The organism is Actinotalea endophytica (assembly GCF_025717005.1).
In the GTDB taxonomy this organism is placed as follows: Bacteria; Actinomycetota; Actinomycetes; order Actinomycetales; family Cellulomonadaceae; genus Actinotalea.
Genome location: NZ_JAOVZU010000004.1, coordinates 1 through 115,343 on the forward strand (window position 1 = coordinate 1; position 115,343 = coordinate 115,343).

Here is a 115,343-nt window from a genome sequence, read left to right on the forward strand (position 1 = left end):
CCACCCGCCGACGAAGACTCCTCCCCGCCACCACCCGACGAGCACGCAGCCAAACCCAACGACAGCGCCACCACAGCACCCGCCGCCACCACAGACCTACGACGAAGCAACCTCATTGTTCTTCCTCCTCGTTAGGACCCTCGTCCAGTACCAGCCGGGACCTCACGAACCCCGGTGTGTGACGCGTCCGAGCCACGCCAGGAAGCTCGGCACGATGACGGTGACGACCAGCAGGAGCCCGGTCGCCACGTTGATGGCGTCGGACGACACGTCGGCGAGGCGCAGCGCGCTGCGCAGGGTGCCGATCAGCAGCGCTCCGGCGATCACGCCGGGAAGCCCGCCCTTGCCACCGAAGATGGACACGCCGCCGACGAGCACGGCCGCCACCACGGACAGCTCGAGGCCGGTCGCGTTGTCGCCCCGCGCGGTCGAGTAGTACAGCGTGAACCACACGCCCGCGAGCGCGGCGACGGTGCCGGTCGCGACGAACATCAGCATCTTGACCCGGCCGGCGTCGATGCCCGAGAAGCGAGCCGCCTCGTCGTTCAGGCCGATCGCGTACACGGCGCGGCCCGTCGACGTGAAGTGCAGCAGCACGATGAAGAAGGCCGCGAGCAGCAGGAAGAGCCAGATGATCGTCGGCAGCGCCGTGCCCGCTCCGAACAGACGGTTCTGGACCAGGTCCTTCCAGGACTGCGGGAAGCCGGTCACCGACTTGTCGCCGAGCGTCGCGACCGCGAGCCCGCGGTAGAGCGCGAGGGTACCGATCGTCACCGCGAGGGACGGCAGACCCACTCGCGTCACGAGCACGCCGTTGAACAGCCCGCCCACGGCGCCGACCAGGACGGCGACGAGCGCAGCCACCCCGAACGGCAGCCCGGCGTCGAACAGCGACCCGACCACGACCGTGGACAGGCCGACCATGCTGCCGACCGACAGGTCGATCTCACCGGTGATGATCACGAGCGTCATCGGCAGCGCGATGAGCAGCACCGGGAAGATGTCCTCGAGCAGGAAGTAGACGGTGTTCGCGGTGCCGAAGTTCGGCACGGCCACGGTCGCGATCAGCCAGGTCGCCGCGAGCAGGGCGACGATCGCGGCGTCGCGGCCGAGCAGGACCCGACGCAGGCGCGTCGCGGTGGGCGGTGCGGTGGGTGTGGTGCGGACGTCGGCGTCGACCGTGGTGCTCATCAGGCCACCCCCTCCAGCTGGCGCTCGCGTTCGGCGGCGAGGCGTCGGACGTTGCGGATCGCCAGGACCTTGTCGAGCACGATCGCCGCGATGATCAGCACGCCGACCACGGCCTGCTGCCAGAAGTCCGGCACGCCCACGATCGGCAGCGCGCGAGCGATCGTGGTCAGCAGCACAGCACCGAGCGCGGCGCCCAGGACGGTGCCGCTGCCGCCGGCGATGGCGACACCACCGACCACGGCGCCGGCGACGGCCTGGAGCTCGAGCCCGGCACCGGCCTGCGAGTCGACCATGACGTAGCGCGCGGCGTACATCACACCGGCCAGCCCGGCGAGCGTGCCGGAGGACAGGAACGCGAAGAACACCCGGCGACGCACCCGCAGGCCGTAGAGGTCGGCCGCATCCTCGTCGGAGCCGATCGCGTAGAGCTCACGCCCGGAGCGGGTGGAGCCCATCACGTACGCGACCACGATCACGACGGCCAGCGCCACGAGCGTGAGGATCGGGATGCCGAAGACGCTCGCCACGCCGAGCCGTTCGAACGAGTTCGGCACGTCGCTCGGGTTGATGTGTCCCGAGCCGACCCACGCGATGCCCATGCCCCGGTAGATGTAGAGCGTGCCGAGCGTGATGACCAGGGCCGGGACCCGGGCGACGCTGACCAGCAGGCCGTTGATCGCGCCGAGCACGGACCCGAACGCGATCGCCAGCACGACGACCACCGGGATCGGCAGCGAGGGCCACAGCGTGAACATGTCGCCGGTGGCGTAGGCGGTGAGGCCGAGCACGGCGCTGACCGACAGGTCGACGTTCTTCGAGATCAGGACGATGGCCTGGGCCACCGAGAGCACCACGAGCAGCGACGGGGTGAGCAGCAGGTTCCGGAAGCCGTCCGACCCGAAGGCGAAGCTGCGGTTGACGCTGGTCGCGAGCGCGACCACGACGACGATCGCGATCACGACGCTGGTCTCGCGGCGCTTGAGCAGGTCGGCCACGCGCGTGCCGAACGACCTGCTCGGCACCCGGGTGGCCGTCGCGGCGCTCATGCCACCGCCTCGTGGCGGGTGGCAGCCATCATCACGGCCTCCTGGGTCGCCTCGGCGCGGTCCAGCCGCGCGGTGATCTCGCCCTCGCGCATCACCAGGACGCGGTCGCTCATGCCGAGCACCTCGGGCAGCTCCGAGCTGATCATCAGCACCGCGATGCCGCGTCCGGCGAGCTCGTCGAGCAGGCGGTGGACCTCGGACTTGGTGCCGACGTCGATCCCGCGGGTGGGCTCGTCGATGATCAGCAGGGTGGGGTCGGTGGCCAGCCACTTCGCGATGACGCTCTTCTGCTGGTTACCGCCCGACATCGTGCCGGCCTTGGAGTCCAGGTCGCCGGACTTCACCTGCAGGCGCTTGGCCCACTCGGTCGCGGTCGTGTACTCGCGGGTCGTGGTGATCAGGCCGAACCGCTCCAGCGTGCGCCGCAGCACCAGCGTGAGGTTGCGGGCGAGCCCCATCTCGACGATCAGGCCCTGACGCCGTCGGTCCTCGGGGACGAAGGCCATCCCGGCCGCGATGGACGCCGAGGTGTCGCCGACCGGCATCGTCTCGCCGCGGAAGCGCACCGTCCCGGCCGAGTACCGGTCCACGCCGAACACGGCCCGCGCGACCTCGCTGCGGCCAGCCCCGACCAGTCCGGCGAGCCCGACGATCTCCCCCGCGCGGACCTGGAACGACACGTCGTGGAAGCTGCCGGGGAGCGTGAGGCCCTCGACCTCGAGCATCACGTCGCCGACCGGGAGGCCCTCGGTCTTGGGGAACAGCTCGGAGATCTCGCGGCCGACCATGAGCCGCACGACCTCGGCCGGCGTGAGGTCCGCCGTGCGCCCGGTCGAGATGTACTCGCCGTCGCGCATCACGGTGATCGTGTCGCACAGGCTGAAGACCTCGTCGAGCCGGTGCGAGATGAACACCAGGGCGCGGCCCTCGTCGCGCAGCTGGCGGGCGATGGTGAACAGCCGCTCGACCTCGTGCCCGGACAGCGCCGCGGTGGGCTCGTCCATGATCAGCACCTTCGCGTCCAGCGAGATGGCCTTGGCGATCTCGATGACCTGCTGGTCCGCGATCGACAGGCCCATCGCCAGGCGGTCCGGGTCGATCGGCACGCCGAGCCGGTCGAAGAGCGCGACGGCCTCGGCCCGCATCCGCGCGTGGTCGACTCGCCGCAGCGAGGTCAGCGGCTGGCGCCCCATGAAGAGGTTCTCGGTGACCGAGAGGTCGGGGAACAGCGTCGGCTCCTGGTAGATGACCGCGATGCCTGCGTCCTTGGACTCCGCGGTGCTGCGGAAGTCGACGACGTCGCCGTCCAGCAGGACCTCGCCGGCGTCGCGGTGGTAGACGCCCGCCACGATCTTCACGAGCGTCGACTTGCCCGCCCCGTTCTCACCCAGCAGCGCGTGGATCGAGCCGGTCTCCAGCGTCAGGCTGCCATGGGCGAGCGCGACGACCGGTCCGAACACCTTGCGCACGTCGCGCAGCTGGAGCACGACCGAAGGGTCGTCGATCTCCGCCATCCGTCCTCCTCGTCGAGGGCGATGAATCGTTCCAAACTTCGATCACCGTAGGCCACCGGAGAACTCCGGGTCAAGGCCCACGGCAGCACGTCAGGACAACGAAATGGTCACGATGTGAGCGTTCCCATCGCGACGCACGACACGGCGCCGGGCGCCCCGTCCGGGGTCCGGGCCGACCGGTCGACGGGCACGCCGACCGCCGGGGAGCTGGGGTACGCCGACCGCCGGGGAGCACGGGCCTCCCGGCCGGGGCGTCACGCGCCCGGCCGGGAGCCGTCGATCAGACGCCCAGCCGGTTCCGGCGGGCCAGCTCGGCCGCGTTCGCCGCACCGGTCGGCGTGTACCCGGCCAACGGCAGGATCTGCTGGTGGACGGCGTCCAGCAGCCAGTCGACCTGCGGGAAGAACATCGCCTCGAGCTCGGGCGCCGGCGTGATCCAGTTCCGCGAGCCCACCACCACCGGCGGTGCGTCCAGGTCGTCGAAGCACAGCTGGGTGAGCGTGGACGCCACGGTCTGCATGAGGTTGCCGCGCTCCACCGCCTCCGAGACCAGGAGCACCTTGCCGGTCTTCGCGACCGACGCGGCCAGCGGCGCGTAGTCCAGCGGCGTGGCCGAGCGCAGGTCGATCACCTCGGCGGACAGGCCGTGCTTCTCGGCCAGCACGTCGGCCGCGGACAGCGCCGTGTAGAGCGACGGGCCCAGGGTGACGATGGTCAGGTCGGTCCCGGACCGCTTGACCGAGGGCTGGCCGATCTCGACCTCGTAGTAGCCCTCGGGCACGCCGCCCTCGGCGAACATCTCCCCCATGTCGTAGAGCTTCTGGCTCTCGAAGAAGATCACCGGGTCCGTGCCGGCCAGGGCCGCGTTCATCAGACCCTTGGCGTCGTACGGCGTGACCGGGTACACGACCTTGAGTCCCGGGATGTGCGCCGCGAGCGCGGTGAGGTCCTGGGAGTGCTGGGCACCGTACTTCGAACCCACCGAGATCCGCAGCACCACCGGCATCGTGATCGCGCCGGCCGACATCGCCTGCCACTTGCTGAGCTGGTTCAGGATCTCGTCGCCCGCACGCCCCATGAAGTCCGCGTACATCAGCTCGACGACCGCGCGGCCACCCTCCATGCCGTAGCCCACCGCGGCACCCACGATCGCTGCCTCGGCGATCGGCGAGTTGAACAGCCGGTGGTACGGCAGGGCCTCGGTCAGACCGCGGTACACGGCGAACGCGCCGCCCCAGTCCCGGTTCTCCTCACCGAACGCGACCATGGTCGGGTCGATCGAGTACCGGTGCAGCATCGCCTCGAAGATGCCGTCCCGGATGTTGTACGCCTTCATCTTCGGGACGGGCTTGCCGTCCTTGACACCGACCCGCTCCTTGCCCGCGATCTGCTTGACCCGCGGGTTGTCGGCGAGGTCGATCTCCGGCTCGCGGTCGTCGAGCTTCTCGGCCTTGGTGTTGGAGAACATCACCTGCTCGACCAGCGGGGAGTCGATGCCGATCCGCGGGCTCTTCTCCAGGTCGGTCGCGAGCGCGAAGGCGTCGAACACCTGGTCCTGGATCTGCTCGCGCACCTGGTCCAGCTGCTCCTGGGTGGCGATGCCACCCTTGACCAGGCGGGCGCCGAAGGCCGGGATCGCGTCGGCCTCGCGCCACTCGTCCAGCTCTTCGGAGGTGCGGTAGCTGGACGCGTCCGACGGGGAGTGGCCGGAGAACCGGTACGTGATGGTGTCCAGCAGCACCGGGCCGCGGCCCTCGGCGAGCACCTGCTTCTTGCGCGTGAAGGCGTCGATGACCGCCAGCGGGTCGTAGCCGTTGACCCGCTCGGAGTGCATCTGCTCGGGGTTCACCCCGGCGCCGATCCGGGCGATGAGCTCCTGGCCCATCGTCTCGCCGCGCGGCTGGCCACCCATCCCGTAGAAGTTGTTCATCACGTTGACGATCAGCGGCAGACCGCCGCCGAGCGCCTGGTCCCACAGCGTGCGGTACTGGTCCATCGCGGCGAAGTTGATGCCCTCCCACACCGGGCCACAGGCCATCGACGCGTCGCCGATGTTCGCCACCACGACACCCGGCTTGCGGTTGACCCGCTTGAACAGCGCGGCGCCGGGCGCGACCGAGCCGGAGCCGCCCACGATCGCGTTGTTCGGGTAGATGCCGAACGGCGTGAAGAACGCGTGCATCGAGCCGCCGAGGCCCCGGTTGAAACCGGTGTCCCGCGCGAAGATCTCCGCGTAGGCGCCGTAGAGGAAGAACCGCTCGGCGAGCTCACGCACCGAGCCGGAGAACTCCTCGGCGACCGGAGCCAGCACGGCGCCGCCGGCGTAGCCGGTCATGATCTGCTCGAGCGTCGCGTCGTCCAGCGCGCGGATCGCGGAGAACGCCTTGGCCAGGATCTCGCCGTGGCTACGGTGCGAACCGAAGATGTGGTCGTCCGGGGTGAGGGCGTGCGCCATGCCGACCGCCGAGGACTCCTGCCCCATCGACAGGTGGGCGGGGCCGGCGTGGTTGTACGCGAGGTCGCGGTAGGAGCCCTTGACCTTGATCTCGTTGAGGATGGTCTCGAACTCGCGGACCGCCCACATGTCCCGCCAGATGCCGAGGAGGGTCTCCGCGGAGAAGTCCTCCAGCGACCTCGTCGCACCCTTCGGGAAGGCGTTGACCGGGATGTCGGTGAACGTGATCCGGTCGGTGTGCAGCACGTCCGCCGGGTGGATCTGCAATGACTTGGGCATCGTCGGCTCTCTCGGTTGCTCTCTCGCTGTCAGACGTGCGCGACCCGGACGAGGGCCTCACGCAGGACTTCGGACACGGTCGGGTGCGGGAAGACGACCTCCATCGCCGCCTCGGCGGTGAGCTCGGTCTCGATCATCGCGGCGGCCGCCACGATGAACTCGCTGGACACGTCGCCCAGCACGTGCGCGCCGAGCAGCCGCCCGTACCGCGCGTCGACGAGCACCTTGGCGAACCCGCTGCCGTGCTCGTTCTCGATCAGGAAGCGGCCCGACACCCCGGCGGGGACCTGCGCCTTGCGGTACGCGACCCCGGCCTGCTTGAGCTGGGCCTCGGTCGGGCCGACCCAGGACGCCTCGGGCGAGGTGTAGATCACCCCGGGCATCGCGTCGTAGCGCATCCGGTCGGGGCGACCGGCGATCGTGTTGACCGCGACGATGCCCTCGCGCGTGGCGACGTGCGCGAGCATCATCCGGCCGTTGGCGTCGCCGATCGCCCAGATGCCCGGCACGTTGGTGCGGCCCTCGGGCGTCGTCACGACGCCCCGCCGAACCTCGACGCCGAGCTCCTCGAGGCCGAGGCCCGCCACCGCCGGCACGCGGCCGGCGGCGTTCATCACGCGCTCCGCCACGACGACCTGCTCGGTGCCCTTGGCGTCGGTGAACCGCACGCCGTCCGGCCCGACCTCGGTGACCTTGGCACTGAGGTGGAACGTGATCCCTGCGCTCTGCAGGGCCTTGAGCAGCCGGCGCGACACGTCGTCGTCGGCACCGGCGCCGATGCTCGGGAGCATCTCCAGGACGGTGACCTGGACACCGACGTCGTTGAAGAACGAGGCGAACTCCAGGCCGATCACCCCGCCGCCGATGATCGCGACGCTGGCCGGCAGCTCGGGCAGGTCGAAGACCGAGTCCGAGTCGAGCACGGCGGGCGAGTCGAGACCGGGGATCGGCGGCTTGGCGACCTTCGAGCCCGTGGCGATCATGACGTTCGCCGCCTGGAGCCGCTCGGTACCCTCGCCGGTGCGCACCTCGACGGTGTCCCGGGCGACGAGCCGGCCCTCGCCCTGGACCACCTGGACCTTGTTGGCGTCCATCAGCTGACCGACGCCGTTCACCAGGGTGTCGACGATCCGGTTCTTGCGGGCCACGAGCGTGGGCTGGTCCACCGTGGGCGTGCCGACCTGCACACCGTAGGCCGCGCCCTCGCGCGCGTCCCGGACCAGCTTGGCCGTGTGCAGGAACGTCTTCGCGGGGATGCAGCCCACGTTGAGGCACGTCCCGCCGAGCCGCTTCTTCTCCACCAGCGCGACGCTCATGCCGAGCTTGCCGGCGTGCGCGGCGGCCTCGTACCCGCCCGGGCCGCCGCCCACCACGATCAGATCGAACACGACGTCTCCGCACTCTCGAGGATCCGGGTGAGCACCTGCAGGAACCGGGCGCCGGGCGCGCCGTCGATCAGCTGGTGGTCGAGCGTGAGCGACAGCGAGATCCGGTCGGCGAACTCGACGTTGCCGTCGGCGTTGCGCACCGCGCGGAGCGTGATCGCGCCCACGCCGAGGATCCCGACCTGTGGCGGGTTGAGCACGGGCGTGAACCCCTCGATCCCCAGGTTGCCGAGGTTCGAGATCGTGAACGTGCCGCCCGTCATGTCGTCGGGGTTCAGCGTGCCTGCCTGGGCCTGGGCGGCGAGCTCCTTGCCGCGCGCCGACAGGCCGATCAGCGAGAGGTTCTGCGCCCCGCGGATCACCGGCACGACCAGCCCCCGGTCGGTGTCGGCGGCGAAGCCCAGGTCGATCTCGGCGTGGGTCTGCACCTCACCGTCGAGCAACCAGGAGTTCACCACCGGCATCTCGCGCAGCGCCTTGACCGTGCACGCGCCGACGATGTCGTTGATCGTGATGCCCGCCGTGCTCGGGTCCTTCTTGAGCGTCCGGCGCAGGGCGAGGATGCTGCGCGCGTCCGCCGACGCGTGCAGGGTGTACTGCGCGGTGCTCGCCAGCGAGTCGCGCAGGTTCGCGGCGATCCGCTTGCGCATCGTCGACATCCTCTGGACCGAGGCGCCGGGCGCGGCCGGGGCCGGGACAGCGCCGCCGGTCGGCGCAGCCGTCGCGGGGGCCGCGCCGGGCGCCACCAGGTCGCCGGCCCGCACTGCTCCGCCCACGCCGGTGCCGGTGGCCGGAGCCACCAGACCCTCGGCGGCAGCCTGCGCCTGAGCGGCCGACGTCAGCTTGGGACCGGACTCCCACCGGTCACGTGCGTCGGCCTCGAGCACCCGCCCCTCGGGGCCGCTGCCCGGGGCTCCGGCGGTCTCCATGCCGTGCTCGCGGGCGAAGCGTCGGGCGCGCGGGCTCCACGGGGCGCCGGAGTCCTCGACCGGGACCGCGGCGGGCGCCGGCGCCCCGGCCGGGGCCGCTGCGGGCGCCGCAGCCGCCGGAGCCGCGGCCGGAGCCGCCACGGGCGCAGCGGGGCTCGACTCGGCGGGCGCGCTCGGCGCCGCCGCTCCACCCTCGCCGCCGGGCCGGTACGGCTCCGGGTCCTCCCCCGGGTCGCCCAGCACGCACAGCGTGGTGAAGACGGGCACCAGGTCACCCTCGGTGAAGAACGTCGCCAGCAGCGTGCCGGCCTGGGGCGCGGTCACCTCGAACGTCGCCTTGTCGGTCTCGACCTCGGCGAGCACGTCGCCCTCGGCGACCGCGTCACCTGGGCTCTTGAACCACGCCGAGATGATGCACTCCTCGACCGTGTTGCCGAGCTTCGGCAGCTCCACGGGTACGGCCATCGGTCAGCATCCCTCCGCCTCGTCGCCGAGCAGCGCCTGCTCGGCGTCCACGTTTCCGGATCTCGCTGCGCCCACCTCGGCCACCTCGCCGAGAGGACTGGAGCAGGCACTCCGCGATCCATTGTCGCTCGGATGAGCGCTATGCCCTCATCTGAGCAAAAGTCTGCTGTGCCGGTTCCGACGTGTCAAGGGACGACACGAGCAGAACGGCTGGTCACTCGTCAGGTGCACCGGGTGCGTGCCGCCCGGCCGGTGCGATGGTCGGTGCGCTCAGCGCTCCGCCATCGTCAGCAGCTGACGCGCGCTGATCTCGTCGGTGACGAGGCGGTGGACGACGCCGCTGCGCAGCGCCGCCGCGATGGCCTCCGCCTTGCCTGCCCCGCCGGCGACGGCGATGACGTCCGGCACTCGGCGCAGGCACTCGAGGTCGATGGCGATGATGCGGCTCCCGAGCTCCGGCAGGTCCACCACGGCGCCGTCCTGGTCCAGGAGGGTCATGCAGACGTCTGCCACGGCACCGGCGGCCCCCGCACGCTCGATGACGTCTCGCGGCAGCGCGGGGTGCAGAGCGAAGCTCCCGGCCCGCCACGCACCGATGCCGACGACCGCATGGGTGAGCTTGTCGAACATCGCGAAGGTCTTCCGCACGTGCCGCTCCTTGCGCAGCGCCTCCGCGGCGACCGGGCTGTCGAGCAGCATCGGCACGTGCAACGGGTAGGCACGCCCCCCGCCACGTTCCGCGACCTGCCGCACCAGCTCCAACGCACTGATCGTGAGGTCGGCCGGGACGCCGCCGACGATCTGGACCACGTCGCAGCGCGGGAGGTCGTCGATGGCTCCGATCATCGCGTGCAGGGTGCGCCCCCAGCTGACGCCGACGATGTCACCTGCCTCCAGCGAGCCGGCGAGCAGCGCGGCGGCGGCTCGGCCCAGCTGGATGCGGACGAAGTCCTCGGTGTCCTCGGCGATGCGGACGACCAGGGCCTGGCGGATGCCGAACGCGGTCGTGAGCTGAGCCGACAGCTCGAGGTCGATCTCGCTCGGGGCCGCGATGGTGATCCTGACGATGCCCGTGCGGAGGGCGGTCTCGAGCATGCGAGAGACCTTGAAGCGTGACAGGCCCAGCTCGGCGGCGATGTCGCTCTTGCTCACGCCGTCGACGTAGAAGCGTCGGGCCGCGAGCACGGTCGACACGGTGTCGAGACTCGGACCATGAGCCCTGGCTGGGGCAGACACGTCGCCTCCGATCGCGAGAACGGCTGTGCGCCCAGGGTAGGGCTCCCCGGCGTGCACCGGTCGGACCACACCTCGAGCGCCCGGACGGCTGGGGCCGAACCAGCTCACCCCGGGGGCGCGCGAGCGCTCGACGCAGCACCGGGGCCGTCCACCGCCGTCGGCCCCACCGGAACGACCATCGCGGTCAGCGCCCCTCCGCCTGGTCGCCGAGCAGCGCGTGCTCGGCGGTCGCGTTCCAGATCCCGCCGACCTTCGCGGCGACGTCTCCCGGCAGGTCGGACAGGCGGGTCATGCCCATCTCCGACAGCGAGGGGTAGATGATCACCTTGCCGTTCAGCGCCTGGGTCTCGACGGCGCCGAGGCCGTCGATGGCGCCGGCCATGCCGCTGACCGCGTCGACCGACACGTTGGTGTCCAGCCGGCCGTCGGACACCATCGCGAGGACGTTCTTCATGTCCTCGATGTTGGAGCCCGAGGTACCGAACATGTAGCAGTGCTTGGCCACGTAGCCGTCCAGGTCGAACGCAGCCGTGCTGCCCGCCGGGATGCCCGCGAACACGTCGATGATGCAGCCGTCGGCGGCGGTCGCGATGCTCGCGGCGGCCAGGGCGGCCGACGGCACCATGATCGTCTGATAGGTGAAGGTGCCCTCGATCGGGGTGGCCTTCGTGTTGAGGTACGTCACGGGCACGCCGCGCCGGGTGGCGAACGGCTCGACCTTGGCGCGCAGCGCCGCGAGCCGCTCGTCGTCGATGTCCGTGCCGACCAGGTGGGCCGGCGGGTTGTCCGCGGCCACCGAGAAGATCATGTGCATCTGGCCCATCGGACCCGCGGCGCCGACGATCAGCACCCGCTCGCCCTCGCGCAGCCGACCGGAGACCGGCACGTGCGCCCAGGACTCCGCCGGGTCGCTGCCCGTGGTGCCGATCCAGCGAGCGCCGCCGTAGTGCACCTGGCCGACATCGAGCTGCACCGGGGCGCCGATCTGCTCGCCGCCCAGCACGAGGTTGATCACCGCGCCATGGGCGAGGAGACCCTGCAGCCGCTCGATCGTCGAGCCGTCCGAGCCGAGGTAGACGACGTCGTCGTAGGTCCCGGCCTCGAGCGCGTCGAGGTCGGCCATGCGGGCACCTAGTGCCTCGGCCGCCCCACGCTGCGCGTCGTCGGCGACCACCGCGACCAGCTCGCCGTGGTCGCCGGGCAGCACGCCGGCCACCGCGGCGAGGTCCCGCCCTGCGTCCGCGACCACCAGCGCAGCGCCGCCGGGGAGCATGCCGCGCCGGTCGGCGCTGGCGAACGCGTTCTCCACGCAGGACCACGGCTCGCACAGCGCGATCGACGAGGCGCTCAGGTGCTCCGGCGCGGGGATGAGATAGCGCTCACCGGTGGTCGGCTCGATGACCACGCGCTCGTCGAGCAGCGTGTACTCCTGCAGACCGCCCTCGAAGGTGTAGCCGAACGCCGCGTTCGAGCCGTCCGTGGGCAGGCTGCGGTAGTCGGTCTGGACCAGGACGCGCTCCCCCACCGAGTGCCGCGTGACCTCGTCGCCCACGGCGACGATGCGACCGACGACCTCATGGCCGGGCACGCCGGGCTTGTCGCCGGGCACGTAGCTGCGGCAACCGTGCAGCACCTCGGGGTCGATGCCGGCGTGGATCTCGGACTTGCGCGGGTGCCCCGAGAACTGCTTGCGGAGCTTGATGTCGGAGAAGCAGAGCCCGACGGCCTCGATCTTCAGCAGGATCTCGTGCGGTCCGGGGGCGTACACCGGCTTGGCCGGGTTCAGCACGGCCTCGCCCTGGGCGACCAGCTGGACGGCGTGCTGGGTCTCGGGGAGTGAGCCCTGGGTCGTCATCGCTACGCCTTTCGTGGGTTGTCGTCGGGTGTGGTTCGCGGGATGGCGGTGGACGGCCGACCGGCCGCCCGGTGGCGGGTCAGTGCAGCATCACCTGGCCGCCGGTCACGGGCAGCGCCTGCCCGGTCTCGTACTTCTGGTCGACGAGGTAGTAGACGGCGGTCATCACGTCCGGCGTCGTACAGCCGCGGGACATCGGCACCTTCGCCTCGTAGAAGGCCTTGACCTCCTCGACGGTCGTCGCGCCGGGCACCTTGCCGGTGCGCAGGTACTGGACGAACAGGCCGTTCTCCGGGTCGGACCACAGCGGACCGTCGTAGAAGTTGCCCGGGCAGATCGAGTTCACCTTGACCCCGTCGGTCACCAGCTCGAGCGCGAACGACTGGGTCAGGCCGATACCGCCGAACTTCGAGCCGGCGTAGGCGAAGTTCTTGTTCGAGCCGACCAGCCCCGACTTGGAGTTGATCTGCACGATGTCGGTCCAGTGCTCGGGCCGCGCGGCGTGCTGGCGGGCGAGCACCGGAGCCACCCCCTGCACGCACAGGAAGTACCCCTTGTAGTTCACGTCGGTGGACAGGTCGAAGTCCCGCTCGGACTGCGTCTTGACGCTCTCGGCGCGCAGCACCCCGGCGTTCGACACGAACAGGTCCAGCCCGCCGTAGGCCCGGACCACCTGGTCCACCGCGGCGGCGACCGAGGCACCGTCGGCGACGTTCATCACGACCCCGACGGCCCGCCCGGCGCCGTGCTCCGCGACGATCCCGGCCGCGGCCGTCGCGACGCCGTCGGCGTTGAGGTCCGCGAGCACCACGTGCGCGCCCTGCGCCGCGAGGTCCTGCGCGATGCCGAGCCCGAACCCCTGGGCCGCGCCGGTCACCACGGCGACCTTGCCGGCCACCCGGCCCGCGCTCGCGCCGCCGGCCGCGACCTGGCGGCGGTAGGCCTCGACCTCCCAGTTCTCGATGAACTCGCTCGAGTCGGGGGTCATGTAGAGCACGCCGCCGACTCGCCGGGCGCCGACCATCACCGCGATCGCGTCCCGATAGACGGCGCGCGCCGTGTCGGCGTCGGCCCAGCGGGCGCCCGCCGCGAACATGCCGACGCCGGCGACGAGGACGATCGTGGGCGGGATGCCGTGCGCGGCGCGGTACGCCGCGACGGCGTCGGTCAGCCGCGCGGCGAGCGCGTCGTCGTCCTCGCCGGGCTCGGGCGCGAACCACATCGGGAACGAGCGGCAGTACACGATCTGGTCCGGGATGAGCGGTCCACCACCGGCCACCTGCTCGCCGTCCGCGTCGGTCACCAGGTCCAGCACCACGTCGGAGTCGTCGAACAGCACGACGTTCAGGGCCGCACGGTCCGAGGTGAGCGCCCGCAGCGTCGGACCGACCACGCGCACCACCCGGTCGACCTCGTCGGGATCGGGCGCCTCGACCCGGCTCACCTCGAGCTCAGGGAAGCCGTCACGGATCTGCTCGAGCTCGCCGAGCAGCCAGGACAGGTCGGCGTCGACGGCCGCCGGGTCCGCGCCGCTGACCACGACCCCGTGGTTCTGCAGCACGACACCGCGCGGGGTCCGGCCGCCGGTCCGCGCCGCGAACCCGGCCAGGCCGTCACGGATCGCGCGGGCCAGCTCGATGCCCGGGTCCACCAGGTCGATCCAGAGCACGTCGTCGCCCAGCCGCTCGGCGACCAGGCGCTTGCCCTCGACCGCGCAGCCGAGCTGGTTCACCACGGTCGAGTGCAGGTGCACCACGTAGCGTGCGGGCATCAGGTCGTGCAGCACGGCCTCGACCGACGGGCGGGGCGCGGTGGGCCCGTCCAGGCGTGCGGCCAGCACCGCGGCCTTGAAGCCGGCCTCCCGCTCGTCGCGGGTCGCACCGAGGTCGCGGTCGAGCAGCGCGGCGAGCGCGGACCGGTCGAGCGCCACGAAACCGTCCGCGTCGATGGTGGCGAGCGTCGTGCCGCTCGCCTTGACCAGCAGCCGGTCGGCGTCCTTGACCGAGGTGTTGCCGCCGCCGCCGAGCACCAGGCTCGGGTTCGCGCCGTAGCGCCGGGACAGCTCCACCAGGGCGTCGATGCTCATCGGGTCACCTCTCCGCGGCCGCGGCCGCGTGGTCGCTGAGGACGGCCTGGATCAGCCGTTCGCCGGTCCGCGCCCACGCACGGATCCGGGCGTCGGCGTCGGGGTACGCCGGGTCGGGCGTGCCGTCCGGGCCGACGAAGCCTTGCTCGCCGCGAGCGACGGCGTCCTGGTGCGCGGCCACCACGCAGGCGCCCTCCCAGACCGTGGCCGCCACGTCGTCCGGGAGCGGCACGCCGCCGAGGCACTCCGGCAGCATCGGCACCATGTCCAGCGTGTTGTGCTCGGTGCCGGCGAGCACCACGAGCCCGGCCGCCCGCAGCCCGGTGACGTACCGGCTGAGCACCACGGGGTCGTTGCGGTTCGGGATCAGCTCCACCGCCGGCACGCCGTGCGCGAGCAGCCAGGCCGCCAGGTCGTCGACCGACTCCTCGAAGCCGCAGACCGGCGAGGCGCCGTCGGCCAGGATCGGGTAGCACGGGATCCCGCCGAGGGAGACCACGAGACCGAGCACGAGGTCGAGGCTCACGGCGTCGTCCTCGGGCACGTACCCGGGCTTGCCCGCCTTCATCAGCGACGACCGCAGGTGGTTCTGCACCGAGACCGCGTCGAGGGCTGCCGGAGCGGAGCCGGTCAGGCGCTCGAGGGCCTCGCCGAGGTCGTCCCCCACCTGTGCGGCCAGCGCCTCGGCGAACGCCTGGGCGACGTGACGCTCCTGCAGGTGGACCGTCGGGATCGGTACGCCGGCGCGTCCGGCGACGGCCGCGACGACGGACTCGACCGTGACGTCGACCGGGACGCCACCCTCGGCGAACAGCGCGTTCAGCCGTGCGACCTGGGCGCCGATCCGGGCCTCGTCGGTGGCCCGGATCACGGCGAGGCGCTCGGCGGCGTCGGCCGGGAGCGGGTCGAGGTGCACCAGTCCCTTGCCGCAGACGTACATCTTCCCCGGGTTGCCGGGGTCGTTGATCTTCACCCCGGCGTCGCGTAGCTCGGGCAGGTAGCAGATCGCCTCGAGGCCGAACAGGGGCACCAACCCGGCTCCCTGTGCGAGCACCGCGAGGTCGTCGTAGACCGAGAAGTCGTAGTAGTTGCTGCCGCCGAGCACGGCGAGGCCCTCGGCTGCCGCCCGTTCGACCGCCTCGGCCGTGGTCCGGAACGCGGAGAAGTTCGGTGGCAGGTGGACGTGCGCGTTGACGCCCGTCCGCCTCTCGATCGGGGACGCTCCGTCGACGTTGGCCGGACCGCTCACGCTTCCTCCCGTGCGCCAGTGCATCGGTGTGATTGAAACGTTTCTATCACGCCGGCGCCGAGGCTCGCAAGTGGGCCGGCCGCCGTCGTGGCAAATGCATGGTAGCGCTATCTCGGTTGGATTGCTATTCCGCATTCTTTGTCATGTCATTGACATTTCTGGATCACGCCGGCGCCCGGTCGCCGCCGCAGCGACGGCGGTGCCGGACGCCGGCGCGACTCAGAGCGCGACCGCCCAGACGTAGCGGCCCGCGCCGACGACCGACCGGTCCCCCGCGAGCTCGACCTCGAGGTGGACGCCCTCGGGGACCACCGCCTCGGCCTGCAGGCTGTCCGCCTCCAGGCGCCACGAGACCGAGACCGTCCCGTGCCCCGTCCGCAGGCTCGCCGACGCCCAGGTCAGGCCTCCACCCGGGATCGGGGCGAACCGCGCGCGCGCATAGCCCGGCTCCAGGGGCGAGAGCCCCGCGACCGTGCGGTGCATCCAGTCCGCGACCGAGCCGAGCGCGTAGTGGTCGAAGCTCGTCATCTCACCGGGGTTGATCGAGCCGTCCTCGAGCATCGAGTCCCAGCGCTCCCAGATCGTGGTCGCGCCCATCGTGACCGGGTACAGCCACGAGGGGCAGCCCTGCTCGGTGAGCAGCCGGTACGCCTCGGTGACGTGACCGGTCGCGGTCAGGGCGTCGAGCACGTAGGGCGTGCCGGCGAAGCCGGTGGCGACCCGGTAGCCGTTCTGCTCCGCGAGCGCCGCGAGCCGGTCCCCGGCCGCGTCGCGCGCGGCACCGTCGACCACGTCGAACGCGATCGCCAGCGCGTAGACCGTCGGGCAGTCGCTGCGGATGGTCCCGTCGGCCGCCACGTAGTGCTCGACGAACGCCGCCCTCGTCGCCTCGTGCAGGGCCTCGAGCTCGGCGGCCTCGTCCTCCCGGCCGAGCACGCGTGCAGCGGCGGCCGCCTCCCGGAAGGTCCGCACGGCGCAGGCGGTGGCCACCACGTCGTTGTCGGCCTTCGCCTCGAACGGGGCCTCGGGCGGTGCGGTCGGGTCGAGCCAGTCACCGAACTGGAACCCGCCGGTCCACAGCCCGTCACCGTCCAGCAGCGCCTGCACCGCCCTTGAGTGCGCGAGCATCGCCGGGTAGGCGCGCTCGAGGGCCGCGGCGTCGCCGTACGCCCGCCACAGCGCCCAGGGCACCCACACCGCGGCGTCGGACCAGATCGCCGTGGTCGCGGTCTGCGGGAACCAGTCCAGCGGCGGGTCGTACTTGATGTTGTCCGGCACCACGAACGGCACCACACCGCCGGCGGCCCGCTGCTCCAGGTCGAGGTCCACCAGCCAGTCACCCAGGAACCCGGCGACGTCGTAGAGGAAGGCCGCGGTCGGCGTGAACACCGCGATGTCACCGGTCCAACCCAGCCGCTCGTCGCGCTGCGGGCAGTCTGTCGGCAGGTCCAGGAAGTTGCCGCGCTGGCTCCACACCACGTTGTGGTGCAGCTGGTTGAGCAGCGGGTCGGAGCACTCGAAGGTGCCCGTGCGGTCCATCGCCGAGTGCACCACGACGGCCTCGATCGCGTCCGCGGTCAGCCCACCCGGGTAGCCCTCGACCTCGGCGTAGCGGAAGCCGTGGAACGTGAACGTCGGCTCGAACACGTCGTCGCCACCGGACAGCACGAACCGGTCGGTCGCCTTCGCCGTGCGCAGCGGCCGGGTGCCGAGCTCGTCGTTCTCCAGCACCTCGGCGTGCCGGACGGTCACCGTCGTCCCGGACTCGCCCCGTGCCCGCAGCCGGACCCAGCCGGTGAGGTTCTGGCCGAAGTCGACCAGCGTCCGGCCGGCGGGAGAGGTCCAGATCCGCGTCGGGCCGAGCGACTCGTGCCGCACCACCGGCGGCCCGACGTACGGCGCGAGCGTCCCGGTGTCGAACGACACCGCGTGCACCGGCCGCCCGCTCCCGCCGCCAGGTCGCAGCCAGCTGTCGTCGCGCAGGCGAGCATCGATCGTCTGGCCGTCGTACAGGTCGTCCGCGAGGACCTCCGAGCCCGTACAGGTCCAGCTCTCGTCGGTCCCCGCGACCTGTGTGTGGCCGTCGGCGAACGTCACCTCGAGCTGCGCGAACCCGGCGACCTCGTCGCCGTAGACCGCCTGGTTGCGCATGAAGCCGAGCCGGCCGTGGAACCAGCCGTTGCCGACCACCAGACCGAGCACCACCGGCTCGCCCGCCCGTTGCGCCGCGACCACGGCCGCCGTGACGTCGTGGTCCCGATGACGCAGTCGCCACTCGTACGCCGACCAGCCGGGGGTGAGCACCTCCTCGCTCGCACGGGAGGTGCCGACGTAGGCCTCGACCACGCCGTGCGCGGTGACCAGCAGCCGCGCGGCCGCGACCTCACCGTGCCCGTCGGCGAGAGCCACCTCACCGCGCAGCCGCGGCGCGGCCCCGAGGCCGGGTACCGGGGCGATCATCGAGGCATGCCAGGTGTGCCCCATGGGGGTCCTCTTCTCAGGTCCGGGCATGCCGAGGGCTGGCATGCCGCCGTTCGTGATGCGGTGCTGGTGGTGAACCGGCACCGGTCGTGAGCCGGTGGGCTCCGTCAGCCCTTGATGGATCCCGCGGTCATGCCGCCGACGATCTTCTTGTTGAAGAACAGGAAGAGCAGCAACGGCGGGATCGTGATGATCAGGATGTCCATGAAGAGCAGGTTGTACTGGGTACGGAACTGGCTCATGAAGTTGTAGAGCGTCAGCTGCACGGTCGCGTTCTCGTCGCCCGGGGTGAAGTACAGCGGGTTCACGAAGTCGTTGAAGATGAACACCGACGTCGTGATGATCACCGTGACGATCACCGGGCGGAGCAACGGGAAGATCACCCGGAAGTACACCCCGAGAGGTCCGGCACCGTCGATGATCGCCGCCTCGTCGATCTCCCGCGGGATGGTCGCGATGAACGCCCGGAACAGCAGGATCGTGAACGGGAGCTGCAGCGCGACCTCGACCAGGATCAGACCGGTCAGGGTCTTGAACAGCCCGATCCCCTGCAGCACCCAGATCGTCGGCACGATCGCCGGCGGGATGATCAGCCCCGCGAGGATCGCGAAGTTGGCGATGCTCGCGACCGTCCCGGTGTTCCGGCGCTGGAGCACGAAGGCGACCATCGAGCTCACGATCACCAGGATCACCACGGAGACGACTGTGAGGATGGTGGAGTTCTTGAACGCGGTGAGCAGGATGCCGTCCCTGGCGCTGAACACGTCGACGACGTTCTGCCAGACCTGCCACTGGGTGGGCAGCGTGAACGTGAGGTCCCGCGCGTCCTCCTCCGTCTTCACGGCGGTGAGCACGATGAAGACGAACGGGATGACGAAGACCACGATGCCGATGAACACGGCGACGACATCGGCGACGACCCGCTTGGCGCCTCTCACAGGTCCACCTCCTTGGACCGCAGGAAGCTGTTGAGCGGCAGGATGATCACCGCGACCAGGATGAACAGCACGACGTTGCCGGCGGTCGACAGACCGTAGAAGCCGGCCTGGTACTGCTTGTAGATCACCGACGCGATCGTGTCGCTCGCGAACCCGGGTCCGCCCCCGGTCATCGTCCAGATCAGGTCGAACCGACGCAGACCGCCGATGAGCGACAGGATGATCACGGTGAACGTCGCCGGCCGGGCCAGCGGCAGCGTGATCCCCCAGAACTGCTTCCAGCCGCTCGCGCCGTCCACCTCCGCGGCCTCGTAGTACTCGCGCGGGATCGACATCAGACCGGCGATGTAGATCACCGTCGCCAGGCCGACACCGGCCCAGACGTCGGCGATCCCCACCGAGAGCAGCGCCGTGGAGGGATTGCCGACCCAGTCCGGTCCGGTGATGCCGAACCAGGACAGGACCTCGTTCACGATGCCGGTGCGCGGGTTCAGCAACACACGCCAGGTGATGCCGACTGCCACGACGGAGACCAGCACCGGGAAGAACACGAGCGATCGCAGCAGGCCACGGCTACGGAGCGCCGAGGTGAGGACAACCGCGAAGATCATCCCGAGGACCACCTTCATGCCGCTGGTGAACGTCGCGTAGAAGAGCGTGTTCCACAGGCTCTGCCGAAGCTGCTGCTCGGAGAAGAACTGCTTGAAGTTGTCCAGCCCGATCCACTCGGACTCGAACAGCGTCCACCGGGTGAAGGCGAAGTAGAAGGAGACCACCGTCGGCACGACGAAGATGACGGTGTAGACGAGACCTGCGGGCGCGTAGAACCAGTACGAGTACGTCCGCATGGTCGTCTTGCGCAGGAACGAGGCGCGGCCGCGCGCCGGGCCGGGCCGGCCGGACCCCGTGGTGTCACGGGGGCCGGCCGACCTGGCTGTGCTCGGCCGGGAGCTGGTGCTCACCAGCCTTCGAGGCCGAGCTGCTTGGCCTGCTTGACGACGTCGGCGTCGTACTGCGCCGCACCGTCGGCCGCGGACGTCTGGCCACCCTCGACGGCAGTGGTGATCTGCTCGAGCGACGGGCCCTTGATCGGCGACAGGAACTCCAGCGCTGCGGAGTTGTTGCCGTCGATGTAGGCCTTGATGTCGTCGACGACCGGGTACGCGGAGTCCGGCGTGGTGACGCCGTTGACCAGGGACGGCCCGGTCGGCGGGACGGCCTCGTACATCGCGGCGACGCCCTCGGGGGACGCGACGAACGCGACGAACTGCTCAGCCTCGGCGATGTGCTCGCTCGCGGCCGGGATGTACTGACCGCTCGGCATCCAGATCGTGCCGCACGCCTTGGCGGCGTCGTCACCCGGGATGCCGAAGAAGCCGATCTTCGCGCCGTCCTCGGCGCTCAGGCTGCCGACCGGGAAGGTGAGCTGCGGGTACTGCGCGGCGTCGCCGGCAGCCAGGGCAGCCATCGCCTGGTCGAAGGTCATCGAGCCGGCGTCGGAGTTCAGCCAGCCGTTCTCGTACGGCGCAGCGGTCTTCTCGAAGCCACGCAGCGCGACCGGGTCGTCGGCGTAGTTCACCTGGTTCGCGGTGTACTTCGTCGCCCAGTCCGGCTCGGCCGCGGCGACGTTGCAGAAGTCGCCGAGGACGAACAGCTGCGTGGTCCAGGTGTCGGCGAACGAACCGAGCACCGGCGTGATGCCGGCGGCCTTGATGACCTCGTTGTTCGCGGCGAACTCGTCCCAGGTCTTCGGGATCTCGAGCCCGAGGTCGGCGTAGACCTCCTTGTTGTAGAGGATGCCGCCGCCCATGGCGTCGCCCCACGGCGCGCCGTAGATCTTGCCGTCGACGGTGACCGACGGGAAGAAGGACTCGTTGGTGTTCGCGATCGCGTCGGTGCCGTCGAGCGGCACGAGCGTGTTGGCCGGGTCGAGCGCCGCGAGCAGCGAACCCGAGTTGTACCAGAACACGTCCTCCATCTCGCCGGTGGCGAGCTTGGTCTTCACGAGGTTGTCGCCGTCGCTACCACCCGGACGCGTGGTGGCCTTCACAGTGATGTTCGGGTACTTCGCCTCGAACGCCGCGATCACGGCGTCGACCTGGGGGAGGGTCGACTCGGCGTCGTCGGTGAGCAGCGTGATCTCGACCTGCTCCGCGCTCGAGCCTCCGTCGGAGCTGGACGACCCGTCCGACCCGGAGCCGCCGCCGCTGGAGCTGCACGCCGAGACTGATGCGAGCGCGAGTGCTGCGACCGCCGCCCCCACGAATGTCAACCGGCTGGACCTCATGGATGGACCTCCTGGAACGTCGTTGTTCTCGGGACCTTGAATGGATTCATCGGCCCGGCTGCCAACTTAGGAGCCGGAGTTGTAGCGCGTCAATGCCTATGGGGTAACAAACCGACAACGGGACGGACATCGGGTGGCGCCGACCCCTCGGAGGCATCCCGTCACGCCAGGCCGCCACGGTGCGCGACGCTCGACGCACGCACCACGAGCTCGGGCTGGAAGACCACGTGCTCGACCGTCAGATCGGCACGGACCAGCAGGTCAGCGGCCGCCGACCCCATCTCGTGGGTGGGCTGGCGGACCGATGTCAGCGGCACCGCGAGCTCGGACGCGATGTCGATGTCGTCGTAGCCGACCACCGCGACCCGGGTGAGCAGCTCGGCCCCGCCGACCCGCCGCAGGCACCGCTGGACGCCCACCGCGACGAGGTCGTTGACGCAGAACACCGCCGACGGGACGCCGGTGTCGTCGAGGATGCGCTGCATCGCCTCGTCGCCACCGGCCGCGTCCAGCGAGCTGAGGAGCACCTCGACCACCACCTGCTCCGGGTCGAGGCCCGCCTCCCGCACCGCGCGGTCCACCCCGGCCCGCCGCCCGGCGCACTGCCGGATCGTGTGCGGGCCGTTCAGGAACACCAGCCGCTCGTGCCCCTGGGAGAGCAGGTGGCCCGCGGCCAGCGCGCCGCCCGCCTCGTCGTCGACCGCGACCGAGCAGAGCTCGGGCAGCGACGACGGCGCGTCCAGCACGACCATCCGGACCCCGCGGTCCTGCATCGCGAGGAGGGGTCCGAGGTCCGGACCGGTCGGCACGACGAGCATGCCGTGCACGCCGTGCTCCTCGAACAGCCGGAGGTACTTCTGCTCCCGCGCCGGGTCGTCGTCCGAGCTCGCCAGCATCAGGGTGTAGTCGTCCTGGGCGAGCCGGTCCTCGGCCCCGCGCGCGACGTCGGTGAAGAACGGGTTGCGGATGTCCAGCAGGATCGCGCCGACGGTGGAGATGCGCCCGGCGCGGAGCTCGCGAGCGCGACCGTTGCGGACGAAGTGCAGCTCCTCGATGGCCGCCATGACCTTCTCGCGGGTCGCCGGCGCCACGACCTCGGGCCGGTTGAGGACGTTCGACACCGTCCCGACCGCGACGCCGGCCAGCTTGGCGACGTCGACGACGGAGGCGCGGCGCGCTCGGGTGCTCATGACGTCATGCTCCCATCCCCGGAACCACCTCCGGCGCGGCGCGCAGCGACCCCGGCGAGGGCCTCCTCGGCGGCCGCGAGCTGCCCGGGCGCGATCATCACCGCCGCCTGGCGCACGGTGGTGTCCGAGCGCCACCGACCTCGGTCGGACCACCCGTCGGCCATCGCGTAGCCCGCGGTCCGCAACGCGTCGAGCAACGCCTCGCGGGCCTCGTCGTCGTCGATCACCTGCGACATCGGGGTGTCGAGGTCGACCGGGCGGACCGGGGCGGCGGGCTCGGGGAGGGCCTCGCTGAGGTCGTGCGTGCCCGACCCCAGCTCGGTGGACCGGCCGGAGGGCAGCACGACGTGCGCACGGCTGTTCGGCGGCACCGTGACCTGGAGGCGGAACGTCCCGTCGAGCCACCGCCAGGCCACCTGCACCACGCCGTAGCCGGTGTCCAGGGACGCCGACGCCGCTCGCAGGCGTCCGCCCGGTCGGGGCGCGACCTCGACCGTGCGGTAGCCCGGCTCGGCGGGCGCGATGCCGCCGATCCGCCGGTGCATCCAGTCCGCGACCGCGCCGAGCGCGTAGTGGTTGAACGAGGTCATCTCGCCGGGGTTGATGGTGCCGTCCGGCAGCATCGAGTCCCAGCGCTCCCAGATCGTCGTGGCACCCATCGTCACCGGGTACAGCCAGGACGGGTTCTCGGTCTGCTGGAGCATGCGGTAGGCCTCGTCCAGGTGCCCCGTCACGGTGAGCGCGTCGAGCACGATCGGCGTTCCGACGAACCCCGTCCCGATCCGGTAGCCGTGCGAGCGCACCCACTCCGCGAGCCGCTCACCGACCCGCTCCCGCTGCTCGCCCCCGACCAGGCCGAACGCGATCGCGAGCGCGTAGCCGGTCGCGGCGTCGGACATCATCCGCCCGCCCGGGGTGACGTACGCGTCCCGGAAGGCGGCTCGCACGCGGGCTGCGAGGTCGGCGTACCGTGCGGCGCCGGCCGGGTCGCCGAGCTCGGCCATCGCGTCCGCGAGCAGCTGGGCCGAGTGCGCGAGGTACGCGGTCGCGACGATGTCGGGATCGCAGCGGGCCGCGCCGGGCGCGTCCGGCGGCGCGGCGGGGTCCAGCCAGTCGCCGAACTGCATGCCGCCGGTCCACAGCAGGTCCTCCCCCGCCGCGCGACGGATCGCCTCGACCCAGGCGACCATCGAGTCGAGCTGGCGCGCGAGGACGTCGCGGTCGGCGTACCGGTGCCACAGCACGGTCGGCACCACGGTCGCCGCGTCGCCCCAGGCCGCGGCCGGCGGCGGTGTCGGCGACAGCACGTTGGGCACGACGAACGGCACGACGCCGTCGACCTGGTCGGCGGCGAGGTCGCGCAGCCACGAGCCCAGGAAGGCCTGGGTGTCGTACAGGTAGCTGGCCGTCGGCGCGAAGACCTCGATGTCGCCGGTCCAGCCGAGCCGTTCGTCACGCTGCGGGCAGTCGGTCGGCACCGAGAGGAAGTTCCCGCGCATGCCCCACACCACGTTGGCGTGCAGCTGGTCGAGCAGCGCGTCGCCGGTGGCCAGGTGGCCGGTGCGCACCAGGTCGGAGTGCAGCACGACCGCCGTGACCGCGTCCGGGTCCACGTCGCCCGGCCACCCGTCGACCTGCGCGTAGCGGAACCCGTGGAACGTGAAGCCCGCCGAGAGGTGCTCGGTCTCGCCGGTGCCGGCGAGCACGAACGTGTCGGTCGCAGCGGCGTACCGCAGCGGCCGGGTGCCCAGCTCGCCGTGCTCGAGCACCTCCGCGTGCCGCACGGTCAGGGTGGTCCCGGCCGGTCCGGCGACACGCAGTCGCAGCCGGCCCACGAGGTTCTGGCCGAAGTCGAGGATCGTCGCGCCCGACGGGCTGGTGAGCACCTGGGCGACCGGGACCTCCTCGGTCTCGCGCACCGGCGGCGACCACGCCGGGACGAGCCGCTCCGGGTCGGCCGGGACCTCCACGACCGGCGCCGCAGCGGGCAGCGGGACGTCCGGGTCGAGCAGTGCGGCGTCGGCACGGCGGGAGTCGACCGTCTCACCCTGGTAGATGCTCGAGGAGAGCACCGGCCCCTCGACGGTCCCCTGCCAGTCGGGCCCGGTCGCCACGACGGACACCGAGCCGTCGGCGTGCACCAGGCGCAGCTGCGCCGCGAAGGCGAGCGCGCCGGTCCAGCGCGGCCGGCCGTGGCCGGCGAAGCCGTAGCGCTCGCCGTACCACCCCTCGGCCACGGTGGCGCCGAGCACGGTCCGCGCCCCGGGTCGCAGCAGCCCGGTGACGTCGTAGGTCTGGAACGCGAGGCGCGTGTCGTAGCTGGTCCAGCCGGGTGTCATGACCTCGTCGCCGACCACCTGACCGCCGAGCGTCGCGACGTAGAGCCCGTGGGCGGTCGCCGAGAGCGTCGCGGAGACCACGTCCCCGGGCACCTCGATCACGGTGCGCAGGCGCATGGTCCCGCGCTCGCGGCGCGGCTGTGCCACACCGACGAACGGAGCCACCCAGTCCGACGGGCCGAGCGGTCCGGTCCGGAGCTCGATCCAGGGCGACGGCTCCGAGCTCGAGCCGTCGACGCCGGTCACCGCGACCCGCACGTGCCCGGTCGCGTGGGCGTCGAGCGGGTCGAACGGCCACGGGACGCGCACCGACGCGGCGCCGTGCACGTGCTGCGTCTGCACGACCCCGGCGCGCCTGAGCTCGACGGTGGCCGAGGCCTGCTCCCAGTCCTGGATCTCGGTGCTCACCGACCAGGTCAGCGCGGGTCGTGCGGTGTGCAGGTGGCGCGGACGGCCGCGGTCTCCCGCCCAGAGCCGGTCCACGACCACGCTGAGAGCCCCGACCATCGATGCCTCCCTTGGAATCGCGTCGCGCGGTCCGAATCGTTTCATTCGGATCGGCGGGCCGCAAGACGTCCTGGCCGATCGGCGCCGTCCGGGGGCTACCCTCGCGGTGTGACCACGCGCCGCGCCGCTCCACCGCGCCCCAGAGGGCCGCGGCTGAGCGACGTCGCGGCCCACGCCGGGGTGTCGCCCGGCACCGTCTCGCACGTGCTCAACCACCCCCACAAGGTCCGCCCCGAGACCAAGGCCCGGGTGCTCGCCGCGATCGAGGAGCTCGGCTTCTCGCGCAACGGGATGGCGAGCGCACTGGCCCGCGGCGACACGCTCACGATCGGGCTGGTCGTGCCGTCGCTCGGCAACTCGCTGTTCGTGGACGTCGCGCGCGGCGCCCAGGCCGGCACGCGGGCGGCCGGCTACTACCTCAACCTCGCCACGGCGGACGACGACGAGGAGCTGTTCGGCGTGCACATGCGCCGGATGAACGAGGTGCGCGCCTCCGGCATGATCATCGCTCCGCTCAGCGCGCACCCCGACGGCGTCGCGCAGTCGCGCCGGGCCGGGTGCCCGGTCGTGGTGCTCAACCACGACGACGGCAACCCGAACGCCTGCCGGGTCCTGATCGACAACCGGCAGGTCGGCGTCGTCGCCGTGGAGCACATGGTCTCGCTGGGTCGTCGGCGGGTGTGGTTCGTGCACGCCGAGGACCACCGGCAACCGGTGGCCCTGCGCCTCGCCGGGGTCCGCGACGCGGCCGCCCGCCTGCCCCTCGGCGTGACGCTGGAGGAGGTGCCGGCCGAGTCGATCTGGGCCACGACCGGAACCGTGGTCGCGCGCCGGATCGCCGCCCTCCCGGCCGACGAACGGCCTGACGGCGTGATCGCCGTGACCGACGAGATCGGCATGGCGATCGTCAACGAGCTCACCGCCTCCGGCATCGACGTGCCGGGTGAGATCGCGGTGATGGGCTGCGACCACAACTCCGCCGCCTGGGGCGCGGTCGTGCCGCTCACCTCGGTCTCGATGGAGGGCGAGGAGATGGGCCGCGAAGGCGCCCGGCTCCTGCTCGACGAGCTTCGCGCGGGGCCCGACCACGAGCACGAGACGGTTGTCCTCACCCCGCACCTGGCCCCTCGCGCGAGCACGGTCGGGCGCGCCGGCGCGGGCGTCGCGCTCGCCGGCGCCATCGACTTCTGATCGAAACACCCCCCTTGTCCGGCTCGGCGAGCCGGGACTAGGGTTTGTTTCACCCCATTGAAACGCTTCATTTCGCGTCCGGTACGAATGAAGCGCTTCATGACGGCGATGTGGACTCAACGGAGAGGAACATCATGCGAACAAACACCCGTTCCCTGAGGCGCGCGGCTCTCGTCGGCGCCGCGATCGGGCTCGTGGCACCCGGCATCGTGGTGGCCGGGTCGGCGACGGCCGACGAGCCGCTCGACTGCTCGACCGTCGCCTGGATGGACACCAGCAAGACACCGGCCGAGCGGGCAGCCGCGCTGCTCGAGGTGAGCAGCCAGTACCAGACCTACCGCTGGCTGGTCGAGCAGCCCGCGACACAGCCGACCACGACGTCGTTCCGGGGTGTGGAGTACCCGGTCCAGGTGGAGTGCACGCCGGAGATCACGTACACCGACGGCCCGGACGGTGTTCGGACGTCCGGAACGACGGCGTGGCCGGCCCCGCTCGCGATCGCAGCGACCTGGGACACCGACCTGGCCTACGACAAGGGCGACGCCATGGGCGAGGAGTCGTTCCTCAAGGGCCGAAACATGATCCTGGCACCGGGGGTCGCGAGTGGCCGCACCCCGCTGTCCGGCCGCACGCCGGAGTACCTGGGCGAGGACTCGCTGCTCTCCGGCCTCATGGCCGCCGCCGGGGTCAACGGCATCCAGGCCGACGGCACCGTGCTCGGCGAGCTGAAGCACTACGTCGCCAACGAGCAGGAGACCGCCCGGACGACGAGCTCGTCCAACATCGACGAGCGCACCCTCCGCGAGGTCTACGAGCTGCCGTTCGAGATCGCGCTCCAGCGCAGCGACCCGGGCAGCATCATGTGCTCCTACAACCAGATCAACGGCACCTACGCCTGCGAGAACGCCGAGACGCTCGGTGCGCTCAAGGACGACCTGGGCCTGGACGCCGGGTTCGTGGTCAGCGACTTCGGCGCCGTGCACACCACCGCCGCGTCCCTGAACGCCGGGATGGACCAGGAGCTCAACCGCCCGCGGTACTTCACGCCCGCGCTGCTGGACGAGGCGCTCGCCGCAGGTGAGATCACCCAGGAGCGGATCGACGAGGCCGCGATGCGCGTGATCAGCGCGTACATCGCCGGCGGCCTGTTCGACAACCCCAAGCCGGTCGCCACCACCGACAGCGTCTCGACCGAGGCGCACAAGGCGCTGGCCTACCAGGCCGGCCTGGAGAGCTCGGTGCTGCTCAAGAACGACGGCATCCTTCCGCTCGACACCTCCGGTGTCGGCTCGATCGCGCTGATCGGTCCGACCGCCTCCAGCACCGTCACCGACGGGATCAGCGCAAGCTCCGTGTGCTCGATGTCCGGGTTCCGCGGGGGGAGCCTCACGTGCGAGGACCTCGTCTCGGCCGAGACGGCGATGACCGCACGGGCGGCCCAGGACGGCATCTCGGTGGCATGGAACGACGGCGCCGACCTCACCGCAGCCGCAGATGCGGCCGCTGCGGCAGACGTCGCGGTCGTGTTCGGCTACCAGCGGATGGGCGAGTTCTCCGACATCCCCGACCTGCACCTGCAGGGTGGCGGCGACGCGCTGGTCGAGGCCGTCGCAGCGGCCAACCCCAACACCGTCGTGGTCCTGCAGACCGGTTCCGCGGTCGAGATGCCGTGGATCGACGGCGTCGACGCCGTGCTGGAGAACTGGTACGGCGGCGAGGTCCAGGGGCCGGTCATCGCGTCCCTGCTGTTCGGCGACGAGTCACCGTCCGGCAAGCTGCCGATGACGTTCCCGGTCTCCTTGGCCGACACGCCCACCGCGGGTTCGGTCGAGCAGTTCCCCGGCGTCGCCGACGCGTCCGGCATCCTCCAGGTCGACTACAGCGAGGGCCTCGAGGTCGGCTACCACTGGTACGAGGCGCAGGGCATCGAGCCGCTGTTCCCGTTCGGCTACGGCCTGACCTACAGCACGTTCAGGTACAGCCACCTCCAGGTCACCCCGACCAGCACCGACGGCGACCACGCGGTCCGGATCAGCTTCCGGCTGACCAACACCGGTGACGTGACCGCGACCGAGGTGGCCCAGGCGTACGTCGAGCTCCCGGCCGCGGCCGACGAGCCCTCGAAGCGCCTGGTCGGCTGGGAACGGGTCACGCTGCGTCCGCACCAGCACAAGAACGTGACGATCACGCTCACCCGCGACGACCTGCGCGACCTGCACCTGCTGCAGTACTACGACACCGAGGACGGCGCCTGGACCACCGCGAACGGCGTCTACACGGTGACCGTGGGTGGCTCGATCGACACCACGTTGACCGACACCTTCCGGATCCACCACGCGAGCCGGCACCACCACACCGCTCGCTGAGGACCGGACCGGACGGAGCCCTCGAGGCCCGGGGGCTCCGTCCAGCTCACGCCCAGGGGTGGAGCGTCACACGCCAGCGCTCCACCCCTGGGTCCCGCGGCGGTCCTGGGTCTCCCGGCGACGGCGCGCACCGGCCCGACGCGTCGGACCGGGCCCGCGCGGTCGGGGCCGCGCGGTCGGGGCCGCGCTCAGCCGGCGTCGGCGAGCAGACGCTCCGCCTCGTCGAGGTCGGTGATCAGCACGTTGACCCAGCCGCCGAGCAACGCTGCCCGGACCGCGGAGTGCTTCCTGGGCCCGCCCGCCACGCCGACCCGACGCGGGACCCGGCGCAGCGCATCGGCCGAGATGCCGACCACCCGCTCGTCGACCGCCGAGAGCACCGGCTCCCCCGCGGCGTCGAAGAACCGCTGGCAGATGTCGCCGACCGCGCCCGCGGCGCGCAGGATCCCCTGGTCGTCGTCGGGCAGGGCGTTGCCGGACTCGCGCAGCAGGGGCGACGGCTCGAGCGACCCGATGCCGACCAGGACCGTGGTCAGCCGCGCCCAGGTCGACATCACCTCGGCCAGGGTCGGGTCGGCCATGATCGTGGCCCGCGCGCGGGCGCTGCCGAGCAGGCCCGGCGCGGACATGAACACCGGCGAGGCGCCGGTCGCGGCGGCGAACTGGCCGAGCAGCCGCGTCGCCTGCATCTGCACGCGAGGCTCGCCGACGCCGCCGACCAGCTGGACGACCGTGTCGACCACCGAGGTCCGGGCCGGTCGCATCCGCTCCACCGCGGCCAGCAGCGTGGCGGACCACGACGCGATCCCGACGGTGTCCCCGCCGGTCAGCGTGGTGTCGAGGTAGACCGCGGTGGCCGCGCCGAGCGCGGGCACCACGTCCTCGTCGTTGCCGCCGACGTCGACCACGACCGCCTCGCCCAGGCCGTACGCGGCCTCGAGGCGTTCCTCGAGATCGGTGTGCACCTCGGTCGGCAGCGCCACCGTGGTGCGCACGATGCCGACCTCCTCGGCCCGCTTGAGCAGCCGGGAGACGCGAGGCTGCGAGACGTGCAGCTCCGCCGCGATCTGCGACTGCCGCAGCCCGCGCTCGTGGTACATCCGCGCGACCTTGACCATGAGCCGCAGCTGGTCCTCGCTGTGGCCGAACCGACCCACCATCGGGTTGGCACGTTCGACGTCCACGCGGCCTCCTCCCTGCGCTGCCCGTCGCCGCGGATCGTAGCGGGACTCAGCGGCCGAGGACGTCCCGAGCCGCCGTGGCGATGCCGCTCGCGCTGATCCCGAAGTGGTCCATCAGCCAGGACACCGACCCGGTGGGCGCGAACGTGTCCGACACACCGACGAACCGCATCGGCGCCGGGTGCCGGGTGACCAGCAGCTCGGCGACCGCTCCCCCCAGGCCGGAGGTGAGCGCCTCCTCGACGGTGACGATGCCACCGGTCTCGCGCGCCGCGGCCAGCAGGGCCGCCTCGTCGAGCGGCTTGATGGTCGGCATCGACAGCACTCGTGCGGAGATGCCGTCGGCCGCGAGCAGCTCGGCCGCGTCCAGCGCGCGCACCACGGTGGTGCCGGTGGCGACCACCGTCACGTCCGAGCCGTCCCGCAGCGTGAGGGCCACGCCCGGGGCGAACTCGTACCCCTCGGGCACCACGTCGGGCACGCCCATCCGGGCCACCCGGATGAACACCGGGCCGTCGTGCGCGGCGGCCCACCGGATCGCCTGGGCGGTCTCGGTCGGGTCGGCCGGGACGATCACCGTCAGACCCGGGATCGTGCGCAGCCAGGCGAGGTCCTCGATCGAGTGGTGGGTCGGGCCGAGCTCGCCGTACGCCATGCCGGGGCTCTGCCCGACCAGCACCATGTGGTGCTGGGAGTAGGCGGCGTCGATCTTGACCTGCTCCATCGCGCGGGCGGTCAGGAAGCAGGCCGCGGCCGAGACGAACGGCACCTTGCCGCCGTTGGCCAGACCGGCACCCACCCCGACCATGTCCTGCTCGGCGATGCCGACGTTGACCAGCCGCTCGGGGAAGCGCTCGGCGAACGGCCCGAGCTTCGACGAGCCGACCGAGTCGTTGACCACGGCCACGATCCGGTCGTCGGTCTCGGCCAGCTCGACCAGGGTCGAGACCCAGGCGTCGCGGCAGTCGTGCAGCACCCGCTCGGCGGGTGTGGTCGCAGTGCTCATCATCACTCCAGCTCGGACAGCGCCTGAGCGACCTGCTCGGCGGAGGGCACCTTGTGGTGCCAGGCGACGTTGTCGGACATGAACGAGATCGGGTGACCCTTGTCGGTGTGCGCGATCACCGCGGTCGGCTTGCCGGACGGCGCGGGCACGCCGGCGAAGACGTCCAGCAGCGCCCCGTGGTCGTGGCCGTTGACCTCGACGACCTCCATGCCGAACGCGGCGAGCTTGTCCGCGAGCGGCTCGAGGTCGTTGGTGTCGGCGACCCGGGCGCCCTGCTGCAGGCGGTTGCGGTCCACGATCACGCACAGGTGGTCCAGGCCGTGGTTGCCCGCGGTCATCAGGGCCTCCCAGTTGGAGCCCTCCTGCAGCTCACCGTCGCCGACGACCACGAAGGTGCGCCGCGACGAGCCGTCCAGCTTGCCGGCGAACGCGGTACCGACCGCGATCGGCAGACCGTGCCCCAGCGGGCCGGTCGAGGCCTCGACCGCCGCGATCTTGGTGCGCGCCGGATGGCCGTTGAGCTGTGACAGCGGCTGCATGAAGGTGGACAGCTGCTCCGGCGGGAGGAAGCCGGCCATCGCCAGCGTGGTGTACAACGCGGCGGCCGCGTGCCCCTTGGACAGGATGAACCGGTCACGGTCCGGGTCCCCCAGCTGGTCCGGGGACATGTTCATCGCGTGCAGGTACAGGGTCACCAGGATGTCGATGACCGAGAACTCCCCACCGATGTGCCCCAGCCCCGCCGCACGCACCATCATGATGTCGCGCCGGCGGACCAGACGGGCGGCCTCGGCCAGGTGGGCCACGGCCTCGTCGCGGCTCGCGCCGGACGGCACCCGACCGAGCACGGTCAGGGTGTCGCCGGGCACGGCCTGCGGGTCGACCTGCGGGACGAGGTCTTCCTCGACGGTCACGAATCCTCCTGGATGGTCCCGAACAGGGCGTCCTGGACGACCTTCTGGGCACCGAGGGCGTCCTGCGCGGCCTGCGCGGCCTTGAGCGCCTCGATGTCCAGGACCTCCAGGGCCCGGTAGACGTGCTTGAGGAACCGGATGGACAGCTTCGCGGTCTCGACCGTGTCCTCCCGGAACGGGAACTGGTCGAGCTGCCAGACGCCCTCCCAGCCGTTGGCCTTGAGCGTGTAGAAGTACTCGAACAGCTCGATCGGGTGGACCGAGCCGACCATCATGTCGTCGTCCCACGAGCGCAGGTTGTCGTTGACGTCCATCGCCCAGAGCAGGCCGTGGTCGATCAGCAGCTGCGCGGCCGCTGCCGGCGACTCGCCGCCGAACAGCGCGTGGCCGAAGTCCAGCAGCACGCCGACGTTGTCCACGCCCATCGCCTTGATGCCGAGCGCGGTCTTCGCGGAGGAGTCCCAGAACATCTTGTTCCGCGGCTCGCGCGGCTTGTACTCGATGACGATCTTGATGTCGGCGTTGGCCTGCGCGAGCTCGCGCATGCCGTCGACCGCGAGCCGCCACTGCTCGCCGTGGTCGACCTGGAACGGGTAGTCCCAGCCGTCCTGGCCCGGCCACACCTTGAGGTAGCGGGCGCCGAGCTCGCGCACCACACCGGCGGCCTCGTTGAGGAAGACCAGCACGTCGGCCCGCACGGCCGGGTCGGGGTTGGTGAACGCGCCCTTGGAGTACTTGCGCATGTAGATCTCGGGAGTGACGCCGATCGCCTGGAGGCCGTGCTCCGCGAGCGCCGCCTTGACCTGGTCGACCGTGACGCCCTCGGTGAACGGGTACGGCACGTCGACGTACGACAGGTCCCCGACCTCTCCGGCGCGGGCGATCTGCTCCAGCGTCGTGACCGGCGGCTTGTAGCCGTCCGTGGCGTACCGGTCGAGGTAGCTCGCGAAGTGCCAGAGCCCGGCACCGAACGGGGGGTAGGTGGTCATTTCTATTCAACTCCGATCGTTCATGCACAGTCTAGCAGATCCCGCGGCGCGGGGTCGGAGGGGCCGTCGCCGCCCGGGCCGCCCCGCGCCGGCGCGAGGAGGTCGTCCCGCGGGACGGCGCCGGGGCGGGGCGGAACCGGGTGGGGGCGTCCCTGCGGGCCGGGGCCCGGCCCGCAGGGATCCGCCTCACTCGATGGCGAACAGCGTGTAGCGGTCCACGTTGGACTTGTCGATCAGGATGCAGTCGATCGACTGCTTCTCGTCGGCGCCGGTCGAGCCGGTGCGGATGAACTGGTCCGCCTGCTCGACGGCCATCTGCGCGATCTGCACGGCCGGCTGCAGACCGGTCGCCAGCATCGTGCCGTCCTTGATCGCCTGCGCGGCGTCCGGGCTGCCGTCGAAGCCGGCGACGATGATCTTGCCGGTCAGGCCCGCGGCGTCGACCGCCGCGACCGCGCCGAGCGCCATCGTGTCGTTGCCCGCGATGATGCCCTGGATGTCCGAGTCGGCCTGGAGCAGCGTCTCGACCTTGCTGAAGGCCTCCTGCTGGTCCCAGTTCGCCGTCTCCTGGGCGGCCATCTCCATGTCGGAGTACTGGTCGATCACCGCGTGGTACGCGTCGGAGCGCACGTGCGCGTTCGTGTCGGTCTCGCGACCCACCAGCTCGATGTAGCGGCCGGTGCCGCCCATCGCCTCGACGAACGCCTCGCCGACCAGACCCGCACCCTGCGCGTTGTTCGACACGATCTGCGCCTGGACGATGCCGGTCTCGTTGATCTCACGGTCGATCAGGAACACCGGGATGCCGGCGTCCTCGGCCTTCTGCACCGCACCGATGGTCACGTCGGCGCCCGCGTTGTCCAGGATGATCGCCACGGCACCGTTGGAGATCGCGGTGTCGATCAGCTCGGACTGCTTGTTCGGGTCGTCGTCGTGCGAGTCGGACTGAGCGGTGTAGCCGAGCTCCTCGGCCTTCGCCACCGCGCCGTCGGCCTCGGCCTTGAAGAACACGTTGGAGTGCGAGGGCGTGATCACCGCGATGAGGCCGCCGGCCTCGCCGCCGCCCGCGCTCTCGGACGCGGTGTCCGACGCGGTGCTGGATGCGCTGTCGGACGTCTCGGTGGTCCCGCTCGAGCCCGAGCACCCGGCCAGGGCCAGGGCCGAGACAGCGGCCACCAGCACCGCGCCACTGCGGAGTGTGCGTCGCATTCGGTCTACCTCCTGTGTGATGGTCCCGGCGCCCGTCACTGGGCCCCGGCGTGGTGTGCCGCCAGCTCACGCTTGACGCTCTGCGCGGCGACGGCGGCCGCGCGGGCGTTTGTCAACCTCTGCTGGCCCTGGTCGAGCATCACTGCGAGCACGATGACCAGGCCCTTGATGACGGTCTGCCAGAAGGTGGAGACACCCACCATGACCAGGCCGTCGGAGAGGAAGCCGATGACGAACGCGCCGATCAGCGCGCCCTTGACGGTGCCGCGCCCACCCGCGAGGGAGGCGCCACCGATGACCACCGCGGCGATCGCGTTGAGCTCGAACGAGGTACCGGTCTGCGGTGCGGCGGAGGTCAGCTCCGACGCGATGATCAGGCCGGCCATCCCCGCGCAGACGCCCGAGATGATGTAGACCTTCATCTTGATCGACCGGACCGGCACACCGCCGAGCTCGGCGGCCCGCTCGTTGCCACCGGTGGCGTACAGCCGGCGGCCGAACGGCGTCTTGGCCGTGAGGATCCAGATCGCCACCGCGAAGATCACCATGATCCAGATCGCGGTCGGGATGCCGAGCGGCCGGGCCACGCCGAGGAAGCTGAAGCCGGTGTTGCCCAGCTCGGGGTCGCCCTGCAGGCGCGGGAACGTGGACCCGTTCGAGATCAGCAGCGCGGCGCCGCGCGCGATGTAGAGCGTGCCCAGCGTCGCGATGAACGGGGCTACCCCGAACCGTGTGACGAGCAGTCCGTTCAGGGCTCCGACGAGGGCGCCCACCGCGAGCGAGACCAGCACGACGACCCACACCGCCGGGTAGGCCGTGACGTCGAAGATCGACAGGTCCCAGCCCTGCAGCAGCACGCCCGCGACGATCCCGGAGAGCCCGACGATCGAGCCGATCGACAGGTCGATGCCGCCGGTGATGATGACCAGCAGCATGCCCATCGCGAGGATCGCGTTGTAGGCGACGTGCTTGGTCATCGTGATCAGGTTCGTCGGCGTCAGGTAGGCGTCCGACAGCAGCGCGAACACGATGATCAGCACGATCAGCGCGACGAACGCCCGCTGGTCGAGCAGGAACTCGCCGATCCCACGCTTGGCGGCGGTGGGGGCCGGAGCGGCGCCGGGCGCCTTGGTCGTGGTGGTCGCCATCTCACTCGTCCTCGGTGGTGGTGGGCGGGTTGGGGTTGGAGGTGGTCGCGAGGTCGGGGACCGACACGTCCGACGCGGCCATCAGCTGCTCGCGGTCGACCTCGCGCGGGTCGAGCACCGCCGAGACGCGCCCGCGGGCCATCACGACGATCCGGTCGCACGCGTGCAGGACCTCGCCGACCTCGCTGGTCGCGAACAGAACGCCGATCCCGTTGCGGGCCTCGGCGGCCATCAGCGCGAAGATGTCGGCCTTCGCGCCCACGTCGATGCCGCGGGTGGGCTCGTCGAGCACCAGCACGCGGGGCTGGGTCAGCAGCGCCCGGCCGATCACGACCTTCTGCTGGTTGCCGCCGGACAGCGAGCCGATCGGTGCGTCCTGGCTGGCCGCCTTGACCCGCACCACGCGCGACGCCTCGTCGACCGCACCACGCTCGTCCTTGGCCCGCACGAACATGCCGCGGACGAACCGGGACACCGCGGCGAGCGCCATGTTGCGTCCCACCGACAGGGCCGGCACCAGGCCGTCGCGCTGCCGGTCCTCGGGGACCAGGATCAGCCCCGCGTCGATCCGCTCGGACACCGAGGCGTGGGTCAGGTCCCGTCCCTCGAGGACGATCCGGCCACCCAGCACGGGGTTGCGCCCCGCGACGGCCTCGAGCAGCTCGGTGCGCCCGGCGCCCATCAGGCCGTAGACCCCGACGACCTCGCCGGCGTGCACCGTGACCGACACGCCCCGCACCGCGAGACGCTCGGGGCTGTCCGGGTCGGCCACGATCAGGTCGGAGATCTCCAGCAGCGGCTCACCGGGGTCGTGCGCCATCGGCGCGAACAGCGCGCCCTCCTCGCGCCCGACCATCTGGGTGATGATCCAGCCCATGTCGACCTCGGACATCGGGGCCTGCGCCACGACGTTGCCGTCGCGCAGGATCACCGCGTGGTCCGCGATCTCGAGGCACTCGTCCAGGTGGTGCGAGATGTAGATGATCGACACGCCGCGGGCGGTGAGCTCCCGGATCACCCGGAAGAGCACGTGCACCTCGGTCGCGGAGAGCGCGGAGGTCGGCTCGTCCATGATCAGGACGCGGGCCTCCTCGCTCAGCGCCCGGGCGATCTCGATCAGCTGCTGCTGGCCGAGGCGGAGGTCGCCGACCAGGGTCCGCGGGTCGATCGGCTCCTCGAGGTGCTCCAGCAGCTCGGTCGCAGCGTCGCGCTGCACCTTGTCGTCCACGAAGGCGCCGCGGGTGCGCTCCCGCCCGACGAAGATGTTGTCGGCGATCGACAGGTTCGGGCAGAGGTTGAGCTCCTGGTGGATGATCGCCACGCCGTGCGCCACGGCCTCGGTCGGCGAGGCGAAGGTCACCGGCTCGCCGTCGAGCTCGATCGTGCCCGCGGTGGGCTGCTCGACGCCGGCCAGGATCTTCATCAGGGTCGACTTGCCGGCCCCGTTCTCGCCGATCAGGGCGGTGACGTGGCCGCGCCGGACCTCGAAGTCGACGCCGCGCAGGGCGTGCGTGCCGCCGTAGACCTTGGCGACCTCACGCGCCCGCATCACCACGTCGGTCGCGGCACCCGTGGCGGTCGCGGTCACGGACCGACCTCGATCTGCACCGGGACGATGGTGACGTGGTCGATCTCGCCACCGGTCTTGGACACCCAGGTGAAGGCTCCGATCACGTGCACCTGCTGACCCATCAGGCTCTCCGGGTCCAGGTCGCCGTAGACGGCGTCGGCCGCGCGGGTGTTGAGCTCGATCGCGACCGTCTGGTACTCGGTCTGGTTCACGAAGTCACCGAAGGTGAGGTCGGTGCCGGCGTCCCGGATCGCGGTGTTGGAGCCCAGCGGCGGGACCGCGACACCGACCGTGATGCCGTCCGGCAGACCGTCGACCTCGAGGCCGAACTCGCCGAAGTTGCCCTCGACGACCGTGCCGGTCGCCTCGGCCGCGAAGCTCCACGGCTTGGTGGCGTCCTCACGGTTGCCGTACTTCTCCCCCGCGGCGTCCGGGTTCGCCACGACCTCCGCGAGCAGCGTGTCGAGCGGCTGCGCGCCGTCGACGATCGTCGGGACCACCACGGTGTCGTAGTTGAGGTCCGCGTACTCCTTGGCGGTGTCGGCCGGCTGCGCGAGCGACGACGTCGACACGAACGTGGTGTCGGCGATCGCGAGTCCGACCACCACGAGCGTCACGGCGGTGCCGATCACCGCGGGGCGGCGCCACCACGGCACCGCGCGGCCGGTCGCAACTCGGGGAGCTGCTTCGGTTCCCATGTGTCTCCTTCGACGAGGTTCCGGCCTGGGCCGGTCGTGCTTCAGTCGGTTGCCGGTACGGCGAGCCCGCGCGAGCGGGCGACGGCTGCGGCCCAGGCCGCACGGGCCGGTCCGCGGGTCGTGACGGCGTCGGGGGTCGGCACCACGCGCCGCCCGGGCGCAGGGTGCGCGGTGGGCAGGCCGAGCGTCCGGGCGGCGAGCAGCGCGGCTCCGAGAGCCGACGCCTCCGCGACGTCGGACACCTCGACCGGCCGGTCGAGCAGGTCCGCCTGGGTCTGCATGAGCAGGCCCGAGGCCGTCGCACCGCCGTCGGCATTGAGCACGGCGAGCCGCACCCGACCGTCGGACTCGATCGCCTCGACGACGTCGGCGACCTGGTGCGCCACCGACTCGAGTGCGGCCCGGGCGAGGTGCTCGCGTCGCGTGCCGCCGGTCACGCCGGTGAGCACACCGCTCGCGTCGCGGTCCCAGTACGGCGCGCCGAGCCCCGAGAACGCGGGTACGAAGGCCACCCCGCCGGCGTCCGGCACGTCGGCCGCGAGCGCGGTCAGGAACGCTCCGCCGGACAGCCCGGGCGGGACGCCGAGCGTGGTCGCCATCCAGTCCAGTGCCGACCCGGTCGCGACGATGTTGCCCTCGCGTGCGTAGGTCACCGCGCCGCCCGCCTGCCAGGCGACGGTCGTCGCGATCCCCTCGGGCGCGCGCTCGAGGCCGGCGAGCGGCGTCATCACCGACGACCCCGTGCCGAAGGTGGCCTTACCGGTGCCCGGCTCGGTGCAGCCGTGGTGGTACAGCGCGGAGTGCGAGTCGGCCAGCACCGCCGCGACGGGCACGCCGGCCGGCAGCCGCCCCTCGCCGAGGGTGACGCCGAACCCCGCGTCCGACGCCCGCACCTCGGGCAGCGCGGCGGCCGGGACGCCGAACAGGTCGAGCAGCTCGGGGTGCCAGTCGAGCGTCTCCAGGTCGAGCAGCAGGGTGCGCGAGGCGTTGCCCGCGTCGGTGGCCGCCACGCCGGTGAGCCGGCGCACGAGCCACGCGTCGACCGTGCCGAGCGCGACGTCGTCGGGGTCGGCGCCCGCGGCGACGGCCGCGTCGAGCGCAGCGCGCATCTTGGGCGCGGAGAACATCGGGTCGAGCGACAGCCCGGTGCGACGGCGGACCAGCTCGGCGGCGTCCGGCCGCGCGGCAGCGAGCCCGACGCACCAGGCGGCGGTTCGCGCGTCCTGCCAGCCGAGCACCGGGCCGAGCGGCTCGCCGGTCGAGCGGCTCCAGCAGACCACCGACTCGCGCTGGTTCGAGATCGAGACGGCGGCCGGCGTGGCGTCGACGGCGGCCAGGCACTCCTGCGCGGCCTCGAGCGTCGCCGACCAGAGCTGCTCGGCGTCCTGCTCGACCCAGCCGGGGCGCGGGAACGCGATCCCGACCGGGCGAGACGCCGAGGCGAGGACCTGACCCGTGGCAGGGTCGAGGAAGATCGCCTTGGTGTTGGTCGTGCCCTGGTCGAGCGCGAGGATTCCCGCGGCGGCCGTCCGGTTCGTGTCGATCATCACAGTCCTTGTGAATATCCATTCCGCATCGAATGAAGTACGCTCACCGTAGGGATTGCCGCTCGGGACTGTCAACCGCCGTTGCCGAGCCGTGATGAACGAAGGAGTCACATGGATCACGACGTCGTGGTCGTCGGGTCGGTCAACGCCGACCTGGTGCTCGAGGTACCCCGCCACCTCCACCCCGGCGAGACCCTGCTCGGCCGGGACGCGAGCGTGCTACCTGGCGGGAAGGGCGCGAACCAGGCCGTCGCGGCCGCCCGGCTCGGAGCGGACGTCGCGATGGTCGGCGCCGTCGGGACCGACCCGAACGCCGACGTCGCGCTCGCCGAGCTCCGGCGAGCGGGCGTGGACCTGGCCGCCGTGCGCCGGGTCGAGGGGCCGACCGGGCTGGCGGTCGTCACGCTCGCCGACGACGGCGAGAACTCGATCATCGTCATCCCGGGTGCGAACTCGACCACCGACGTCGCGGCCGTCGAGGCCGCCGCGTCGACGATCGCCGGCGCCGCGGTGTGCGTCCTGCAGGCCGAGATCCCGCTCGACGCGGTCGGCCGCGCAGCGCACCTCGCGCACGAGGCCGGACGCCGCGTCGTGCTCAACGTCGCCCCGGCCTGCCGGCTGCCCCTCGACGTGCTCCGACTCGCCGACCCGCTCGTGGTCAACGAGCACGAGGCCGCCATCCTGCTCGGTGCCGACCCGGGTACCGCGGTCCCCGCGGAGCAGACGGTGCGCGAGCTCGCCGAGCTCGGTGTCGGTTCGGTGGTGCTCACCCTCGGCGCGGCCGGCGTGGTCGGCCTGGACGCGACCGGAACCTGGTCGCTGCCCGCCCGCCCGGTCACCCCCCGGGACACCACCGGCGCCGGCGACGCGTTCGTCGGCGCGCTCGCGGTCGGGCTGGCGCAGGGCGACCCCGCCCGGGACGCCGCGCTGCTCGCCACCCGGGTCGCGGCCGCCTCGGTCCAGCGCCTCGGCGCCCAGCTCTCCTACCCCTGGAAGGACGACCCCCTGCCATGAAGCGTCACGGCATCATCAACGCCCCGCTGTCCGGTCATCTCGCACGGCTCGGCCACACCGACCTGGTCGTGGTCGCCGACGCCGGCCTGCCGGTGCCGGCCCATCTGCCGGTGGTCGACCTCGCGCTGGTCTACGGCGAGCCGCGGTTCACCACGGTCCTGGACGCCTTGCTCGCGGAGATCGTGGTCGAGCACGCCTGGGTGAGCGAACCGGTGGACGACTGGCCCGCGGCCGGCTGGATCGACGAGCGGCTGGACTCCCCTGCCGAGCGCCTCCCGCACGACGAGCTCAAGGCGATGGTCGGCCGCGCGCAGCTGGTGATCCGCACCGGCGAGGACACCGCGTACTCGAACGTCGTGCTGCGCTGCGGCGTGCCGTTCGCGGTCTGACCGCGGCGCGACCCCGGCGCAAGCGAACGCAAGTTCTTGCGAACATTTGCTAGCCTGAGCGCCATGTCGCGCAGACTGGCGGATGTCGCCCGCAAGGTGGGCGTGAGCGAGGCCACGGTCTCGCGCGTGCTGAACAACAAGCCCGGCGTCTCCGAGGCGACCCGCCAGGCCGTGCTCACCGCGTGCGACGTGCTCGGCTACGAGCGGCCCACGAAGCTGCGCGGCGAGCGGGCCCGGCTGGTCGGCCTGGTGCTGCCCGAGCTGGCGAACCCGATCTTCCCGGCGTTCGCCGAGGTGGTCGGCGGCGCGCTGGCACAGCGCGGATTCACCCCGGTGCTGTGCACCCGGACCGCCGGCGGGATCAGCGAGGCCGAGTACGTCGACCTGCTGCTGTCGCAGCACGTGTCGGGCATCGTCTTCGCAGGCGGGCTGTACGCCGAGCGCTCGGCCTCGCACGCGCACTACCGCGAGCTCGTGGAGCGCCGGCTGCCGGTGGTGCTGATCAACGCCTCGATCGAGGACCTCCCCTTCCCACGCGTCGCGTGCGACGACGCGGTCGCGGTCGAGCAGGCGCTCGGGCACCTCGTCGCCCTCGGGCACGAGCGCATCGGCCTGCTGCTCGGCCCGGGCGACCACGTCCCGTCCGAGCGCAAGCTGGCGGCCGCCGAACGCATGCTCACCACGCTCGGGCGCCCGTTGCCGCCCGAGCGCGTGGCCCGCAGCTCCTACTCCCTGGAGAGCGGGCAGGCCGCGGCCACCCGGCTGCTGGCCACCGGCGTCACCGCCATGGTCTGCGCGAGCGACGTGCTCGCCCTCGGCGCGATCCGTGCGGCTCGCCGCGCCGGGCTCCAGGTGCCCACGGACGTCTCGGTCGTCGGGTACGACGACTCGGCCCTGATGAACGCGACCGACCCGCCGCTGACCACGGTGCGCCAGCCGATCGAGCCGATGGGCCGGGCGGCCATCGAGATCCTGGTCGCCGCGATCGACGGCGCCGCGGCCGGCTCCGACGAGCTGCTCTTCGAGCCCGAGCTCGTGGTCCGCGGGTCCACCGGCGCGGCACCCGCGCCGCGCTGAGCCGCACCGGCACCCGAGCGCTCGGCCACCCGCCGCACCGTCTCGCCGGGTGCTCCTGACCCGCTGTCGAGCTCGCGCTCACGCCGTGCGTCGCCGCGCCGGGACCACCGGTGCGTCCCCTCCGCGCCGAGGACCGCCGGCGCCACCTCACCGGCCGTCGTCGACCGGACCCCTCGCCCGCCCTGCCATGTGAGCGATCACGCTTCGCGCGCCGCCAGATCACGTTTCCATCTCGCTGTTGTCGAGTTCTTGCGTGAAAGTCCGCGATTCCTTTAGTGTCATCGCCGTGCCCGAGGACGGGTGCCGGACGAGGGGAGCCGCTGGTGGCCGAGCAGGAGTGGTGGCGCTCGGCGGTGATCTACGAGGTCTACCCGCGCAGCTTCTCCGACGGTTCCGGCGACGGCGTGGGCGACCTGGCCGGCGTCCGTGAGCGCCTCGGATACCTGGCGGACCTCGGCGTCGACGCGCTCTGGTTCACGCCCTGGTACCGCTCGCCGATGGCCGACGGCGGCTACGACGTCCAGGACTACCGGACCATCGACCCCGCCTTCGGAACTCTCGCCGACGCCGAGGCCCTCGTCCGTGAGGCGCTCGAGCACGGCATCCGCACGATCGTCGACGTCGTGCCCAACCACGTGTCGAGCGAGCACCCGTGGTTCCGCGACGCGCTCGCCGCCGGACCCGGCTCGCCCGAACGGCAGCGCTTCTGGTTCCGGCCCGGGCGCGGCGAGCACGGCGAGGTCCTGCCCACCACGTGGGTCTCCAACTTCGCCGGGACCACCTGGACCCGCACGGCCGACGAGCACGGCAGGCCCGGCGAGTGGTACCTGCACCTCTTCTCCCCCGAGCAGCCGGACCTCAACTGGGAGCACCCGGACGTGCGGGCCGAGCACGAGGACGTGTTGCGCTTCTGGTTCGACCGCGGCGTGGCCGGCGTGCGGATCGACTCGGCCGCGCTGCTGGTCAAGGACCCCACGCTGCCCGAGGTCCCGCCGAGCCCCGGACCCGGTGAGCACCCGCACGAGGACCGCGACGACCTGCACGACGTCTACCGCGCCTGGCGGCGACTCGCCGACACCTACTCGCCGCCACGCGTGCTGGTCGGCGAGGTGTGGCTCGCCGACTCCTCCCGGTTCGCGCGCTACCTGCGCCCCGACGAGCTGCACACCGCGTTCAACTTCGACCTGATGGCCCGGCCGTGGGCCGCCGGCCCGCTGCGTGAGTCGATCGACCTCACACTCGCTGCGCACCGTGACGTCGGGGCGCCCGCGACCTGGGTGCTGTCCAACCACGACGTGACGCGCCCGGTCACGCGGTACGGGCGGGTCGACACGGGATTCTCGTTCGCCGCCAAACGGTTCGGCACGCCGACCGACCTCGACCTCGGTCTGCGCCGCGCGCGGGCGGCGTCGCTGCTGGTCGCGGCCCTACCCGGCAGCCTGTACATCTACCAGGGCGACGAGCTCGGTCTTCCCGAGGTCGAGGACCTGCCCGACGAGCTGCGCAGCGACCCGATGCACGCCCGCTCGGGCGGCGTCGACCCCGGCCGGGACGGCTGCCGGGTCCCGCTCCCGTGGTCGGGCGACGCCGCGCCGTTCGGCTTCTCACCGGACGGGGTGCAGCCGTGGCTGCCCCAGCCCGAGGACTGGAAGGCTCTCACCGTCGAGCGCCAGCTCGCCGACCCGGACTCGACCCTCGTCCTGTACCGCAGGACCCTGCGGACCAGGCGCGCCGAGCCGGACCTGCACAGCGCCGACCTCCGCTGGCTCGACGCCGGCCCCGACGTCCTCGCGTTCGCCCGGGGCGGCATCGCCTGCGTGGTCAACCTCGGGTCCGCCGCCGTGCCGCTGCCCGCGCACGACGGGGTCCTGCTGGCCAGCGCCGCGTTCGACGGCAGCGCCCTCCCACCCGACACCGCCGCCTGGCTGCGCCTGCCCGAGGGGGTGCGCATCGACACGTGAGCCCACCCGACCGCCGGATCGTGCCGGCCCTCCCCGGCACGTCCCCCGCCGGTCCCACCGACCCGAACCGACCCGGTCCCGCCCGGACGACCCGATCCACGATTGAAGGAGCGACAACGATGTCCCGATCGATCCCACGAGCGGTCAAGGCACCGCGACCTGCCCTGGCGGCGCTCTCCGCCGTCACCGCCCTGACCCTGCTCTCTGCCTGCTCCGGCGCCGCCGCGAGCTCCGACGGCGACGACACCTCGTCCGGTGACGCGACCTCGGCCGACGAGCAGGTCACGCTGAGCGTGGTCAGCCTCATCCCCGGCTCCGAGCAGGCGGCCTTCGACGCCTTCGACGAGCGGGTCGCGCAGTTCGAGGAGGCGTACCCGAACATCACGGTCGAGCCGCAGGAGTACGAGTGGAAGGCGACCACGTTCGCCGCCCAGCTCGCCGGCGGCACGCTGCCCGACGTGTTCGAGATCCCGCTCACCGACGCCAAGACCCTGATCGAGAACGGCCAGCTCGCCGACATCGACGCCCAGTTCCAGCAGCTGCCCTACGCCGGCGACTTCAACCAGACGCTGCTCGAGGCCGGCATGGGCCCGGACGGCAAGGTCTACGCGATCCCGGCGAAGTCCATCTACGGCGTCGCGCTGCACTACAACCGCGACCTGTTCACCCAGGCCGGGCTCGACCCCGACGAGCCACCCACGACCTGGGACGAGGTCCGCGCGGACGCCAAGGCGATCAAGGACGCGACCGGCGTGGCCGGCTACGCCGAGATGGCCGCCAACAACACCGGTGGCTGGCAGCTGACCGCCGCGACCTACGCCCGTGGCGGTCGCGTGCAGGAGGTCAACGCCGACGGCAGCTACACCGCGACGCTGGACAACCCCGGCACGCGTGACGCGCTCGAGTTCCTGCACGCGCTGCGCTGGGAGGACGACTCGCTGCTCGCCGACTCCACGCTCGACTGGGGCACGATCAACCAGGCGTTCGCAGCCGGCCAGCTCGGCATGTACACCTCCGGCTCGGACGTCTACACCTCGCTGGTCGAGACCAACGGCGTGCCGGCCGACATGTACGGCCTCACCGGGATCCCGCTCGAGGGCGCGGACTCCGGCGTCCTGGTCGGCGGCACGCTCGCGGCCGTCAACGTCAAGGCCGACGACGCGGTCAAGGACGCGGCCGTGAAGTGGATCGACTTCTACTACCTGTCCAAGCTGCGCGACCAGGACCAGGCCGTCGCCGACGCCCAGGTCCGCGCCGAGAACGACCAGCCGGTCGGCACGCCGGTGCTGCCGATCTTCAGCCAGGCCGAGTACGAGACCGCGCTCGGCTGGGTCCAGGACTACGTCAACGTGCCGCTCGACCAGATGACCGGCTACACCGACGTGATGTTCGACCAGCCGGTGGTCGGTGAGCCGAGCCGGTCGACGCAGGAGACCTACGCGGCCATGGACGCGCTCGTGCAGGCCGTCGTCACGGACCAGAACGCGGACCTCGACGCCCTCATCGCGGCGGCGAACAGCCAGGTCCAGTCCCTGCTCGACGCCGGGTGACCCCGTGCCGGGGGGGGGCGGGGGGGCGGCCGGCCCCCCCCCCCCGCGCCCCCCGGGGCGCCGCCCCCCCCCCCCCCCCCCCCCCCCCCCACGACCGTCCCCGACGTCTCGGCCCGCGCCTCGTGCCGAGACCCCACCGACCGGAGGAGCACCATGGCCGTCACCACCCGCCCGCCGTCCCGCGCCCGAGCGCGGACCGGCCGGCTCGGTGCGTCGCTGAGCACAGCCGTGTTCGCCGTGCCCCTCGTGGTCATCTTCGGCGTCTTCTCCTGGTGGCCCATCGTGCGGGCCGGGGTGATGAGCTTCCAGGAGACGAACCTCATCACGACCACCTGGGTCGGGCTGGACAACGTCCGCGCGGTGCTCGCCGACCCGCTGCTGCCGGTCGCGATCCGCAACACCGCGTGGTTCGCCCTGCTCGCGCTGATCTTCGGCTACCCGATCCCGTTGCTGGCCGCCGTGCTGATGAGCGAGGTGCGGCGGCGCAAGGGGCTCTACTCGGCGCTGGCGTACCTGCCGGTGGTCGTCCCGCCGGTCGTCGCGGTGCTGCTCTGGAAGTTCTTCTTCGACCCGCGGCCGGAGGGCGTGTTCAACGAGATCCTCGGCTGGGTCGGCCTCGGCCCGTTCCCGTGGCTCCAGTCGATGACGTGGGCGATGCCGTCGCTCGTGCTCGAGGCGACCTGGGCCGCGGCGGGCGGGACCGTGATCATCTACCTTGCGGCGCTCACCTCGGTCCCGGCCGAGCTGTACGACGCGGCCGAGGTCGACGGCGCGTCGATCTGGCGCAAGGTGTGGCACGTCACGCTCCCCCACCTGCGCGGCGTGCTGCTCATCACGCTGATCCTGCAGGTCATCGGGACCGCTCAGGTGTTCGTCGAGCCGTACCTGTTCACCGGCGGCGGACCGGCCAACGCGACCCTGACGATCCTGCTGCTGATCTACCGCTACGCGTTCGGCCAGAGCCTGGGGGCCGACTACGGGCAGGCCACGGCACTGAGCCTGATGCTCGCGATCGTCCTCGGCGTCCTGTCCCTCGTGTACTTCCGCCTCACCCGCAGCTGGAGCACCTCGTGACGACCATGCTCACCCGCCGCACCGACACCGACTCGACCCCCGACGCCGCCCCGGCGCCACGCCGCCGTCGGCGGGACCACCTGCCGGCTGCGGCGAGCGACGAGCGGTCGGTGCTGTCCAGCGCGGACTGGCGCAGACCGGTCGTCCGCCGCAGCATGCGGCTGGTGCACGGCGTGCTGCTCGGGCTCCTGCTGCTCGCCGGCGTGGGGCCGATCCTGCTGCTGGCCAAGTTCGCGATCACCCCCACCCAGGACATCCTGCGCACGCCCTTGGCGGTGTTCCCGAACGGGATCGCCTGGGGCAACCTCGCCGAGGCGTGGAACGACGTCCAGGTGAGCCGCTACTTCCTCAACACCGTGGTGGTGGCAGCCGGGTCGTGGGTGTGCCAGGTGCTCGTCGCCACCACCGGCGGCTACCTGCTGTCCGTGCTGCGCCCGAGGTACGCGACGGTGCTGCAGTGGGCGGTGCTGAGCACGCTGTTCGTGCCGGCGGTCGTGCTGCTGGTCCCGCTCTACCTGACGATCCTGCACCCGCCGGTCGGCCCGTCGATGCTGAACACCTTCTGGGCGGTGTGGCTGCCGGCCGGTGCGAGCGCGTTCAACGTGCTCCTGGTGCAGCGCTTCTTCGACTCGCTGCCGCGCGAGGTCTTCGAGGCGGCCCGGATGGACGGGGCCGGGCCGTTCCGCCTCTTCTGGTCCGTGGTGCTGCCGATGAGCAAGCCCATCCTCGGCGTGGTCAGCGTGTTCGCGGTGATCGCGTCCTGGAAGGACTTCCTGTGGCCGCTGCTGGTGCTGCCGAACCCGGACCTGCAGCCGCTGTCGGTGCGGCTTCCGTCGCTTCAGGGCTCGACCGACATGGGCGTGCTGATGGCGGCGCTCGCGATCTCCACGGTCATCCCGGTCGTGGTGTTCCTGGCGTTCCAGAAGCTGTTCCTGAACGGCGCCGGGCTCGGCGGGGCGGTCAAGGGCTGACCGGTCAGGTCGACTCGCGCACCACGAGGGTCGCGACGTCCCAGTCGAACGCCGGCGGCTGCGGCGCACCGTGCGCGCGGTGCAGGACGAGCGCCGCAAGGTGCTCGGCCAGGAGGTCGACCCGCTGGTCGATCGTGGTCAGCGGTGGGCTGGCGAGGGCTGCCAGAGCGATGTCGTCGAGCCCGATGACCGCGAGGTCGTCCGGGGCGGACATGCCGAGGCGGTGCATGCCGGCGAGCACCGCGAAGGCGGCCTCGTCGTTGTAGGCGGCGATCGCGGTCACGCCCGCGTAGAGCCAGCGCGCCACGGCCTCCTCGGCGGACGCCACGTCGAGCCGGACCGGCACCACGACCGGTTCGGGCATGCCTCGTTCGCGGCACGCCCCGCGAACGCCGGCCAGGCGACCGTCCAGGAACAGTGCGAACCGCGGGTCCTCCGGTGCGGCGTACCCGATCGCGGTGTGCCCCCTGCTCGTGAGGTGCTCGACCTGCATCCGGCCGAGGTGCTGCTGCGGGATCTCCTGCCCGTCGTCGCCCGACGCAGGGCCGAGCACGTCGACGACCGGCACGCCGGCGTCGCGCAGCTCCTGCCGACCCGAGGGCCCGAGCGGTCCGACCACGACCACCGCGGCGGGTCGCAACCCGGCCCAGGTCTGTCGCAGCGTGCCGGCCGCCGCGCGGCGCGTGGCCGCCGACAGACCGGCGGCGTCCAGGACGTCGGTGAGCGTGTCGATGAGCTCCGCCATCACCTCACCGATCGTGACGTCCGGGATCAGCAGCAGCACCGTCTGGCTCGTGCCACGCCGCAGCGCGCGCGCCGCCTCCGACGGTTGGTACCCGAGCTGCTCGGCGGCCTCGAGGACCCGCTTGCGCGTCGCGTCGGTGATCTTCTGACCCGGGTGATCGTTGATGACGTAGCTGACGGTCGCGGCCGAGACCCCCGCCGCACGGGCGACGTCCTTCGCGGTGACAGCCATGCGCACCCCCGGCTCCCCGGCGCGCGGCGCGCCGTGACTTATGCGATTCAAGCACAGTGCACCAGCAGCACGCGAGATTCCCTGACGCTGCACGTGGCAAGCGGTGCCGGAACCTGGCGCGCGGCCACTTAATCGTGTCATCATTGACGCTCAACGGCCGCAGCCGCCCGAACGAAGGGACTCCCGTGACCACCGACCCGCACTACGACGTCGCCGCGCTCACCCTCGAGGAGAAGGCGTCGCTGGTCACCGGCCGCGACGTCTGGCGCACCGCCGAGGTCGAGCGCCTCGGGATCGGCTCGGTCATGGTCACCGACGGTCCGCACGGCCTGCGCAAGCAGGAGGCATCGCCGGACGAGCTCGGACTGGGCGCCTCGGTCCCGGCGACCTGCTTCCCGACCGCTGCCGCCCTGGGGTCGTCCTGGGACGACGAGCTCGTGCGCCGGGTCGGGGTCGCACTCGGCGACGAGACCCGCGCGAACGACGTCGCCGTCCTGCTCGGCCCGGGCATCAACATCAAGCGGTCACCGCTGTGCGGACGGAACTTCGAGTACGTCTCGGAGGACCCGCTGGTGTCCGGCCGGATCGGCGCCGCGCTCGTCCAGGGCATCCAGTCCCGCGGCGTCGGCACGTCGCTCAAGCACTACGCGGCGAACAACCAGGAGACCGACCGGATGCGGGTCTCCGCCGAGGTGGACGAGCGCACCCTGCGGGAGATCTACCTCGCCGGGTTCGAGCACGTGGTCCGCACCGCGCAGCCCTGGACGATCATGTGCTCGTACAACCGGGTCAACGGTGTGCGCGTCTCGGAGAACCCGTGGCTGCTGACCCAGGTCCTGCGGGACGAGTGGGGCTACGAGGGCCTGGTGATGTCCGACTGGGGCGCCGTGTGGGACCTGCCGGCCGCGGTCGACGCCGGCCTGGACCTCGAGATGCCGGGCACCGGTGGCCGCACCGCGGCGGACGTCGTCGCCGCCGTGCGGTCCGGCCGGCTCGACGAGGCCGCGCTGGACCGGGCCGCGGCCCGCGTGCTCGCGCTCGTCGAGCGCGTCCAGCCCGCGCTCGCCGACCCCGGTACGGCCGATCTCGAGGCCCACCACGCCCTTGCCCGCGAGGCGGCGGCCGCCGGCGCGGTGCTGCTGAGCAACGACGAGGTCGAGGGCGCTCCCCTGCTCCCGCTCGACCGTGCTGCGCGGATCGCGGTGATCGGCGAGCTCGCACGCTCACCGCGCTACCAGGGCGCCGGCTCGTCCCAGGTCAACCCGACGAGGCTGGACGACCTGCTCGGCGCGCTCGAGGCCGAGCTCGGCGCACCGGTGCCGTTCGCACCCGGCTTCACCGTGGCGGGCGTGCCCGTCGAGCAGGCGGACGACGCCGCGCTGCGCGCCGAGGCCGTCGAGGTGGCCACGGAGGCGGACGTCGTCGTGCTGTTCCTCGGCCTGCCCGCCCCCGAGGAGTCCGAGGGCTTCGACCGCACCACGCTCGAGCTGCCGGCCAACCAGGTCGCCACGCTCGACGCGGTCGCGGCCGCCAACCCGCACGTGGTCGTCGTGCTCGCGAACGGCGGCGCCGTGACCATGCCGTGGCGGCAGCACGCGCCGGCCCTGCTCGAGACCTGGCTCGGCGGTCAGGCCGCCGGCTCGGCGATCGCCGACGTCCTGCTCGGCCTGCGCGAGCCCGGGGGCCGGCTGACCGAGACCGTTCCCCTGCGTCTCGAGGACACCCCGGCGTTCGGCAACTTCCCCGGCGAGGCGCGCACCGTGCGGTACGGCGAGGGCGTCCTGGTCGGCTACCGCTGGTACGACACGCGCGACCTGGCCGTGGCGTTCCCGTTCGGGCACGGGCTGGGCTACACGACGTTCGGCTACGGCCCGCTCACCGCTGCCGTCCGGGGCACCGGTGCCGAGACGACGATCCGCGCCGAGGTCACCGTGACCAACACCGGCGCCCGCCGCGGCAAGGAGGTCGTCCAGCTGTACGTCGCCGACCCCGAGTCGGCGGTGGTCCGCCCGGTCCACGAGCTCAAGGACTACGCGACCGTCGTGCTCGAGCCCGGTGAGTCGACGGCCGTCGTGTTCGAGCTGCCGGCCCGCGCGTTGTCCTACTGGCACCCCGAGCTGTCCCGGTGGGTGGTCGAGGGCGGCGCGTTCGTGCTCGAGGCGGGTGCCAGCTCGCGCGACGTGCGAGCGCGGACCGAGATCGAGGTCGTCGGTGAGCAGTTGTGGGGCGAGCTCACCGCCGAGTCCCGGGTCGGCGAGTGGCGCGCCCACCCGGTCGGCGCGCCACTGCTCGCCGACGCGATGGCCAGCGCTCCGGAGCTGGACGAGACGATGCAGGCGATGGTCGACGAGATGCCGGCGCGGGTGATCGCGGCCCTCGGCCTCGCCGGCTTCGACCTCGACGGCCTCGACGAGCTCGTGGCGCGCGCGCGGCGCGGCTGACAGGGCCACAGCGCTCCCTGCCCGGCCACCTGCCACCCCGCCGAGACAGGGGTTCTGCGCCGAGGCAGGGGTGTCCTCGCCCCGATCTCGGTCGGAAGCCCCTGTCTCGCGCCGTGCCGAGCCGACCGCCACTCCTGGCCACAACGCCGGCGGGCCGCCCCGCGTTCGTTCGCGGGGCGGCCCGGGCGTTCGGGGGATGACGCTCGTCAGGCGCCGGCGGTCGACCTCTCGCGGGCCAGTGCGTAGAAGAACAGCGCGACCGGCCGGTACATGGCGTGCGCGAACTTGGTGAACGGCAGCATGAGCATCAGCTCCATCGCCACCGCGACGTGCACCAGGAAGACCCAGTAGCCCCACGCCGGCGGCGCCGACATGTAGAGCGCGACCTCGATCACGAACCCGGTGAACCCGGTGATCCACAGCAGGCTCAGGAACAGCCAGTCGGACCCCTTCGAGTCGGCCTGCGCGGTGGACCACTTCTTCCACCGGCCGATCATGAACACCGTCACGCCGTACATCAACGACAGGCCCGCGACCGTGCCGAGCGCGCGCGACGGGTACCACAGCGGGATCGGCGTCCCGGTCTCCTTGATGCCCAGCAGCTCGAGCCCGTAGTCGATCAACGTCGCGCCGAACAGGCCGAGGAAGCCCCAGATGGTCAGCGCGTGGACCAGCCAGCGCCGCCGCCACAGCGGCTCGACCTCCTGGTCGTCGTGGCAGTCATCCCGGAACCGCTTCTGGCCGAGCGACTCGATGCCGAGCGAGTCCCACACTGCGCCGAGCGTGCGCTTCCACGCGGCGCCCGAGCCGACGGTGTCCTTGAGCGTCACGCCGTCGCGCTTGCCGATCGCGCGGACCATCCGGACCACGCCCCAGGCACCGGCCAGGAACATCGCCGCCATGACCACGATGCCGAGCCAGTGGACGACGTCGTTCGGCACGAAGTCGAACAGCGCGAGCTCCGGCGCGTCGATCCCGCCGAGGTCGGCCTGGGTCAGCATGAAGGTCGCGAAGAACGCCGCGACGAGCACCGCGATCACGGTGCCGATCACCGGCTTGGTGTAGAGCACGCGGGCCAGGCCGGTCGGCTCGTAGGACGCGATCGCGTACCGGCGGGCCGCGGCCATGAACTCACCGGGGTCGGCCTGCGTCGGGCAGGAGTCCGAGCACAGCCCGCAGTGGTAGCAGGTCCACAGCTCCTTGGAGCCGAGCAGCTCGTCGGTGAGCCCGACCTGCGCGTACCGGATCACGCGGCGCGGGAAGGTCGCGTCGTTGTCCGACAGCGGGCAGATCGCGGTGCAGTTGCCGCAGGAGAAGCACGCGTTGACGTCGGCGGCCCCGAACTTCTGCAGGTCACCCATCAGGTCGATGTTGACGACCGTGGCCATGTCACGCTCCCTTTCCTGGCAGGCCGTACGGGAAGTAGCCCTCGTCGTCGTCATCGGGGAACTCGACCAGGTGGCCGTAGCGACGCATCCCCATCACCCAGTACAGGACCTCCTCGGCCGGGTGGCCGATCGCCTGCGCGAGGTCGGGCACGGTGAGCGGACCGTCGGCCAGGGCGGCCTTGATCACCCCGTGCATCGTCATCTCCTCGCGGATGACCTCGCGCGGGTCACGCAGCGCGTGGCCCGTCGGGCTCGTCGTGGTGCTCATGCCACCGGCTCCTTCTCGGGGGCGACGACCAGGCCGTCGATCGCCGCCATCATCTGCGCGTGGGTGTAGCCGAGCAGGTCGATCGCGTCCTCGGGGCAGACCGGCGCACAGCCGCCGCAGCCCTTGCAGCTCGCCGCGCTGATCGTGGCCTTCTCGCCCTCGTCGCACACGTACGACGTGATCGCGTCGTACGGGCAGGTCGTCAGGCACTCGCCGCACCCCGTGCACATGCTCTCCGTGACGGTGGCCACCAGTGGGTCGAGCTCGGCGAAACCCTTCTTCAGGATGCCCGCGGACTGCGTGACGGCCGCCAGGCCGCCGCTGATCGCCTCGGTCGCCGGCTTCGGCCCCTGGCAGGCGCCCGCGATCAGCACGCCGTCCACCACGGTCTCCACCGGCCGCAGCTTGGGGTGGATCTCGTTGTAGAAGCCGTCGTCGCCGGTCGGCAGCTTGAGCAGGGTGGTCAGGTCGTCGTTGTCGCGCGGGACCATCCCGGTGACCAGGACGACCAGGTCCACCGGCAGGGTGAGCGGTTCCGGCGACGTCAGCGCGTCGGTCACGGTCACGGCGAGCCGCTTGTCCGGCAGCTGCTCGATCGACGGCGGGGCGTCGTCCGGGTACCGCATGTAGACCGAGCCGCGCTCGCGGGACTCGGTGTACATCAGCTCGTACTTGCCGTAGGCCCGCACGTCGCGGTGCAGGTGGAACTGCCGGATCGACGGGTCGAGGTCGGAGACCTTGATCGACGCGTGCACCGTGGCCGCGCAGCAGAACTTCGAGCAGTACTCGTTGCCGCCGAGCTGCCGGTTGCCCACGCAGTACACGTACGCGACCGAACGGACCTTGCGGCCCTGCCAGGCGAGCGTCCCGCTGCCCTTGGCCGCGTCGACCAGCGTGCCGAACTCGTGGATCGTCACGACGCCGTCGATGCCGTAGCCGAGCTCGCCGGCCTCGGGCGCATAGACGTCCGCACCGGTCGCGATGACGAACGTGCCGACCTGGTACTGCCGGAGCTCCTCGGTCTGCTCGGTGCGCAGCCGGACCTTGGCGGTGTAGTTGCCGAACGACCCGGCCTTGCCGACCAGCTCGGCGTTGGTGAGCACCGTGATGGTCGGGCGCGCGGCGACCTGGGCCAGCAGCTCGGCGATCTGCTCACGGCCCGGCTTGTCGCGGGGGAACATCGGGCCGAGCTTGCCGACCCAGCCGCCCAGCTCGGCCTCACGCTCGACGATCGTCACCGCGACGCCGATGTCGGCCAGGCCGATCGCGGTGCGCAGCCCGGTGATCCCGCCGCCGACCACCATCGTGGCGGGCACGGTCTCGACGCGCAGCGGCTCGAGCGGCAGGGACAGCCGGGTCTTCGCGATGCCCGCCTGGACCAGCGCGATGGCCTTCTGGGTCGCACCGTCGTGGTCGTCGGTGTGCGCCCACGAGTCCTGCTCGCGGATGTTCACCTGCGTGTAGGCGTACGGGTTCAGGTCGGCCCGCGCCGACACGCCCCGGAACGTCGTGGTGTGCAGCTTGGGCGAGCAGGACGCGACGACCAGGCCGTCCAGGTGCTCGCCCTGGATGTCGTCGATCATCTCGTGCTGCGTGCCGTCGGCGCAGGCGAAGAGCGTGGTCTTGCCGACCACGACGTCCGGGTCGGCCGAGATGGCCTCGCGGACCTTCTCGACGTCCACGTAGTCGGAGATGTTGCCGCCGCAGTGGCAGATGTACACCCCGATGCGGCGCTTCGAGCTCTCGCTCATGCCAGCACCTCCGCTTCCTGCGTGACCGCCGCGCGCTCGAGGTGAGCGGCGACCTGGGCGACCGCGGCACCGGCGTGCACGATCGTGTCGACGATGTCCTTGGCGCCGGAGGCCGTCCCGGCGACGAACACGCCGGGGATGTCGGTGACGCCGGGGTCGACGTCCTCGCTCGGTTCGGCGACGTAGAAGTACTCGTCGAGTCCGAGCTGCTCGTCGGTGAAGAGCCGTTCGACGTCCCGGTTGGGCTGGATGCCCACCGCGAGGACCACGAGGTCGTACTCCGCCTCGACGATCTCGCCGGTCCCCTCGGTGTCCTCGTAGCGCAGCACGAGGTCGCCGTTCTCCTTCTCGGTGACCTTCGAGACCCGGCCGCGGATGTACTGCGCGCCCATGTCCTTGGCCTGCTCGTAGAACTCGTCGTAGCGCTTCCCGGCGGCCCGCATGTCCATGTAGTGCATGGTCACGTCGGCCAGCGGCAGGGCTCCCATGATCAGCTGGTTCTGCTTGATCGAGTACATGCAGCAGACCTTCGAGCACAGCGGGTTGCCCACCTGCGCGTCGCGCGATCCCGTGCAGGAGATGTACGCGATCCGCTCGGGCACCTTGCCGTCACCGGGCCGCAGCACCGTGTTGAACGGTCGGGTCGGCGCCAGCAGCCGGTCCATCTGCATACCCGTGATGACGTTGGCGTACCTGCCCCAGCCGTACTCGGGCTTGTTGTCCGCCGCGAACAGCTTGTAGCCCGTGGAGACGACCACCGCGCCCACCTCGACCTCGGTCTCGACGTCGCGCTTGTCCATCCGGATCGCGTCCGCCGGGCAGGCGTGCACACACTCCTGGCACTCCGAGCAGACCCCGCAGTCCAGGCAGCTGCCCGCCCCGGAGCGGGCCTCGGCCTCGCTCAGCGGCGACTCGATCTCGTGGAAGTCCCGCGGGAGCGCGGCCAGGTCGACCGCACCCTTGATCGGGTTCCGGTGACCGAACGCGGTCTGCCGGGACAGCACCTGGTCGTGCGTGACCGTGTCGATCCGGTCGTCCAGCGCGGTGAAGCCGGTCATCGGCTGGTCGTTGACCCAGCGGTCGACCATGTGGGCGGCGCGCCGCCCGGCGCCGATCGCCCGCGTGATGTCGGTCGCGCCGGTCGCGACGTCCCCGGCGGCGAACAGGTACGGGACCTCGGTCTGCAGGGTGTGCGGGTCGACCGTGATCCGCTGCCCGCGGCCGACCGTCACGACGTTCTCGTACAGGGTCGCGTCCGGGCTCATCCCGATGGTGGAGATCACCAGGTCGCAGTCGACGGTGGTCTCGGCTCCCGGGACCGGCTCGGGGCTGCGGCGGCCGGAGGCGTCCGGCGCGCCGAGCTGCATCTTCTGCAGGCGGACGCCGGTGACCGTGCCGTCGGCCGCGAGCACCTCGAGCGGGGTGACCAGGAACTCGAACTGTGCGCCCTCGGCCTCGGCGTCGTCGGCCTCGACGTGGTGCGCCGGCATCTCGGCGCGCGTGCGGCGGTAGACGACCTTGACGTCGGCCGCGCCGAGGCGCAGCGAGACGCGCGCGGCGTCCATCGCGACGTTGCCGCCGCCGACCACGACGACCCGCTTGCCGGTCAGGTCCGGTGCCTTGTCGTTCGCCACGTCGGCGAGGAAGTCCAGACCGTTGACCGACCCGGCGGCGTCCTCGTTCGGCACGTCCATCGGCGTCGCGTTCTGGGTGCCGGTGGCCACCACGACGGCGTCGTAGCCCTCGGCCTTGAGCGCCGCGAGGTCGTCGATCTTCGCGTCGCACTCGATCTGGACGCCGATCGAGGTGAGGTTCGCGATGTCCGCGTCCACGACCTCGTGCGGCAGGCGGTAGGACGGGATCGCGTGGCGCAGGAACCCGCCGGGCTGCGAGCGCTTCTCGAAGACCTTGACCTGGTAGCCCTGGCGCGCGAGCTGCCACGCCGCGGTCAGGCCCGCGGGGCCGGAACCGACCACGGCGACCTTCTTGCCGTTCGGCGCGGCCACCTCGACGGCCGGCCCGGACGGGGTGGCGCCGTTCGCCGCGTAGTGCTGGTCGGCGGCGAACCGCTTGATCAGCCGGATCGGCACCGGGCCCTCGAGCTTGGTGCGGGTGCACTCGGACTCGCAGGGCGCGTAGCAGGCCCGCCCGAGGGTGCCGACCAGCGGGGTGGCGTCCAGGACCAGCTGGAAGGCCTCCTCGTCCTTGCCGGACCGGACGAGCGAGACGTAGCCGTGCGCCTTGATGCCGGCCGGGCAGGCGCCGATGCACGGCGACGTGCCCTCGCGGTCGAGCACGGCCTTCTTGGGCACGGCCTGCGGGAAGGCGATGTACGCGGCCCGGCGCGCGGCGAGGTCGGAGTTGAACTCGTCGGGGACCGCAACGGTGCACGCCATCTGGCAGTCGCTGCACCCGGTGCACGCGGCCCAGTCGACGAACGTCGACTTCTCCTTGACGGTCGCGGTGAAGCGTCCGTCCGCACCGCGCTTGATCCCCGTCACCTCGGAGTACGTCTTCGTGGTGATGTTCGGGTGGTTGATCGTCGAGGACATCTTCGGGCCGGAGATGCAGCTCGCGCAGTCGAGGGTCGGGAAGACCTTGGACAGCAGGATCATCCGCCCGCCGACACTCGCCTCCTTCTCGACCAGCAGCACCTTGTAGCCCATGTCGCCGAGCTTGATCGACGACTCCATGCCGCCGATCCCGCTCCCGATCACGAGGACGTCGTAGTCCATCAGTGACTCCTGCTCCTTCTGGTCGCGCCGCCAGGGCGTGCCGGATGACGTGCGTCTAGATGAAGAGGTTGACGTTCGACTCGTCGGCCTCGCCGAGGTACGAGGCGACGCCCGCGTACTCGATGTCGTCGAGGAGCTCTTCCTTGGTCAGGCCCATGACGTCCATCGACATCGTGCACGCGATGAACTTCACGCCCTGCTCGCGCGCGGTCTCGATGAGCTCGGGCAGCGACATGACGTTCTGCGCCTTCATCTCGCGCTGCATGAGCTTGGGACCCATGCCGGCGAAGTTCATCTTCGACATCGCGAGCTTCTTCGGGCCGCGCGGCATCATCGCGCCGAACATCTTCTGCACGAACGTCTTGTCCGGCGCCGCCACGGGCGAGTCCTTGCGGATCGCGTTCAGGCCCCAGAACGTGAAGAACATGACGACCTCGTCGTCCATCGCCGCCGCGCCGTTGGCGATGATGAACGCGGCCATCACCTTGTCGAAATCACCGCTGAACACGATGATCGTCTTCTTGGTCGACTCCACCTCGAGTGTCCCTTCCCAGTCGGTCGTGGTGCGGTTCAGCCGACCGGCACGGGCTTGGGCCCGAGCTGGACGAGGGCGGCCGAGAACTCCCGCATGTAGTTGGCGAACGGCTCCGCGCAGACCGAGCAGACGGCGGCCATCTTGAGCCGCTGCGGCTCCAGGCCCTTCTCGGCCATCAGCTCCTGCGCACGCGTGACGATGTGCGCGGTGCGCTCGGCGCAGTCCGGCAGGTAGGCGCACTCCTCGCCGTCGGAGGCGATGAACACACCGTCCTGGCCGTTCTCGAGAGCCCGCACGATCCAGGCCGGCTTGATGCCGCTCGAGCAGGGCACGGCGAGCACGGAGACCGTCGCCGGGTAGTGCAGGTGCCGGCTCCCGGCGAGGTCGATGCCCGGGTCGGAGATGTTGTTCGTGGAGAACACCAGGATCCGGGGCATCGGCTCGCCGGAGCCGTCGTGGTCGCTCATCCGCAGGTCACTTCATCTTCATGAAGAGGCGCAGGTAGCCGGCGTCCTCGTAGTGGCCCAGGTACTCGTGACCCATCTTCTTGGCCCAGGCCGGCAGGTCCTTGAGGGTGCCGGAGTCGGTCGCGAGGACCTCCATGACGGCGCCGGAGGCCACGCCCCGGACGGCCTTCTTCGCGGCCAGGATCGGGCCGGGGCACGAGGTGCCACGGGCGTCGACGACGACGGTGTTCGTGAGGGCCTTGAGCTCCTCGGCTGCGGCGGTCATGAGTCCCCTCCCAGGGTGCTGTGGTGGTGCAGGAGAGCCGTCGCCCCGGTGGACGACGGACGCAGGTGGGGGGCGCGCACGACAGCACGGGAGGCAGCCTCGACACGGCTGCTCCGGGGACCCGTCATCGGGCCTGGTGTGATCGCCACGGCCTCAGCGTCGAACCGCGGGCGCACGGGACCGGGGGTCCTACGTCCCTACCCCCGGGGGTATTTTGTGAAGCGAATCACAAAGTCCGGACGCGCTGGGTCAAGGGTCCCGCTATACCCCCGCCGGTATCCGTGACATTGGTCCGAGAGGGTGGCTCGGGAGGCCGCGCGGACGGCGGCGTCTCCAGGCGTCAGCACGGCACACGCGAGGCGTCAGGACGGCACACGCGAGGCGTCAGGACGGCACACGCGAGGCGTCAGGATTGCCTGCGAGGCGTCAGGAGAGCCGGCGCACGAACAGGTGCAGGTCGCCGCCGTCCTCGTAGGCGCCGAGGTACTCGTGCCCCACCTTCGCGCTCCACGACGGCACCTCGGCGAGGGTCGTCGGGTCGGTCGCGAGCAGCTGCAGGACGCCGCCCACCTTCGCCTCGCCGATCGACTTCTTCACCGCGAGCACCGGACCCGGCCGGCGCCGCCCTCTGGCGTCCACCACGAGGTCACAGGTCAAGGACTTCAGCGTTGTCACGCCACCGGACATGAGCGCCTCCCCGTCGAGGTGCAGCCCGCCGACCCGTCGTCGGCTGGCTCCACGATGCCTCGCGGGCCGGGATTTGTCAGGGGCCTAGGTCCCTCGACCGGCCGGGCCGCCCGGGCTCGCCCAGCGCGGAGCCCGCCCACGTCCAAGGCTCGTGACGTCGTCCGGAGCGGCCCGCGAGCCCGAATTGCGACGTTTGCCCCTTTCCGGGCCAACGTGACGTGCGTCACAATCGAGCGTCGACCCCGGGAGCCCCCATGGACCGTCGGATCCTCGCAGCAGCCCTCCTCGCGGTGGCGACGATCGCACCCGCGGCCCTCGCAGGTCCGGTGGCCACCGCCGTCGGCGACGAACCCGAGGTGCACTTCACGGCGGCCGGCGACTACGCCGCCGGGAGCAACGCGCAGGCCGTGTTCGCCACGATCGGCGGCCTCGCACCCGACTTCAACCTCGCCCTGGGCGACCTCTCGTACGGCACCACGGGCGCCGAGCAGGCCTGGTGCGACCTGGTCACCGCCGGGGTCGGTGCCGGCTTCCCGTTCGAGCTCATCGCGGGCAACCACGAGTCGAACGGCCTGAACGGCAACATCAACGACTTCTCCGCATGCCTGCCGAACCAGCTCCCCGGGCTGATCGGCACCTACGGCCGTCAGTGGTACGTCGACGTGCCGGCCGGCGACCCGCTGGTCCGGGTGGTCGCGATCTCGCCCGCCCTGACGTTCCCGGACGGGACCTGGCAGTACACCGCCGGGAGCCCCCGGTACGAGTGGACCGCCGCGGCGATCGACGGAGCCCGCAGCTCCGGCATCCCGTGGGTCGTCGTGGCGCTGCACAAGCCGTGCCTCTCGCTCGGCGAGTACGCCTGCGACCCGGGCCCCGACCTGAACCAGCTCCTGCTCACCAAGCGCGTCGACCTCGTGCTCACCGGGCACGAGCACCTCTACCAGCGCACCGCGCAGCTCGCGCTCGGCACCGGGTGCACGACGCTGACCCCGGGCGTCGAGGCCGACCCCGACTGCATCGCCGACGCCGACGACGACCTGGTCAAGGGCGCCGGAACGGTGTTCGCCACGGTCGGGACCGGCGGCCAGGTCCAGCGGGCGGTGCACACCGACGACCCGGAGATCGGGTACTTCGTCGCAGCGTCCGGCTCGGCCGACCCCACCTGGGGCGCCCTCGACGTCCGGGCGACCGCGACCAGCCTCACCGCGTCCTTCGCCCGCGCGTCCGGCAGCTCGTTCACCGACGGCTTCACGATCACCGCGGGCGGGCCCGCGACCAACCAGCCACCCCTCGCCGCCTTCTCGACGGCGACGTCCGGGCTCACCGCGACGCTCGACGCGACCGCGTCGTCGGACCTCGACGGCACCGTCGTGGCCTGGGACTGGGACTTCGGCGACGGGACCACCGGCACCGGCGAGACCACCACCCACGAGTACGCGACCGGCGGCACCTACACCGTCCAGCTCACCGTCACCGACGACGACGACGCGACCGCCACCACCAGCCACGACGTCACGGTCGTCGACCCCGGCACCGCGCTCGCCCTGGACACCTTCACCCGCACCGTGACCGACGGCTGGGGCACCGCCGACCTCGGCGGACCCTGGTCGACCTCCGGCACGTCGTCCCGCTTCGCCGTGACCGGCTCGACCGGCACGTGGTCGATGGCACCGGGCGCGTCCGTCGCGTCCTGGCAGACCGGTGTGTCGTCCGCCTCGACCGAGGTGCAGCTCACCCTCGCCACCGACCTGGTCCCGGCAGGCAGTGGCGCCTGGGTCCACGTGCAGGGCCGCCGTGTCTCGGCAGCCGAGTTCTACGGGGCCCGGCTGCGGTACTACCCCGACGGCACCGTGGCGCTGCAGATGACCCGCGGCAACGGCACCGTGGTCGCCGGGGGCTTCGTGCCCGGCCTGACCGTGGCCGCCGGCGACCGGCTGCGGATCCGGCTCCAGGTGGAGGGCACCGGTCCGACGGTGGAGCGCGCCAAGGTGTGGAAGCTCGGCGAGAGCGAGCCCGCCGGGTGGTTCAGCGAGTTCAGCGACGCCACGGCCGGGCTGCAGGTCCCCGGCGGGGTGGGCCTGTCCGCGTACGCGACCAGCAGCGCCGGCCCGGCGTTCACCCTCTCCGTGGACGACTGGTGGGCCGGCCCGGTCGGCGCCGTCCCCGGCGGCAACCTGGCGCCGGTCGCGGCGTTCACCGCGACGCCGGACGGTCTGTCCGTGGGCCTGGACGGCACCGCCTCCGCCGATCCCGACGGCACCGTCGTGGCCTGGGACTGGGACTTCGGCGACGGGACCACCGGCACCGGCGAGACCACCACCCACGAGTACGCAACCGGCGGCACCTACACCGTCCAGCTCACCGTCACCGACGACGGTGGTGCCACCGGCTCGACGGCCGTCGACGTCACGGTGTTCGACCCGACGGTGAACCAGCCGCCGGCCGCCGCCTTCACCGCGTCGGTCACCGGCCTGGGCGTGTCCCTCGACGGCACGACGTCGACCGACCCGGACGGCACGGTCGTGGCCTGGGACTGGGACTTCGGCGACGGGACCACCGGCACCGGCGAGACCACCACCCACGAGTACGCCGCCGGCGGCACCTACACCGTCGAGCTCACCGTCACCGACGACGACGACGCGACCGCCACCACCAGCCAGGACGTCACGGTCGTCGACCCCGGCGCCGCGCTCGCCCTGGACACCTTCACCCGCACCGTGACCGACGGCTGGGGCACCGCCGACCTCGGCGGACCCTGGTCGACCTCCGGGGCGGCAAGCGTCTACTCGGTGTCGGGCGGCGAGGGCCGGATCCTGCTGCCGAGCGGTGGCTCGGGGCCGGACGTGTCCCTGCCCGGGTCGGCGACGGCGAGCACGGACCTGGTCGTCACGCTGGGTTCCGACAAGGTCCCCGGCGGCTCGGGGCTCTACACCGCGATCGCGCCCCGGCGGACCGCGGCCGGCGAGTACCGGGTGCGCCTGCAGATCCGCAGCAACGGTGCGGTCCAGCTCGGCCTCGCCCGCGTCGAGGGCTCGGAGACGGCGATCGTGCCGGTGGCGACCGTGCCGGGGCTGACCTTCACGGCCGGCGACCGGCTCGTCGTCCGGGTGCAGGCCTCGGGCACCAACCCGACGCTCCTGCGGGCGAAGGTCTGGTCGGCCGCGAGCGCCGAGCCGGCGGCGTGGCTGGCGTCCGCGACTGACACGACCGCGGCGCTGCAGACGTCCGGCTACGTCGGCATCAACAACTACCTGTCGAGCAGCGCGACGAACACGCCGATCGTGCTCAGCGTCGACGACCTCGCCGTCCGGCTGCCCTGATCGCGCACGCCGACGGGAGCGCGTCCCGGCGACCCCGACCGGCGTCAGGCAGCCCGTTCCCGGACCACCTGCGCCACGTCGAGGCGCCGGATCGCGCGAGCCGCCGGGATCTGCGACGCCGCCGCGGCGAGGAGCACGCCGAGCGCAGCCAGTCCGAGGACCCACCAGCCGAGGTCGAGCTCGATGATGAACATGTCGCTGTTGAACAGCCCGAGCATGCCCCGCGCGGCGAAGAACCCCGCGACGAGGCCGAACGGCAGGCCCGCGATGATCGCGACGATGTTCTCCGTGGCGAGCACGCCGGCGGCCCGTCGCACGGTCACCCCGGCGGCGCGCAGCGTCGCCAGCTCGATCGTGCGCTCGACGAGGTTCACCGCCATGGTGACCTCGATCACCGCGAGCGCCAGCACGCCACCGAGGACCACCACGACGCCGACGAACGCCCAGAACAGGCCCAGGTAGCTCTCGATCATGGTGAGCAGCGCCCGCGTGTCGCTGTAGGCGAGCACGTCGTCCATGGTCGTGATCGTCGAGCGCAGCGCGCTGCGGTCCGCGCCCTCGTCGAACTGGACGAGCAGCACCTCGGCGGGGTCGGCGACCAACGAGGAGACGGTCTGCCTCGTGCCGTAGACGAGCGTGCCTAGCGGCTCGTCCACGAAGCCCGCGAGGGTGGCGGTCGACGTCGCGCCTGCCGCGTCCGTGAAGGTCAGGGTGCTGCCGACGGAGACGTCCAGCAGGTCGGCGAGCCTGGCTCCGGCGAGCACGCCGTCGGTCGGCAGCGGCACGTCGGACCCGCCGTCGACGAACCCGTGCATCGCCGTGCCGGGCTCGAAGCCCTGGAGGTCGGTGGCGTAGCTCTTGTCGCCGGAGCTGACTGTGACCCGCGCGACGAGCGACGGCTCGACCGTCGTGACGCCGTCGGTCGCGTCCAGCGACGCGGAGACCTGGTCCGTGGTGCCCGGCACCACGACGACCTGCGCGTCCTCCCGCTGGATCGTGCCGTACTGCGCGTCCAGCGCCGTGATCATCGACGTCATCAGTCCGACCGACGCGAGGACGAGCACGAGCGCGATGACCGATCCGAGCATCGTCGCCAGGGTGCGGCGCGGGTTACGCACCACGTCTCGCAGCGCCATCCGGGTGGTGGCCGGCAGCACGCGCAGCCGCGAGACGGCCGCGCCCCACCAGCCTTGCCCGGCGAGCACCACCTGGTTGCGCATGGCCTCGGCCGGCACGGTCCGCGCGGCGACGAACGCCGGCACGGCCGCGCCGATCGCGCCGACCACGACGCCCAGCGCGAGCCCGATCACCACGAGGTCGGGGTGCCCGGCCACGACCGTGTCCGGGATGCCGAGCTCGGTCGTGTACTCCTTGGTGATCAGGACGGTCAACGGCGCACCCAGGGCCGCACCGGTGGCCGATCCGGCCAGCCCGATGAGCAGGCCCTGGAGCACGTAGTGCCAGATCAGGTGTCCGCGTCTGGCGCCGGCCGCCATCAGCGTGCCGATCACCGGGCGCTCGGAGAGCACCCGCCGGGCGAGCAGCACGTACGCCGCGACGGTGGCTGCGGTGAGGAACAGCAGCGGGAAGGCGACGGACATCTTGTCGAAGCCGTCGAGGTCGAGGTGCAGGGCCGCGTCCGACGGGTTGTCCTCGCGGGTGAGCACGTCGGTCGCGCCGGCGGCGCGCACCGCCTCGATCACCGTGGTCCGGTCGGTCCCGTCGAGCAGCGCCAACGCCTCCGTGGGGCCCTGCCCCGACCACGCCCGGACCTGGTCCTCGGCGGCGAAGACGACCGCGAAGCCGTACGGGTCACCGAGCACCTGCTGCCGGCTCGGCGCCGGCCAGAGGTACTCGGGCGAGATGACGACGCCACGGACGGTGACCTCGTGCCAGCCGCTCGGGCTCAGCACCTGCAGGTGGTCGCCCGGTCCCAGGTCGAACGTCGCGGCCGCGTGCTTCTCCAGCAGCACGCCGTCGGGGTCGTCGGCCGAGAGGTAGTCGCCGTCCACCACGTCCACGTCGTCCACCGCGGGGTGGGCGTCCGCCGGCAACCCGACCAGCCGACCCTGCAGCCGGGTGCCGCCGATCGTCATGGGCTGGTCCGCCGTGGTCCGCACGATCGCCTCGGCCGCGCCGGCTCCGAGCGCGGCGTCGGCCAGCGCCTGCGGGTCGGTCCCGCTCGCGACCACGTCGGCGAACCCCAGCCGTTCGTACGTGCCCTCGTAGGACGTGGACAGGTTGCGGAACGCGCCCGCGCTGGCGACGTACATCGCCACGCCGAGCGCCACCGTGAGCGCGACGGCTCCCACCTGGGTCCGCTGGCGGCGCAGGTCGCGCAGTGCCTTGCGGGTGGTCGCTCTCACCAGGACACCGCCTCCGCCGAGGCCGGCTCGTCGTTGCGCTCGACCGACTGCACCCGTCCGTCCACGACCGTGACCACGGTGTCGGCGATCTGGGCGACGGACACGTTGTGCGTGACGACCACCACGGTCCGGCCCGCCCGGTTCAGGTCGAGCAGCAGCGCAAGGATCTGCCGACCGGTCGTGAGGTCGAGCGCCCCGGTCGGCTCGTCGGCGAGGAGCACGTCGGGGTCGGTGGCCAGCGCCCTGGCGATCGCGACCCGCTGCTGCTGGCCGCCGGACAGCTGGGCCGGGAAGTGCTCGGAACGGTCCGCGAGCCCCACCTGAGCCATCAGCTCGGGCACCCGGCCCGGATCGCCGATCCCGGTCAGCTCCACGATGATCTCGACGTTCTCGCGCGCCGTGAGGGTGGGGACGAGGTTGAAGAACTGGAAGACGAAGCCGACGTGCTCACGCCGGAAGCCGGCCAGGTCCACCGGGCTGCGGCCCGAGATCTCCTCGCCGGCGACGACGACCGTGCCCGAGGTCGTCTGCTCGATCCCGCCGACGACGTTCAGCAGCGTGGTCTTGCCGGAGCCGCTCGGCCCGAGCACCACGGTGAACGAACCGGGCGCGAGCTCGAGGTCGACACCGTCCAGCGCGCGGACCTCCGCGTCGCCGGCACCGAAGACCTTGTGCACGTCGGCCAGCCGGACGCCGCCGCGCGCCGCGCCACCGTCCCGGGGCCGGGCCTCGGGACGCCGCTCGTCGCCGGACCCGTGCTCCGCCTGCTGCGTGGCGCCATGCCCTCGCTCGTCCGCCGCCTCGTGCCGCCCGCTCATCCGTCACCCTCCCCCTCGCCGCCCGGTCCCAGAGCCGACGGGCCGTCGGGCGGCGACGCCACGACCCCGTGGAGATAGGCCTCGACGACACCGGCGGCCCAGCGCTCGGCGCCCTGCGCACCGAGCGGGTCGACGCCGAGCGCGTCGCGCAGCTGATCCCGCAGCAGGAACACCCCCAGGTCGTTGACCAGCAGGAACGCGGCGCGGACCTCGGGGTCGGCGGACGGCCGGAAGACCCCGGCCTCGACCATCCGCTCGGTGACCTCGAGGGTCATCCGGTACCAGCGCCGGAAGAGCTCGCCACCTTCGCTCGAGACGAGCAGGCGGCGCAGGTACGCGGGAACCGGGGACCCTGGGCCGAGGTGCTCGAGCAGCAGGCCGGCCGATCCGGCCGCGATCTCCTGCGCGTCGCCCTGCATCGCGTCGTCGAGACTGCTGAGCATCGACTCGAGCAGATCGGCGACGTGGTCGTCGACCGCTTCGCGCAGCGCCTGCTTGGTACCGAAGTGGTGCACCACGAGGCCCGGCGAGACGCCCGCCGCGGCGGCGACCTCACGCACGCTCACGGCATCCGGCCCGCGTTCGGCGAACAGCTGGAGCGCGGTGTCCCGCAGCCGGGTCTTGCCCGGTGGCCACTCGTCGGCTGTACGCACGTACAGCACTATACACTCGTACAGTGCGCGGCGGGCGGTCCCCGCGGTCACGCGCCGCCGACGTCCGGGCCGGCATGCCGGGGCTCCGACCAGCGCAGGAACCAGGCCGCCGCGATGGACGTCACCCAGGCCAGGGCACCAGGTTCCTCGAACAGGTGCGTGGCGCCGTCGACGACCTCGAGCCGAGCGTTCGGCAGCACCTGCGCCGCCGAGGTGTTCAGCGCGAGCACCTGCGGGTCGTTGCCGCCCACCACGAGGAGCACCGGGCAGCGCACCCCGGGAAGCGCCGCCTCGGCGAGGTCCGGCCGGCCGCCGCGCGACACCACCGCCGTGACCTGGGGTCGCCTCGCCGCCGCGATCAGCGCGGCGGCCGCACCCGTGCTCGCCCCGAAGAGCCCCACCCGCAGGCCGGCAGTCCGCGGGTCGGCGCCCAGCCAGTCGACCGCGCCGGCCGTGCGCTCGGCGAGCAGCGGGATGTCGAACCTGAGGTGGTGCGTGCGCTCGTCGGCCTCACCCTCCTTCGCGGTGAGCAGGTCGAGCAGGAGCGTGCCGAGGCCGGCGCGGTTCAGGCCGTGCGCCACCTGGCGGTTGCGCGGGCTGAACCGGCTGCTCCCGCTGCCGTGCGCGAAGGCCACCACCGCGCGGGCGTCGTCCGGGACCTCGAGGTCACCCTCGAGCACCACGCCGTCGCCGTCGACCCGCACCACCTCGCCCATCGCGTCCTCCTAGGCCGGGGCGTGCGCGGTGAGGTACGCGACCGCACCGTCGACCGTGACGATCTCGGCGTAGTCGGACTCCGGGATCTCGACCCCGGTGACCTGGAACAGGCCGATCGCCATGTCGAGGATGTCCATCGAGTCCAGGTCGAGCTGCTCACGCAGGTCCTCGGCCGGGTCGACGTCGTCCAGGTCGACCTCGGGCGCCACCTGGCCGAGCACGCCCAGCACGGTCTGCTGCAGGGACGTGGTGTCCATCTCGTCCTCCTCAGAGCCGGTCCGGCTGCTGCAGCAGCCGGTCGATCGCGGCGAGCAGGGCCGCGCCACGGTGACCGTCGGTCACCCGGTGGTCGGCCGCGAGCGACGCGGTCGTCACCGGGCGGACCGTGAGCATCCCGTCGACCGCCCAGGCGCGGTCCCGCACCCGGCCGAAGCCGACCATCGCCACCTGCGGCGGGTTGATCACGGGTTGCACGGCGTCCACACCCTGGTCGCCGAGGTTCGTCACGGTCGCCGTCGGGTCGGACATCTCCGACGAGCGGATCCGCCCGGCCCGCGCCCGGCCCACGAGGTCGTGCAGCGCGGCCATCAGCTCGGTCACCGAGAGGCGGTCCGCGTCGTGGATCGCCGGAGCGACCAGTCCCCCGCCGCGCAGGGCGATCGCGACCCCGAGGTGCACGTTCTCCGCCGGCCGCAGGGCGTCGTCCAGCCAGTGGCCGTTGAGCTCGGGGACCTCGCGCAGCGCGAGCGCGACGGCCTTGAGCTGCAGCGCGGCGAGCAGCACCCGGTCGGTGACCGGCACGGATGCGTTGTGCTCGTCGAGCCACGTGGTCGCCCGGTGCAGGTCGATGTCCGTCGCGAGGTAGAAGTGCGGGATCTCGCGCTTGGACCGCGCCATCGCCGCAGCGACCGCACGCCGCAGCGCGGCCTGGCGTTCGGCGCCGCTCAGCGGGGTCACCGGCGTCGCGCCGGTGCCGGGCTCGCCGGACGTCGGCGTGCGCTTCGTCGGCCGCGCCGCCGCCGGCACAGTGACCGGCACAGTGATCGGCACAGCCGTCCGGGTCGGTTCGGTCGCCGCGGCCGACCGCGCGGCAGCGAAGTGCTCCACGTCGACCGTGGTCACCGCGCCACCCGGGCCCGTGCCCGGGACCGTGGCGAGGTCGATGCCGAGAGCCTCTGCGTGCCTGCGGGCCAGCGGCGAGGACGCCACCCGGGTCCCGGCGGGGGCGCGCGACGGCCGGGCGCGCGGCGCGGGCCCGGGAGCCCGTGACCGCGCGGCGACGTTGACCGGAGCCGGCTCGTCCGCCGGGGCCGGCGCGCGCGGCGGCCGCGACGCGGCGGTCTTGCGCCCGGTGCGCTGCTCGACGCCGGTGCGTCTGCGCGCAGGAGCCTTCTTCTCCGCCGAGATCGTCGCGAGCGGTGTCCCGACCGGGACCCGGTCACCCTCCGGCACGAGGAGCTCGGTCACCACACCGCTGGTGAAGGTCTCCACCTCGATGACCGACTTGTCGGTGTCCACCTCGGCGACGATGTCGCCCTTGTCCACGTGGTCCCCGACGGCCACCCGCCAGGCGACCACGGTGCCCTCGTCCATGTCCGCCCCGAGGGACGGCATCCGGAACTCAGCCACTGCCGACCACCTCCAGAGCCGCCGAGACGACGTCCGCGACCTGCGGCACCGCCGCCTGCTCGAGGTGCTTGGCGTACGGGATCGGCACCTCCGCGCCGCACACCCGCGCCACCGGCGCGTCGAGCTCGTAGAACGCGCCCTCGACGATCCGGGCGGCGACCTCGGCGGACAGCCCTCCGCTGCGCCAGCCCTCGTCGACCACGACGGCCCGGTGCGTCCGACGCACCGAGTCGAGAACGGTCGCGTCGTCCAGCGGCCGCAGCGTGCGCAGGTCCACCACCTCGGCGGAGACACCGTCACCGGCCAGCTCCTCGGCTGCCGCGAGCGCGCGCGGCACCGAACCGCCGTAGGCGATCACCGTCAGGTCGTCACCGGCACGTCGCACCGCCGCGTGGTCGATCTCGACCGGTCCGGCGTCGGCCGCCAGCTCCCCGGCCACCCCGTACTGCGCACCGTTCTCGAAGATCAGCACCGGGTCCGGGTCCTGCAGTGCCGTCCAGAGCATGCCGCGCGCATCCGCCAGGGTGCCCGGGGCGAGCACCCTGATGCCCGGGATGTGCGCGTACCAGCCCTCCAGGCTGTGCGAGTGCTGCGCGGCGAGCTGCCGGCCGGCGCCGGTCGTCATCCGGATCACCAGCGGCACGTTCAGCTGCCCGCCGGACATGTGCAGCATCGTCGCCGCGTTGTTCACGATCTGGTCCAGCGCGAGCAGGCTGAAGTTGACCGTCATCACCTCGACGATCGGGTGCATGCCGCCGAGCGCGGCCCCGATCCCCGCCCCGACGAAGCCGGACTCCGACAGCGGCGTGTCCCGCACGCGCTCGGGCCCGAACTCGTCCAGCAGCCCGCGGCTGACGCCGAAGCACCCGCCGTAGCGGCCGACGTCCTCGCCCATCAGGAACGCGGTCGGGTCGCGCTGCAGCGCGTCGCGCAGGGCCTCGTGGAAGGCCTCGCGGAAGGTCAGGGTCACGGTCGCCTTCTCGGCCGTCCGCTCCTTCTCGGTCGTCGTCATCACACGGCCCTCCGGTACACGTCCTTGGTGAGGTCCTCGACCGGTTCGGGCGTCCCGGCCTCCGCGAACCGCACCGCCTCGTCGATCTCGGCGACCACCTCGTCCTCGATGCGGTCCAGGTCGCCGGGCTCGAGCAGACCCGCCGCCGCCAGACGCGCCGTGAACAGGTCGATCGGGTCGCGCTCGCGCCACCGCTCGACCTCCTCCTTGGAGCGGTAGAGCTCGGGGTCGTACATCGAGTGGGCGCGGAACCGGTACGTGCGGAACTCCAGGAACACCGGCCCGCCGCCCCCGCGCACCGTGTCGACCGCACGCCGGGCGGCAGCCGCGCAGGCCAGCACGTCCATGCCGTCCACGGCCCACGCCGTGACGCCGTACCCGGACGCCTTGAGCGCGAGGTCGGTCTCGGACTCCGACCGCTCGAGCGCGGTGCCCATCGCGTAGAGGTTGTTCTCGCAGCAGAACAGCACGGGCAGCGACCACAGCGCCGCGAGGTTCATCGCCTCGTGGAACTCGCCCTCCGCGACGGCCCCCTCGCCGAAGAAGCACGCTGTCACGCCGTCCCGCCCGGACATCCGGTCGGCCAGGGCCAGCCCCACCGCGAGCGGCAGGCCGCCGGCGACGATCGCGTTGCCGCCGTAGAACCGGGTCGACGCGTCGAACAGGTGCATCGAGCCGCCACGACCGCGACTGCACCCCTCGACCACGCCGAACATCTCGGCCATGATCGACGGCGCACCCACACCTCGGGCCAGCGCGTGGCCGTGCTCGCGGTAGGTCGCCACGACCGCGTCGGTCGGGCGCAGGGCACCCATCGCGCCCGCGGCGACCGCCTCCTCGCCGATGTACAGGTGCAGGAAGCCGCGGATCCGCTCCGCGGAGTACAGCTCCACGCAGCGCTCCTCGAACCGCCGGATGCGCACCATCTCGTGCAGCAGGCGCAGGGCCTCGCTGCGATCCAGGTCGAGCAGCGGATCTCTCATGCCGGCTCCTCCCCCTCGAGGGTGGACAGGTCACCGATCGGCAGGCCGAGCTCCCGGGCGCGCAGCAGGCGGCGCATGATCTTGCCGCTCCGGGTGTGCGGGAGCTCGGTGACGAACGCCAGGTCGCGCGGCGCGACGGCCGCGCCGAGCCGCGAGCGCCCGAACCCGATCAGCTCGCGACGCAGGGCGTCGTCCGGCTCGACGCCGCGGGCCGGCACGACGAACGCCTTGACCACCTCGCCGGCCAACGGGTCGGGCAGGCCGATCACGCCCGCCTCGACCACGGCCGGGTGCTCGAGCAACGTGCTCTCGACCTCGAACGGCCCGATCAGGTGACCGGAGGACTTGATCACGTCGTCCGCGCGACCGAGGAACCACACGTAGCCGTCCCGGTCCACGGTCGCCAGGTCACCGGTGAGGTACCAGCCGCCCGCGAAGCAGGCCGCGTAGCGCTCGGGCTGGCCCAGGTAGCCGCGGAACATCGACGGCCAGCCCGGCCGCAGCGCGAGCTCGCCCTCGACGTCCGGTCCGAGCACCTCGACCTCGCCGCCGGTGACGACCGCGCCGCCGGGCCCCCGGCGCAGCACCGCGGCCTCGACCCCCGGCAGCGGCCGCCCCATCGAGCCCGGCCGGATCTCCGCGGCGGCGGTGTTGGCGATCATGATCCCGCCGGTCTCGGTCTGCCACCACGTGTCGTGGATCGGCAGGCCGAGCACCTCCACGCCCCAGGTCACCGCCTCCGGGTTGAGCGGCTCGCCCACGCTGGCCACGAACCGCAGGTGGTCCAGGCCGGCGCCGGGGCCACCGCCGATCCGCATCAGCCGCCGGACCGCGGTCGGCGCGGTGTACCAGACCGTCACGCGCTCGTCGCGCAGGATCGCGTACCACCGCTCGGCGTCGAAGTCGGCCTCGTCGACGATGCTGGTCACCCCGCGGGACAGCGGCGCGATGATCCCGTACGACGTCCCGGTCACCCAGCCGGGGTCGGCCGTGCACCAGAACACGTCGTCGGGGTGCAGGTCGAGCGCGAAGCGCCCGGTCGCCTCGTGCATCACGACCGCCTCGTGCACGTGGACCGCACCCTTGGGCGTCCCCGTGGTGCCGCTGGTGAAGTGCAGTAGGGCGGGCTGCTCCGGGTCGGTCGGGCCGATCGTGTACCCGTCGGAGGCCTCAGCCATCAGCGCGGCGAGCGACAGCGTCCCGGCCGGCGGATCGGCGTCCGCCGGGACGTCGACCAGCAGCACGTGCTCGAGGGTCGGCAGGCGGTCCCGCTGCGGCTCGATCTTGCGGGCGTACGCGGTCCTCGTGGTGACGAGCACCCGACCTCTGCCGATCTCGATGCGCTGCCGCACGGGCTCGGGGCCGAACGCCGAGAACAGCGGACTCACCACGCACCGCGCCTTGAGCGCGCCGAGGACCGAGATGTACAGGTCCGGGACCCGGCCGCAGAGCACGAAGACGACGTCGCCCTCGGCGGCGCCGAGCCGCCCGAGCACGTTGGCGAACCGGTTGGTGCGCCGCCGCAGCTCGGCGTAGGTGAGGTCCTGCCGCTCGCCGTGCTTGCCCAGCCAGCGCAGCGCGACGTGCTCGGCGCGGTCTCCGGTCGCGTGCCGGTCCACCGCCTCGTGCGCGATGTTGAGTCCCCCGCCCGGTAGGCCGTCGACCCAGGTCCGGGCCAGCTCCCAGGAGAAGTCGACCGTGGAGCGGTCCGCCGGCAGGTACGGCGGCACGTCCCAGTGCGTCTTGGTGATGGTGGTGTGCGTCATGACGGATCACCTGTTCCGGCCGCCACGACGACCGCGACGGCGTGCGTGGAGTCGTGCGCGAGGCTCAGGCCCCAGCGCTCCAGGCCCTGGTGGCGGGCGGCGGCCCGGGCGGCGCCGTGCAGCCGGACCGTGGGCGGCCCGCTCACGACGGGGACCTCGACGTCGCGCCAGCCGATCGGCCCGATCCCGGTGCCGAGCGCCTTGGCCACCGCCTCCTTGGCGGCCAGCCGCGCGGCCAGCCGGCGGGTGTCACCGTGGCACCCGCGCAGCTCGGCCGCGGTGAACACACGCGCCGTGAGGGCCTCACCGCGGCGGTCGACGAGTCCGGCGACCCGGTCCACCGCGACGACGTCGACGCCGACGGCGAACCGGCGCAGGGGTGACCGTGAGTCGTCGCGCGGCGGCTCGAGATGTCGAACGCTCGCTCTCATCGGATCCCCCACAGGAGCCCGTAAGCCCAGCCTCCCTCGCCACGGACCCCGCCGCGAGCGCCCTTGGTCCCCGGGTTTCGCCCGGGCGTCCGCTTCAGTCGTCGGCGCCCGTGCCGATGTCTCTGGTCGGAAAGGGGGACCGATGCTCGACGCTTCCTACGGCGACGAGTCGCTGCTCGCCGTCGCGCACCGCGGCGGTGCGGCACAGCGCCCGGAGAACACGGTCGCTGCCTTCGAGCACGCCCTGCACCTGGGTTTCCGCCACCTGGAGACCGACGTCCGCGCCACCCGCGACGGCGTGGCCGTGGCGTTCCACGACCGCACGCTGGACCGGGTCACCGGGCACAGTGGCCGGCTCTCGGACCTGACCTGGGACCAGGCGCGGCGGCTGCGGGTCGCCGGCTCGGACCCGGTGCCGCGTCTGGAGGACCTCCTCGCGGCGTGGCCCGAGGCCCGGTGGATGCTCGACGTCAAGCAGCCGACCGCCCTCGGGGCGCTCGTGCGTGCGGTCCGCCGGGCGGGCGCGACCCGTCGGGTGTGCCTCACCGGCACGTGGGACCGCTGGCTCGACGCTGCGCGCGGCGACCTCGGACCGGCGTTGAGCATCGCGCTGGGGTGGCGCTCGCTCGGGTCGCTGCTCGCCGGTCGGCCGGTGCACCGGCCGAGCGCGGGCTACGTGCACCTCCCGGTCCGGCTCGGGCGCCGCTGGGTCCCGACCCCGGGGCTCGTCGCCCGCTCGCACGACCTCGGGCTGCGGGTGATGGTGTGGGGCGCGCACGACGCCCCGACGATGACCCGACTGCTGGACACCGGCGTCGACGGTCTGATCACCGATCACACGGACGTGCTGCGCGACGTCCTTCGTGCGCGGGGCGCGTGGCGCGGCCCGGCCGACGCGCTCGCGTGACACGATCATGGCCGGTTCCCTTGCGCCGTGCCGGGCGCGGCCGATCGGTGAGGCGAGGAGGTCCCCCACCATGACCGCTGCCCGCTACGTCGCCCACGTCGCAACCGACGGAGGCGCCCACGTGTCCGCCGGGTTCGTCACCATCGACGCCGACGGCCATCCGCTGCACCGCGCCGAGCTGCTGGCCGAGGAGCTCGCGGTGCACGGCTGGCAGCCGCACGACGACGACGAGTCCACCGCGCACGCCCTGGCCGCTGCGGCCGAGGTCGCGCTCGCCGGTCTCGGCTACGAGCGGGACGGCGAGGCGATCAGCTGGTACTCCGAGGCGGACCCGATCGGTCGCTGGCGGACCACGACCGGCGCCGAGCTGCGCCCGCTGCCCGAAGCGGCCCTCGAGGGCGCCGCAGCGGTCTGAGGCGCGATCCGACCCGCCCGCTCGACCCGGGCGCCACGCTCCACCCGCCCGTCCTTGTGGCGCTCCGCACGGCCCGACAGACTGGGGTCGGGCTGACCGGGAGGAGTCGAGAGATGGCGAAGCGGATCGGGATCCTCACGGCCGGGGGCGACAGCCCGGGCCTCAACGCCGCGATCCGGGGCTTCGGCAAGACCGCGATCGGTCACTACGGCTGGGAGCTGCTCGGCTTCCGGGACGGCATCACCGGGCTGGTCAACGACCGCCACACGCCGCTGGACGGCGCCGCGCTGTCGGGCATCCTGACGATCGGCGGCACGATCCTCGGGACGAGCCGCGACAAGGTGCACAAGTTCCCCACCGACGACGGTCCGACCGACATGGTGCCGACCGTCGCCGAGATGTTCGAGAAGGAGGACCTGGACGGCCTGATCCTGCTCGGCGGCGGCGGCACCGCGAAGAACGCCAAGCGGCTGATGGACGCCGGCCTCAACGTGCTGCACCTGCCCAAGACGATCGACAACGACATCGCCCGCACGGACACCAGCTTCGGGTTCGCCACGGCCATGGAGATCGCGACCGAGGCGCTGGACCGGGTGCACTCGACGGCGCACAGCCACCACCGGATCATCCTCACCGAGATCATGGGACACAACGCCGGGTGGCTGACCCTCGGGGCGGGCCTGGCCGGCGGCGCCGACGTGATCCTCGTGCCGGAGCTCCCGTACACGGTCGAGAAGGTCGCCGAGACGATCAAGACCCGACTGAGCCGTGGCAGCTCGTTCTCGGTGGTGGCCGTCGCCGAGGGTGCGCGCGACGTCGACGACACCGCCGACTACGAGGCCGCACGCCTGCTGGTGAAGAACGCCCGCAGCGCCGAGGCCGAACGTGCGGCGCGGACCCACCTGGCCAACGTCGAGGACGCCCAGCGCGAGCACACCTTCCGGCTGGCCCGTGAGCTCGAGGCGGCGACCGGTCTGGAGTCCCGGGTCACGATCCTCGGCTACGTGCAGCGCGGCGGCACACCGTGCGCCGCCGACCGGCTCCTGGCGACCCGGATCGGGGCGGCAGCGGCCGACCTGGTCGCCGACGGCCAGTACGGCTACATGGTCGCGGCGCGCGGCGAGGGCACCGAGCCGGTACCGCTCGAGGAGGTCGCCGGCAACGTCAAGACCGTGCCGACCGACCACGAGTGGGTCTCGGCCGCCCGCAAGATCGGCGTCGGGCTGGGCGACTGACGACACAGGCCGGCAACGGTGGCGCTCTAGGCTCTGTCACGTGAGCGACCCGAGCCCGCGCGAGCAGCGCCCCGAGCCGGCCACCGAGCCTGCGACCGAACCGGACACCGTGCCGGCCACCGGATCGGCCACGGATCCGGCCGCGGCCCGGTCGGCGGCCCTGGCCGAGCTCACCACGCTGCGCGCGAGCATCGACAACATCGACGCCGCACTCGTGCACCTGCTCGCCGAGCGGTTCAAGTTCACCCAGCAGGTCGGTCGGCTCAAGGCGAGGTCCGGGCTGCCCCCGGCGGACAAGGCCCGCGAGCAGGTTCAGGTGGCCCGGCTGCGCGCCCTGGCCGAGGAGTCCAACCTCGACCCGGCGTTCGCCGAGAAGTGGCTCGCGTTCGTGACCGCGGAGGTCATCCACCACCACGAGCGGATCGCGTCGGAGCACGCCGGCCGGGGAGACTGAGCCGCCGTGCCCGCCGCCCCCCTGCCCGCCGAGATCGCCGCGATCCTGGCCAGGCCCAACCCCGCCGTGATGGGCACCGTCGCCCCCGACGGACGTCCGGTCACGGTCGCGACCTGGTACCTCCTGGAGGACGACGGCACGGTGCTGCTCAACCTCGACGCCGGCCGGGCGCGGCTGGCGCACCTGCGCCACGATCCGCGGGTCTCGCTCACCGCGCTGGCCGGCGACGACTGGTACACCCACGTGAGCGTGCAGGGCGAGGTGGTCTCGATCACCGACGACGAGGACCTGGCGGGCATCGACCGGCTCTCCCGGCACTACACCGGCAACCCCTACGCCGTGCGCGACCGCGCCCGGGTGAACGCCCGCGTGCGGGTCGACCGGTGGCACGGCTGGGGCGCCGCGCGGGCCTGACCAGCCGGAACGGACCTTCCGGACGAAGGCGGACAGACCCGGACGGCACGACTGGGCCATCCGGGCGAACCGCGACCGGCCCCCTTCAGGGGTCGCCTCCCGCACTCGTACCGTGCTGGTGAGGTCCCTGCGGACCACCCCGTCGTCTCCCTGAAGGGCCCGTGATGAGCACTGCTCTGGCCAACGCCCTGGCCCGCCTGTCCGGCCTCGAGCTCTCCGAGTCGGCAGCCCTGAGCCTGGCCGCCTCGGGCCGCGCGACCGACGCCGTGCCGACCCAGCCGGGTGCTGCCGCGCAGTCCTGACCGCACCGCGGTCCCCGTGCCCCGCACCCGGGGCCCGTCCGCGCGCACCATCTCCCCCCTCCTGCTCGAGCGGTTCGGATGGCACCATGAGCGCGTGATCCGTGCCGCCCGCCCCACCGACGCCGACGCCCTCGCCGACGTGTGCCTGCGCACGGCGCTGTCCGGCGAGGACGCGACCGGGCGCCTGACCGACGACCGCCTGTGGGCGGACCTCTTCGCGCTGCCGTACCTCGAGCTCGAGCCCGACCTGTGCTGGGTCGTCGAGCTCGGCGGATCGGTCGTGGGCTACCTGGTCGGCACCGCGGACACCGCGGCGTACGCGGAGTCGTTCCGGGACCGATGGCTGCCCCGGCTCGACGGCCGCTACCCGCTGGACCGCCGCACCGACCCGCTCGAGGACCAGCTGGTCCGCGAGCTGCACGACCCCGAACGGGACCTCCTGCCCGAGCTCGTCGGCTACCCGGCCCACCTGCACGTCGACCTGCTGGCCCCGGCCCGCTCACGCGGCTGGGGACGCGCGCTGCTCGCCACGTTCTTCTCGGCGGTCCGTGACCGCGGAGTGCCCGGTGTGCACCTCGCGGTCGCGCCGGACAACCATCGGGCCATGGCCTTCTACTCCTACCTCGGCCTGCGCGAGCTGCCGACGGTGCGCGGCACCTACCTCGTGGCCACGTCCGACCTGCTCTGACGTCCGGCCTGCTCTCACGTCCGACCGGCTCTGAGGTTTCACCCGCGTCCCGGGTCACCTGCCGACGCCCTGCGCACTCCCTTCTCCACATCACCGCGGCCGACCGGCCGCTCGAGCCGCCCCGCGGCCGACGAAGGAGGGAACCATGCCCGTCGCCACGATCCCCGTCCACCGCTACTCGGTGCAGACCGGAGCCAACACCGTCCAGCCGTTCTCCTGGATCAAGGTCTCCGGACCGGTCCTCGCGCACGGCATCCAGAACGACGCGACGCTGTACTTCTCGCCGAGCTACACCCACCTGAGCGGTCATGTGCTGAACGTCGGCGGCCTGAACTTCGACGGCATCACGGTGATCGCGATGATCCCGTTCTCGGAGTTCGACCGGATGTACGACCTGGTGCGCAGCGAGGCGCCGGTGCAGCTCTACTACACCTACGCCTCCGGTACGACGACCACCCGCCAGCTCAACCTCGCGGCCTTCCGGTCCGGTGACGAGCCTGCGGGCGAGGGTCCCGAGGACGACGACGCCGTGGCCGCAGCGGTCTCGGCCCTGGTCGCGGCGAGCACCGTGGACCTCGCGCCGGCCGTGAAGGGCACGCGCCGGCGCTGACCGGCCACCGACCGGCCCGTCCTCGCCCGCCGGCCCGCGTCGTCGTGCCATCCTCGGACGGTCACCCGTCTCGCCGAGGAGAGCACATGCGCGTCGCCCGCCTGCACGGCCCCCGCGACCTGCGGATCACCGACGAACCCGCGCCCGACCCCGGACCGGGCGAGTCCCTGGTCCGGGTCGAGGCGGTCGGGATCTGCGGGTCGGACCTGCACTGGTGGAGCGAGGGCACCGTCGGCGAGACCGCGCTGAGCGAACCGATGGTGATCGGCCACGAGACCGCCGGCCGGGTGGTCGGCGGCCCGCTCGACGGCCGCCTGGTCGCGGTCGACCCCGCGATCCCGTGCGGGCGCTGCGAGCGGTGCCTGCAGGGCGACCCGAACCTGTGTCCCTCGATCCGGTTCGCCGGCCACGGCCCGACCGACGGCTCGATGCAGGAGCTGATCGCCTGGCCCACCGACCGGCTCGTGCCGCTGTCCGACTCGTTCACCGCCGTCGACGGCGCGGTGCTCGAACCGCTGGGCGTCGCGATCCACGCGCTCGACCTCGCCCACCTCAAGGTCGGCGACACGGCGGTCGTGGCCGGGCTCGGCCCGATCGGGCTGCTGCTGGTCCAGCTGCTGCGCTCGGCCGGGGCGGCCCGGGTGATCGGGATCGAGCCGCTCGCGCACCGCCGCGAGGCCGCGCTCACGATGGGGGCCGACGTGGTCGCGCACCCCGACGACCTGACCGACGACGCGCTCCGGGCGGACCTGCTCGCCGGGCGCGACGGAGCCGACCGCTGCTTCGAGGTCGCCGGCGAGGACGACGCGATCGCCTCGTGCGTGACGCTCGCCAGGCCCGGCGCACGGGTCGCGCTGGTCGGCATCCCGGCGACCGTCACGAGCCACTACCCCGCGGCGCCGACCCGCCGCAAGGGCCTGACCCTCGCGCTGGTCCGCAGGATGAAGGACGTCTACCCGCGCGCGATCTCCCTGGCCGAGCGCGGCGCGGTCGACGTGCGCGCGGTCGTCACGTCCACCCACGGCCTGACCGACGCGGCGACGGCGCTCGCCGACGCCGCGTCCCGCGCCGGGCTCAAGGCCGTCGTCACGCCGCAGGTGCGGTGAGGCCGCTCGTCGCACCGCCGCGCGGCCGGTGCGACGAGCGACCCCGCGTTCAGGCGGTGCGCACGCCGATCGTCAGCAGCACGTTCGCGTAGACCCGCGGCTCGCCGGTCGCGACGACCACCGCGACGTCGGGCGTCTTGCACAGGTCGTAGAACTCGAACCGGCCGACCTGGTTCCACTCGAGGTCGCCGAGGATCTGCCTGAAGCCGGTGTGCGCGGGGACCGGTTCGCCGTCCGGCGGCACCATCACCGCGACGGACTCCAACGGCACCGCCTCGACGAGCACCTCGAGCACGTCGTCGACCGTGGCCAGCCCGGGCCTGAGGTTGAGGAAGACCCGCTCGGCGGCCGGGTTCACGCCCGTGGAGTGCGGGTAGTTGCCGTCCGCGACCAGGATGCGCGACCCGTGCCCCGCGGCTGCGACGGCGGCGAGCAGGGGCGGGTGGGTGAGCGGTCCGTTGAGCACGGCGTCTCCTCGGGGTCGGGCCCGGGTGGCCCGGGCGTCGTGCCGGCGCGGGCGCGCCGGGGCGTCAACGGGGCGGGGGTGCCGGCTCGACCTGGGCCCGCGCGTCGAGCGCATCCGCGCCCAGGGTGCTGACCCGTGCGACGACCTGCGGCATCAGGCGCTCGTCGCGGATCTCGTCGCCGGTGAGCAGGCCCTGGACCATCTCGATCACCCGGCCGCCGAGCGCGTGGAAGTCCTGGCGCACGGTCGACAGCGGCGGCGGCCACCAGGCGCTGCCGGGGGCGTCGTCGAAGCCCATCACCGCGACGTCGTCGGGGACCCGTACGCCCGCCTCGTGCAGCGCGCTCAGCAGACCGAGCGCCATCTGGTCGTTCCCGGTGAACACGGCGCGCGGCAACCCCTCGGCGAGCAGGCGCCGCCCGGCGCGGAAACCTTCGGAGACCTCCCAGGAACGGCCCTCGACGACGGTCGGCTCGACGCCGGCGGCCAGGCACGCCTCGCGGAACCCGTCGGCCCGGTCCAGCGCGTCCTGCCAGCCGAGATCACCGGTGACGTGCACGAGGTCGCGGTACCCGCAGGACAGCAGGTGCTCGGCGGCCAGCCGCCCACCGAGCCGCTGCTCGATGCCCACGGTCGCGATGTCGTCCAGGCCGCCGGGCCCGGCCAGGACCAGCACGGTCGGCGTCTGGGTGACGACCTCCTGCAGCACGGGCACCGTGGTCCGGGACTGGGCGAGCACGACGATGCTCTCGACCTGGCGCTGCTCGAGGTAGCGGTAGGCGCCCTGGACGGAGTCCGCCCGGGCGTCCTGCTCCATCGCGAGCACCAGGAAGTACCCGGCCGCGCGCGCCGCGGTCTCGACCTCGACGAGCGTGTCGACCATGCCGAAGTGTGCACGCGCGGCCACCAGCACACCGATCGCGCCGGACTTGTTCGACGCGAGCGCGCGGGCGGCGAGGTTGGGGCGGTACCCGAGCGCCTCGACCGCGGCGAGCACCTGGCGCCGCTTGAGGTCGCTCACCCGGGCTGAGCCGCTGAGCACGCGCGAGACGGTCTGCGGGGACACGCCCGCGACCGCGGCGACGTCGGCCATCACGATCCGGCGCTGCGGCGCGTTCACCGCGCACCTGCCGGCTCGACCACGACCGGCGCGAACGACCGGCGGACCAGATCGGCGCGGTCGGCGCGCGAGCCCAGGCGACCGGTGGCCTCGAGCTGCACCAGGACGTTGCCGACGCCGCTGGCCTCGGCCGGCCCGGCGACCACCCTCCGGCCGGTCGCGTCGGCCGTGAGCCGGCACAGGAACGGGGTGCGGGACCCGCCGCCGACCAGGTGCACGGTGCTCACCCGCTGCCCGGCCACCTGCTCCAGTCGCGCGAGCGACCGGGCGTAGGACTCGGCGAGGCTCTCGAGCACGAGCCGGACGAGGCGGGCCGGGTCCGTGATCCGCACGCCGTGCTGCTGCTCGACGTGGTCGGCCACCCGGTCGGCCATCCGCCCGGGTGCGACGAACCGGGGGTCGTCGGGGTCGATCGTCACGCCCGACGACGCTACTCGCTCGGCCTGCGCGACGAGCGCCACGAGGTCGGCGGGGGCGCCGTCGTCACGCCACTGGCGTACGCACTCCTGCAGGATCCACAGGCCGGTGAGGTTGGCGAGCAGCCGGTTGCCTCCGTCCAGCCGCGCCTCGTTGGTCAGCCCGGCGGCGAACGCGTCCGGCGTGACCACCGGCGCGGGCGTCTCGAGCCCGACGACGGACCAGCTCCCGGCCGCGACGAACGCGACCCCCTCGCCCTCGGCCGGCATCGCGTGCACGGCACAGGCCGTGTCGTGCCCGGCGGAGACCACGGCGACCCGGTCGTCCTCGGTCCACCGGCCGCGCACCGTGCCGTCCGCGGTGACCGGGCCGAGCCATCCGGGCGGCACCCCGTCGGCCGCCAGGACCTGCTCCGACCACCCGGCCGCGCCCGGACGGCACAGCCCGGTGGTGCTCGCGATCGAGCGACCCCAGCCGGGCCGGCCACCCAGCCGGTGCGCGAACCAGTCGGGCAGGAGCTGCAGGGCCGAAACCCGGTCCAGCTCGCGCCCCTCGGCCAGCTCGGCCGCGAGCTGGTTCGCCGTGTTGATGTCGGCGGGGTGCACGCCGGTGGCGGCCCAGCGCTGCTCGGCCGACAAGCGGGCGTAGAACGGCGTGGCGATCCGCCCGGTGCGCGGGTCGCGGTAGGTGTGCCCGGGCCCGACCCGCCGGCCGGCCCGGTCCAGGAGCACGTAGTCCACGCCCCACGTGTCCACCGCGACCGACACGACCGGCACCGGCGCCGCGCGCACGGCTGCGCGCAGGCCGGCGCCGATCTCGGACTCGAGCCGGTCGAGGTCCCAGGACAGCGCGCCGTCGTGCTCGCGCGCCTCGTGCGGGAACCGGTGCACCTCGGTCAGGGTCAGGACGTCGTCGCGCACGGTCCCGAGCAGCACCCGGCCCGAGCTGGAACCCAGGTCGACCGCGACCGCCGCGACGTCGTCCATCCCTGCCTGTGCCCTCCCCGAGCTGTTCCGGCCCGGCTCAGACCCGCGAGGTCTTGCGCAGCGGACCGTAGGTGGCGCAGGCCCGGAAGTCGGCGCCCTCGAGGTCGTCGGTGCCGAACGACATCCACGCCTTGGGCCGGAACACCTGCTCGGCCGGCACGTTGTGCATGTTCACCGGGATGCGCAGCATCGAGGCGAGCGTGAGCATCTCCGAGCCGATGTGGCCGTAGCTGATCGCACCGTGGTTCGCGCCCCAGGCGTTCATCACGTCGTACACCGAGGTGAACGCGCCCGAGCCGGTGAGGCGCGGCACGAACCAGGTGGTCGGCCACAGCGGGTCGGTGCGGTCCTCGAGGGTCTTGTTGACGTCCTCGGGCAGGTTCACGGTCCAGCCCTCGGCCACCTGCAGCACCGGGCCGAGCCCGCGCACCAGGTTGATCCGGGTCATCGTGACCGGCATGCCGCCGTCGGTGACGAAGTGGGTGGAGAAGCCGCCGCCGCGGAAGTACTCCTTGTTCGACGGGTGGAACGTGGTGGCGTCCAGGCAGGCAGACACGTCCTCGTCGGTCATCTCCCACCAGGTCTTGATCACCGGCTCGCCGTCGCGTCGGGCCCGGCCCGAGCCGTCGAGCGTGGTCGCACCGGAGTTGCGCAGGTCGATGATGCCGCCCGCGGCGACCCCCTCGAGCCGGTGCCCGGTGACCCGCTCGACCGCCTCGGGGCTCCAGTACGTGCGCACGTCGGAGAAGATCTGCGGCGTGTTGGTCAGCAGGTGGCCGAAGAGCATCGACACACCGTTGAGCGAGTCGTTCTCGGTGGCCACCAGCGACGGCTGCCGGGTGCCCGACCAGTCGAAGTTCGTGTTGAGGATCGTCTCCAGGAAGTCACCGTTCGGCTGGTAGTCGGTCCACTGCCGCTGGCCCTGGAAGCCCGCCAGGATCGCGTTGAAGCCGCCCGCCTCCTCGACGAAGCCCTTCGCGGCGAGCGCGGGGTTGCCGAGCATGAGGTCCCGGCCGATCAGCGCCATCTTGGTGACGAAGTCCCACTGCCGCTCGGCCTCGGCCTCGTCGATCTTGTGGTGGTCGGGGTTGCGGTCCTCGCCCTGCACGCAGTGCTCGCGCACCCAGGCGCGGGCGACCTCGTACTCGGCGTCGTCGTAGATGCCCTCGTCGATCCGCCGGAGCAGCTCGATCGACTCGACGTACTCGTTGCGCATCCCGAGGTACTCGGCGAAGAACTCGTCCTTGACCACCGAACCGGCGATGCCCATGCTGACGGCGCCGATGGACAGGTAGCTGCGGCCACGCATCTGTGCGACGGCCAGTCCCGCGCGGGCGAACTGCAGCAGGCGCTCGGCGACCTCGTCGGGGATCGACGAGTCGTCGGCGTCCTGCACGTGGCGGCCGTAGATCCCGTAGGCCGGGATGCCCTTCTGGGCGTGGCCGGCGAGCACGGCGGCGAGGTACACCGCACCCGGGCGCTCGGAGCCGTTGAAGCCCCACACCGCGTGCGGCATCGACGGGTCCATGTCCATGGTCTCGGTGCCGTAGCACCAGGCCGGGGTCACGGTGACGGTCAGACCGACGTCGTTCGCCTTGAACAGCTCGGCGCACGCGGCGGCCTCGTTGACCCGGCCGATCGTGGTCTCGGCGACGATGCACTCGACCGGCTCGCCGTCCGGGTAGCGCAGGCTCGAGCTGAGCAGCTCGGCTACGGATCGGGCCAGGCCCATGGTCTGGTCCTCGAGGGACTCGCGGACACCCTGGCGGCGTCCGTCGATCGTGGGTCGGATGCCGATCCGCGGGTGGGTGGACATGGTGCTCCCTGTGTCAGTGCCTTCTCGGTGGCGTTCTCGGACGCTCTGCGGTGCGTTGCCTCGGGCCGCGAGCTCGGTGTGGTGCGGGTGCGGCTCGCGCCGCCCCCTGGCCGGGCCGGGACGCTCGTCCCGACCCGGCCGAGGGCGCACCTGGCGGCGCGTCTAGCCGGGAGTCCCCGTCACTCGTAGAGGACGGCCTGGATCTCGGGGTCGTCGATGTTGGTCGAGTCGTACCAGTAGTAGCCGGTGTCGATCGTGGTCGGCAGGTCCTCGCCGTTGATCGCGGCGACCGCGGCCTTGACGGTCTCGTAGCCGATGCCGACCGGGTTCTGGGTGATCGCGCCGGCCATCAGACCGGACTTGATCGCGTCGATCTGCGCCTGACCGGAGTCGAAGCCGATCACAATGACCTTGCCGGACATGTTCAGCTCGTTGACGCCGTTGACGATGCCGATCGCCGAACCCTCGTTGCAGCCGTAGATGCCGACCAGGTCGGGGTTGGCCTGCAGGATCGCCTTGGTGATGTCGGTCGACTTGAGCTGGTCGCCGCCGCCGTACTGGATGTCGACGACGTTCATGTCCGGCTCGTTGGACTCCATGTACTCCACGAAGCCGTCCCGGCGCTCGATGCCGGTGATCGACGTCTGGTCGTGGCACACGATCGCGACGTCGCCGGTGTGGTCGGCGAGCTCGGCCATGTGGGTCGCGGCCTCGGCCGCTGCGGCCTTGTTGTCGGTCGACGCGGTGGTCACCGGGATGTCGGAGTCCACGCCCGAGTCGAACGCGACGATCGGGATGCCGGCGGACTGGGCCTGCTCGAGGATCGGGATCGAGGCCTCGGAGTCGAGGGCCGCGAAGCCGATCGCGTCCGGGTTGGCGTTGAGCGCGGTCTGCAGCTGCTGGAGCTGCTGCTCGACCTCGGCCTCGCTGTCCGGGCCGTCGAAGGTCATCCGAACACCGAGCTCGTCGGCGGCCTGCTCGGCGCCGAGCTTCACGGCCTGCCAGAACTGGTGCTGGAAGCCCTTCGAGATCAGGGCGACGTAGAGCTCGTCGCCGCTGCCGGCGTCGGAGCTCGACGAGGAGGAGTCGCCGCCGCTGCTCGCGTCGTCGGTCGTACCACCGCTCGAGCACGCAGCCAGGACCAGGGCGGCCGCCGCCATCACGGCGACGCCGGCGAACTTCGTCGTACGCATAGGTCTGTCTCTCCTTGGGTGTGGGGAACTGCGAAGGGGACGTCCAGGACTAGTGGCCGGCCTCCCTTCGACGACGGACGTTGTCGGCGAAGACCGCCACGAGGATCACGACCCCGACCGCGACGCGCTGCCACTCCTGCGGGATCGCCATGATCTGCAGGCCGTTGGTGAGCACGGCCATCAGGAGCGCGCCGATCATCGTGCCGAGGATCGAGGCACGGCCGCCGGACAGCGACGTGCCACCGATCACCACGGCCGCGATCGCCTCGAGCTCGTACCCCTGCCCCAGCGCGGGCTGTGCGGAGTTCAGCCGGGCGGCGATCAGCACGCCGCTCAGGCCGGTGAACGTGCCGGCCAGGGTGTAGATCGCGATGGTCCACCGGCGGGTGTCGACGCCGGAGAGCTGGGTGGCCTCCTCGTTGGAGCCGATCGACAGGGCGTAGCGGCCGATCAGGCCCTTGCTGAGCAGCACCCCGGCGACCGCGACCGCGGCGAAGAAGATCAGCACCGCGTTCGGCAGGTTCGCGCCGGGGATGATCGAGCCGAGCGAGATGCTGGTGAAGCCGGGGACGTCGGAGAAGTAGATCGGGTGCGTGTCGGAGATCACCAGCGCCAGCCCGGACGCGGCCATCATCATCGCGAGCGTGGCGATGAACGGCGGGATCCGCAGCACCGCCACGTTCACACCGTTGACCAGGCCGATCAGCGAGCCGAACGCGATCCCGAGCACGACGCCGAGCACCAGTGGCAGCCCGAGGTAGTCGGGGTTGAGGAACACGGCCGTCATCACCGCGGCGAGCGTCATGCCGGTGCCGACCGACAGGTCGATGCCGCCGGTCGCGATGACGAACGTCGCGCCGAGCGCCATGACGCCGACCACCGAGGCCGACAGCAGGATCCCGGTGACGTTGTTCCAGGACAGGAAGGCGTGGCTGGAGACCGAGAAGAAGCCGAACAGCACGATCAGCGCGCCGAACGCGAGCAGCTTCTGCAGGTCGAAGCGCTGCCGCCTCGCGACCGTCGGGGCCTTGTCCTCGGTGGGTGCGGTGGCGATGCTCATGCTGCTCCCATGCCTTCCGTGCGGAACTTGGTCGCGAGCTCCATGATCGACTCCTGGGTCGCCTCGCTGTTGGGGACGATGCCGGTGATCCGGCCCTCGCACATCACCGCGATCCGGTCCGACAGCCGCAGCACCTCGGGCAGCTCGGACGAGATCATGATGATCGACTTACCCTCGTCGGTGAGGTGGACGAGGAGGTCGTGGATCTCCTGCTTCGCGCCCACGTCGATGCCGCGGGTCGGCTCGTCGACGATGAGGATGTCGCAGGACCGGGTGAGCCACTTGGCCAGCACGACCTTCTGCTGGTTGCCACCCGAGAGGTTCTTGGCGAGCTGACGCACCGACGGCGTCTTCACCCGCAGCGCCGCCACCTGCTCCTCGGCCGTGGTGGCGATCTTGGCGTCGTTGATCAGGCCGACACCGTTGACGAACGAGCGCAGCGTGGACAGCACCACGTTGTTGCTCACGCTCTGGTCAAGCAGCAGGCCGTAGCGCTTGCGGTCCTCGGACAGATAGCCGATGCCGGCCTCGACCGCCTGGGCCGGGTTGTGGATCGTGGTGGGCTCACCGTCGATCAGGATCTCGCCGGCGCTGCGCCGGTCCGCGCCGACCAGGGCCCGCGCGACCTCGGTGCGTCCGGCACCCATCAGGCCCGCGAACCCGAGGATCTCGCCTCGGTGCAGCTCGAAGGACACGTCCTTGAGCAGCGCCGCGGTCGACAGGCCGCGGACCTCGAGCACCGGCGTGCCCCGCTGCCGGCCGGGGTCGGGCCGCTGGTCGGTGTCGATCTTGCGGCCGACCATCATCGCGATGACGTCGCGGATCGGCGTCTCGGCGGTGGGCACCGTGCCGACCATCTCGCCGTCCCGCAGCACCGTGACCCGGTCGGTGAGCTCCTTGACCTCGTCCATCCGGTGGGAGATGTAGATGACGCCGGTCTTGGGGGTCACGAAGCCGCGGACCAGCTCGAACAGGGTGTGGATCTCGGAGTCGGTGAGGGTCGCGGTGGGCTCGTCCATGACCAGGACCCGCGAGTCGAACGAGAGTGCCTTGGCGATCTCGACCATCTGCTGGCGAGCGACCGAGAGCTCCCGCACGACGGTCGCGGGGTCGATCTTGATCTCGAGGCGGTCGAGCAGCTCCTTCGCGCGGGCGTTGAGCTTGCGGTCGTCGACGGCCATCCGCGCGAAGGCCCGCGGCTCACGGCCCAGGTAGATGTTCTGGGCCACCGACAGGTCGGGGACCAGGGTGAACTCCTGGTGGATGATGCTCAGCCCGAGGTGCTGGGCCTCACGCGGTCCCTCGACCTCGACCGGGGCGCCCTCGAGCAGGATCTCCCCGCCCTCGTCCATCGTGTAGATGCCGGTCAGCAGCTTCATCAGGGTCGACTTGCCGGCCCCGTTCTCGCCGCACAGGCCGAGGATCTCCCCGTGGTGCAGCGTGAGCGAGACGTCCGACAGCGCCCGCACGCCGGGGAACGACTTCGACACGTTGCGGATCTCGAGCAGCTCTGGCACGTCACGCTCCTTCGAGTGGCGTCCTCAGCGCAGCGGCAGGCAGGAATGGCAGAGAAAGGACTCTGAGTTCGGCGAGATCCGCAGAAATCGCTCGACTCTGAGCCTTTTCTGTTCCTTTGTTTGATTGCGCTGCCATGGACTATGGCACGAGGAGGTCGGCGCCTGCAAGCCCCGTTACCAGGTCGTTGCCGATCGACGCTCGTCGTCCCATGAATGTCCGCGTGGCGCCCGCACGGACATGGCGGTGCGGGCCCGACCGAAGCCTGGCCCGCACCGCCGTCGTCGTGCCGCTACTGGACCGACCAACCGCCGTCCGACGGCAGGATCACGCCGGTCAGGTTCGTCCCGTCGTCGCTGAGCAGGAACGTGATCGACGCCGCGAGCTGCTCGGGCATCGCGACCGGCGGCAGCGTCTGCATGGCCGGTCCGAGCCGGCGCTGGCCGAGCTCCGAGGCGAAGTTCGCCTGGATGTTGGTGGCCACCGGTCCCGGCGCGACCGCGTTCACCCGGATGCCCGACGGCGCGTACATGAACGCCGTGCTGCGGGTCAGGCCGACCACCGCGTGCTTGGAGGCCGTGTAGGCCAGCCCGGCCGCGCTGCCGCGCAGCCCCGCCTCGGACGCGACGTTCACGATCGAGCCGCGCCCGGCGGCGAGCATCGCCGGGAGCACCGCGCGGCTGAGCCGGAACATGCCGTCCACGTTGACCGCCATCACGCGCGACCAGACGGCGTCGCTCACCTCGTGCAGCGGCGTGAAGTCGTCCATGATCCCGGCCACGTTCGCCAGGCCGTCGATCCGCTCACCGGCGGCCTCGACGATCGCCGCGACGTCCTCCTCCTTGGTGATGTCGCCGACGACGGTGACCACTCCCGGCAGCTCGGCGGCGAGCTCCGCGAGCCGCGGTCCGGAGATGTCCACCGCCACCACCCGACCGCCCTCCCGGGCGACCCGCGCCGCGACCGCGCGGCCGATCCCGGACCCGGCGCCGGTGACGATCACCGTCTTCTCCGCGAAACGGCCCGGGACGACGACCTCGACCCACGGCTCCGGGACCGACTCGTCCTCGGCCTCGGGCACCTCGCCGGACGCCTGCCCGGGCGGCTGCACACCCGCGGGCCCGCCCTCGGCCGACGACCCTGCTGACGACCCGGAGGACGCCGAGGCACCGGTCGGATCGTTCGCGCGGGCCACCATGTCGGCTATCACGTCGTCGGTCATCCGCCCGCCGCTCATCGAGGCGACCCGCTTGAGCGAGAAGAACCGGACGGGCTTGAGCGCGCTCTCGTCGCGACCGTCCGCGGCGAGCATGGCGCGCAGGATCGGACCCCCGACGGGGTGCTTGAGCCAGTCGTTGATCGATGACGCGGCGGTGAGCTCGTGAGCCATGGGGGGCACTCCTTGTCGATGCTGAGGCGACGCCGCCTCGCCCCGGCGCAGCCTGCAGGAGCCGCCGCCGGCCTGTCGAAACGGACATCGTTGTCCGTTTAGGACTCTAGTCCTAGACGGAGGGGCGGGCCACTCGAGCTCAGGGCCTACGCTGCCACGATGGGCTCGAGCTCGAGGCGGGACGCCGTGCGCAACCGGGCCGCGCTCGTCGCGGCGGCCGAGGAGGTCTTCCGCGAGGCCGGCGCGACCGCGCCGCTGCACCTCGTGGCCGCTCGGGCGAACCTCGGCCGCGGCACGCTCTACCGCCACTTCCCCGACCGGGCCGCGCTCGTCGCCGCCGTCTACGAACGTCGGGTCGACGCCCTCGAGGCCCTCGCGCCGACCCTGCCGGCCGAGCGGAGCCTCGAGCAGCTGGTGGTCGAGATCGCGCACCTGCAGCTCGACGTGCCGGGGCTGCTGTCCGCCGTGCAGGGCTCCGCCGACGCACCGAACCTGCTCGCCGAGGTCGAGCTGCGCACCCGCGCACTGCTCGACGCCGCGCTGGCCACCGCGCGGGACCTCGCCGAGGTCCGCGACGACGTCACGCTCGACGACGTCCTGCTCACGTTCGCGATGATCGACGGCGTGATCGCCGGTGAGGCACCGGAGCGGGTGGAGGCCTCGGTGCACCGCGCGCTCCGGCTCGCCCTGCGGGCCCTGCTCAGCACCGACCGTCCGCCGCCCGCGCCCCGGCTCGTGGACCGCCCGGACGCCCAGGACTGATCGGGCCGCGCCGTGCCGCCGCTCAGTTCAGCCGAGGATCCACCGGTGCGCCGGCGAACAGCGCGAGATCGCCGCCCTGGCGTCGCAGCACCTGGCTCCACAGCCGCTCCGGCGACCCGCTGAACGGGTCGCGCTCGTCGGCCGCGAGGACGAGCCAGTCGCCCCGCGCGATCTCGGCCTCGAGCTGCCCGCCCGACCAGCCGGAGTGGCCCGCGAAGACCCGCAGCTCGCCCAGCCGGCTGGCCACCTCGTCCGTCGGGGTGTCCAGGTCCACCAGCCCGAACGGTCCGGTCACCCGGTCCACACCCGGAGGCGGCACGCTCCCGTCCGGCACGAGCACCACGCCGAGCGCACCGTCCAGCCCCACGGGCCCGCCCTGGAACAACCGGCCGGGCGGCGTCGCGAACGGCTGCCAGTCGGGCAGCACCTCGTCGACGTCGACCTCGAGCGGCCGGTTGATGACGACACCGAACGCGCCGTCGTCACCGTGGTCGAGCAGCAGCACGACGCTGCGGGCGAAGTTCGGGTCCCGCATCCCCGGGGCCGCCACCAGCAGGCGACCGGTGAGGGACGAGCTCATGACTCCATCATGGTGTCCCCGGGCGGTTCGCGCCCCGGGTCGGTGCCGACCTTCGCCAGCCGCATGCGCCCCGCCGTCATGATCAGCCGGACCACGGCCGCGACGATCACGACGTTGAGGGCCATCTGCACCGTCACGACGTTCCGGGCCAGCGTCGCCACCGGCGCGATGTCGCCGAAGCCGACCGTGGTCAGCACGGCGACGGTGAAGTAGAGAGCGCCGGTGCGGTCCAGCGGCTCGTTGAACTGCCCGGGGTCGATCGACGAGATCGTCGAGTACACCGCCGCCACGACGAACACGTAGAGCGGGACGACCACCGCGATCGCCTGGATCGCACGCAGCTGTGGCGTGTCGGACGCCAGGATCGCCCGCAGCTGGCGCCCGAGCACGGCCAGGAAGGCCAGCCCACCGAGCACGCTCAGCGTCACGGCGGTGCTGTCGCGCGGTGCCGCGGTCGGCGCGAGGAAGTACAGCGCGACGATCACGACCCACGTGACGAGCAGCTGGACGACGGCCGCGACCACCGCGCGCCGACGCGCTCCGCGCTCGAGTTCGAACAGTCGGTTCGGGCTCATCCGGCGCTCCCCGGGTCGGGCGCGACGTCCTCGTCCGGGCGGTCGCGCGGCCACAGCAGGTAGGTGAAGGCGATCGCGATGGCGGCGCCCACGACGGTGTCCAGCAGACGCACCCAGGCCAGGTCGCCGATCCGGCCCGCCGGCGCCCCGACGGCGATCACGGCACCCGCGGTCGTCGCCACGGTTGCGATCATCGGCAGCGCCGGCTTGACCACGAAACCGACCACCACCAGCACGCCCGCGACCGCCACCAGCACGAGCGGCGGCACGAGCGCCGAGACGGGCACCAGCAGCGCGACGGCGAGGACCGTCGCGACCACCCGGAGCAGGGCCAGCTCGATCGGGCTCTTCCCGGTCGGGAGCAGCACCGCGAGCGCGGCGATCAGCACCCACAGGAGGTCGTGGTTGCCGGTGGCCTCGTAGCCCGCGACCAGCCCGGCGAGCGGGATCGCCCGGCGCAGGCCGTCGTGCACGTGCTCGTCGACGCTCCACAGCGAGCGCCACATCGACCGCCAGGGTGCCACCGGGCCGGCGAACGGCTGCTCCGGGCGGTCCACCAGCGAGATGACGATCACCACGACCAGGCCGACCACGGCCCCGAGCGGCGCTCCGGTGCCGAGCGGGTCCCAGCCCTCGACGGCGGGTCCGAAGGCCTTGCCGAGCACGACCGCGAACACGTACGCGAGGGTCGCGGCGAGGCCGAACGCGGCACCGACCGGGCCCGCGCCCGCGCCGACCGAGGTGAACACCGCGACGGCGGCCATCGCGAGCCCCGCCCACCAGGGGTGGCCACCGACCGCGACCGCGAGGAGCTCCGCCCCGACGACCGCGACCGCGACCCCGACCGCCACCCTGCGGCGCACCGCGGCGGGAGCGCCGGCCCCGGCGGCGGCGACCAGGGCACCCGCCACCGCCGCGATCGCGATCGCGCCCGGGCGCTCGCGGCCGTGCACGACGAGTGCCGCGGTCGCGGCGAGCACCGCGCCGGCCAGGACGCCGAGCAGCGGGCGCCAGGTGATCGGTGCGCCCGTCGGCGTGACCCAGCTGCGCCAGTGCAGCACGCCGCCGGCAGGCCTCACACCCCGTCGCCCTCCGGAGCCTGCGACGGCACCGCGTCGCCGTCGTCGATGTCGTGCTTGAGCCGGTAGACCACCTCGTACGTCGTGCCCGAGTTCTTGATCACGGCCGTGATCATCGCCGCCACCGGGAGGGCCATGAAGGCGCCCATCGGGCCGGCGATCGCGCCACCGGCCAGCGCGGCGCCGAACGCCACGGCGCCGTTGAGCTCCATGGTCTTCGCGGACAACCGGGGGCTCAGCACCAGGTTCTCGACCTGCTGGTACACGGTGGCCCAGGCGAGCAGGACCAGCGCGCTGCCGATGCCCTTGACGCCGAGCGTCACCAGGATCGGGATCGCGGCACCGATGAACGTGCCGATCACCGGGATGAACTCCGAGACGAAGCCCATGAACAGCGCCATCGGCAACGAGAACACCAGCGGCAGGCCGATCACCATCATCACGACGAACGAGAGCGAGCCGTTGATGATCATCAGCAGCAGCCGGGAGTAGAAGTAGCCGCCGGTCTGGTCGATCGAGACGTCCGACACCCAGCCGAACTTCTGCTGCCGGGCCGGCGTCATGCGGGACAGCAGGGCGCGCTCGATCCGCGGGTAGTCCGCAGCGATGTAGAACGTGAACGAGGCGATCGTGAGCAGGTCGAAGACGACCCCGATGCTCGAGGACACCACGCCGAGGATGTTCCCGGCCCAGCCGGCGAGCGCCTGGCGGAGCGCGTCGGTGGCGTCGGCGCCGCCGGTCTGGTCGATCAGCGGCACGCCGAACAGGGTCTGACCGAGGTCGTTGAGCTGCGAGATCCAGCCCGGTGCCTGGTCGCCGACCGCGTTCGCGAACCGCACGATGCCCGGGATCAGCACCGCCACGAGCAGCGCGACGACGATCACCCCGATGACGTACATGAACCCGACGGCCGCTCCCCTGCGCCAGCCGAAGCGGCGCTGCAGCCGGGTCACCCCGGGGATCAGCGCGAGGGCGAAGAACGTCGAGGTGACGAGCAGCCCGATGAGGTGACGGGCCTCGTACGCGGCGAACAGCAGGGCGGTGGTCGCCAGCCCCACGGCGACGACCTTCCAGAGCACGATCCAGACGAACCGGTCCAGCCAGGCCAGCTCGGCCGGCGTGCGGGGCGGCTTCCAGGGCGCGACGCGCGGCGACGAAGCGTCGCCCGGCGTGGCCGGCGGCGGGTCCTCGCCCGGCACGGTGGGCTCGACCTCAGGGGGCAGTGGCTCGGACATGGCGACCTCCCACCCGAAACGTAGACCCTCGGCCGGGCCGTCCAGGGGAAACAGGCCGGAGGAACTGCAGCCGGGTCACAACCCGGGGAGCGCCCCGACCTGCCCGTTGCGGATCGCGTCCACCAGCGCGGCATGGTCCCGCTCGTTCTGGTCCGCGTAGGCCTCGGCGAACGCCGCGAGCGCGCGGGCGACGTTGTCCCCCGATCCCAGGTAGGCCGCGATCGCCACCCGGTCGCCGGACCGCGCATGCGCCCGCGCGAGGGTCTGCCCGCAGACCCGGCCGTACGCCACCATCGCGGTCGGGTTCATCGTGGCGGGGTCCCAGGACGCCTTCCAGTCGCGCAGCTGCCGCACGTAGAAGTCCCGCTCCACCCCGTCGACACCGGCGATCCGCGTCCACCCGAGCGTGATGTCGCTCGCGGCCTGCATCAGCCGTTGCCCCTCGACGACCCGCTGACCGTGCTGGGGGTAGGTGCTCGGCCCGAGGTGGCGTTCGAGGACCGAGGTCTGCGCCTCCTTCGCCTGGAGGAGCAGCGCGTCGTCGTCGTCACGACCCACCATCAGGACGATCCACGCCCTGGTGCCGACGCTCCCGACGCCCACCACCTTGCGGGCCGCGTGCGCGTAGTCGAACTGCTCGACGAGGTGACGGCGTTCGCCGGACAGGCTCTCGCGGTACGCCGCCAGCGCCGATCGCATCCAGGTGTCGAAGTCGAGCCCGGTCGGCGCGAGGTCCTCGACGGGTACCACGAGCGGCGGGTCGGCCATGATCCGGCGGTGGCCGTCGACGACGGCGGTGAGCCGCGCGGCCGCCTGGGCGGCGTCGCGGCGCCACGCCTTCGCGACGACCTTCCTGGCCTCCTTGGCGGTCCGGCGGTCGACCTCGGCGCTGAAGCGCGGCAGATCGGGCTCGACGCTGATCCGGGAGTACCACAGCTCGAGGTTGCCCATCGGTGCGAACTCGGCCATCGCCGTGCGGTACCGCTCGACGCATGCGAGCACGACCTGCTGACGCTCGGCATCGGTGAAGCCGTTCGCCCGGCCGGCCACCGCGAGGCTCGCGGCCAGGCGCTTGACATCCCACTCCCACGGTCCGGGCAAGGTCTCGTCGAAGTCGTTGAGGTCGAAGACGAGCGCCCGCTCGGGCGTGGCCCCGACGCCGAAGTTCGCCAGGTGCGCGTCACCGCACAGCTGCACGTGCAGGCCGGTCGACGGGGACGCCGCGAGGTCGGCGGCCATGATCGCGGCACCGCCGCGGAAGAAGGCGAACGGCGACGCCATCATGCGCCCGTACCGGATCGGCACCAGCTCGGGGACCCGGGAGGCGGACTGCTCCTCGAGCAGCGCGACCGGGTCCTCGCGATCCGCCGGCGGGTCCCACGCCGCGAGCGCCGCGCGCGGGACGAGCCGCCGCGCCGCGCGCCCGACGGCGGCGCGCTCGGCCGTGCCGGGCCGCACCCGGGACGGGGGTCCGGAGACCGTGGCAGAGGTCGGGCCGGCCGGGCCGGGAGATACCGAGGTCACCGCGCGCCTCCAGACTCACCGCCTCGCGGGACCCACGACGGGATCGGGACCGCGACAGTGCGTCGGGCACATTCTCCGCGTGACGGCGCCTCGTGCACAGAGCTCGGACCCGGGCTCGGCGTCGGCCGTCCGACTCGACGGGCCCGACGTGCCCCGGACGACCCGGTGCGGTGCCACGATGGCAGGGACGCCCGGTCGCGAGCGCCGACCACGTCCCGCAGAGCAGCAAGCGAGGAGCCACCGTGACCTACTCCCCCGCCGCCGACCGCTACGACACGATGACCTACCGCCGCACCGGCCGCTCGGGGCTCGACCTGCCCGTGCTGTCGCTCGGGCTGTGGCACAACTTCGGCGGCGACCGGCCGCTGGAGACCCAGCGCGCGATCATCCGCACCGCGTTCGACCGCGGCGTCACGCACCTGGATCTCGCGAACAACTACGGACCGCCGTACGGCTCCGCCGAGACGAACGTCGGGCAGATCCTGCGCGCGGACTTCGCGGCGCACCGTGACGAGCTGGTGATCTCGACCAAGGCCGGCTACGACATGTGGCCGGGTCCCTACGGCCAGGGCGGCGGGTCACGCAAGTACCTGCTCGCCAGCCTCGACCAGTCGCTGCGCCGGATGGGTCTGGACTACGTGGACATCTTCTACTCCCACCGGTTCGACGCCTCGACCCCGCTCGAGGAGACCATGGGGGCGCTCGACCACGCCGTGCGCTCCGGCAAGGCGCTCTACGTCGGCATCTCGTCCTACTCGGCGGCCGACACCCGCCGGGCCGCCTCGATCCTCGCGGACCTCGGCACCCCGCTGCTCATCCACCAGCCGTCGTACTCGATGCTGAACCGGTGGGTCGAGGAGGACGGCCTGCTCGACGCGCTCGAGGAGGTCGGCGCGGGCTGCATCGCCTTCTCGCCACTGGCCCAGGGCATGCTCACCGACCGGTACCTGAACGGGGTGCCGGCCGACTCGCGTGCTGCCGAGCACTCGTCGCTGCCCACCGCGCTGCTGTCCACCGACGCGATGGCCCGCGTCCGTGCGCTGAACGAGATCGCGGCGGACCGCGGCCAGAGCCTCGCCCAGCTCGCGCTCGCCTGGGCGCTGCGCGACGAACGCGTCACCTCGCTCGTGCTCGGCGCGAGCAGCGTGGCCCAGCTCGAGCAGAACCTCGGGGCGCTGGAGAACCTCACGCTCACCGATGACGAGCTCGCCCGGATCGACCAGCACGCGGTGGACTCCGGCATCGACCTGTGGGCACCGTTCCGGCTCGGCGCGACGGGCTGACCGGCTGCTCGGCGGGGGTGCGCGGTGGGTGTGCTCGCGGCAGTGTTCGCGACCCTCGTGGTCGCGATCACCCTCGCGTCCCGGCGGCTCGCGCGGCTGTACCTGACCACGCCGATCGCGTTCGTCGGGGCCGGGCTGCTGACCGGCGTCGTGGTCGACGCGGGCACGGCCGGCGAACCCACCCGGGTGGTCGCCGAGTCGGCACTGGCCCTGGTGCTCTTCCACGACGCGGCCCAGGTCCGGCCCAAGGAGATCGGCCGTGAGCGCGGGCTCGAGCTGCGTCTGCTGCTGGTCGGGCTGCCCCTGACGATCGGCGTCGGCTACCTGGTGGTCCGCGGCCTGCTCCCCGAGCTCAGCTGGCCGATGGCGCTGCTCCTCGCGTCGGCCCTGGCACCCACCGACGCCGGCCTGGGCGCGGCGACGGTGCTCAACCCGGTGGTCCCGGTGCGGGTGCGGCGCCTGCTCAACGTGGAGAGCGGGCTGAACGACGGCCTCGCGACACCGGTCGTGCTGTTCGCGATCGCCGCGAGCCTCGACCTCGAGCACGCGATCAACGACCAGCACCTGGTGCTGGACGCCCTGACCGAGATCGCGATCGCCCTGCTCGTCGGCGCCGCCGTGGGGCTGGTCGGCGGTCGCGCGGTGCAGGGGTCGGCCGCGCACGGGTGGAGCACCGGTGCGGCGCGCGCGACGGCCGCGCTCGCGCTGCCGATCGTCGCGTACGCGGGCAGCGGGGTGCTGCACGGGAACGGCTTCATCGCGGCCTTCGTCGCGGGGACGGCGTTCGCCTCCGCGACCCCCCGCCTGGGCGACGACGAGGACCTGCTGGCGCTCACCGAGTCCGCCGCCGACCTGCTGACGTTCGCGGTCTGGTTCTCCTTCGGCCTCGTGCTCGCGACCGCGACCGAGTCGTTGGACTGGCGCAGCGTGCTGTTCGCCGTGCTGTCCCTGACCGTGATCCGGATGGTCCCGGTGGCGCTGAGCCTGCTCGGCGCCGGCTTCCGGCCACCCACGGTCGCGTTCATCGGCTGGTTCGGCCCGCGCGGCCTCGCGTCCCTGGTGTTCGCGCTCATCGCGCTGACCGAGCTCGACGCGGACGACCAGCGCGCGACCGTGGTCGGGGTGATCGCCCTCACGGTGCTGATGAGCGTGGTGCTGCACGGGACGACCGCCGACCCCTGGGCGCAGCGGTACGGGGCGTGGACCACCCGGGTGCAGCCCGCCGGCGAGATCCGCGAAGCCGCAGCACCCCGCACCCGGTCCCGGATGACGCGCCAACGTTGAGCGTCCGGCTCCGGGCGACTCCGGGCGGCTCAGCGGGTCCGTTCGCGGGAGCCCGGGTCAGCCGGCGGCGCTGCAGCGCGCGAGCTCGTCCGCGCTGAGCACGAGGTCCGCAGCCGCTGCGGAGTCCACGATCGAGCTCGCGCGCCGCGCCCCGGGGATCGGGATGACGTGCTCGGAGAGGCTGAGCTCCCAGGCGAGCACCACCTGCTGCGGGCTCACCCCGTGCCCGGCCGCGATCTCGGCGAACACGCCGAACCGGGAGCCGACGTCCCGCGCGCCGCCACCGGTGCCGCCGAGCGGGCTCCACGGCAGGAACGCGATCTGCTGGGAGACGCAGTAGCGGAGCTCGTCCTCGGACTGACGGTGGCTCGGCGAGAACTCGTTCTGCACGCTGACCAGGCCGCCCGGGCCGAGCACGTCCTGCGCGATCCGGATCTCGTCGAGGTTGGCGTTCGAGATCCCGACGCACCGGACCTTGCCCTCGTCGGCCAGGGTCTTGAAGTTCCCGACGACCTCGCCGTAGTCCAGCGACCGGTCCGGCCGGTGCCACTGGTAGAGGTCGATCACCTCGACGTCGAGCCGGCGCAACGAGGCCTCGACCGCGGAGCGCAGGTAGGCCATCGAGCCGTCCCGGCCCCAGGTCTCGCCGGGGCCGCGCGTGATCCCGCCCTTGGTCGCGACGACGAGCCCGTCCGGCAGCGGGCCGTAGGCCTTGAGGGCCTTGGCGACGAGCAGCTCGTTGTGGCCGAACGTGTCCCAGGTCGGCGCGTACACGTCGGCCGTGTCCAGCAGCGTGACGCCGGCGTCCAGGGCGGCGTGGATCGTCGCGACGGCGTCGGCCTCGTCCGGGTACACCTTGTCGTTGTTCATGGACATCGGCATGCAGCCGAGGCCGATCGGGGAGACCTGAAACGGGCCGAGCGTGCGGGGTGTCATGGTCAGCACCCTAGGAGCCGGACGGCCCCGCCGCAGGCGAGTTCGCCGGCTGCCGCCGCCTGACCGGGAGACCGGCTGCGAGCCACGCCTCGAAGCCGCCGATCACGTCGGTGGCGCGGGCCAGACCGAGTGCTCGCAGGCTCGCGGCGGCGAGGCTCGAGCTGTAGCCCTGGGCGCACAGGACGGCCACGGGCAGGTCGAAGCGAGCGATCGGCAGCCGGGACGGCGCCCTCGGGTCGAGCCGCCACTCGAGCACGTTGCGGTCGATCACCACGGCGCCCGGCACCTCGCCACCGGAGTCCCGCTGGTGCTGCGGCCTGGTGTCGACCAGCACGATCCGCCCCTCGGCCAGCAGCGCCGCGGCGGTGCGCGGGTCGAGCCGGTCGAGGCCCGCCCGGGCATCGGCGAGGATCTCGTCGATCGCGCGGCCGTGCCCGACCACCCCGTGCCCGACCACCCCGTGCCCGGCCCGGCCACGACCTGCCATGCCGCGCGCCCGCAGCCTCGGACCGCGGCTCGCCCGGCGAGGTCGAGCCGCGCCTCCGGTCCGCGGGACCGCGGTCATCCGGTCAGGATCGCACCGCGGGCCCGGGCCGGGAAGGCGGACCGGTCTCAGGCCGGCACCGCAGCGGGGTGCGGCACGGCCGGCGCTGCCCCGCGGGTGAGGGGGTCGACGACCTGCGCCGGCACGTCCAGGCCACGGAGGATCAGCCGGAGCGCGAGCGAGATCTCCCACGCGAACAGCGGCAGGGCCGACAGCGGGGCCCAGGGTGAGTCGTAGCCGTACACCCCGGCCTGGACCAGCAGGTTGGAGACCAGCACGAGCGGCGCACCGACGAACGAGAGCACGGGGATCCACCGCGGCACCGACCGGTGGCGGTACAGCACCACGGCGAGCAGCAGCGAGTGGACGACCACGACCAGGCTCGGGCCGATGAAGAACGCCTTGGTGTAGACCGCCACGAGCGCGCCCCCGACCCCCGCCAGGACGGCGGGCTCGAGCCCGAGCCCGCGCACCGCGACGAGCGCGAGCACGGCGACCGCGCCGAGGACGATGCCGCACGCCTCGAGGGTGCGCAGCGCCACGTAGCCCAGGGCGCCGCGCGCGCTGACCCGACGCACCAGGGGGTACAGGGCCACCGCCGTCCCGACCACCGCGAGGGCGAGCATGACGTCGAGCATCGCGCCGAGCACGACCGGCGTGGCGGACGCGTCGCCGAGCACCCAGCCCGGGTCGGACCGCATCGGGCCGTAGAGCGCCACCGCTGCCACCGAGGTCACGTGCGTGACGAAGTAGAGGGCACCGGCGAGTGCTGCGGTTCTGCGGGACGGTGACATCGGGATCTCCTCACCTTCAGGTGTACGGCGTACACCACGTCCTCGGAAGGCTAAGGTGGACGCCGTACACCCGTCAACCCGGAGCAGTGATGCCCACCACCGGAACCGGCAGCCGCCCCGGCGACCCGCCCGGCCGCACTCCCGCCGGCACCGCTGCCGCCACACCCGCCGGCCGCGCCCGCCTGAACCGCGACATCGTGCTGCGCGCCGCCGTCGACCTCGCCGACACGGCCGGCATCGACGCCGTGAGCATGCGCAGCCTCGCCGCGGGGCTCGGCGTCGTGCCGATGGCGCTGTACAAGCACGTCGCGAACAAGGACGAGCTGCTCGACGGCATGGTCGAGGCGGTGGTCGGTGAGATCGAGCCGGCCCGGCGCGACGAGGACTGGAAGGCCTCGCTGCGCCGCCAGGTGCTCTCGGCCCGGCGAGCCCTCCTGCGACACCCCTGGGCGCCCGCGGTCATCGAGTCCCGACCGGCCCCGACCCCGCGCGTGCTCGACCACCTCGACTCGGTGCTCGCGACCCTCCGCTCGGGAGGTCTGTCGGTTCCGCTCGCCCACCACGCGATGCACGCGCTCGGCAGCCGGGTCTGGGGGTTCACCCAGGAGGTCTTCCCGTCGGCGCCGCCGCCCGAGGACCCGGCGCAGCGGGCTCAGCTCGTCGCGGCGATGGCCGCGCGCTGGCCGAACATCGTCGAGTCGGCCGCGGGGGCGGGCCACGACGCGACCTCGACCGTCGGGGCCGGCTGCGACGACCAGGCCGAGTTCGAGTTCGCCCTGGACCTGCTGCTGGACGGGATCGAACGGCGCCACCGGGAGGGGTGGACGCCCGCCTCGTGACGCTCAGGCGTCGAGCATCCGCCGCAGCACCTCGAGGTCCGCGACCTTCCCGGCCAGGTCCGCCGCCGACGGGTGCACGGACAACGTCGTGACACCCGACGCGGCGTACGCGCTCAGCCGCTCGGCGACGTGCGCCACGTCCCCGATCAGTGCCGTGCCCGCCACGAGCTCGTCCGGGACCGCTCCCGCCGCACCGTCCCGGTCCCCGGCCAGGTAGCGATCCTGGACCTGCTCGGCCTGCTCGGCGTAGCCGTACCGAGCGGCCAGGTCCGCGTAGAAGTTGGCGCCCCGCGCGCCCATGCCGCCGAGGTACAGCGCGAGCCGGCGACGGTGCGCGGCCAGCGCCTGCGCCACCACCGGGCCCGAGCCGATCAGCAACGGCACCGAGACCTGCACGTCGAGCGGGCCCAGCTCCGGCGCGCGCGTCGCCCGACCCTCCGCGAGCGCGGCGCCGAACGCCTCCTCGGCCCGCTCGGGCCACCAGAACGCGGGCATCCAGCCCTCGGCGATCTCGGCCGTCCGGGCCACCGACCGCGGCGTCAGCGCGGCGATCGAGACCGGGATGCGCGATCGTCGCGGGTGGTTGACCAGCGCGATCGGCTTGCCGAGCCCGGTCCCACGGCCGGCCGGCAACGGCACCTGGACCTGACGCCCGGCGAACGACACCCGCTCGCGGCGCCAGACCGCGCGGCACACCTCGACGGTCTCGGTCACGCGCGTGAGGGGCGCGGTGAACGGAACCCCGTGGAAGCCTTCGACGACCTGCGGACCGGACGCCCCGATCCCGAGCTCGAACCGACCACCGGAGACGTCGTCCAGGCCCGCAGCGGTCATCGCGAGCGCCGAGGCGGTGCGCGTGTAGACCGACAGGATCGCGCTGCCCAGGCGCACCCGGGAGGTCACCGCGGCGAGGTAGCCGAGCCGGCTGACCGCGTCGAACGAGTACGCCTCGGCGACCTGCACGAGGTCGGCACCGACCCGCTCCGCCTCACGGACCAGGTCGACCGCCGGTGCGAAGTCGTCGGAGTAGTCCAGGACCAGACCCAGTCGCATGCGGTCAACGTAGCGACCGCTGCGGCTCAGGCCCGGTCGACGCCCTGGAAGACCGCGACCGCGGACTTGAGCTGGTCCGACGCCGCGACGAGCCGCGCGGCGTAGTTCCGCACCGGCGTGAGCCCGGTCTCGGTGCGCGACGCCTGGTCGGACACGTCCTGCATCAGGGCGGACACCCGGCGGCCGTCCTCGGCGGCCAGCCCCACGACGCTGTCGATCTCGCTCGTGGTCGCGGTCTGCTCCTCGATCGCGCCCGCGATCGACACCTGGTAGCTGTTGATGCTCGCGATGATCTCGGCGATCGACTCGACCGAGCTCACGGCGGACGTGGTGTCACCGACCAGGGACTCGATCCGGCGGACGATGTCGTCGGACGCCTCGGCGGTGCCCTGCGCGAGGTCCTTGACCTCGGTTGCCACGACCGCGAAGCCCTTGCCGTTCTCGCCGGCCCGGGCCGACTCGATGGTCGCGTTCAGTGCCAGCAGCTTGGTCTGCTCGGCGATCGTCGTGATGACCCGCACCACCTCGCCGATCTCGGCGGACGAGCTGCCGAGCCGCCGGATCGTCTCGCCGGCCGTGCCGGCCACGCCGACCGCGTCGGCCGCGACGCGCGTCGCATCGCTCGCGTTGGTCGCGATCTCCCGCACGGCCACGTCCATCTGCGACGAGCTCTCGACCAGCGCGGCGAAGCTGCGGGTCAGCGACTCGGCGGCCTCGGTGCCCTGGCGGGCACGCTCGGACGCGTCCTGCGCGATCTGGGCGATGTCCTGGCTCGCCGCGTCGAGCGCCCGGGCGCCCTCGTCCAGCTCGCCGCTCACCGCGATCACGCCGCGCACGACCTCGCTGACCGTGTCGAGCGTGCCGTTGAGCGCCTTCGCGAGCTGCTCGAGCTCGGTCCGGCCGGCGCCCTCGTCCAGACGGGTCGACAGGTCGCCGTTCTCGAGGGTGCGCGTCACGTTGCGGATCGAGCGCTCGACGTGCCGCGAGATCAGCAGGCCGACGAGGATCAGCACGAGCACCACGGGGAGCGCCTGGAACGCCAGCTGGTGCCACAGCGCCGCGGTCGCGGCGGTCTGGATGTCGTCGATGTACGCGCCGGTCCCGATCACCCAGCCCCACGGCTCGAAGACGAGGGAGTAGGCCAGCTTCGGGGACGCCGCGTCGGCGTCCGGCTTCGGGAACCAGTACTCGGTGAAGCCGCCACCGGGCTGCTGCCCGGCCGTGACGATCTCCTGGATGAACGGGGTGCCGTTGTCGTCGACCTCGGCGAGGAAGTTCTGGCCGACCCGCTCCGGCTTCGTCGGCAGCAGGACGCAGGTGCCCTCCGTGTCGTACCCGAACAGGTAGCCGTTGGGGTCGAACCGCTGCGCCCCGAGCGCCTCGAGGGCGCGCTGCTGCGCCTCGGCCTCGGTGATGTCACCGGCCTGCGCCTGCTCCTCGTACATCGCCATGGTCGCCACGCCCTCCTGGACGACCGACTGCAGCGTCATCTCCCGCTCGGCGAGCATCGTGGCGCGCAGCTGCTGTGCCGACAGCAGCGACAGCACCACGAGGCCGACGAGGCCACTGGCGACGAGGAGCAGCAGCTGCCCCTTGATCGATCGAAGGGTGAAGCGGCGCATCGTTGCTCCTGGGGGGCTGTCGGATCGCGGTCGAGGACGAGTCGACCTTCACGATCGGCAGCCATGCGGGAGCTGTGAGCCGTTGATCGGTTCGGCGCAGAACCGCGCTCGGCGGGCCGGCGCGGGCGAGGCCCGACGGGCGGGCGACGGGCGGCTCAGAGCGCGGCGATGCTGGTGTCGCCCGCCACCTGGCGCCAGTCGTCGGCGAAGTCCGCCACGGCGCGCTCGAGGGTCGCGGACGAGTACGCGTCGTGCAGCAGGCGGGGTGCGACGGTCACCACGTGCGCGCCGCTCATCAGCGCGGCGTTCACCTGCGCGATGCTCGAGAAGCTCGCCGCGAGGATCTTGGTCGCCGAGCCGTGCCGGTCGATCATCTCCGCGAGCGACCCGATCAGCTCGCGCGCGTTCACGTCGAGGTTCGCGACCCGGTTGTAGTACGGCGCGATGAAGTCGGCGCCGGCCGCGATCGCCATGAACCCCTGGAGCTTGGTGTACACCGCGGTCGCGGTGACGCCGACGCCCTGGCGCTTGAGGATCTGCATCGCGGCGAGACCCTCCTCGGTGGTCGGCACCTTGACGTAGACCGCCTCGTCGACCTTGCGCAGGATGGTCTCGGCCTCCTTGACCATGTCGTCGCGGTCGGTCGCCACGACCTGGACGTGCAGGCTCCGCTCGGCACCGATGATGCGGCGGATCTCGCGGAAGGTGGCGAGCACCTCGCGCTGGCCGTCACGCTTGAGGATGGTCGGGTTCGACGTGACCCCGGTGTACGGGAAGACCTCGCCGAACCGCTCGATGTCGGCGAGGTTGGTGGTGTCGAACATGTACTCCACGGGGGCGCTCCTTGAGCGGTCGTGCGATGGCGCAGCCCCGTTGGTGCCGGATACATCCCATGATAGACGAGCGACCCCGAGCCGGTCACGGACCTCCGGCCCAACTCGCCGGGACCCTTGGACGTCGCCGGGACCGGCAGTGGTGGGATGATGCACTAAACCGATTCAACCCTCGAAGGAGAGAGCACGTGCGTCGCGTCACGATCACGGACGTCGCCCGCCTCGCGGGCGTGTCCAAGGGCGCGGTGTCGTTCGCCCTCAACGGCCGCCCGGGGGTCTCCGAGGCGACCAGGGAGCGCGTGCTCCAGGCCGCGGCCGACCTCGGCTGGGTGCCCAACGCGGCAGCCAAGGCGCTCTCCGACGGCCGCAGCCACAGCATCGGCCTCGTGATGAACCGGCCACCGCGCCTGCACGGCATCGAGCCGCTCATCCAGCACTACCTCGAGGGCGTGCAGGACGAGCTCATGTCGCACGAGACGTCGCTGCTGATCCACGTCGTGCAAGGTCACGAGGCCGAGCTCGCGACCTACCGCGAGTGGGCCCACGGCCGGCGGGTCGACGGCCTGGTCGTCATCGACCTGCGGGTGGACGACGACCGCCCGCACGCGCTGCGCGCGCTGGACCTGCCCGCGGTCGTGCTCGGCGACCCGCGCTACGCCGACGGCGTGCCGAGCGTGTGGACCGACGAGCGCGCCGCCGCCGACCAGATCGTCGAGCACCTCGCCTCGCTCGGCCACCGCCAGGTCGCCCGGGTCGGCGACCGCGCGCTCCTGGCGCACGCCGCGGCGCGCTGCGCGGCGTTCGAGGACTCCTGCGCGGCGGCCGGCATCGACGTCGTCGAGCTCCGCCCGGAGAGCACGCGGCCCGAGTGCCCGGAGGCCGTACCGGACCTGCTCGCCGACCCCCACCGGCCCACCGCCGTGCTGTTCGAGAGCGACCTCAAGGCCGTCGCGGGGCTGGCGACGATCCGTGGGCTCGGGCTCTCGGTGCCCGAGGACCTCTCGGTCGTCGCCTGGGACACCAGCGGGATCGGCGAGCTGCTCCACCCGCCGCTCACGTCGCTCGACCACGACGGCCGCGCCGCGGGCGCCCGAGCGGTCCGCCTGCTGCTGGACCTGCTCGCCGGCGACACCCCCACGTCCGTGCAGGCGCCGACGCCGCAGCTGCAGGTGCGCGGCAGCACCGGCCCGGCGCCCGCCTGAGGCCGCGCGGGCTCAGCCCTCGCGGAACGAGACCCCGAAGCCCCCGCGAGGGTAGTGCCAGGACAGCGCGCCCTCGGGGGCGACCGCGAGGCACGTGCCGCACTCGAGGCACGCCGCGTACTCCACGCCGAGACCGCCGTCCGGCAGCTCGGTGTAGACGTGCGCCGGGCAGCACCGGGCGATCACGCCGGCACAGCCGGTCGACCGGACCACGTCCTGGTCGACGACGATGTGCGACTCGTCCTCGTCGAGCGCGTACCGGTTGTGCGCGAGCCGTTCGGGGACCGAACCGACCTGGAGCGCGCCGCTCACAGCGCCCGCACCCCCGCCCACAGGTCGGACGCGAGGTCGAGCATCCCCACCGGGGAGGTGCGCAGCGCGTCCCACGCGACCGAGGCCAGGTGCTTGCGGGGCGTGGTGTCCAGGTCGAACGCTCTGACCATGACGTCCTCCAGGACGGGTCCGTAGTCGCGGTACATGCGGGGCCGCTCGAGGAACGCCGGCGCCTTCGCGTAGGTGGTGAGGTCCTTGCCGACGAAGCCGGCCATCAGCCGCTCCCGGTACCCGGCCAGCCCGGCCGCCGAGGTGTCGCCGGCGTCGAGCGCGTCGCCGATCCCACCGGCCGCGGCGATCGCAGAGCCGATCGCGAGGTCCATCCCCCGGACCGTCAGGCCCGAGTTGATGGTGAGCCCGGCCGCGTCGCCGACCACGACGAGCCCGTCCGTGGCGACCGTGCCGAGCATCCCGAGCCCGCCCTCGGCGACCAGGTGCGAGCCGTACTCGAGCACCTCGCCGCCGCGCAGGTAGCGCTGCACCGCGGGGTGCTCGCAGTACCGGTCGAACACGTCGGACGCGGATGCGCCCGACGCAGCGAGGTCGTCCAGGCGCAGCACGACACCGACGGACAGCGACGTGGCGTTCGTGTACAGGAACCCGCCGCCGCCGATCCCACCGGTCGCCTCCCCGACCATCGCCAGCGCCGCACCCTCGTCGCCGACCAGGCCGAACCGGTCGTCGATCGTCTCCCTGGGCAGCGACACGACGGCCTTGACGCCGACCGCGAGCTGGTTCTGCGCGGGCTTGGGACGCAGCCCGAGGCCGCGCGCCAGGAACGAGTTCACGCCGTCCGCGGCGACCACGACCCGCGCGCTGAGCTCGTCGTCGCCGGCGACCAGCCCGGTCACCGCACCGGACGGCGAGGTGAGCAACCGGTCCACGCGGACGCCGGGCATCAGGAACACGCCCGCCTCCTCGCACCGCTCGGCCAGCCAGGCGTCGAACCGTGCGCGGAGCACGGTGTACGCGTTGCCGTCGAGCCGGTCGGAGGTGAGGTCCACGCCGACGGCACCGGTCGAGGTGAGGAACGTGACCGCGTTACGCACCACGCGCCGCTCGACCGGCGCCGCGGCGGCGAAGTCCGGGAACACCTGCTCGAGCACCCGGCCGTACAGCACCCCACCGGACAGGTTCTTGGCACCGGGCGCCTCGCCACGCTCGACCAGGACCACCGAGTGCCCCTGCTGCGCGAGCAGGTACGCCGTCACGCAGCCGGCCGGGCCGGCGCCGACGACGGCGACGTCGAAGTCGGGCTCGCTCATGACTGCAGCGCCGCCGCGAGCGCAGGGACGAAGGTGTACAGGTCGCCGACCACGGCGTAGTCGCACTCCTTCATGAAGGGCGCGTCGGCGTCGGTGTTGACCGCGACGATCGTGCCGGCGCCGCGGATCCCGACGGTGTGCTGCACCTGCCCGGAGATCCCCAGGGCGAGGTACACGTCCGGCGTCAGGGTGCGCCCGGAGACACCGACGTAGCGGTCCTTGGGCAGGAAGCCCGACCCCTCGGCGACCGGCCTCGAGCACGCGACGGCAGCACCCATCGCCTCGGCGAGCCGGTCCACGAGGGCCAGGTCCTCCTTGGCCTTCAGGCCCCGCCCGACCGCGACCACGCGCCGGGCGCCGGCCAGGTCGACCTGGGGCGCCGAGGACGGGCGGTTCTCCACGACCCTCACGGCGAGGGCCTCGGCGGTGACCTCCTCGACCGGCACGGCGGCACCCGGCTCGGGCACGCCGCCACCGTCGACGACCAGGCAGACCGGGCCGTCGCAGCGCTCGGTGCGGCGCGCGATCCCGCCGAGCACCTCGCGCTCGACCAGGACCGTGTCGCCGTCCGTCTCGACGCCGACGGCGCCGACCATCGCCGGCGCACGCAGGGTGGCGGCGACCGCGCCGACCAGCGCGCGGGCCGAAGGGCGGGCCGCGGCGAGCACGACGCCGGGCGCGCCGTCCGCGACGACCGCCGCGACCGCGGTGGCGAAGGCCTCGACCGGGGCGTCCCCGGTCTCGCCGAGCCAGAGGCAGCGGTCGACCCCGGCCGTGGCCGTCGAGGCCGCGAGCTCATGCGGTCCGACGACCACGGCCGCGGTCGGGCGACCGAGGTTCCGTGCGGTGTCCAGCAGCCCGGCCACGCCGGGCTCGTCCACGATGATCCAGGTGGTGGTCATGTCTCTCCTCCGAGGGCTCAGAGCACGCCGTCGGCGCGCAGGGCGGCGACCAGCTCGCGTGCGGCGGCGTCAGGGTCGGTGGTGTCGATGCGGCGCCGGCCGCGCTCGGCCAGCGGTACGGGCGCGCGGCCGACCACCTCGGGCTGCGCCGGGAGCTCGCCGGCCAGCGGCAGCTCGACCACGGGCTTCTTGCCCGCGGCGAGGATGTCCTTCATGCCGGCGACCCGGGGCACCGCGGCGTCGGCCGCGACCGCGAGCACCGCAGGCCCGTCGACCCGGACGACCTGGCTCCCACTCCCCTGCGCGCGCTCGACGACCAGGGCGCCGCCGTCGGCGGTCACGTCGGCGACCTCGGCGAGGCTCGGCCAGCCGAGCAGACCGGCGAGCACCGACGGGACCAGGTGGGCGCCCTCGTCGACCGAGGAGTCACCGGCGAGCACGACGCGCACGTCCTCGACCTCACCGACCGCCTGGGCGAGCGCGACCGCGGTGGGTGTCGCTCCCGCACCGGACAGCCGCTCGTCCGCGACGACCACGAGCCGGTCCAGCCCGCGCGACAGCGCGGCCTTGCGGGCCATCGGCGCGGCGATCTCGGGTCCGCCCACGCTCACGCCGACCAGCTCGCAGCCCCAGGCGTCGGCGAGGCGGCGGCCGACCTCGATCGCGACCGGGTCGTACTCGCTGACCGCGGGCTTGGCCCGGCTCAGGTCGACCGTGCCGCCGGGCGCGACGGTGGCTTCCTGCGGGTTGGGCGCCCACTTGTGGGCGACGACGACGGTCATCTCAGGCTCCTTCAGGGCGTACGGGGTCCTCCCGCGTGCGGACGCGGGCCGGACGGATGTGGACGGAACGGGACGGCGTCAGGTGCGACGGCGGGAGATCGCGTTGACCACGAGCATGAGCACCGCGATCAGGACGTACGAGCCGGCTGCCACGACCCAGGCGCCGTTGAACGACCCGGTGCGGTCGTAGATGCTCGCGTACAGGATCGGCGCCAGGGCGGAGAACGCCCCGAGCGAGAACGTGACCAGCGAGTAGATCCGGCTGTAGTCGGCGATGCCGAAGAAGTGCCGCACGGTGAGCGGCGGCACCACGACCAGGCCGGCGTAGGCGCCGCCGAAGATGAAGCATCCGGCCAGGAAGCCGGTGACCTGGTCACCGCTGGTGATCACGGTCGCGGCGCCGGCCACACCGAGCGCCGTGGAGACCATCGTGGTCGCGACGACGCCGACGCGGTCGTGCAACCAGCCCAGCCCGAGCTTGCCGACGATGCCGCCGATCATGATCGCCGAGACACCGGCGGCACCCGTGGCGGAGGCGATGCCCACCGCGGACGCATGGCTCGGGGTCTGCTGGAGCATCGAGGCACCGAGGGCGAACAGCCCCGCGAGCACCATGACCATCCAGAACTGCGGCATGCGCACCGCCTGGCGCAGCGAGAACGTCGAGACCGGGGCCGTCGCGGACCCCGCCCCCGAGGCCTCCGCCTCCTCCTCGGCCTCCGCACCGTACGGCTTCAGGCCGACCTGCTCCGGCGAGTACCGGATCAGCAGGAGCACCGCGGGCACCGACATCAGGAAGCCGATGCCGCCCATGATCGCCCGGGTCTCGCGCCAGCCGATCGAGTCGATCAGTGCGCCGCCGATCGGGTTGACGAACGCCGCGACGAGGCTCGCGAACGCGGCGGTGAGGCCGATCGCGAGGCCGTTGCGCCGCCGGAACCAGTTGTTGACCAGCAGCGGGATCGGCACGTAGAGCAGGAAGCCGAAGCTGATGCCGAGCGCGACGGCCGCGATGTACCAGTGGGTGAGCGAGGTGAACAGCGCGCTCGCCGCGTACGTCCCGGTGCCGAGCGTGAGCGCCACCGCGAGCACGACCTGCACCTTGAACCGCGGCAGCACCCAGCCGGCGATCGGCAGCGTCGCGGTCATCACCAGCGCGACCACCGTCATGTAGCCGTTCAGGGCGGCCAGGCTGACGCCGAGCTCCTCGCTGACCGGCTTGAGGTAGATGCCGGCCGAGTTGCCGATCACTCCCACGATGCCGCCGAACATCAGGCAGCAAGCGACGAGCACCCACCAGGCGCGGTGGACGCGGGTGGTGGTGGGACGGACGTCGACGGTGGACACCGGCGCTCCTCTCCTCGAGTCCGGCGCGCACGGCGCGCTCGGGGGCAGATCCTGGGCCTGGCCGGCCGGACCGTGGTCGGTCCGGCCGGCCGAGAAAAACATATCCCGGCTTCAAAACCGGTTTAGCGGGACCTCTGTCCTGACATTTCTTTCACGATCACGGAGTGGTGCATTTCAGGCGACCGGGGTGCGCGCGGGCGGGGTCGCCGCCTCGCCCGCGAACGCCTGGACGACGTCGGCGTACCGCCGCGCCTCGTCACCCGTGACCGCCAGGTCGGTGTCCTGCCAGCGCCGGCGCCGCACGCCGACCAGCGCCCAGTCCCGCGCGGTCCCGACGATCCGGTCCACCGCGTCCTCCGGACCACGCACCCACGGCGCACCGGACGGCAGGGTGAGCTCGAGCCGCACCGGGGTGTCCGGCAGCTCGAGGCCGTTGATCCGGTAGGCGTGCGGCCTGGCCTGCCAGGTCAGGAAGAGCGTGTGGGCGATCCGGTCGGTGACCAGCGGCTCCAGGCCCAGCGCGTCGTACAGGTCCACCGAGTGAGCCCACAGCTCCATGAGCCGCGCGGTGGCGAGCGAACGCACCGACATCGGCGGCGCACCGGCCGCCCACGGGACCCGGGCCTTCGGGTCGTTGTCCAGGAAGGCCACCGCGAGCCGGCAGCGCACCTCGCGCCACCAGTCCAGCAGCTGCGTCCCGGTGCGATCGAGGTAGGCCGTCGCGCTGTACGACTCGTCGAGCCCGAAGTGCGCATCAGCAAGCTCGTTGACCGATTCACCGTTGCCCTTCATCAGCTCGATCGCGGCCCAGTCATAGGCGGCGATGTGCGCGAGCTCCTCCTTGAACGTCCAGTCGCAGGTCGCGGCCGGCGCGCTCCACTGGTCCTCGGCGAGCTCGCCGACCAGCGTGTCCACCTGGGCCTGCTCTGCGATGAGGTCGGTGACGACCCGTTCCATGATGTGCTCCTGTCTCGACGCCGCCCCGACGCGCGGGCCGGCGGGCGGGGTCGTCAGACCGCGTAGTCCTTGAGGATCGTGCGGCCGGCGATGTGGATCATGACCTCGTCGGTGCCGCCACCGATCCGCTGCACGCGGGCGTCCAGCCAGAGGCGGGAGACCCGCGCGTCGGTGGTGTAGCCGATCCCGCCGAGGATCTGCATCGCGTCGTCGATGACCTCGTTGCAGGACTGCGCGCAGTAGAGCTTGGCCAGCGCCGAGTCGACCTGGACGCTCTCGCCGTTGTCGATCTTCCACGCGGTCCGCATCACCAGGTTCCGCATGTTCTCGATCTTGAGCTTCATCATCGTGATCTTCTCCTGGATCAGCTGGAAGCTCCCGATCGTGCGGCCGAACTGGACCCGCTGGGTCGCGTACCGGGCCGCGTCGCCGAACGCGCACTCGGCCATGCCGAGCATCGAGGCCGCCATCAGCAGCCGCTCGACCTCGAAGTTCGCCATCAGCTGCATGAAGCCCGCGCCCTCGACGCCGACCAGGTCCTTCTCCTCGATCTCGACGTTCTCGAGGTAGACCTCGCAGGTGTCCATCATGTGCCAGCCGATCTTGGACAGCGGCTCGACCGTGACGCCCGGGCTGTCCATCGGGACCCACCACATGGTGAAGGCGGCCTTCTTGCCGGCGTCGCCCGCCGCCTCGGCGTCACGGGCCAGGCAGAGCATGTACTTCGCGCGCAGCGCGTTGCTCATGAACGTCTTGTGGCCGTTGATGTAGACCTTGCCGTCCCGCCGGGTGAACGTCGTCGCGATCGCCGAGGAGTCCGACCCCGCCTGCGGCTCGGTGAAGCCGAGCACGAACCCGGGCTTGCCGGCCATCACCTCGGCCATGCACTGCTCGCGCTGCTCGTCGTTGCCGAACTCGACCATGTCGGCGATCGACAGCGCCTGGCCGAACACGAAGTGCGGGCCGCCCTGCTTGCAGATCTCCTCGGCGACCAGCATCAGCGTCACGGTGTCGACCGGTGTGCCGCCGTACTCCTCGGGGACCCCGAGCATGCCGAACCCGCTCTCGATGAGAGCCTCGACGAGCTCCTCGGGGTAGCGGTGCTGCTCGTTGCACTCCTTCATGTACTCCTCGGAGCACGAGCGCTCGAGCAGCTCACGCAGGCTCTCGAGCAGCAGCTCCTGCTCGTCGGTGAGGCTGAAGTCCATCAGGTCCTGCCCTTCGTGTCGGGGTCGGCGGCGGCGCCGTCGACGTAGTGGTGCAGCCCGTCCGTCTGCACGCGCCGGAGCGCGCCGCGGTGGACGAGGTGGTCGAGGTAGGCGAGCGCGTGGCCCGCGGTGAGCCAGCGCAACCCGGGTGACCGGTCCGCCCACACGCCCGCCTGGAACGGCAGCCCCGCGGCCACCTGGGCCCCGGTGCCGGCCAAGCCGTGGACGACGAGGTCCCGGGTCTGCTCGAGCCGCAGCTCGTGGTGCTCGATCAGCGCCGCGGCCCGCGCCGTGGCGTCGCCGCCCGGGCCGTGCCCGGGCAGGACCGTGCGCGCGCCGAGCGCGGCGACCCGGCGCAGCGAGGCGAGGTGGTCGCCGAGCGCGCCGTCGCTCCCGGTCAGCATCACCGGCGGCGTGATGTGGAACAGCAGGTGGTCGCCGGTCAGCAGGACACCCGCCTGCGGCTGGTGCAGGCAGATGTGGCCGGGCGTGTGACCGGGCACGGCGACGACCACCCAGCGAACGCCGCCCAGGTCGATCTCGTCGCCGTCCGAGAGCTCGAGCACGGGGTGCTCGAGCACCGTCTCCGGCGTGGCCCGGCGGACCGTCGCGGCGAACTCGTCGGCGTCCTGCGGCCCGAAGCCCTCGGCCCGGTAGCGCCGCCGCACCGCACGCTGCACCTCGCCCCTGGCGAGCTCGTGCAGGTACGCCGCGCCGGCCGCGCCGAGCAGCACCCGGCCACCGGTCCCGACGAGGTGGGCGAGACCGGCGTGATCGGCGTGCTCGTGGGTGAGCAGCACGTCGATCCGGTCGGCGTCCACACCGAGGTGCTCGAGCGCGCGCAGCAGCACGCCGTGTCCGACGGGAGTGTCCGAGCCCGGGTCGACGAGCAGGCTGCGCTCGGTGCCGCGCAGCAGGTAGCAGCTCGTCGCCGGCTCCAGGCCGGGCGGGTTCGGCACCTCGATCCGGACGACCTCCGGCGCCGCGACCACCCGGGTGATCAGCGGCTCGACGTCGGGGTGGTCGACGAGCGAGGCGCGCACCGCGGCGGCGGCCCGGCACCGGCGCACCACGGCGGCCTTGTCGACCTTCCCGGCGTCGTCGCGGCCCAGCGCGTCGAGCAGCTCCATCGACCTGGGCTTCTTGAAGCTCGCGAGCCGTTCCTTGCAGAACTCCTGCAGCTCGTCGAGCGTGAGCGACGCCCCGGCCCGCAGCTCGACGGCGACGGCCACCGCCTCGCCGAAGCAGCTGTCCGGCACGCCGTAGACCAGGCAGTCGGCGACCGCGGGGTGCTCGCGCACGGCGGCCTCGACCTCGCCGACGAAGACGTTCTCGCCCCCGGACTTGATCATGTCGCGCTTGCGGGACCTCAGGTACACGTACCCCTCGGCGTCCTTGACCATCATGTCGCCGGTGCGCAGCCAGCGGTCCGGCGTCAGGGCCTGCTCGGTGAGGTCCGGCCGGCCGTGGTAGCCACGCATCGTCGCCAACGAGCGCACCGCGCCCTCGCCGACCACGCCGTCCGGCACCTCACGGCCGTCCTCGTCGACCACGCGGAGCTCGAGGAACGGCATCGGCCGGCCGATGCTCGCGGCCCGCGGCACGTCTCGGCTGGCCATCTCCGCGGTGAGCACGAGCGTCGTGCCGAGCCCGCTCTCGGTCTGGCCCCAGCCGTAGTTGAGCCGGGCGTTCGGGAACCACCGGTGGACGTCTCGGATCATCTGCCGGCTGGTGCCCCCGGCGGACGACTGGACGAGCCGCACCGAGCTGAGGTCACGGGTCGCGACGTCGGGGTGCGCCATCAGCCGCGTGTAGGTGGTCGGCGGCAGCAGGATCATGTAGCTGACCCGGTGCCGCTCGATCTCGGCGAGGATCGCGGCCGCGTCGAAGGACGTGCAGACCACGACGGTCGCGCCGGCCGCGAACGCCATCGTGAACCACGAGTGCCCGCCGTGGTGGTCCATCGGGCACTGGATGAGCACCACCTTGCTCGCGTCGTCCGCGAGCCCGTTCGAGGCGAGGATGCCCTCGACCTCGACCAGGTCGGCAGCGTGGGTGCGCTCGACGCCCTTGGGCCGGCCGGTGCTCCCACCGGTGTGCTGGATCCTCGCGACGGCGGCCGCGTCGTGCACGACCGGCGGCACCGGGCCCACCGCAGCGCGGTCGGTGGGACACGTGCCACCCGTCACCTCGTCGGCGCACACCACGGTGGTGCCGTCGAGGTCGGCGTCGTCGACCACCGCGGCACAGCACGCGGCGTGCACCAGCACCCGCGCACCGCTCTCCCGCACCACGTCGGTGACCTCGCGCGCGATCGACCGCACGTTGATCGGGACGGCCGCAGCGCCGAGCCACTGGATCGCGTAGTACACCTCGATCAGCGGCGCCCCGTTCGGCAGCAGGTAGGCGACCCGGTCCCCCGCCCGCACGCCGAGGCCGTGCAACGTCGCGGCGAGGTGCTCGATCTCGGCACGCACCGTGGCGTAGTCCAGCTCGACGCCCCCGTGCACGATCGCGAGGCGCTCGGGGTGGGCGGCGGCCGCTCGCAGGAACGGCTCGACCGTCGACCCGAGCAGGTGCATGGTCGGCTGCGTGCCGGCGGCCGGCCCCGTCGCGCTCCACGCCCCGGCACCGTCCGGCGCGACGACGCCTCCGCCCCCCAGCTGCGGAGCCGTTGTCGTGGACGGGGTCATCGTGACTGACGCCCCGCCCGGAACCGTGCCGCGAGCTCCTTGTGCTCGGCGGTCTGCGCGCAGAACGGCGAGGCGGTGGACTCGGCCTCGAGGACCGCGTCCAGGCCGACGTCGGCCGACCCGTTCATGATCCCCTTGGTGACCTGGATGCCGAGCGCGGGCATCGCCGCGACGGCGAGCGCGAGCTCGAGCGTGCCCTCCCACAGCAGCTCGGGCGCGAGCACCCGGTTGGCGACACCCATCCGGGCGAGGTCCTCGCCGTACAGGGTCCGGTTGGTGAAGAGGATCTCCTTGGCCGCCTTCTCGCCGACCAGCTCGGGCAGCAGCTTCATGATGCCCATCTCGGGGACGATGCCCAGCGCGCAGAACGCCGGGATCGCGCGGGCGCGGTCCGACACGCACACCAGGTCGCAGGCGAGCACCAGGCTGAACGCGCCACCGACCGCGTAGCCGTCGACCATCGCGATCACCGGGGTGCCGATCCGGCGGACCGTGCGGATCGCCCGCAGGTAGCGGCGCAGCTGCGAGCGCCCCTGCTCGACCGTCGGGCCGTCCGGTCCACCCTGCGAGAGGTCGCCGCCGCTGGAGAACACGTCACCGGCGCCGCGCAGCACGACGACCCGCACCTCGGGATCGGCGTCGGCCTCCTCGAGCAGGTCGCACAACCGGTCCATCATCGGCGCGCTGATCGCGTTCTTCTTCTCCGGCTGGTCGAGGACCACGACGGCCACGCCGTCCTCGCGCCGGGTCAACGTCACGTGCTGCACAGCTCTCCTCCGCTCAGATCGCGACCGCGGCGCGGTAGCCGGCCTTGGTCGCGTCGGCGATCCGGCCCGGGTCGGCGCAGTCGCCGGCCTCGTGGACCTCGACCCCGGCGGCGCTCAGCGCCTCGTACAGGCCACGGTTCGCCTCGAACCCCAGCGTGACGGCAACGGTGCGGGCAGATACCCGGACCTCCGTCTCACCCTCGGGCCCGTGCTGCACCCCGACGAGCCCGTCCGGCGTGATCCTCGTCACGGTGGTCGACTGGTAGGTGGTCACGTTCGCCGCTTCCTTGAAGTCCTTGCGCACGTGGAATCGTTCGCTCGCGCTCACGTCGTAGGCGATCCGCTTGCCTTCTTC

98 protein-coding genes (1 of these 98 running past the window's edge) are annotated in these 115,343 nt (G+C 72.4%); 25 read left to right on the forward strand and 73 right to left on the reverse strand.

From position 1 onward, the window contains the following. Positions 1-162: 162 nt before the first annotated feature. The 16 genes from OEB99_RS07695 to OEB99_RS07770 all read right to left on the reverse strand — a co-directional run bounded on the left by OEB99_RS07695 (position 163) and on the right by OEB99_RS07770 (position 25,432). Positions 163-1,191 (reverse strand): ABC transporter permease, encoded by a 1,029-nt coding sequence (locus OEB99_RS07695; protein WP_263509450.1) that lies wholly within the window; start codon positions 1,189-1,191, stop codon positions 163-165. Continuing rightward, positions 1,191-2,237, reverse strand: coding sequence for an ABC transporter permease (locus OEB99_RS07700; protein ID WP_263509451.1), 1,047 nt, complete (start codon positions 2,235-2,237; stop codon positions 1,191-1,193). Before OEB99_RS07700 ends, OEB99_RS07695 begins: the two co-directional genes overlap by 1 nt. Further along, positions 2,234-3,751 carry a sugar ABC transporter ATP-binding protein gene (locus OEB99_RS07705; protein WP_263509452.1) on the reverse strand — a complete coding sequence of 506 codons (1,518 nt, stop codon included), beginning with the start codon at positions 3,749-3,751 and terminating at the stop codon, positions 2,234-2,236. Before OEB99_RS07705 ends, OEB99_RS07700 begins: the two co-directional genes overlap by 4 nt. 280 nt (positions 3,752-4,031) lie before the next feature. After that, entirely contained in the window at positions 4,032-6,485 is a 2,454-nt protein-coding gene (locus OEB99_RS07710; RefSeq protein ID WP_263509453.1) for an alpha-ketoacid dehydrogenase subunit alpha/beta, read from the reverse strand. A gap of 29 nt (positions 6,486-6,514) precedes the next feature. After that, the gene (gene lpdA / locus OEB99_RS07715; protein WP_263509454.1) at positions 6,515-7,873 is read right to left on the reverse strand and encodes a dihydrolipoyl dehydrogenase; all 1,359 of its coding nucleotides are present in this window, start codon (positions 7,871-7,873) and stop codon (positions 6,515-6,517) included. Next, positions 7,861-9,264 carry a dihydrolipoamide acetyltransferase family protein gene (locus tag OEB99_RS07720; RefSeq protein WP_263509455.1) on the reverse strand — a complete coding sequence of 468 codons (1,404 nt, stop codon included), beginning with the start codon at positions 9,262-9,264 and terminating at the stop codon, positions 7,861-7,863. Before OEB99_RS07720 ends, lpdA begins: the two co-directional genes overlap by 13 nt. A 270-nt stretch (positions 9,265-9,534) precedes the next feature. Beyond that, the gene (locus OEB99_RS07725; protein WP_263509456.1) at positions 9,535-10,458 is read right to left on the reverse strand and encodes a sugar-binding transcriptional regulator; all 924 of its coding nucleotides are present in this window, start codon (positions 10,456-10,458) and stop codon (positions 9,535-9,537) included. Between the two features lie 226 nt (positions 10,459-10,684). Further along, positions 10,685-12,355 carry an alcohol dehydrogenase catalytic domain-containing protein gene (locus OEB99_RS07730; RefSeq protein ID WP_263509457.1) on the reverse strand — a complete coding sequence of 557 codons (1,671 nt, stop codon included), beginning with the start codon at positions 12,353-12,355 and terminating at the stop codon, positions 10,685-10,687. A 79-nt stretch (positions 12,356-12,434) separates the two neighbouring features. Beyond that, positions 12,435-14,441 (reverse strand): SDR family NAD(P)-dependent oxidoreductase, encoded by a 2,007-nt coding sequence (locus tag OEB99_RS07735; protein WP_263509458.1) that lies wholly within the window; start codon positions 14,439-14,441, stop codon positions 12,435-12,437. A 4-nt stretch (positions 14,442-14,445) separates the two neighbouring features. Then, a complete protein-coding gene (locus OEB99_RS07740) occupies positions 14,446-15,690 on the reverse strand; it encodes a hypothetical protein (RefSeq protein ID WP_263509459.1) in 1,245 nt (414 codons plus the stop codon). A gap of 219 nt (positions 15,691-15,909) precedes the next feature. Continuing rightward, positions 15,910-18,174 carry an alpha-L-rhamnosidase gene (locus OEB99_RS07745; RefSeq protein ID WP_263509460.1) on the reverse strand — a complete coding sequence of 755 codons (2,265 nt, stop codon included), beginning with the start codon at positions 18,172-18,174 and terminating at the stop codon, positions 15,910-15,912. 104 nt (positions 18,175-18,278) lie between these two features. Beyond that, positions 18,279-19,109, reverse strand: coding sequence for a carbohydrate ABC transporter permease (locus tag OEB99_RS07750; RefSeq protein WP_263509461.1), 831 nt, complete (start codon positions 19,107-19,109; stop codon positions 18,279-18,281). Then, complete coding sequence (locus OEB99_RS07755; RefSeq protein WP_318011395.1) at positions 19,106-20,071, reverse strand: carbohydrate ABC transporter permease; 966 nt, start codon at positions 20,069-20,071, stop codon at positions 19,106-19,108. The genes OEB99_RS07750 and OEB99_RS07755 overlap by 4 nt, the downstream gene beginning before the upstream one ends. Next, positions 20,068-21,396, reverse strand: coding sequence for an ABC transporter substrate-binding protein (locus OEB99_RS07760; RefSeq protein ID WP_263509462.1), 1,329 nt, complete (start codon positions 21,394-21,396; stop codon positions 20,068-20,070). Before OEB99_RS07760 ends, OEB99_RS07755 begins: the two co-directional genes overlap by 4 nt. Positions 21,397-21,557: 161 nt before the next feature. Continuing rightward, entirely contained in the window at positions 21,558-22,586 is a 1,029-nt protein-coding gene (locus OEB99_RS07765; RefSeq protein ID WP_263509463.1) for a LacI family DNA-binding transcriptional regulator, read from the reverse strand. Further along, on the reverse strand, positions 22,583-25,432 hold the full coding sequence (locus tag OEB99_RS07770) for an alpha-L-rhamnosidase (RefSeq protein ID WP_263509464.1): 2,850 nt from the start codon (positions 25,430-25,432) through the stop codon (positions 22,583-22,585). The genes OEB99_RS07765 and OEB99_RS07770 overlap by 4 nt, the downstream gene beginning before the upstream one ends. 108 nt (positions 25,433-25,540) lie before the next feature. Between OEB99_RS07770 and OEB99_RS07775 the strand changes: the two genes are divergently transcribed. Then, entirely contained in the window at positions 25,541-26,623 is a 1,083-nt protein-coding gene (locus OEB99_RS07775) for a LacI family DNA-binding transcriptional regulator (protein ID WP_263509465.1), read from the forward strand. 134 nt (positions 26,624-26,757) lie between these two features. Beyond that, positions 26,758-28,989 carry a beta-glucosidase gene (locus tag OEB99_RS07780; RefSeq protein WP_263509466.1) on the forward strand — a complete coding sequence of 744 codons (2,232 nt, stop codon included), beginning with the start codon at positions 26,758-26,760 and terminating at the stop codon, positions 28,987-28,989. A gap of 188 nt (positions 28,990-29,177) precedes the next feature. On the opposite strand, the gene OEB99_RS07785 is transcribed toward OEB99_RS07780, so the two are convergent. From OEB99_RS07785 to OEB99_RS07825, 9 genes are all read right to left on the reverse strand, one after another. After that, positions 29,178-30,173, reverse strand: a complete 996-nt coding sequence (locus OEB99_RS07785) for a sugar-binding transcriptional regulator (RefSeq protein WP_263509467.1) — start codon at positions 30,171-30,173, stop codon at positions 29,178-29,180. A gap of 46 nt (positions 30,174-30,219) precedes the next feature. After that, the gene (locus OEB99_RS07790) at positions 30,220-31,176 is read right to left on the reverse strand and encodes a transketolase family protein (RefSeq protein ID WP_263509468.1); all 957 of its coding nucleotides are present in this window, start codon (positions 31,174-31,176) and stop codon (positions 30,220-30,222) included. A gap of 2 nt (positions 31,177-31,178) precedes the next feature. Beyond that, positions 31,179-32,090, reverse strand: a complete 912-nt coding sequence (locus OEB99_RS07795; RefSeq protein WP_263509469.1) for a transketolase — start codon at positions 32,088-32,090, stop codon at positions 31,179-31,181. After that, on the reverse strand, positions 32,087-33,079 hold the full coding sequence (locus OEB99_RS07800) for a sugar phosphate isomerase/epimerase family protein (RefSeq protein WP_263509470.1): 993 nt from the start codon (positions 33,077-33,079) through the stop codon (positions 32,087-32,089). Before OEB99_RS07800 ends, OEB99_RS07795 begins: the two co-directional genes overlap by 4 nt. A gap of 186 nt (positions 33,080-33,265) precedes the next feature. Continuing rightward, positions 33,266-34,288 carry a D-ribose ABC transporter substrate-binding protein gene (locus OEB99_RS07805; RefSeq protein ID WP_263509471.1) on the reverse strand — a complete coding sequence of 341 codons (1,023 nt, stop codon included), beginning with the start codon at positions 34,286-34,288 and terminating at the stop codon, positions 33,266-33,268. Between the two features lie 35 nt (positions 34,289-34,323). Then, a complete protein-coding gene (locus tag OEB99_RS07810) occupies positions 34,324-35,436 on the reverse strand; it encodes an ABC transporter permease (protein WP_263509472.1) in 1,113 nt (370 codons plus the stop codon). A 1-nt stretch (position 35,437) separates the two neighbouring features. Further along, on the reverse strand, positions 35,438-37,024 hold the full coding sequence (locus tag OEB99_RS07815; RefSeq protein ID WP_263509473.1) for a sugar ABC transporter ATP-binding protein: 1,587 nt from the start codon (positions 37,022-37,024) through the stop codon (positions 35,438-35,440). Beyond that, a complete protein-coding gene (locus OEB99_RS07820) occupies positions 37,021-37,704 on the reverse strand; it encodes a DUF2291 family protein (RefSeq protein ID WP_263509474.1) in 684 nt (227 codons plus the stop codon). Before OEB99_RS07820 ends, OEB99_RS07815 begins: the two co-directional genes overlap by 4 nt. Positions 37,705-37,745: 41 nt before the next feature. After that, positions 37,746-39,251, reverse strand: a complete 1,506-nt coding sequence (locus tag OEB99_RS07825) for an FGGY family carbohydrate kinase (protein WP_263509475.1) — start codon at positions 39,249-39,251, stop codon at positions 37,746-37,748. 111 nt (positions 39,252-39,362) lie between these two features. Here OEB99_RS07825 and OEB99_RS07830 point away from each other — a divergent pair, with 111 nt between their 5' ends. From OEB99_RS07830 to OEB99_RS07860, 7 genes are all read left to right on the forward strand, one after another. Then, on the forward strand, positions 39,363-40,265 hold the full coding sequence (locus OEB99_RS07830) for a ribokinase (protein ID WP_263509476.1): 903 nt from the start codon (positions 39,363-39,365) through the stop codon (positions 40,263-40,265). Beyond that, positions 40,262-40,654, forward strand: coding sequence for a D-ribose pyranase (gene rbsD / locus OEB99_RS07835; protein WP_263509477.1), 393 nt, complete (start codon positions 40,262-40,264; stop codon positions 40,652-40,654). The genes OEB99_RS07830 and rbsD overlap by 4 nt, the downstream gene beginning before the upstream one ends. A gap of 63 nt (positions 40,655-40,717) precedes the next feature. Then, entirely contained in the window at positions 40,718-41,731 is a 1,014-nt protein-coding gene (locus tag OEB99_RS07840; protein WP_263509478.1) for a LacI family DNA-binding transcriptional regulator, read from the forward strand. 323 nt (positions 41,732-42,054) lie between these two features. After that, on the forward strand, positions 42,055-43,692 hold the full coding sequence (locus OEB99_RS07845) for a glycoside hydrolase family 13 protein (RefSeq protein WP_263509479.1): 1,638 nt from the start codon (positions 42,055-42,057) through the stop codon (positions 43,690-43,692). Between the two features lie 119 nt (positions 43,693-43,811). Further along, positions 43,812-45,242: an ABC transporter substrate-binding protein gene (locus OEB99_RS07850; RefSeq protein WP_263509480.1), complete on the forward strand. Its 1,431-nt coding sequence runs from the start codon at positions 43,812-43,814 to the stop codon at positions 45,240-45,242. A 153-nt stretch (positions 45,243-45,395) separates the two neighbouring features. Then, positions 45,396-46,316, forward strand: a complete 921-nt coding sequence (locus OEB99_RS07855) for a carbohydrate ABC transporter permease (RefSeq protein ID WP_263509481.1) — start codon at positions 45,396-45,398, stop codon at positions 46,314-46,316. A gap of 5 nt (positions 46,317-46,321) precedes the next feature. After that, on the forward strand, positions 46,322-47,287 hold the full coding sequence (locus OEB99_RS07860; RefSeq protein WP_263509778.1) for a carbohydrate ABC transporter permease: 966 nt from the start codon (positions 46,322-46,324) through the stop codon (positions 47,285-47,287). A 4-nt stretch (positions 47,288-47,291) separates the two neighbouring features. Here the strand turns inward: OEB99_RS07860 and OEB99_RS07865 are convergent, their stop codons facing one another. Continuing rightward, on the reverse strand, positions 47,292-48,263 hold the full coding sequence (locus tag OEB99_RS07865; RefSeq protein ID WP_263509482.1) for a LacI family DNA-binding transcriptional regulator: 972 nt from the start codon (positions 48,261-48,263) through the stop codon (positions 47,292-47,294). A gap of 185 nt (positions 48,264-48,448) precedes the next feature. On the opposite strand from OEB99_RS07865, the gene OEB99_RS07870 reads away from it, so the two are divergent. Further along, positions 48,449-50,704 carry a beta-glucosidase family protein gene (locus tag OEB99_RS07870; RefSeq protein ID WP_263509483.1) on the forward strand — a complete coding sequence of 752 codons (2,256 nt, stop codon included), beginning with the start codon at positions 48,449-48,451 and terminating at the stop codon, positions 50,702-50,704. Between the two features lie 206 nt (positions 50,705-50,910). Here the strand turns inward: OEB99_RS07870 and OEB99_RS07875 are convergent, their stop codons facing one another. The 8 genes from OEB99_RS07875 to OEB99_RS07910 form a co-directional block, all read right to left on the reverse strand. Beyond that, entirely contained in the window at positions 50,911-52,092 is a 1,182-nt protein-coding gene (locus OEB99_RS07875) for a 4Fe-4S dicluster domain-containing protein (protein WP_263509484.1), read from the reverse strand. A 1-nt stretch (position 52,093) separates the two neighbouring features. Continuing rightward, entirely contained in the window at positions 52,094-52,360 is a 267-nt protein-coding gene (locus OEB99_RS07880; protein WP_263509485.1) for a hypothetical protein, read from the reverse strand. Beyond that, the gene (locus OEB99_RS07885) at positions 52,357-54,111 is read right to left on the reverse strand and encodes a CoB--CoM heterodisulfide reductase iron-sulfur subunit A family protein (protein WP_263509486.1); all 1,755 of its coding nucleotides are present in this window, start codon (positions 54,109-54,111) and stop codon (positions 52,357-52,359) included. The genes OEB99_RS07880 and OEB99_RS07885 overlap by 4 nt, the downstream gene beginning before the upstream one ends. Then, positions 54,108-56,846 (reverse strand): FAD-dependent oxidoreductase, encoded by a 2,739-nt coding sequence (locus OEB99_RS07890; RefSeq protein WP_263509487.1) that lies wholly within the window; start codon positions 56,844-56,846, stop codon positions 54,108-54,110. Before OEB99_RS07890 ends, OEB99_RS07885 begins: the two co-directional genes overlap by 4 nt. A 55-nt stretch (positions 56,847-56,901) precedes the next feature. Then, complete coding sequence (locus OEB99_RS07895; RefSeq protein ID WP_263509488.1) at positions 56,902-57,381, reverse strand: DsrE/DsrF/DrsH-like family protein; 480 nt, start codon at positions 57,379-57,381, stop codon at positions 56,902-56,904. Between the two features lie 35 nt (positions 57,382-57,416). Continuing rightward, positions 57,417-57,848 carry a hydrogenase iron-sulfur subunit gene (locus tag OEB99_RS07900; RefSeq protein ID WP_263509489.1) on the reverse strand — a complete coding sequence of 144 codons (432 nt, stop codon included), beginning with the start codon at positions 57,846-57,848 and terminating at the stop codon, positions 57,417-57,419. Positions 57,849-57,855: 7 nt separating this feature from the next. Next, positions 57,856-58,113 carry a sulfurtransferase TusA family protein gene (locus OEB99_RS07905; protein ID WP_263509490.1) on the reverse strand — a complete coding sequence of 86 codons (258 nt, stop codon included), beginning with the start codon at positions 58,111-58,113 and terminating at the stop codon, positions 57,856-57,858. 426 nt (positions 58,114-58,539) lie between these two features. After that, the gene (locus OEB99_RS07910) at positions 58,540-58,800 is read right to left on the reverse strand and encodes a sulfurtransferase TusA family protein (protein WP_263509491.1); all 261 of its coding nucleotides are present in this window, start codon (positions 58,798-58,800) and stop codon (positions 58,540-58,542) included. A 254-nt stretch (positions 58,801-59,054) separates the two neighbouring features. Between OEB99_RS07910 and OEB99_RS07915 the strand changes: the two genes are divergently transcribed. After that, positions 59,055-62,120 (forward strand): PKD domain-containing protein, encoded by a 3,066-nt coding sequence (locus OEB99_RS07915; RefSeq protein ID WP_263509492.1) that lies wholly within the window; start codon positions 59,055-59,057, stop codon positions 62,118-62,120. Between the two features lie 44 nt (positions 62,121-62,164). Here the strand turns inward: OEB99_RS07915 and OEB99_RS07920 are convergent, their stop codons facing one another. From OEB99_RS07920 to acpS, 10 genes are read right to left on the reverse strand one after another with little or no spacing between them, the layout of a single operon-like run. Further along, positions 62,165-64,486: an ABC transporter permease gene (locus OEB99_RS07920; RefSeq protein ID WP_263509493.1), complete on the reverse strand. Its 2,322-nt coding sequence runs from the start codon at positions 64,484-64,486 to the stop codon at positions 62,165-62,167. Further along, positions 64,483-65,304: an ABC transporter ATP-binding protein gene (locus tag OEB99_RS07925; protein WP_263509494.1), complete on the reverse strand. Its 822-nt coding sequence runs from the start codon at positions 65,302-65,304 to the stop codon at positions 64,483-64,485. The genes OEB99_RS07920 and OEB99_RS07925 overlap by 4 nt, the downstream gene beginning before the upstream one ends. Next, positions 65,301-65,957 carry a TetR/AcrR family transcriptional regulator gene (locus tag OEB99_RS07930; protein WP_263509495.1) on the reverse strand — a complete coding sequence of 219 codons (657 nt, stop codon included), beginning with the start codon at positions 65,955-65,957 and terminating at the stop codon, positions 65,301-65,303. The genes OEB99_RS07925 and OEB99_RS07930 overlap by 4 nt, the downstream gene beginning before the upstream one ends. A 47-nt stretch (positions 65,958-66,004) precedes the next feature. Further along, positions 66,005-66,673 carry a dienelactone hydrolase family protein gene (locus OEB99_RS07935; RefSeq protein ID WP_263509496.1) on the reverse strand — a complete coding sequence of 223 codons (669 nt, stop codon included), beginning with the start codon at positions 66,671-66,673 and terminating at the stop codon, positions 66,005-66,007. A gap of 9 nt (positions 66,674-66,682) precedes the next feature. Beyond that, on the reverse strand, positions 66,683-66,931 hold the full coding sequence (locus OEB99_RS07940; RefSeq protein WP_263509497.1) for an acyl carrier protein: 249 nt from the start codon (positions 66,929-66,931) through the stop codon (positions 66,683-66,685). Positions 66,932-66,941: 10 nt separating this feature from the next. Then, complete coding sequence (locus tag OEB99_RS07945; RefSeq protein WP_263509498.1) at positions 66,942-68,303, reverse strand: dihydrolipoamide acetyltransferase family protein; 1,362 nt, start codon at positions 68,301-68,303, stop codon at positions 66,942-66,944. Next, positions 68,296-69,273 carry an alpha-ketoacid dehydrogenase subunit beta gene (locus tag OEB99_RS07950; RefSeq protein ID WP_263509779.1) on the reverse strand — a complete coding sequence of 326 codons (978 nt, stop codon included), beginning with the start codon at positions 69,271-69,273 and terminating at the stop codon, positions 68,296-68,298. The genes OEB99_RS07945 and OEB99_RS07950 overlap by 8 nt, the downstream gene beginning before the upstream one ends. 41 nt (positions 69,274-69,314) lie before the next feature. Continuing rightward, positions 69,315-70,298: a pyruvate dehydrogenase (acetyl-transferring) E1 component subunit alpha gene (gene pdhA / locus OEB99_RS07955; protein ID WP_263509499.1), complete on the reverse strand. Its 984-nt coding sequence runs from the start codon at positions 70,296-70,298 to the stop codon at positions 69,315-69,317. Continuing rightward, a complete protein-coding gene (acsA, locus tag OEB99_RS07960; protein WP_263509500.1) occupies positions 70,295-72,064 on the reverse strand; it encodes an acetate--CoA ligase in 1,770 nt (589 codons plus the stop codon). Before acsA ends, pdhA begins: the two co-directional genes overlap by 4 nt. Then, positions 72,061-72,495 carry a holo-ACP synthase gene (gene acpS, locus OEB99_RS07965; RefSeq protein ID WP_263509501.1) on the reverse strand — a complete coding sequence of 145 codons (435 nt, stop codon included), beginning with the start codon at positions 72,493-72,495 and terminating at the stop codon, positions 72,061-72,063. Before acpS ends, acsA begins: the two co-directional genes overlap by 4 nt. 142 nt (positions 72,496-72,637) lie before the next feature. Here acpS and OEB99_RS07970 point away from each other — a divergent pair, with 142 nt between their 5' ends. From OEB99_RS07970 to OEB99_RS08010, 9 genes are all read left to right on the forward strand, one after another. Next, positions 72,638-73,402: a glycerophosphodiester phosphodiesterase family protein gene (locus OEB99_RS07970; protein WP_263509502.1), complete on the forward strand. Its 765-nt coding sequence runs from the start codon at positions 72,638-72,640 to the stop codon at positions 73,400-73,402. A 70-nt stretch (positions 73,403-73,472) separates the two neighbouring features. After that, positions 73,473-73,817: a hypothetical protein gene (locus tag OEB99_RS07975; protein ID WP_263509503.1), complete on the forward strand. Its 345-nt coding sequence runs from the start codon at positions 73,473-73,475 to the stop codon at positions 73,815-73,817. Positions 73,818-73,930: 113 nt separating this feature from the next. Continuing rightward, positions 73,931-75,052: a 6-phosphofructokinase gene (locus OEB99_RS07980; protein ID WP_263509504.1), complete on the forward strand. Its 1,122-nt coding sequence runs from the start codon at positions 73,931-73,933 to the stop codon at positions 75,050-75,052. Between the two features lie 109 nt (positions 75,053-75,161). Next, positions 75,162-75,506, forward strand: a complete 345-nt coding sequence (locus OEB99_RS07985; protein WP_263509780.1) for a chorismate mutase — start codon at positions 75,162-75,164, stop codon at positions 75,504-75,506. A gap of 6 nt (positions 75,507-75,512) precedes the next feature. After that, entirely contained in the window at positions 75,513-75,920 is a 408-nt protein-coding gene (locus OEB99_RS07990) for a TIGR03618 family F420-dependent PPOX class oxidoreductase (RefSeq protein ID WP_263509505.1), read from the forward strand. 164 nt (positions 75,921-76,084) lie between these two features. Continuing rightward, positions 76,085-76,222 carry a hypothetical protein gene (locus OEB99_RS07995; protein WP_263509506.1) on the forward strand — a complete coding sequence of 46 codons (138 nt, stop codon included), beginning with the start codon at positions 76,085-76,087 and terminating at the stop codon, positions 76,220-76,222. A 94-nt stretch (positions 76,223-76,316) separates the two neighbouring features. Continuing rightward, positions 76,317-76,910 carry a GNAT family N-acetyltransferase gene (locus OEB99_RS08000; protein ID WP_263509507.1) on the forward strand — a complete coding sequence of 198 codons (594 nt, stop codon included), beginning with the start codon at positions 76,317-76,319 and terminating at the stop codon, positions 76,908-76,910. Positions 76,911-77,055: 145 nt separating this feature from the next. Beyond that, positions 77,056-77,520 (forward strand): hypothetical protein, encoded by a 465-nt coding sequence (locus OEB99_RS08005; RefSeq protein WP_263509508.1) that lies wholly within the window; start codon positions 77,056-77,058, stop codon positions 77,518-77,520. Positions 77,521-77,606: 86 nt separating this feature from the next. Further along, positions 77,607-78,626 carry a zinc-dependent alcohol dehydrogenase gene (locus OEB99_RS08010; protein WP_263509509.1) on the forward strand — a complete coding sequence of 340 codons (1,020 nt, stop codon included), beginning with the start codon at positions 77,607-77,609 and terminating at the stop codon, positions 78,624-78,626. 49 nt (positions 78,627-78,675) lie between these two features. Here the strand turns inward: OEB99_RS08010 and OEB99_RS08015 are convergent, their stop codons facing one another. From OEB99_RS08015 to OEB99_RS08050, 8 genes are all read right to left on the reverse strand, one after another. Further along, positions 78,676-79,092: an RbsD/FucU family protein gene (locus OEB99_RS08015; protein WP_263509510.1), complete on the reverse strand. Its 417-nt coding sequence runs from the start codon at positions 79,090-79,092 to the stop codon at positions 78,676-78,678. A 64-nt stretch (positions 79,093-79,156) separates the two neighbouring features. Then, on the reverse strand, positions 79,157-80,212 hold the full coding sequence (locus tag OEB99_RS08020; RefSeq protein ID WP_263509511.1) for a LacI family DNA-binding transcriptional regulator: 1,056 nt from the start codon (positions 80,210-80,212) through the stop codon (positions 79,157-79,159). Then, complete coding sequence (locus tag OEB99_RS08025; RefSeq protein ID WP_263509512.1) at positions 80,209-81,615, reverse strand: rhamnulokinase; 1,407 nt, start codon at positions 81,613-81,615, stop codon at positions 80,209-80,211. The genes OEB99_RS08020 and OEB99_RS08025 overlap by 4 nt, the downstream gene beginning before the upstream one ends. A 37-nt stretch (positions 81,616-81,652) precedes the next feature. After that, on the reverse strand, positions 81,653-83,431 hold the full coding sequence (locus tag OEB99_RS08030) for an L-fucose isomerase (RefSeq protein ID WP_263509513.1): 1,779 nt from the start codon (positions 83,429-83,431) through the stop codon (positions 81,653-81,655). 179 nt (positions 83,432-83,610) lie between these two features. Next, positions 83,611-84,624 (reverse strand): ABC transporter substrate-binding protein, encoded by a 1,014-nt coding sequence (locus OEB99_RS08035; protein ID WP_263509514.1) that lies wholly within the window; start codon positions 84,622-84,624, stop codon positions 83,611-83,613. A gap of 49 nt (positions 84,625-84,673) precedes the next feature. Then, complete coding sequence (locus tag OEB99_RS08040; protein ID WP_263509515.1) at positions 84,674-85,684, reverse strand: ABC transporter permease; 1,011 nt, start codon at positions 85,682-85,684, stop codon at positions 84,674-84,676. Continuing rightward, positions 85,681-87,201 carry a sugar ABC transporter ATP-binding protein gene (locus tag OEB99_RS08045; RefSeq protein ID WP_263509516.1) on the reverse strand — a complete coding sequence of 507 codons (1,521 nt, stop codon included), beginning with the start codon at positions 87,199-87,201 and terminating at the stop codon, positions 85,681-85,683. Before OEB99_RS08045 ends, OEB99_RS08040 begins: the two co-directional genes overlap by 4 nt. Before the next feature lie 290 nt (positions 87,202-87,491). Next, a complete protein-coding gene (locus OEB99_RS08050) occupies positions 87,492-88,589 on the reverse strand; it encodes an SDR family NAD(P)-dependent oxidoreductase (RefSeq protein WP_263509517.1) in 1,098 nt (365 codons plus the stop codon). A 159-nt stretch (positions 88,590-88,748) separates the two neighbouring features. On the opposite strand from OEB99_RS08050, the gene OEB99_RS08055 reads away from it, so the two are divergent. After that, positions 88,749-89,351: a TetR/AcrR family transcriptional regulator gene (locus OEB99_RS08055; protein WP_263509518.1), complete on the forward strand. Its 603-nt coding sequence runs from the start codon at positions 88,749-88,751 to the stop codon at positions 89,349-89,351. 22 nt (positions 89,352-89,373) lie between these two features. Here OEB99_RS08055 and OEB99_RS08060 read toward each other — a convergent pair whose 3' ends face one another. From OEB99_RS08060 to OEB99_RS08080, 5 genes are all read right to left on the reverse strand, one after another. Further along, positions 89,374-89,931 (reverse strand): YqgE/AlgH family protein, encoded by a 558-nt coding sequence (locus tag OEB99_RS08060; RefSeq protein ID WP_263509519.1) that lies wholly within the window; start codon positions 89,929-89,931, stop codon positions 89,374-89,376. Beyond that, positions 89,928-90,506 carry a potassium channel family protein gene (locus tag OEB99_RS08065; RefSeq protein WP_263509520.1) on the reverse strand — a complete coding sequence of 193 codons (579 nt, stop codon included), beginning with the start codon at positions 90,504-90,506 and terminating at the stop codon, positions 89,928-89,930. Before OEB99_RS08065 ends, OEB99_RS08060 begins: the two co-directional genes overlap by 4 nt. After that, complete coding sequence (locus tag OEB99_RS08070) at positions 90,503-91,585, reverse strand: FUSC family protein (protein ID WP_263509521.1); 1,083 nt, start codon at positions 91,583-91,585, stop codon at positions 90,503-90,505. Before OEB99_RS08070 ends, OEB99_RS08065 begins: the two co-directional genes overlap by 4 nt. Next, positions 91,582-92,820 carry an AI-2E family transporter gene (locus tag OEB99_RS08075; protein ID WP_263509522.1) on the reverse strand — a complete coding sequence of 413 codons (1,239 nt, stop codon included), beginning with the start codon at positions 92,818-92,820 and terminating at the stop codon, positions 91,582-91,584. Before OEB99_RS08075 ends, OEB99_RS08070 begins: the two co-directional genes overlap by 4 nt. Positions 92,821-92,895: 75 nt before the next feature. Further along, complete coding sequence (locus tag OEB99_RS08080) at positions 92,896-94,344, reverse strand: DUF2252 domain-containing protein (RefSeq protein ID WP_263509523.1); 1,449 nt, start codon at positions 94,342-94,344, stop codon at positions 92,896-92,898. Between the two features lie 242 nt (positions 94,345-94,586). Here OEB99_RS08080 and mgrA point away from each other — a divergent pair, with 242 nt between their 5' ends. After that, complete coding sequence (mgrA, locus tag OEB99_RS08085; RefSeq protein ID WP_263509524.1) at positions 94,587-95,627, forward strand: L-glyceraldehyde 3-phosphate reductase; 1,041 nt, start codon at positions 94,587-94,589, stop codon at positions 95,625-95,627. A gap of 24 nt (positions 95,628-95,651) precedes the next feature. Then, positions 95,652-96,911, forward strand: a complete 1,260-nt coding sequence (locus OEB99_RS08090) for a cation:proton antiporter domain-containing protein (protein WP_263509525.1) — start codon at positions 95,652-95,654, stop codon at positions 96,909-96,911. A 57-nt stretch (positions 96,912-96,968) separates the two neighbouring features. On the opposite strand, the gene OEB99_RS08095 is transcribed toward OEB99_RS08090, so the two are convergent. The 3 genes from OEB99_RS08095 to OEB99_RS08105 form a co-directional block, all read right to left on the reverse strand. Then, positions 96,969-97,847, reverse strand: a complete 879-nt coding sequence (locus OEB99_RS08095) for an aldo/keto reductase (RefSeq protein WP_263509526.1) — start codon at positions 97,845-97,847, stop codon at positions 96,969-96,971. A gap of 10 nt (positions 97,848-97,857) precedes the next feature. After that, positions 97,858-98,334, reverse strand: coding sequence for a rhodanese-like domain-containing protein (locus OEB99_RS08100; RefSeq protein ID WP_263509527.1), 477 nt, complete (start codon positions 98,332-98,334; stop codon positions 97,858-97,860). Between the two features lie 125 nt (positions 98,335-98,459). Beyond that, on the reverse strand, positions 98,460-99,185 hold the full coding sequence (locus OEB99_RS08105; protein WP_263509528.1) for a DUF4386 domain-containing protein: 726 nt from the start codon (positions 99,183-99,185) through the stop codon (positions 98,460-98,462). Between the two features lie 89 nt (positions 99,186-99,274). On the opposite strand from OEB99_RS08105, the gene OEB99_RS08110 reads away from it, so the two are divergent. Continuing rightward, positions 99,275-100,024, forward strand: coding sequence for a TetR/AcrR family transcriptional regulator (locus OEB99_RS08110; RefSeq protein WP_263509529.1), 750 nt, complete (start codon positions 99,275-99,277; stop codon positions 100,022-100,024). 3 nt (positions 100,025-100,027) lie between these two features. Here OEB99_RS08110 and OEB99_RS08115 read toward each other — a convergent pair whose 3' ends face one another. From OEB99_RS08115 to OEB99_RS08125, 3 genes are all read right to left on the reverse strand, one after another. Beyond that, on the reverse strand, positions 100,028-101,077 hold the full coding sequence (locus OEB99_RS08115) for an LLM class F420-dependent oxidoreductase (protein ID WP_263509530.1): 1,050 nt from the start codon (positions 101,075-101,077) through the stop codon (positions 100,028-100,030). 26 nt (positions 101,078-101,103) lie between these two features. Beyond that, positions 101,104-102,699 (reverse strand): methyl-accepting chemotaxis protein, encoded by a 1,596-nt coding sequence (locus OEB99_RS08120; protein ID WP_263509531.1) that lies wholly within the window; start codon positions 102,697-102,699, stop codon positions 101,104-101,106. Between the two features lie 155 nt (positions 102,700-102,854). Further along, the gene (locus OEB99_RS08125) at positions 102,855-103,523 is read right to left on the reverse strand and encodes a fructose-6-phosphate aldolase (protein ID WP_263509781.1); all 669 of its coding nucleotides are present in this window, start codon (positions 103,521-103,523) and stop codon (positions 102,855-102,857) included. A 197-nt stretch (positions 103,524-103,720) separates the two neighbouring features. Between OEB99_RS08125 and OEB99_RS08130 the strand changes: the two genes are divergently transcribed. After that, positions 103,721-104,734, forward strand: coding sequence for a LacI family DNA-binding transcriptional regulator (locus OEB99_RS08130; protein WP_263509532.1), 1,014 nt, complete (start codon positions 103,721-103,723; stop codon positions 104,732-104,734). Between the two features lie 12 nt (positions 104,735-104,746). On the opposite strand, the gene OEB99_RS08135 is transcribed toward OEB99_RS08130, so the two are convergent. The 10 genes from OEB99_RS08135 to OEB99_RS08180 all read right to left on the reverse strand — a co-directional run. Beyond that, positions 104,747-105,046 carry a ferredoxin family protein gene (locus tag OEB99_RS08135; protein WP_263509533.1) on the reverse strand — a complete coding sequence of 100 codons (300 nt, stop codon included), beginning with the start codon at positions 105,044-105,046 and terminating at the stop codon, positions 104,747-104,749. Continuing rightward, complete coding sequence (locus OEB99_RS08140) at positions 105,043-106,332, reverse strand: FAD-dependent oxidoreductase (RefSeq protein WP_263509534.1); 1,290 nt, start codon at positions 106,330-106,332, stop codon at positions 105,043-105,045. Before OEB99_RS08140 ends, OEB99_RS08135 begins: the two co-directional genes overlap by 4 nt. After that, positions 106,329-107,234: an electron transfer flavoprotein subunit alpha/FixB family protein gene (locus OEB99_RS08145; RefSeq protein ID WP_263509535.1), complete on the reverse strand. Its 906-nt coding sequence runs from the start codon at positions 107,232-107,234 to the stop codon at positions 106,329-106,331. Before OEB99_RS08145 ends, OEB99_RS08140 begins: the two co-directional genes overlap by 4 nt. A gap of 17 nt (positions 107,235-107,251) precedes the next feature. Further along, complete coding sequence (locus tag OEB99_RS08150) at positions 107,252-108,016, reverse strand: electron transfer flavoprotein subunit beta/FixA family protein (RefSeq protein WP_263509536.1); 765 nt, start codon at positions 108,014-108,016, stop codon at positions 107,252-107,254. A 78-nt stretch (positions 108,017-108,094) separates the two neighbouring features. Continuing rightward, complete coding sequence (locus OEB99_RS08155; protein ID WP_263509537.1) at positions 108,095-109,363, reverse strand: MFS transporter; 1,269 nt, start codon at positions 109,361-109,363, stop codon at positions 108,095-108,097. A gap of 174 nt (positions 109,364-109,537) precedes the next feature. Further along, positions 109,538-110,320 carry a TIGR03084 family metal-binding protein gene (locus tag OEB99_RS08160; protein ID WP_263509538.1) on the reverse strand — a complete coding sequence of 261 codons (783 nt, stop codon included), beginning with the start codon at positions 110,318-110,320 and terminating at the stop codon, positions 109,538-109,540. Between the two features lie 53 nt (positions 110,321-110,373). Next, positions 110,374-111,528: an acyl-CoA dehydrogenase gene (locus OEB99_RS08165; RefSeq protein ID WP_263509539.1), complete on the reverse strand. Its 1,155-nt coding sequence runs from the start codon at positions 111,526-111,528 to the stop codon at positions 110,374-110,376. After that, complete coding sequence (locus tag OEB99_RS08170; RefSeq protein WP_263509540.1) at positions 111,528-114,110, reverse strand: AMP-binding protein; 2,583 nt, start codon at positions 114,108-114,110, stop codon at positions 111,528-111,530. Before OEB99_RS08170 ends, OEB99_RS08165 begins: the two co-directional genes overlap by 1 nt. 107 nt (positions 114,111-114,217) lie before the next feature. Next, positions 114,218-114,988, reverse strand: a complete 771-nt coding sequence (locus tag OEB99_RS08175; protein ID WP_263509541.1) for an enoyl-CoA hydratase/isomerase family protein — start codon at positions 114,986-114,988, stop codon at positions 114,218-114,220. Positions 114,989-115,001: 13 nt separating this feature from the next. Continuing rightward, positions 115,002-115,343, reverse strand: partial view of an NAD(P)/FAD-dependent oxidoreductase gene (locus OEB99_RS08180; RefSeq protein WP_263509542.1) — the final stretch only. It continues 1,746 nt past the right edge of the window; 342 of the gene's 2,088 nt are visible here — the last part of the coding sequence; its start codon lies beyond the right edge, outside the window; it ends in the stop codon at positions 115,002-115,004.

Excerpts from the sequence above, each read along its gene's own strand:
- OEB99_RS07840 (WP_263509478.1), top strand. The coding sequence starts at position 40,718 with ATGTCGCGCAGACTGGCGGATGTCGCCCGCAAGGTGGGCGTGAGCGAG.
- OEB99_RS07730 (WP_263509457.1), bottom strand. The coding sequence starts at position 12,355 with ATGACGACCCAGGGCTCACTCCCCGAGACCCAGCACGCCGTCCAGCTG.
- OEB99_RS07790 (WP_263509468.1), bottom strand. The coding sequence starts at position 31,176 with ATGAGCACTGCGACCACACCCGCCGAGCGGGTGCTGCACGACTGCCGC.
- OEB99_RS07865 (WP_263509482.1), bottom strand. The coding sequence starts at position 48,263 with ATGGCTGTCACCGCGAAGGACGTCGCCCGTGCGGCGGGGGTCTCGGCC.
- OEB99_RS07970 (WP_263509502.1), top strand. The coding sequence starts at position 72,638 with ATGCTCGACGCTTCCTACGGCGACGAGTCGCTGCTCGCCGTCGCGCAC.
- OEB99_RS07880 (WP_263509485.1), bottom strand. The coding sequence starts at position 52,360 with ATGAGCACCACGACGAGCCCGACGGGCCACGCGCTGCGTGACCCGCGC.
- OEB99_RS07820 (WP_263509474.1), bottom strand. The coding sequence starts at position 37,704 with ATGGGAACCGAAGCAGCTCCCCGAGTTGCGACCGGCCGCGCGGTGCCG.
- OEB99_RS08105 (WP_263509528.1), bottom strand. The coding sequence starts at position 99,185 with ATGTCACCGTCCCGCAGAACCGCAGCACTCGCCGGTGCCCTCTACTTC.
- OEB99_RS07805 (WP_263509471.1), bottom strand. The coding sequence starts at position 34,288 with ATGCGACGCACACTCCGCAGTGGCGCGGTGCTGGTGGCCGCTGTCTCG.
- OEB99_RS08055 (WP_263509518.1), top strand. The coding sequence starts at position 88,749 with ATGGGCTCGAGCTCGAGGCGGGACGCCGTGCGCAACCGGGCCGCGCTC.
- OEB99_RS07855 (WP_263509481.1), top strand. The coding sequence starts at position 45,396 with ATGGCCGTCACCACCCGCCCGCCGTCCCGCGCCCGAGCGCGGACCGGC.
- OEB99_RS07705 (WP_263509452.1), bottom strand. The coding sequence starts at position 3,751 with ATGGCGGAGATCGACGACCCTTCGGTCGTGCTCCAGCTGCGCGACGTG.
- OEB99_RS07810 (WP_263509472.1), bottom strand. The coding sequence starts at position 35,436 with ATGGCGACCACCACGACCAAGGCGCCCGGCGCCGCTCCGGCCCCCACC.
- OEB99_RS08150 (WP_263509536.1), bottom strand. The coding sequence starts at position 108,016 with ATGACCGTCGTCGTCGCCCACAAGTGGGCGCCCAACCCGCAGGAAGCC.
- OEB99_RS07885 (WP_263509486.1), bottom strand. The coding sequence starts at position 54,111 with ATGAGCGAGAGCTCGAAGCGCCGCATCGGGGTGTACATCTGCCACTGC.
- OEB99_RS08035 (WP_263509514.1), bottom strand. The coding sequence starts at position 84,624 with ATGCGTACGACGAAGTTCGCCGGCGTCGCCGTGATGGCGGCGGCCGCC.
- OEB99_RS07745 (WP_263509460.1), bottom strand. The coding sequence starts at position 18,174 with ATGGGGCACACCTGGCATGCCTCGATGATCGCCCCGGTACCCGGCCTC.
- acpS (WP_263509501.1), bottom strand. The coding sequence starts at position 72,495 with ATGAGAGCGAGCGTTCGACATCTCGAGCCGCCGCGCGACGACTCACGG.
- OEB99_RS07830 (WP_263509476.1), top strand. The coding sequence starts at position 39,363 with ATGGATCACGACGTCGTGGTCGTCGGGTCGGTCAACGCCGACCTGGTG.
- OEB99_RS08005 (WP_263509508.1), top strand. The coding sequence starts at position 77,056 with ATGCCCGTCGCCACGATCCCCGTCCACCGCTACTCGGTGCAGACCGGA.
- OEB99_RS07935 (WP_263509496.1), bottom strand. The coding sequence starts at position 66,673 with ATGGGCGAGGTGGTGCGGGTCGACGGCGACGGCGTGGTGCTCGAGGGT.
- OEB99_RS07700 (WP_263509451.1), bottom strand. The coding sequence starts at position 2,237 with ATGAGCGCCGCGACGGCCACCCGGGTGCCGAGCAGGTCGTTCGGCACG.
- OEB99_RS07735 (WP_263509458.1), bottom strand. The coding sequence starts at position 14,441 with ATGAGCATCGACGCCCTGGTGGAGCTGTCCCGGCGCTACGGCGCGAAC.
- OEB99_RS08145 (WP_263509535.1), bottom strand. The coding sequence starts at position 107,234 with ATGACCACCACCTGGATCATCGTGGACGAGCCCGGCGTGGCCGGGCTG.
- OEB99_RS07890 (WP_263509487.1), bottom strand. The coding sequence starts at position 56,846 with ATGGACTACGACGTCCTCGTGATCGGGAGCGGGATCGGCGGCATGGAG.
- OEB99_RS08165 (WP_263509539.1), bottom strand. The coding sequence starts at position 111,528 with ATGGACTTCAGCCTCACCGACGAGCAGGAGCTGCTGCTCGAGAGCCTG.
- OEB99_RS07980 (WP_263509504.1), top strand. The coding sequence starts at position 73,931 with ATGGCGAAGCGGATCGGGATCCTCACGGCCGGGGGCGACAGCCCGGGC.
- OEB99_RS08125 (WP_263509781.1), bottom strand. The coding sequence starts at position 103,523 with ATGTTCGACACCACCAACCTCGCCGACATCGAGCGGTTCGGCGAGGTC.
- OEB99_RS07975 (WP_263509503.1), top strand. The coding sequence starts at position 73,473 with ATGACCGCTGCCCGCTACGTCGCCCACGTCGCAACCGACGGAGGCGCC.
- OEB99_RS08025 (WP_263509512.1), bottom strand. The coding sequence starts at position 81,615 with ATGGACGACGTCGCGGCGGTCGCGGTCGACCTGGGTTCCAGCTCGGGC.
- rbsD (WP_263509477.1), top strand. The coding sequence starts at position 40,262 with ATGAAGCGTCACGGCATCATCAACGCCCCGCTGTCCGGTCATCTCGCA.
- OEB99_RS07925 (WP_263509494.1), bottom strand. The coding sequence starts at position 65,304 with ATGAGCGGGCGGCACGAGGCGGCGGACGAGCGAGGGCATGGCGCCACG.
- OEB99_RS07940 (WP_263509497.1), bottom strand. The coding sequence starts at position 66,931 with ATGGACACCACGTCCCTGCAGCAGACCGTGCTGGGCGTGCTCGGCCAG.
- OEB99_RS07720 (WP_263509455.1), bottom strand. The coding sequence starts at position 9,264 with ATGGCCGTACCCGTGGAGCTGCCGAAGCTCGGCAACACGGTCGAGGAG.
- OEB99_RS08040 (WP_263509515.1), bottom strand. The coding sequence starts at position 85,684 with ATGAGCATCGCCACCGCACCCACCGAGGACAAGGCCCCGACGGTCGCG.
- OEB99_RS07825 (WP_263509475.1), bottom strand. The coding sequence starts at position 39,251 with ATGATCGACACGAACCGGACGGCCGCCGCGGGAATCCTCGCGCTCGAC.
- OEB99_RS07860 (WP_263509778.1), top strand. The coding sequence starts at position 46,322 with ATGCTCACCCGCCGCACCGACACCGACTCGACCCCCGACGCCGCCCCG.
- acsA (WP_263509500.1), bottom strand. The coding sequence starts at position 72,064 with ATGACGCACACCACCATCACCAAGACGCACTGGGACGTGCCGCCGTAC.
- OEB99_RS07800 (WP_263509470.1), bottom strand. The coding sequence starts at position 33,079 with ATGACCACCTACCCCCCGTTCGGTGCCGGGCTCTGGCACTTCGCGAGC.
- OEB99_RS08095 (WP_263509526.1), bottom strand. The coding sequence starts at position 97,847 with ATGACACCCCGCACGCTCGGCCCGTTTCAGGTCTCCCCGATCGGCCTC.
- OEB99_RS07850 (WP_263509480.1), top strand. The coding sequence starts at position 43,812 with ATGTCCCGATCGATCCCACGAGCGGTCAAGGCACCGCGACCTGCCCTG.
- OEB99_RS07995 (WP_263509506.1), top strand. The coding sequence starts at position 76,085 with ATGAGCACTGCTCTGGCCAACGCCCTGGCCCGCCTGTCCGGCCTCGAG.
- OEB99_RS07710 (WP_263509453.1), bottom strand. The coding sequence starts at position 6,485 with ATGCCCAAGTCATTGCAGATCCACCCGGCGGACGTGCTGCACACCGAC.
- OEB99_RS08115 (WP_263509530.1), bottom strand. The coding sequence starts at position 101,077 with ATGCGACTGGGTCTGGTCCTGGACTACTCCGACGACTTCGCACCGGCG.
- OEB99_RS07915 (WP_263509492.1), top strand. The coding sequence starts at position 59,055 with ATGGACCGTCGGATCCTCGCAGCAGCCCTCCTCGCGGTGGCGACGATC.
- OEB99_RS08010 (WP_263509509.1), top strand. The coding sequence starts at position 77,607 with ATGCGCGTCGCCCGCCTGCACGGCCCCCGCGACCTGCGGATCACCGAC.
- OEB99_RS07910 (WP_263509491.1), bottom strand. The coding sequence starts at position 58,800 with ATGTCCGGTGGCGTGACAACGCTGAAGTCCTTGACCTGTGACCTCGTG.
- OEB99_RS07770 (WP_263509464.1), bottom strand. The coding sequence starts at position 25,432 with ATGGTCGGGGCTCTCAGCGTGGTCGTGGACCGGCTCTGGGCGGGAGAC.
- OEB99_RS07905 (WP_263509490.1), bottom strand. The coding sequence starts at position 58,113 with ATGACCGCCGCAGCCGAGGAGCTCAAGGCCCTCACGAACACCGTCGTC.
- OEB99_RS08160 (WP_263509538.1), bottom strand. The coding sequence starts at position 110,320 with ATGGAACGGGTCGTCACCGACCTCATCGCAGAGCAGGCCCAGGTGGAC.
- OEB99_RS07765 (WP_263509463.1), bottom strand. The coding sequence starts at position 22,586 with ATGAGCACCCGAGCGCGCCGCGCCTCCGTCGTCGACGTCGCCAAGCTG.
- OEB99_RS08050 (WP_263509517.1), bottom strand. The coding sequence starts at position 88,589 with ATGGCTCACGAGCTCACCGCCGCGTCATCGATCAACGACTGGCTCAAG.
- OEB99_RS08140 (WP_263509534.1), bottom strand. The coding sequence starts at position 106,332 with ATGAGCGAGCCCGACTTCGACGTCGCCGTCGTCGGCGCCGGCCCGGCC.
- OEB99_RS07780 (WP_263509466.1), top strand. The coding sequence starts at position 26,758 with ATGCGAACAAACACCCGTTCCCTGAGGCGCGCGGCTCTCGTCGGCGCC.
- OEB99_RS07760 (WP_263509462.1), bottom strand. The coding sequence starts at position 21,396 with ATGAGGTCCAGCCGGTTGACATTCGTGGGGGCGGCGGTCGCAGCACTC.
- OEB99_RS08060 (WP_263509519.1), bottom strand. The coding sequence starts at position 89,931 with ATGAGCTCGTCCCTCACCGGTCGCCTGCTGGTGGCGGCCCCGGGGATG.
- OEB99_RS08170 (WP_263509540.1), bottom strand. The coding sequence starts at position 114,110 with ATGCACCTGCTCGGGTCGACGGTCGAGCCGTTCCTGCGAGCGGCCGCC.
- pdhA (WP_263509499.1), bottom strand. The coding sequence starts at position 70,298 with ATGAGAGATCCGCTGCTCGACCTGGATCGCAGCGAGGCCCTGCGCCTG.
- OEB99_RS08120 (WP_263509531.1), bottom strand. The coding sequence starts at position 102,699 with ATGCGCCGCTTCACCCTTCGATCGATCAAGGGGCAGCTGCTGCTCCTC.
- OEB99_RS07875 (WP_263509484.1), bottom strand. The coding sequence starts at position 52,092 with ATGGCCACGGTCGTCAACATCGACCTGATGGGTGACCTGCAGAAGTTC.
- OEB99_RS07900 (WP_263509489.1), bottom strand. The coding sequence starts at position 57,848 with ATGAGCGACCACGACGGCTCCGGCGAGCCGATGCCCCGGATCCTGGTG.
- OEB99_RS08110 (WP_263509529.1), top strand. The coding sequence starts at position 99,275 with ATGCCCACCACCGGAACCGGCAGCCGCCCCGGCGACCCGCCCGGCCGC.
- OEB99_RS08065 (WP_263509520.1), bottom strand. The coding sequence starts at position 90,506 with ATGAGCCCGAACCGACTGTTCGAACTCGAGCGCGGAGCGCGTCGGCGC.
- OEB99_RS08030 (WP_263509513.1), bottom strand. The coding sequence starts at position 83,431 with ATGTCCACCCACCCGCGGATCGGCATCCGACCCACGATCGACGGACGC.
- OEB99_RS08100 (WP_263509527.1), bottom strand. The coding sequence starts at position 98,334 with ATGGCAGGTCGTGGCCGGGCCGGGCACGGGGTGGTCGGGCACGGGGTG.
- OEB99_RS08075 (WP_263509522.1), bottom strand. The coding sequence starts at position 92,820 with ATGTCCGAGCCACTGCCCCCTGAGGTCGAGCCCACCGTGCCGGGCGAG.
- OEB99_RS07695 (WP_263509450.1), bottom strand. The coding sequence starts at position 1,191 with ATGAGCACCACGGTCGACGCCGACGTCCGCACCACACCCACCGCACCG.